The sequence below is a fragment of the Desulfopila inferna genome (assembly GCF_016919005.1).
Taxonomy (GTDB): Bacteria; Desulfobacterota; Desulfobulbia; order Desulfobulbales; family Desulfocapsaceae; genus Desulfopila_A; species Desulfopila_A inferna.
The window spans coordinates 576,714-692,056 of sequence record NZ_JAFFQE010000001.1; the positions used below are offsets into that span (position 1 = coordinate 576,714).

The window sequence follows — 115,343 nt, forward strand, 5'->3', positions numbered from 1 at the left end:
AGCCTGATAATCTTTTCCTCACGTTCGCTCAACGTCGACAGAATTTCGGTTACCCTGCCTGCCAGTTCCCGGGTCTGCACAGCTTCATATGGGGACTGGGACTCCTGATTCTCAAGAAAATCGCCCAATGTAGAATCATCGTCTCCTACCGGAGTTTCCAGAGAGATCGGTTCGCGGGAAGCTTCGAGGATGGAGAGTATCTTATCCATCGGCAGGTTAGTGGCCTTGGAGATCTCCAGCGGTGTGGGCTCCCGGCCAAGTTCTTTAAAAAGGGCATAGAATGCCTTGAAAAACTGGCTTCTCAATTCGAGAAAATGCACTGGCAGCCTGATTGTCCGGGTCTTATCCAGAATCGCCCTGGTTATGGCCTGTCTGATCCACCAGCTGGCATAGGTGGAGAATTTGTTGCCCTTGGTGTAGTCAAAACGGAAAACGGCGCGCATCAGACCGAGATTTCCTTCCTGGATCAGATCGGCAAGGGTCAACCCCTGATGCATATACCTTTTGGCAATGGAGACCACCAGGCGCAGATTCGCCCTGATCATGGTGTCCTTGGCAACCTCTATGGAACGGCTGTAGGCCTCCAGTTTGGCCTGCAGCTCAAAAAGTTCTCTTTTGTCGGGATACTTTTTTGCAGCGCTGATGACATTGTAGCGCATAAAATTCAGCTGCTGCTTTTTGGGTTTCAGAGTCGGATCCCTCTTTTCCCAAAGAGCTATCCTTTCACAGAGCAGTTCTATTTCACGGCTGCCGGAAACGTCTTCACGAATGGCGACAATGATGGCCTCAAAGCCCTGCCGGATTGTTTTGCTGTATTTTGCTTCCTCTTCGGGAGTAAGGAGATCAAACTGGCCCATTTCACGCAGATACGTCGTTGTCGTCTCTTCTGCCTCATGCGCCTCGCCATCGGTGATCAGATTGCCTTCATCATCCCGGTCATCGTCTTGTCCCTTTTTCTTTTTCTTCCAGATCTCTCCGGACAGGGTTCTCTTTTCCCCCGATTCCTCTTCGGTGACAATTTCTATGTTATTATCGCCTAGAAAATTAAATATTTTTTCTATAGCACCAGGATCTTTGATATCATCGGGGAGCAGCTCATTTAATTCATCAAAGCTGATACAACCTTCTGACTTACCTGTTTTCAGTAGATTTTCCTTAAGATCAGACAGCACCTGAGAATCACCTTATATAAAAAATTTTGATTACGGAAAGAAAACCCATCGCTGCATTGCGTAGAATTCTTTTTCCAGACTCGTAAATGGAAGTATGTATTTGATTATATGAAGTGTTTTCATTATATGAAGAAATGAGATTTTCTCCCTGTCAACATGAACGTCCACAAACTTCTAACTCTAACCTGTTAAACTCAAAACAGCAAACAATTAATAAATCGGCAGCGCCTAGCCAATCCTGCGGAAGCTCGACGGCAGGCCATATTCACCTCTTGTTGCAATCATCACTCAACGCATCGTATTTCACGGTTATGATATTATAATATTCATCATCATAGAAACAAGTGGAGCACCTGCATTTGCTAGTTCTTATCAAGTTTATCGGATCATAACCATTCATTGTTAACAACCAGGTTGAAGAATCTTATGAAAAATATCACCGACTATACACGCTGCAGCGGAGTCTTAGCACATGTCACTTCGCTGCCCTCGCCCTTCGGCATTGGCGATCTCGGGCCGGACGCCTATGACTTTCTCCGTTTTCTCGCGGATGCCCGGCAGTCCATCTGGCAGATTCTGCCGCTGGGCCCGACCCACAATGCACTTTCTAACTCACCATATATGACCGCCTCCGCTTTTGGCGGCAACCCTCTTCTTATCTCGCCACAGCTTCTTTTTGAAGACGGGCTGCTTACCAAGGCTGAAATTTCGGAATATCCGGATCTCGCGCCCTACAGAGTCGATTTCGATACGGTTATTCCGCTCAAGGGAAGACTCCTGAAACAGGCATTTTCCCGATTTAATCCTGAAAAGTTTTCGGAATATGAAGGTTTTATCACGCAAACCCAGTGGCTTATGGATTATTGCATGTTCATGGCATTGAAAAACAAATACCCGGACAAAGCCTGGTATGAGTGGGATACAACACTGGCTCAACGGGATTCCAAGGCGATGGCACAGATGGCCGAAACAGAGCAGGAACAAATTGCCTATTTCCGTTTCGAACAGTTCCTCTTCCACCAGCAGTGGAGCCGGCTCCATGCCTATGCCAAGGATTTAAATATCCAGCTCTTTGGCGATATTCCCATCTACGTCAGTCTCGACAGCGCCGATGTATGGGGAGCACAGGAGATTTTCCTGCTTGACCGAAAAACCTGCCAGCCAACTCATGTGGCCGGTGTGCCACCCGATTATTTCAGCAAAACCGGCCAGAAATGGGGAAACCCTCTCTATCGTTGGAACAATGAGGATAAACACATCAGAAAGCAGCTGCTGCACTGGTGGACCCTCAGGTTCAAGGCGATCTTCGAGCAGGTGGATATTGCCCGCATCGATCATTTTCGTGGTTTCCAGGAGTATTGGGCCGTTCCCGCGCATCACAAGACCGCCCTTAAGGGCGAATGGCTGCCGGGGCCCGGGGCCGAGTTTTTCCGCGAGATATTTGCCGAGCTCGGCAAACTGCAGATAGTTGCGGAGGATCTGGGAGAAATCACCGAGGATGTCCTTGAGCTCAGGGATGAGTTGCATTTCCCCGGCATGCGGGTGCTGCAGTTCGCCTTTGACGGCAATATAGACAACACCTTCCTGCCCTTTAACTATGAGACTCCGAACACCTTTGTCTATACTGGCACCCATGACAACGACACCACCGTCGGCTGGTATATGAGCGACAGAATCGACGATGAAATCCGCCAACGCACCAAAAGACTGGCAAACCGCAAAATCCACGATCATCACGGCATTCATCATGATCTCATCTATCTGGCCATGTCTTCCACGGCAGTAGCGGCCATTTTTCCCCTTCAGGATATTCTCGGTTTCGGCAGCGACTGCCGCATGAATACTCCGGGAACGCACAGCAAAGACAACTGGACCTGGAGGTGCAGCAAAGAATTCCTCACCCCGGACATATCAACCTGGATGCAGGAACTTACGGAATTATGCGGCCGTTCCAAACCCCACGAGAAGAAAAAATCTACCAAAACTTTGAAATCAGAGATAACAAAATCTTGACAAGGCGGAACGCTTCAGGTAAATAAACTCCACTCTTTTGGCCCCATCGTCTAGCGGTCAGGACGTCGGCCTCTCACGCCGAAAACAGGGGTTCGATTCCCCTTGGGGTCACCAAAAAATTCAGGGACTTAGAGCACGTAAGCTTTAAGTCCCTTTTTTTTTGGCCCCTTCGATGGGCCTTACATTCTAATCCGAAATATTCTAGCCAAACATTAATAATACAAGAACTTCCAGCTGATTCTATAGATTCTTTTTTGTTAGTATCTGAAAAAGGATTTAGCCTGTCTGGCGACCCCATACCCTGTCGGGAAAATCAGTCGGCCAACAGCACATCAACCATCTCCGCAAATCCGTAGCCCCCTTCTTTCCGGGTGACCCAAGTCGGTTTGGTTGGCAGATCATCAAGGAAATGTAAAATATTGGCAACCCCAACCCCATGGGAAAAGTAGGCAAACATAGGTGCATCATTGGGAGAATCGCCTGAGAAGATAACGGAATTTTTTATGTTGTCGAGATCCATTTGAAAGATCTCTTTAAATAGACGTTTTGTCATTGCCAACTTGTCATGGTCGCCAAACCACCCGTTCACGTGAATGGAGCTGATCTTGGCAACGGCACCCGCCTCTTGAAATATTTGAACGATCAGATCCACCTCAGCTTTAGACAATGTGGGAACATCCTCACTAAAATCAATTGCAAGATCGGCCTCACGGTACTGTTGATCAGCAGATACTGCGCAGCCTTTTACCTTTGAGAGTATTAGGTTCTGGAGTTGCATAAGCTTTTGCCGATCATTTTTTCGTTGCTCTTCAGTCCGCCAAAACCGCCGGATCATTTTATGCTGGACACGGTCATAGTAGAAATAGAACGCTCCGTTTTCGCCAACCAGTCCATCAACAGGCCACATCCTGGCAATGTGATCACACCAGCCTGCTGGTCTTCCGGTTATAGGGACAACTTTGATACCCGCCTGCTGCAAAAGTTCCATTGCGCTATAGGCAACTGCCGGCAGGTAACCATCGTTGGTGAGGGTGTCATCGATATCTGTGAGCACATACTCAATCTGGTGTTTAGATATGTTGGGAAAATCATGAATTGACTTCATTGAAAGTTGCTACTTTATTGTTAGTTTTTTAATCCTATTATAGTTCAAGTACATGGAACTATAGGTCAACTGATGTCCACTGCAGTCCTGAACTACAGTATAGTATAAGCAGGTTCCCCCTACCGGACATACGCCCTAGTCAATCCAGTATTCAGTGTTTGATTGTTTTTATGGAAAGCTGCTGACAGCCTATTGATAATGTATCCTTTTTTCTACCACAGCGAACTGAATAATGGTGAAAATCGCCAGGATAAGGACCAGAACAACCGTTAATGTGGCAGCATAGGAAGTGTCCCAAAAACTAAATGCATTTTCGTAGATATAATAGAGAAGAAGAGAACTTGCATTGTCAGGACCGCCCTTGGTCATGATCACCAGATGATCCACCAGTTTAAAGGAGTTGACTACCGCGTTAACTGTAATGAACAGGGTAGTTGGCATGAGGAGAGGAAAGGTTACACGTCTGAAGTGGTACCAACTCCCGGCGCCTTCCACCACTCCCGCCTCTCTTAATTCGGGAGATAATTGTTGCAACGCGGCTAGATAAAAAACCATAAAGAATCCTGCTTCTTTCCATATGACCATGACGATCAGACAATATAAGGCGCTATTGGGATTGCCCAGCCAATTGTGGCTACTTCCTCCAAAAAATTGAGAAACCTGGTCGAACAGCCCATATTCCGGCGTATAAAAAAACAGCCATATATTTGCCACCGCAATCATTGGTAGTACAGTAGGGGTGAAAAAAGACATACGTACCAGAGAACGTCCTTTGATACTTCGATTGATCAAAAGCGCCATTCCGAGGGCAAATGCAATACTCATGGGGACCGTGCACATGGAATAGATCATGTTGTTCTTTAGAACTTTCCAGAAAATATCATCTTCCATGAGAAAAGTATAATTTTCCAGACCAATGTAGGTCGAAGGATGAACTGCATTTCCAGTGGAAAAAAGACTATGGTATATGGTGGAGACGATAGGGTAATGGGTGAACAGACCAATCATGAATACGGCTGGAAGTACTAACAACCAACCATTTATATGATTCCAATAACGCAACTGCAGCATCGGTTTCATGATTGTTCCCCAATGTTGGTTGTCTCGACTCTCTTTCCGTCTGCGATTGAAAACAGATGGGTATGTTTTGAACTCCATCCAATTCTGACTCGCTCACCTATCGAAATAGTTGTCTTACCCTTAATTGTCAGGGTAATAGATTGGTCGTGTGAATGACCGACGATCAGTGTGTCTGCCCCAAGGTATTCTGTGGCAGAGACCACTATTTCAAACCCGGAGTTCTCACGGATTTCAATATTTTCAGGTCTGACTCCAACCAGTAAGTCGTCAGTGGTAAGGTTTTCTGGCATGTCGACACCGCAGGCCACCACAATTTCCGGGTTCGACTGCAAAATATTCATTGGAGGGTTACCAATGAAACCTCCAGTAAATGCGGTGGCTGGACGGTTGTATAGCTCCTCGGGGGTTCCATGCTGTTCTATTCCTCCGTCATTCATAAGTATGATTTTGTCCGCTATGGTCATCGCCTCGACCTGATCATGGGTCACGTATACCATTGTCATTCCAAGGCGCTGCTGGAGTGAACGGATTTCCTGGCGCATTTCCTGCCTGAGCTTGGCATCAAGGTTCGAGAGCGGTTCATCCATAAGGCAGACCGGTACCTGTGCTACAATGGCACGCCCAAGGGCTACTCGTTGGCGTTGCCCGCCGGAGAGCTGGGCGGGTTTTCGCTTTAAAAAGTCTGCAAGACCAAGAATATCCGCTGCATTATTTAGACGTTTTTTTTGCTCCGGTTTTGATACCTTGCGGGCTTTGAGACCAAAGATGATATTTTCGGCAACGGTTAAATGTGGGAACAGTGCATAATTCTGAAAAACCATGGAGATATCGCGTTTGACTGGAGGAAGATTTGAGACATCCCGACCGTTGATTTCCACCGCTCCGGATGTTGGTGTCTCCAGACCAGCTATGAGGCGGAGAGTGGTTGACTTACCGCAGCCTGAAGGTCCAAGAAGGACAAGAAGTGTTCCTTCCTCACAGCCAAAATTGATATTACTCAGGGCCTGGAAACTGCCCCAGCTTTTATAGATATCTCTCAAAAGAATTGCTGACATGGTTTAATCTCTATCTCAAGTTAACCTTGGTTTTCGGATAAAAAAACTACTTAATGCCTGAATGCATGAACGATTGAACAAATTGACGCTGGAAAAGAAGAAAGGCCAGCAGCAAAGGCGACATAGTCATGACTGTCGCAGCTGTGATTATCGACCAGTTGACCCCGGATTCAGGAGCTCCGAAGATGGCCAACCCCACAGTCAGAGGACGACTGTTGACCGAACTGGTAACAACCAGGGGCCAGAGAAAATTGTTCCAGTGATAACTAACGGAAACCAGTCCATATGCAATATATGTAGATTTGGCGAGTGGGACATAGACCTTCCATAAAACACCAAGGGGGGATACCCCTTCCACCTGAGCAGCCTCTACCAGTTCTTTTGGGATGGTTTTAAAAGACTGTCTCAATAAAAAAACACCAAAAGCGCTGGCCATATAAGGGAAACCGATGGCGGGTATGGTGTCAAGTAATCCCATACTGCTTATGGTACGGTAGTTCTCGACCAGAAGAACCTCTGGCATGATCATCAACTGGAGCAGGACCAATGCGAAAATGACATTTTTCCCGAAAAATTCGTACCTGGCAAAGCCATAAGCCGCGAGAGTGCACAAGACAAATTGTGCAATCAGGATCATTGTTACCAGAAAAAAAGTGTTTAACAGATATCGGGGAAATGGTGCATACCCCCAGGCTTTGGTGAAATTGTCCAGTGTCAGTGGGGCAAAAAGCTCAAAACTCGTTGAAAACTCAGCAGGATGGAATGCACTCCAAAAGGCGAAAACCACCGGCAAAAGCCAGAGTGCGCCGAGCATCCAAGCTCCCAGTGTCTCGATGATATTTACGGTCTTCATGGTAAAACCACTAAAAGGAATAACAGATCAGAGGAGACGCTTTTGAGCGCCCCCCTGACCAGAGATAGAGTTACCGATAACGCTTCAAAAGACGTTCGGTTTGCCTCTGAGCATCACTCAAGGCGTCTTTAGAAGATTTGGCTCCAGTCAGGACAGACTGAATTGCATCGTTAAGAATTTTATAAATTCGTCCATTTTCATGAACTGATAATTCAGCTGTCGCATATTTCAGCTGATCTCTGGCAACTGCTGCCGGCGGAAAGTCTTTGACATATGTCTTCATCTCAGCAGTATCATAGGCGTCAGGACGTGTGCCAAGATAGCCGGTACCGATACTCCACTGGGCAGTTCTGGAAGGCTGGGTCATCCACTGAACAAAGGTAAGCGCTGCGGCTCTTTCTTCCGGGGTGGTTTTTTCGAAAATGTAGAAGTTTCCACCGCCAGTTGGTGTTCCTCGTTCCTTGCCTGCTGGCAGCATGGCAACGCCAAAATCAAAGGTAGCGTTATCTTTTACTGCGGTGAGGTTACCTGTACTATGCCACATGATTGCGGTTTTCTGCTCTAGGAAATCGCTCCTGAGTGTACCCCATTCAATGGTTCCTGCAGGCATGATGCCATGGTCTTTTCCCAATTTCTGCCAGAAATCGAGGGCCTGAACAACTCCCGGCTTGTCAAAGTAAGTTTCGGTACCACTGTCATTCATAAGCACTTCACTGTTTTGACGAGCGAGGGCTCCAAACATCCAGTAAGGATATCCTGTTGAAGGGATCTCTATACCCCACTGTTTAACTGTGCCTTGATCGTCTTTGATGACCAGCTTTTTGCCTATCTCGACAAGTTCGTCCCAAGTTGCCGGTGGCTTCTCTGGATCAAGTCCGGCCTTCCTGAAGGCATCCTTATTGTAATACATGACGATTGTGGATCTTTGAAACGGTATACTCCATGTCTTACCGCCAGTACGGCTGTTTTCCATCAAAGCGGGATAAAAACTGTCAAGCCATTTTTTGTCCTGCTCGGATGAAACCAGATCGTCGTAGGCCACGATGGCTTTGTTGTCCATGAGGGTGAAAATTTCAGTTGAGAGTATTACCGACAGATGGGGTGGATTTCCACCCTTAAGAGCCGTCATGGCCTTTGTCATCGTGTCGGAATAATTTCCTGAATAGGTGGCCTTGACCTTGATGTCCGGGTGTTCTGCCTCGAATTCATTTACCAGGCTGTCAACCAACTTGGTCAGGGGACCACCTACAGCAACCGGGTAAAACATAGTCAATTCTGTCGCTGCCGCCATGGATGTTAATGAAAGCATGGACACTCCCACTACCAGTGTTTTCAACATTTGTTTGCCAAATATTTCGCTTCTCATGTACTTCCTCCTTTAGTAAATGTTTATAGAACCAATGAAGTGTATACTTGCCGTTTACTGCAGTTGTTCATGTATCAGCTATAAATCACTTATTTTTGCTTATTTGTACAGCATGGTTCCCACGGTCTGGAGGGGTCGTTGTTGATTCTCTAATGATGAGCGACGATTCCAGCATTCTTTGTACAGGTTTTCCTGGCGACTCCATGCGTTGAAACAGGAGTTCAGCTGCACTTTCCCCCATTTTGTATGCCGACTGCCGGATGGTCGTCAGAGCCGGTATTAGATAAGAGGCGGTTTGCATATCATCAAAGCCCACGATGGACAAGTCGTCTGGCAGCCGTAATCCCATTTCCCGTGCCCCTTTCATTGCACCAAGAGCCAGATAGTCGTTGGAGCAAAATACTGCAGTCGGTGGAGTTTTCAGGGCAAGCAGTTTCTTGACGCTATCCCGTCCACCAGCCAGGGAATATTCCGTCTGAGCCAAGAGCTTTTTATCATAAGAGATACCATAATTATTGAGACACTGCCGGTAGCCGTGCCATCGATGGTAACTACGGTCGGTTATCGCAAAACTTCCTGCAAGCATTCCTATGCGCTTGTGACCCAAAGTTATCAAGTGCTCTGTAGCAAGATAACCTCCGCGATAATTATCAACCCCAACCGCTGATATGGGGCCTCCCTTTACAGTACTGAATAGCAATACGAAGGGAAAATTTTCATCTAGAAGGGTTTTGAGCACATCACCTTTTAGATTGGTGGTCGTGATAATAAGACCGTCCACCTGCCTTTCCCGGAGTATTTTAACTAACTTTTCTTCCTGATCGTATTTGTAATAAGAGTTGCCGAGAATGACCTGCATTTTTCTCTTGTCTGCAAAGTCCTGGATACCTTGGGTAGAATCAGCAAAAACCGGATTACTAATGGTCGGTATGATTAGGCCTATTGTATTCGATTTTTTGGTTGCAAATCCACGGGCTAAGGCATTGTACTTGTAGTTGCAGGTTTTCATTGCCCGTGTGATTTTTTTCTGAGTTGCTTCTCGTACAGTATCTGGCGAGTTGATGAATCTGGAAACCGTGGCTGTAGAAACACCTGCTAGTTTTGCAACATCAATCATTGTGCTCATTTTGGCCTCATGTAAGCGTTTACACCAGTATACCAATGCCAATTTTTTGTGCCATAATTTTTTTTATCATGCTTTTATCTACCAGGTAACAACTTATAAATTAAATAATTATTGCAGTGCAGAGATAAACATCTATAATATATTACACAATGTAAACGCATACATTTCCCGGAGAATATGACCGATGAACAAGAATTGGCTGACCTCAATAACAGACAAAGTGAAACGTATTGAACATTGTGGTCTGTACGTTGACCTCGTATCCACTTCCAGGGGAACCGTCCGCGTTGGGAGTATGCCAGATATAGCGAAATTTCTCGCACACCATGGATTCAGGGAAGAAACCGTAGTCGTCCCCAACTGGGAAGCATCTATGGCTGGCGACAATTACACCGGGGAAGAATTTGTACTCTGGCAAGCTCAGGTTAAAGGCGGGATTCAGAAACAATACACAGGTAGTCCGAAAAACCTGAATCAGATGCATCGCCATCTGGATGAAACATTTTCGTTTTTCTTTGATCCTCAGCGTCTCTCAATTATTAAAAAACGCTGGTTAACCAAATGGTTCGGTGGGCATCCAGCCACTCCTAGTTACGTTAACGGTCCACTCAAAATAAAGTTCCAGGAGGACAACATACTCATCTCAGACCATGGGCGGAGCCTGTACGACAGGCATGAATTCCTTCCTCTCTATGACCCCAATCTAGAAATCAACGCCCTGCTGTCTGAACTGCCGAGAGACAATTCCTCCAGGGATTGCCTGGAAATTACACCAATAGGGTCCGGAAATGGCTTTACAGGAACTGTGTCGAACGTTGTCATCCGCTTCGGCAAGTACGTGATTTGGATTGATCCCTGCGGTTATCCTGCCCACACATTGGCTCAGCATGGAATTCACTGGGATGACATCACCCATATCATCATCACCCATAACCACGAGGACCACATCCAGGGGTTTTCGGCATTCCTTAAAAGGGCCGAGCATACTGGGACCCGCATTCAACTCCTGACAGGAAAAGGAGTCTACACTCTCCTGAAAAAACAATTTTCACCACTATGCCCGGCTTTTAATAGCCTTATAGACATTACATTTCTAGATCCTAAGAGACCCTTGGATCTTGGACCTGTCAGAATCGAAAGCCGCTGGAATCACCATTTTCTTCCCTATGGAACGCTGGGATTTAGGATATCCGCGGGTGGTAAGTCCTTTGGCTATTCAGGAGACACCAAATTTGACGAAAACATTAACACTATTCTCAACCGTGAAGAACTTACCCCTGAATGGTTTGCTCCCTGCAATCTCGTATTTCATGAAATTGATTTTGACAACCCAAGCAGTGTCCATAGTCACTGGAAACAAGTTGAGGCGCTGCAGCGTGCTATCCCGGGCCAAGTGTTGGCTTACCACACCCCCCATCTTGATAATGCTCCTTTAGCCCTTGTTCAGGAGGGACACAGCTATTATTTGGACTGAGTTGATTATTTTTGGGCATCATTAAATCCAAAACTGCGAAACAAGCTCAAACTCTGGCTGAGGAAGTGCATGTTTACAGCTTCCGGCTGCACCGACAGCAGCGGGCTTGCGCTTTTCATTTGCCCAGGGTGAAATAAAAGACGGCTCCCTTGCCGACCTCTCCCTCGGCCCAGATTTTTCCACCATGACGGTTGATCACTCTCTGGACTATTGGGAGGCCTATGCCCGTCCCGGAAAATTCGCTCTCGCTGTGCAGCCGCTGAAAAGGCTCAAACAACCTGTCTACCTGCTCCATAGGAAATCCTGCACCGTTGTCCCGGATGAAGAATATCTTCTTCCCGTTTTTTTGACAGCTGCCGAACTCTATGTATGCTTCAGCCGTTTTACCCGTATATTTCCAGGCGTTGCCAAGAAGATTAGTCAACATCATGTTGATAAGCTGCGAATCTCCTTGTGCTTTTAGATCGTCGGCAATATATATTTCGACATGCTTTTCCGGATACTGCAGTTCCAGTTCGCCTGCCACGGCTTGGGCCATGGAACTCAGATCGATTTCCTGAAAAACCACCTCGTGATTGGAGATGCTGGACAAACGCAACATGTCATCAATCAGAACATTCATTTTTTCAGCCCCTGCTGTGATTCTCTGCAAATACTCTTTCGACTTGCGGTCCAATTGGGCATGATTGCTCAGTAGTGAGCTGAAGCCGATTATAGCACGCAGGGGGGCGCGCAGATCATGGGAGACGGAATAGGAGAAGGCCTTAAGTTCACGGTTGACGGCGGCAACCTCTCTGGTGCGGCGCTGCAGAGCCTCCTCCGCCTTTTTTCGCTCGCTGATATTTTCAATGATGGCAATCTCGTAGTCGGGCAGCCCTTTTGAGTTGCGTACCAGTGAAAGTGTAAGTCTTGCCCACACATGGTGTCCTTTCTTGTGAACGAAACGCTTCTCCACCGTATAGCTTTCCAGTTCACCCGCGGCCATTTTTCGAAAGGGAATAAAATCAGAGTCGAGGTCGTCTGGATGGGTAATCTGCGACCAGGCAGTTCGTTGCAGTTCCTCATGGGTATAGCCGACCATCCGACTGAAGGTGTCGTTTACCTCTATATAGCGTGCGTCGTGGAAACTGACCCTTCCTATACCGACAGCCGCCTGTTCGAAGACTGATCGGAATTTCTCTTCGCTTTCCCGAAGAGCTTCTTCTGCTTGTTTGCGCTTGCTGATGTCTTCGACTATAGAGATGCGGTAAAGCGGTCGATCCATGTCGTCGCGCTGTATGCTTGCCGTCAGATTGATCCATACTACCTGGCCATCCCTGCGATAGTAGCGCTTCTCTATCTGATAGCCCGCGATCTCACCTTGTTTGGCCTGCTCAAACAGATGCAGGTCGGATTCAATATCCTCTGGGTGGGTGATGTCCTTGAATGTCTTGTGAAGAAGTTCCTCCCGCTCATAGCCAACGATCTCGCACAACCGGTCGTTGACCAGCAGCCATTCTCCCTCCAGGCCCACAAGAGCAATTCCCACGGCTGCGTTCTCAAAGGTACCCCGAAAACGCTTTTCGCTCTGGCGCAGGGCTTCCTCCGCATTCTTGTGCTCTGTTACATCTGTCAACCCCAACACAACTCCAAGCATACTGCCATCGCTTGTAATAATTGGTGCAGCACTCACCGAAAGCCAGTAGTTTCGGTGCGGACGAACGATTCTCATGACCTCGTTGCGCACGGTCTCACCTGCGAAGGCACGGCTGGAGGGAGTATGTTCAAGCGGAAAGGACTCGCCCATCAGGGTCTGCAGCTGCAACATAGTCATGCGCTTTTCGTAGGATAAACTTTGTTCGTTTCCGATATAACCGAGTATCTCTTCGGCTACTGCATTCATGCGCATTATGCTGCGGTCCATACCATAGACAATATAGCCGTCAGGAATGGAATCTATAGTCGCTTCAAGTTGTGCGGTTTTACGCTTGAGTTCCTCGTCGGCTTTCTTGAGCTCGGTAATATCCTGTATAATCACAAGGGCTTCTTTAGAGTCTTTGCCCCCATCAAAGGGCACGGCCGAAACCAGCTGCCAAAACTCATGACCGGCGTCATCGATATAAACGAACTCCATGCCGGGAATGACTGTTTCACCACGCAGTGCCCGTGCGCCAGGCCACTGTTTTTGCGGAATCGGCTTCCCGTTATCATCGCACGTCTGCCATCTTTGCATGCGCTCCGGATCAACGGATGGCATCATTGCTGGCAGGATAGATCGCGATATCGCATTACCCAGAAGGATCTGGCCTTCCTGATTGAGTAGACAGATGCCTGCCGGAAGTTGTTCTATAATTTGAGAAATCTGTAGTTTTTCATTCTGTCTCAGTTTACGCTCTTGCAAGGTCACGGAAAGTTTCGTAATATCTTCAATTGCCAGCAGAATCAATCCAGGCTTATTTTCCTCATGCACAACACGTCGCGCATTAATGAGCATATCCATTTCGCCAAAGACCTCGAAATGATGTCTCATCTTGAAATCTTCGATGTTATTCTGCTCAAATATCATTTTTTCAAGCAGCTGGCGGAGCTTAGGAATATCCCATTGACGATTTGCCAGATCATAGATAATCCGACCCTCGGAACCCTCCTTTGTTATCCGGAACTTATGGTAGAAGGCACTGCTGGCTGCCAATACTCGAAGCTCTTTAGTGAGAACAATGAATGGTTCGCGAACCGTCTGGGTAATGGCTATGGCCCAGTCTCTCGGTTCTTTTATGCTATGATTCGCCATGAATGTTCACTCTCGGCTCTATAAAGGCACTTAGCTCTACCGGACAACAAATAGGTGATAGGTCTCATCGCTTTTGTAAGCCAACCTTGATTTTTCCGTAAATTCTCCTCGATACTTAATCAATCCTCTATAGCCTATCCTCTTCCAACCGTACTTTCAAGGGATTGCTATCTCATTGTGTTACAAAATAAATTCAGGGTAAAAAGCTGTAGATCTATTGGCAGGCTAAAAGAGAGACTTGGCATGGCTGATTAAGATGTTTCCTGATATATCAATGCAATAACCGAAGACGACCGTTAGATTAAATAAGACCTCACAGAGGTGAAAAAGTGTGAGATAGTTCCGCTAATACAACAAATTAAAAATAAAAAATTTTGCTCTGGGATAGGCTGAAAAAAACAGATTTTAGTAGAAGATCTTAGAATTCGACAGATTTCTCTAGAGAGGCAAGATTTTTCTCCTAACAGCTTATTGCTATCATTATTCGGGCGGGCTCTCTGAAAAAGTGATGTATTCCAGTGTATGCTGATGCTGTTAAATATCTGAAAAACATGATGGGTTGGTGGTTAGATCACCATGAAATACATAAAGGACTTACAGATCAATCTGTAAGTCCTTTCTTGTTTGATAGACTCGCGATGAGCGCAGACTCGGAGAAGTCTGATCGACATTGGTGTGACCATGCTGCTAACCGTGCCCCGGCGTCAAGGATGTTTTGATACAGATACTGAGGTATTTCCATCAGTATAGTTGCCTTTCCAGATAAAACAATTGCGTATCGAATACCCCGACAAGAAGTCCGCAATCCAAATACCGGCCCTCCACGAGGATAGCCGAAATTAAAACGGAGGTCTGCTAATAAGTACCTGCGGTGGTCCCTAAACAGGTGAGTGAGAGCCAACCACTTTCCAGCCAATCGGGCAAAGGTTATCAAATAAAATGTTCCTACATTTTGAGAGCACTGTCCATGATCTCTTCCGCATTGGTATTTCCTTTTTCCTTATTATCATTTATCCATTCTTCCCAAACTGGGCGGCTCATATCGATCCACTGTTTGCGTTCCTCTGGTGAGAGTTTATCAACCTCGATTTTTTTGCCCGCCTTGGCGGCATTTTCGATAGCTTTATTCTTTGCTAGATCGAAGAAATTTTTACCCCAGAATTTCGATCCTTCCTGGCCACTCACACTCATGATTGCATCCTGTGTTTCTTTGTCGAGTTTGTTCCAGACATTCTTGTTCATTGAGACTGAGAAAAAGAGGGCTCCAAATGGAACTTCAGTATAATGGTCGACTACCTCGTAGAAGCGAAAACCATTTATTGCTTCCCAAGGTACTCCCATACCATCAACAGTGCCTTTTTGTAGTGCGAGATAAGTGTCAGGCATAGGGATTGTCACAGGAACTGCTCCCAAGCTTTTAACTTGGGTGGTTAAGTTTCTACCAAAGGTTCTTATCTTTATTCCTTTAATATCGGCTAAATCTCGCACTTGCCGACCCTTTGTGATGAGAAGATAAGGTTCACTGGTGTGGAGAAGCAGTACTTTGACGTCTTTGAATTCTTCCTGCATTGCGGGGTACTGGCTGTAAAGTCTCCACAACATTTCACTCCCTTGTTCTGCGTTTGAGAAGGGAAGACCGGGCAGCGTGATAATATCCGTCAATGGGGTGAGACCAGGCCAATACCCCTGAGGGCACCAGCCGATATCGGCAATACCTGATTTAACAGCATTCCAAGAATCTTGGCCCTTAGCCAGTGTCTGGCCGTAAAAAATCTGGATTTTAACTTTCCCTTTTGTCACCCTTTCCACCTGCTCAACCCATGGACGTAGCGCCATGGCTGAAGAAAGATTGTTTTCATTATTCTGAGTTGTAAAACGAAGAATAACAGGGTCATCCGCAAAAGCGCTCATCGGGCTTAAAAAGGTTGCAAATACTATCAACAAAAATAGCAAGTTGTTCTTCTTCATACATTCTCCTTTTGTAGTTTATTGAAGTGATGCCACCTCTGTCCTCTCCATGCTTTTCTCTCGTTTCTGATACAACATCTCAACCGTAAAATTCATTTTTTAATGTCTCATTTTCTATTATTTTTACCAGTCGATAAATTGTTGAATTCACAGGTAGTTCAAGGCCAAGCTGTGCTCCCTGCCGTATTGCGGCACCATGTATCGATTCAACTTCGGTTTTCTTTTTTGTCATTATGTCTTTGAGCATTGAAGGGTGATGCTGGCGGTGTTCCATGAAGGCCATGGCTATTGTGGACATAATTCGTTTTTTGTCGACGGCGATATTTTTCTTTCTAGCCACTGACACAATTTCTTCGACCATTTGCCCTACCAGGTGAAGCCCCTCAGGTGAATCACCTAGCATACCCACGTTCATATGAAGCACTGTGGTTAGCCCATTCATTGCGCAGTTAAAGGCGAGCTTTTCCCAGATTGCAACAGATACATCGGGGGTGATCTCACAGTTCATACCGGCATTGTGCAAGGCTTCGACAATTTGACCTAGAGTGGAGCCGTTGCTTCCATCTACTGACATCACTTTTACAATTCCGTCACCTTTGGTCTCAATTTGGCCTGGCCCGATGAGATCACTTGGGTAGGTGGTGATCCCGTGGATAATTTTATCTTTCCTGACAAATTTATTTATAGTCTCGACATGACCAACACCATTTTGCAAGGTCATCACATGGGTGGACTCTGAAATACAACCCGCAACGTCTCGAAGGGCCGCTTCAGTATTGAAAGATTTCGTCAGCAGTAAAAGGAGATCTATTGGAGGTTGTAACTGAGAAGGCAGACATGCCGGAACGTTAATGACAAATCTCTTTTTATCTTTATCGATGATAAGTCCTTTGGCGTTAATCGCCGCAACATGTTCCTGCCAAACATCCACAAGCACCACATCACTGCGTCCCAATTTTAGCAATCCCCCGAAAAGGCAACCCATTGCCCCCGCTCCGACAACAGTTATCCGCATATTCTAAATCCCCATTTGGTCGATCAACACTTTGTAATTAGAGAAATACAAGCAAGAGTATGGCGAATCCGCGTTAAGGCATTTCATGTCAGCATCTACATGATAAAATATTTTTTTCTCAAATTGATAAACCAAGCTTTGCTCCTTCGCGAACGGCGTCAACGATCAATCCAGGTTCTCTGCAGCTACCGATGATATGAGTTTCGGCGATCAATCCTTTAAATTTTTCGGCTATGGATTGGTTGGGCCCCCAGTCCTGGGTGCTTATCACGTTTTTCCCCTTGATTATATATTTACGCCTGTCCTTCAAACAGACTTCAAGACCTTGGCTGGAAATTCGCTGATATTCCACCTCCTCCCAGACAGGAACATGATTCTGTTTCAGCCATGGCAAGAGGTTGTCCAAATCATCAATGGTCATTTTGTCGCCAATTTCTTCTTTATGACCATTATGCACAATTGCCACTTTGCGGCGGCGTTTTGTCAGGTACTCTGCCAATTCGCACCCATGGATGGTACCTCCCATAATGACTACACTTTTACCAAAGGGCATCCAGAGCTTCGTTAATTTTCCCAATTGAGCTGAAGTGAGATATTTAAGTAATAATTTTAAAATATTATTGATTTTTTCTGTCTTTACCACCCTTCGACTCATTGCTCCCGGCAAATCAAGGGTTGTATGCGCCGCACCTGCTGCTATGACCAGAGCGTCCGGTTTCTCTTGATTAACGAGAGAGGGTGTCACTTCAGTTCTGAGGTGAATCTTTACCCCTTCTTTTTTTATCTGAGTTGTTAGATAATTAACAAACATCGTCAAATCCTCTGTCTCAATGTCTTTGACAATTGCGGCGACTGGAAGCAATCCACCAAGTTTGCTTTCTTTTTCGTAGAGTACAACCTCATGGCCGCGTCTGGCTGCAAGGCGAGCCATCTCCATTCCTGATGGACCACCACCTACGACCATTATTTTCTTAACCTTACCAACCGGTCGAGCCTGGAATTCGGGGAGCAATTCTCGACCGAGAGTGGCATTAACTCTACATTCCAGCTTTCTGTTTCGATTGCGCATATCGAAACAATGTAAGCATCCATTGCAACAGCGAATGTCTTCGAGCCTGCCTTCTTTTGTCTTATTAGGCAGATCGGGGTCCGCCAACAATCTGCGGGTCATTCCCACAAAGTCAAGTGACCCTCTCCGCAGATATTCTTCGCCAAGAATGGGATCGAGCCGGCAGGCAGTCCATATTGGAATTTGCACTCCTTTTGCCTTTATCGCTTCAACAAGAGGCACTGACCCTCCTTTTCCGCTACGGCTCCAGTCATAATCTTTGGGAAGGTCATCTGGGAGTTCAGGGTAATAAAGTCGGTCCGGCTGCAGAAGACCACCACGGTGGCCGTACCGTTCGCCGCGTACGTTGAGCCCATCGGCAACCTCCGCGACAAGTTTGGCCATTTCTGCTCCCTCCTCAAGCGTTGTTGCCAAGGGATGGTTATATTCCACCGCATTCATAATAACGTGAACGGCGAAGTTGGAACCAGTACGTTTTTTGCTTTCCTCAATGCAACGGCGTAGGAATCGGGTGCGGTTTTCGAAACTTTGAGGTCCATATTCATCGGTGCGTTTGTTCCAAATTCGCGATAAAAAAGTGTTTCCCTGGTGACAGGTTGCGTGATTGATCTCGCAGGCATCAAAACCTGCCCGATATGCTCTTTCAGCAGCGCTCGCCCAAAAATCGACCTGTTGCTCAATTTCATTTTTCGTCATCTCCCGGCATGGGAGGAAATCGGGACCGGGCAGCTCCTCCTCACTCATGGATGAAGCGCATTTTATCTCGCGAACAGACATATCTTTTGGCAACAATCCCGTCGGATTCCAGGGACCAGAATGCTGAAACTGAATGGATACCTTACAATCGTATCTGTGACATGCCTCAGTTAGTTTTCTAAAACCAGGGATCAACCGATCATCGTCAAAATGGAGTTGTACCCCTTCATAGCTGCCGTCCTCAAAATAGTGAATATGCTGAATTCCAAGAGGGTATTCGACACCGCATGACTCCACCACCAGCAAACCCACGCCCCCCCTGGCCAGCCGCTCATAATAGGCGATCATGCGATCTCCGCACGTTTGATCTTCATCCATATATGACGTACCGTTTGCCGTTTTGATAATTCGATTTTTTACTTTGATCGGTCCTATCATTCCCGGCTCAAAAAGCTTTTCAAATGGATATTGCATTATGTTTTCCTTATTGCAATTCTTTGTCCCACTTGGCGTGGGACGGGAAATGGTGCCCATATTACAAATAGCTTTCTACTTTTTTCACCGCATCAAACAAAAGTCCTGATGCTATCTCGAACCGTTCCTGCTCATCCTTTTCAAGGTTGTATTCTACTATTTGCTGTACACCAGTGCGCCCAAGAGCCACGGGTACTGAGATGCTCAATCCCTTCAAACCATATTCACCCTCCAGAACCACCGAACAGGGAAGCACTATTCCGCTGTTTTCAACCACGGCCCGCACAATGAGTTCTAGTCCGATAGCACAGGTCCAGCCCGCGGTCCTTCCGGCTCGGAGTCCTTCGTAATCTCTAAGAATAGTGGGGATAGTTTGAAATACGGAACGCTTTATGTCTTCAGCAACATTGACGATTTTGCCATCTATGCGGACTGTCGAAAACAGAGGCACCTGGGCGGTACCATGCTCACCGATGACTATGCCACCAACCCTACTGACCTTCATGTTATATCCTTTGGCTATCATCTCGCGGAAGCGAAAGGAGTCGTTAAGGGAATACCCGATCAGCTTTTTCCGATCAAAACCTCCTGCAAGATAGGTCGCATAGTTCAATGGATCGACCGGATTGGTAGCTGTTATGACAAAAGCATCTGGACATTGCCGCTTGATATGCGCGGCTATCGCTTTGATGAGTACTATGTTTTTGGGCAGCATTTCCATTCGATCAGTGATCAGGCCTTGTGCTATCCCTGCTGCGTTAATGACAATATCGGTACCTTCCAAGTCTTGATAATCCCCTGCACGTATTATTATATTTTTCGCTGACATAGCAGTACTCAGATCCATGGCATGCTGTTTGAGAACGTTTTGTTGTTTTCCTCCAATCATCAGGATTTCATCAGCCAGTTTCTGCGCAGCAAGATAAAATGCTGTCGGAGCCCCAACGCTACCGGCACCGCCAATAATAGCAATTTTCATAGACCGTTCTCCATCATACTTGTGATTGAATTTATGAAGTACTGTATTCTGTACCCCAGTATTAGAAATTTTTTGGATTTCTGTCAAGCGGAAAGGAATAAAATTTATTCATTGAGCAATTATTGACAACGAGCGAAAATATCGTTATTTAAATGCCATAAACTCTAATGTATTTGGGATACCGTATTTCAAGCTTTGAAGTTTTGGAATAAATACCAAATAGGAAAAAACACATTAATTTTTGAAAAATGTTTAAGAAATCAGGATCTCCATCGAGTATAAAAAAGGTCGACCCCATTCGTAAACAGATATACCAACATCTTCGTCAACAGATCCTCGACCAGGTAATCCTGCCGACCAGCAGGCTGGTTGAGTCACAAATAGCCACTGAATACGGAGTTTCTCGGACGCCTGTTCGGGAAGCCCTTCATTTACTTGAAAAAGACGGTTTCATTGAGGCTATTGCTCGAGTGGGATACCGGGTTAAAGAGTTGGCTTGGGATGAACTGGAGGAGGTGTTTGAACTTCGTAGGGTAAATGAAGCTCTAGCTTGTCAGTGGGCTATCAGGAGAATTGACAAAAAAACCATCAAAAGTCTTGAGAAAAACATCGCTCAGTCGAGAGACGCCCTAGAAAAAAATGACCCGGACCGATTCCTGAAATATGATGAAGCGTTCCACGAAACAATTGGGAAGGCCTCACAAGCCAGACATTTGTATGAGTTGTGTCAACATTTGAGACGATTGATGCTACGATATCGCACAGAAAGTATCAAGACCACGCAGACCATTGGATTGGCCCTGCGCGGACACGAGCAAATGCTGGAATGCTTGAAGAAAGGCGATGAAGAAGGTCTTGTCAAGATGCTGACGGCTCATCTCAAGTGGTCAAAAGAAGATATAAAGAGACACCTTGGTAACAATTAGGAGTTGTCGGAGAATTGCAATTTTTTTCTCATATTAAGGTGCTTTCAGGAAAACCAAGCACAGGTATATACTTAATGTCTGAGTCGCGAGCATCGCTTTTCAGATGAAAATGCCGAGATGGGCGGTAAGCCAATTTAATCTCTGAACACGATTGCTGTAATCGGTTACAGTATCAATATCTTGCAATACGATCTGCTGTGCAGGATGTGGATGGTGTTACTTTCCCCGCCATGTCGCTTGCATCCCAACCTATCGCGCCTTTTTGACGATAATGAGGGCTACTTTTTATTTCCGGAAACAAAACGTCATAATACTTTTCGTCGACCTCGATTGCCAGCTTTTTACAGCTCCAGCAATTGAACATCCCCAGTACCTGGCCAGTTTTTTTTAGTCGCCATGAAGCCTTGCTGTTCACATAACCGTCTAGCCCCCTGCCCACGCTATCAACTTTGGCAGACATAAAACCCTGGCACACCGCCTGTACGAAACACCCTTCGGTAGAATGATGTCCATTCTTCCGTACTTGAACAAAAACGGAAGCAGTAATATGAAGGTGTTTGTTGGGCTTCCGTTTTAATGAACGCTACCCGGTCCGCCTTCAAGGATGCTTGCGATAGGCGATACTTGGTCTTCCAGCGACATAGATACCTTCCAGGTAAGAGAGTTTTCTTGGCAGTTGCTTAACCGTTCCTCTGGCAACAAGAAATGTTGCCTTCCTCCCTACAGTAAGGGTGCCAAGCTCTTTCATTCCGAAGAATTCTGCTCCGGTTTGCGAGGCGCAGCGGATAGTCTCCTCCAGAGAGTATCCGGCCTTGATGAAGAGTTTCATCTCCTCGACCATAGACTCGCCATGGAGTATTCCCATACTGCCGGCTCCGGTTCCCACAGCCGTTGTCACTCCAAATCTCCTGGCCAGACGCATTTGCGATAATTGATCGGCAAGCATCTTTTTCCAAAAAGTCTCTGCCCCAGGGACCGGTTTTCCTGGTGCCACATAACGCTGGGAGAAACGGCAGCTTACATCCCCGCAGGAGCCCGCACCGTCCAGTGCATTCTTGGCCCGCAGTACACTGGGTATCCAGAGCACACCCTTTTTTGCCATTTCCCTAAGATTGGCCTCGCCCATGCCGTATCCTTGTTCGATAGCGTCGCAATCAGCCTCAAGCGCCTCCTCGACCTGCCGCGAGCCGTTGGCTACCACCACCGTCTTTTTCAGGTCTCTGTTCTGCAAAAGGCGGTAAAGATTTTCCTGCTCTAGTCGGGGTCCCAGCCCTTCTTCGTCTTCGATATTGGAAGAATACCCAATTCTAAGAAAATCGCCGTCTCCTGATGCACCTGGCCCGCAATCCTGATTGCCACTAAAGAGATGCCCGGGTATGCGAATGTCGATGTTACTCCCCTCCCCCTTTCTCTTTTGATATAAATCTAGCAGGCTGGCTATTTCATCGCTGTCCACCACTCCCAAAACCCCATGTGCATGGCAATAGCGGATATGCCGCTCAAGCATTGCCAGTTTTTCAGCAGGGCCTGCATTTTCAGTGGAACGCTGCTCTCGTCCGTCTACCGAAGGCGAGCGCAGCAGGTGGACGCTGCAATCAACCAGCGGCGGCAGAATCGTGCAGTGGGAGAAATCTTCTATTGCATCCCTGTCATTGCGAGGAAGGTGCACTGCGGGATCAATGGCAGTAATGATGCCTTTCTTCACCGTCAGAAAGACATTTTTGCGCACATTTGCGGCGCTGCCGTCGACAAAACTTCCCGCCACAATAAATCGCGTGCCGTTCATGTTTTTTTTCCTATGAATCCCTGGTTCTTTTTTTTCAGGCTAATTTTTTAGGAACATATTTATTTCTCGAATTTACCCATTAATTCGGCTTCTTCTATGGTGTGTTTTTTAACCTTTCCATCGAAATCTTCCGAACTTTCTATACTTCCAAGAGACTTGCTGTCGAGAGCGAAAAGTCGAAAATAATAGCGATGTACCCCTGACGGAGGACAGGGTCCGCCGTAATTTTCTTTACCGAAACTATTCTTCACCTGTTTGCCGGGAATGGAATTTTCGTCAATCTTTCTGGTGGACTCATCTATATCGTAGACCAGCCAATGTATGAATGTTCCCGATGGGGCATCCGGGTCCTTGACACTCAAGGCGAAGCTTTTTGTTCCTTCAGGGACATCATCCCACGATAATGTTGGATTTACGTCTTCACCTTTGCAGCTGTATTTTTTCGGAATAAATCCATTATCTTCAAAATCGCTACTTAATAGTTTCATGGCTTTACCTTCCGTTTTAGGGGATTCGCTGAAAGAATGAATGGCAAAAAAGGAAACCACCGAGACTATCCACAAAACAAATATTACATACTTCCGCTTTGTGTATGTTGACATGTGTTTTGGCCTCTTTTACGGTCAAAGCCGGGCATCGGCGAAATCACCGATGCCCAAGGCGTTTTCAGGATTAATAGGACGTAGATGTTCGATAAGATTCTGCTTCCTCTTCGCTTAAAAGCTGCATTGCCTCTCCGCAACAGACAAGTTCGCCCTCTCCTGCCCTCTTGACCTCAACCACATTTTCACACTTGTCGCATTTGTAGACCTGATTTTTTTTCGTCATAGCAATTCCTCCTTGTGATGATTTGAGATCTCACCTTTCACGGCGGCATATAAGGTGCCATGAAAGATCCTTTGTTGTCAGGCACTGTCAGATAGGTACCACTATCTGCTATAATTTGAAAAATGGATAATCAACGACCATGACCCAACTCCACCCGGCCGGATACCGCTCATAGCACTCTCGATGGTCATGAAGTGAGCGGTAAGCTTTGGGGATCATGCTGCAATGGCTGAGGTTTTGCAGATAGTGCCGGATTCTTCAACTGTCTCTGAAATCACTGCCGGATTGAAGGAGCAGTCAAACTGCAATAGGCTGCTGAAGAACCACGCTGGACCGGATAACTCTAAAACAAGTAAAACATCTCTCCGGCAAGTGCAAGAGCAGGGGAACAGTCTGCTCCTGTTACTACGTTTTAAGCTGACCAAACCATTATGGGGAAGCCGGCACTGAACCAGCGACGGCTTCAGATGCTGTTTATCTCCAAACAAGATGGCAGCGAATCATCACAGTTGCCGAGAGGCATTCTGCGCTTATCGCGCGGCCATCAAAGAAGCCTTTGACTGACGATGTGATCGAGCCGAAGAAGTGTTTTTTCAGCCGTCGCCAAAATATCGACGTTAGTTTCTTTGGTTGAGTCGACAAAGGACTGATCTTTGATGGACGGCAGGTTTATGCTGACATTCATCACACCACCCCGTACCCCGGCATAGGCGGAATGACAGGCCACGCCAAGATCGCTGATACAGTTGCTGTTTGCAGTTTCAGCTATTTCCAGAGCCAGGTCAAGCAGTTTTCCGCAGCCTAGTGCTGTTTTCAAAGGTATATCGACGGCCTGACGAAAACTGCTCTGGATAGCGGCGCTGCGGGCTGATTTTTCCTCAGCGGTAGTCTTTGCCATTCTGAATGCACTCATGACACTGTTGAAGGCCTCGGTATCGAGATCGATGAGCTTTTCAAGTTCCCTGCGCAGAGCCTCGGCCTCGTTCAAAACCGACTGCATTTTTTCAGCATGCTGCTCTAATCCCTTCTTACCGATGGACAGACGGCAGACCATGGCAAGAAGCCCCGCCGCCAATGCTCCTGACAGTGCTGCTACGCTGCCCCCACCGGGAGCAGGTGAGTCAGAAGCCAATTCTTCGAGCAGCTGATTTACTTGTGTTGTTATGAGCATACAAGGCTCCTCCTGATTGAGTCAAAAATAATACCACTGCCACCCACTGATTTCGTAATAGACCCACATCTCGGAGTCCACTCAATAGTGGCATCTGTTGGAGACTATTTACGAAAGTCTCTTATCTGATCGCAAGAATATTGTTTTCGATTATCTGATTATAGTTGAAATCTACCAGCCTGAGGAAATATTCGGCACAATTTATCAGCGCTTCCTGGGGGAGCGTACCACAGACCTGCGTGCCGACTATGCTGAGTCCATATCGTTTTGCTTCGTTTTCGATAACCTGGAAGGCTCTGTAAATAGGAGTCTGAGTTATATCAAACATATTCATGGAAACCGCTACATTATCATAACCATCCGGCTTGAATGCGACAGCACGTATGGAGCTGAAACCTCCACTGGGGCCTCGCATCATTTTGGCTATCTTCTTGGCTATCTCAAGATCTTCGGTATTTAAAAGGATATTGATGGCTACCAGATTTCTCTGCCCGGCACTCACTATCGTTGCTCCAGCTGTAGAATGCAGGGCGCCTTCTCCAAGATCCGGCGCTCTCTCGGGCAGATGAACCACCTTTTTGAGTCCTTCATATTGCCCCTTGCGGATGTAGGCAAGCTCACTTCTCTCGGTAGACCTGGCATTCTCGCCGCTATAGTAGACGGGTACTTTATATTGCGCCCACACCTCTTGGCCGATTTCTTCGGCAAGGGTTCTACATTCTTCAAGAGTTATATTCATGAGAGGGAAAACAGGAATGGTATCCTGTGCTCCGATTCGTGGATGCTTCCCTTGCTGCTTTTCCATATCGATGAGTTCATATGATTTCCCGGCCATTGCCAGAAGAGCCTTTTTTAGGGGCTCCGGTTCACCAATGCACTCGATGACGGTCCTGTTAAAATCGGCATCGGGAAAGTAATCAATCAACTGCACACCCTCCCGGTTTCTGATCTGATCGACAACTGTTTCGTAAACTTCCTTATCGCGCCCATTGCTGAAATTGGGCACCGCATGGATATATTTTTTTCTTGCCATTTTTTTTCCTCCGGTGGGCATCGACAATGGTGCGGTCCGGCTGCTCTGGAAAACCACATCCATGTACGACAAAGGCATCCCCTTGGGGGATGCCGAAAATTTAATGCCACTTCTTTGACGGTTAGCGAAAAGTCGGGAGGCTGCCCCCGACTTTTCAGGTATTCCGGTTACTGTTTGATGTGCCGCTTTTCTATCTCTTCCATCTCACTCCTGAAGGTGGCGAGAAGATTTTTAGCGAACTCAGGATCCCGGGAAAGCTTGTAATAGGTTTCATCCGCCTTCTTGGCCTCTTCCTTGAATACATTTCGCTCCTCGCTGGTAAGGTCGTAATAATCCTGTCCCGGTTTGAAATTATCAACCATCATCTGTAGGCGCTCCTGATTGAGTTTCACCTGTACGTCATGAATATATGGACGAACCTCGTCTACGGATTCAAGAACGATCTGACGGATATCTTCGGGAAGGGACTCCATGAAATTTACATTGGCAAGGTGCTGCATTACATAGACATTGTGCCTTGAGCCTATGAGATATTTCTGCACATCCATGAACTTCATTTCCTGGGTGGTAACGGGAGCATTTTCCTGGGCTTCTACTATGTTAAGCTGCAGGGCACTGTATAGCTCGGTAAAAGAAAGCGGTGTAGGATTGGCGCCGTAGGCCTTGTAGGTTTCCACCAGAAGTTCTGAAGGCATTACCCGAATCTTAACGCCATTGAAATCTTCCGGCTTGTTAATCGGCTTGTTGGCGGTCCAGAACATCGCCCCTTCTGCAAAATAGGATAACGCGGTGATACCTTTGGCCTCATACTTCCTGTTGAGCATCTCATTCAGGGCCTTGCTCTCGGCGAGAAAATCCCGGTTGGCCAGATGGTTATCAGAGAAAAGAAACTGTAATCCGAGTATCTGATTCTCGGGAACGATTGAGCTGGACTGGCTCGGCCCGGTAAGGCAGAACTCTATCGCTCCTGCCAAAGTGAGCTCGAACATTTCCGTGGGCGTTCCCAAAGAACCGGAATGATATATTTCCAGCTGTATATCGCCGTTTGATTTTTCTTTCAATAGACGGGCCAGTTCCTGGGCATAGAGATCGGCAACACTGCCGGCAATGGTTTCACTGGCAATGCGCCACTGATATTTGGGAGCGGCTAAAGCTGCTCCGGCAAAGGCAAAACCTAAAATTGTGACAAAAAAGATACTGCAAATACACCTGAAATTCTTTTTCATTGTCTTACTTCCTCCTGAATTGAGTTGCTTATGGTTGCTACTGTCTGCTGTGGAAAAATGAATATTCATGCATCAAAATCCTCCATTAAACGGTATGGTTTTACTGAATCATCATATCTCTTAGGAAAAGCGCCAGCGGTGGATATAGAATCAAGAGCAGGGAAACCAGCATCATAATGGCGATAAAGGGGAACACCCCCCGCACAGCATCCCAGTAATCCTGCTTAAAAATGGCTATGGCGGTAAAAATATTGCAGCCGAAGGGTGGAGTAGTCGATCCAATTGCCGCCTGCAGAGTTACAATGGTGCCGATAAGGACGGTATCCAGGCCTGAAGCTGTTATGGCAGGTTTGAATATCGGAGTGAGGATCATTATCACCACAATGGGGTCAACAAACATGCACCCCAGAAAATAGGCGAGACTGAGAACCATGAGAATTCGAAATTCGGTCGGCCCCTCTCCAAGCAGTGGGGGCAGGATCATATTGGGAATTCTGGCAAAAGAAACAGTCCAGGAAAACACCTGCCCCATGGCGATCAGTATGAAAACGATGGCTGTAATCATACCGGTGCGCAGCGCAATTTTGGGTATATCCTTAAGCAAGAGCGATTTATAGATAAAAAACTCGAGGATAAAGGCGTAAAGCACCGAAACGGCAGCAGCCTCAGTTGGACTGAAAATACCCGAATATATTCCGCCGAATATTATCACCGGAAAGGTAAAGCTCATCAGGGCCTTTTTCAGCGCCTTCATTCTTTCTTTCCAGGGCGCCGGCTCCGCCTGCAGGCTTTCCTTGGAAACGAGCCATGAATAGATGCAGAACAGCAGCCAGATCAACAGGCCCGGTCCCACGCCGGCAACAAACAGCTCTCCTACCGAAGCGCCGGCAACAACACCATAGACTATCATATAGACGCTTGGCGGAATCAGCAGTGCTATAACAGCGGCGTTAATAATAAGTGCGGTGGAATAGGAGGAGCTGTAACCGGCCTTAAGAAGGAGAGGGCGCAAGGGGCCGCCGACAGCAACCACGGTTGCCTGGGTAGACCCTGAGACTGCACCAAATAATGTACAAGCTGTGGTTGTAGCAATGGGTAGACCTCCCCTCTTATGCCCCACGAACTTCAACACAAAATCGAGCAGCCTGGTGGCAACCTGCCCCGAGGTCATGATATCCGCAGCAAAGATGAACATCGGGACGGCGATCAGAGAAACAGGCTGTACTCCTCCGATTATCTGCTGGACCAGCATGGAGGGATCGACAAAGGGAAAGTAAATCATGACCGTGGCAAATGCACCAACGGCAAGAGGCACAAACATGGGAAAACCAAGGAGAAGAAGAAAAATCATGGTTCCCATTAGTACGTAAATCATTGTAAAACCCCCTTAATTTAAATCTTCTGGGAAACCCCTGCTTCAACTCCCTTCAGGGTTGGAGATATATAAAGATCGTGCCCGGTTATGTTCATTATCGCAGTGTGAATATATTGAATTCCCGCAGATGCAAAACCGATAGGAACCCACATAATGATAAGATAAAGCGGGATTTGCAGTCCCAGGGTATGGCGCTGGATGGTATACAGTTTAAGCGTGTACTGGAATCCGTACCATGCCAGAAAAAATAACAGTGCTGCAGTGCATAGGGAGATAATGACCATCAGGATACGACTCCACTTCAGGGAGAGCAAATCGAAGATAGCCGTCATACGAATGTGCACTCCTTTGCGAGCCGCATAACTCAAGCCGATGAAGGTAACCCAGACAATGGTAAACTGAGTAATTTCTTCAGCCCAGGTAAAGCTGTGCTGGAAAACATTACGGCCGATAACATTGATAATCGAAACACCGGCCATAATGATAATGCTCCAGGCAACGGCTAATCGTTCAAATTTTTCTATGGCGTTGTTGACTGCTGTAAGGATACCTAACATTTTTTCTCTAATTCACTATTTGATAAAAGATCTATGCCGGAAATTACAAGGCCGGAAAGAGGACGACACCATCATATCTGACTTTCACACTATTCGATTGTGAGTATGCTCCAATGGCTACGCTCTACAGAGATACAATATACTTGCCTGTTCACAAATAAATCTATATGCCTTGCGAAATCAGGAGAATACGTCACACGGTAAGCAGCGGTAAAGGCAAAAAAGGACGAGGGGCTCCTGTGCGGCAAGAGTTTAATCTCTTGCCGCACAGGATATCTGTGCAGTTTTTGAGAATGCGGATCTTTTTTAAAATTTGAGGTTCATAAAGAATCAGCAGACGCTCAGCGAAAACGGGGAGTGTTATATTTTTTTAACAATGCATGCAGGCGCGATTCTGAAAGACCGGCCATTGCGCAGGCTTCCCGGATTCGTCCTCTGGTCCTGCGCATCAGTTCGAGAAGATATTTCTCCTCAAGCTCAGCTATTGCGCCCTCTCGAACTTCCTGCAAAGGAGGAAGCTTTTGCCCGTGAGCAATTTTGAAAGAAACTGCCGACTCTTGCTTATCTTGAGAATCAAGACGCTCTTCGATTTTACTCATACGGACCTGCGGAGGCAGATCGAAAGGATAGAGGGTGGGATTACTTCCGGAATGAGCCAGTGCATAGTCCAGCGTGTTGAAAAGTTCGCGGATATTGCCGGGCCAGGAATATTGTTTGAGGGATTTGATGAATTCGGGTGTAAAGCCTTTAATCATCGAGCCGGAATCAGTACCCGCCAGCCGCAGATGATGTGCCACCAGACTGTCGATATCCTCCAGGTGCTGTCTCAATGGCGGAAGGTCGAGGGTCAGTGAACAGAGACGGTGCAGCAGGTCCAGGCGAAAATGTCCCTTCTCCACCATATCTTCCAGATTCCGGTTGGTGGCCGCCAACAGCCGGAAATCGCTGACACGCTCACCGGATGCACCGATAGGCCGAAAGCTGTGCTCCTGCAAAACCCGCAGAAAGGCCTTCTGCATGGCGGGGGTGAGTTCTCCCACCTCGTCAAGGAAGAGAGTTCCCAGATTGGCCTGACTGATCAGGCCTGTGCGGCTTTGTTCGGCCCCGGTAAATGCCCCTTTTTCATGACCGAAAAGCGTGCTTTCTATCAATTGCTCAGAATGTGCGGCACAATCGACGACCACGAAAGGCTGCTCTGCGCGCGAGCTGTTGGCATGGATGGCTCGTGCAAAAAGCTCTTTACCTGTTCCGGTTTCACCAGTAATGAGAACTCCGGCATCGCTTATTGAAGCCTGAGCTACCACTTTCAGGCAGGCGCTGACAGGCATGGAATCTCCGACTATATTTCCCCGGGACAATACACGGGGCGGAGTGACATTCTTTTTCTCATCCCGGTACTGCAAAGCTCGGGTTAACGGCAGGGCCACGTCTTCCTGTAAAAAAGGTTTAGGGACAAAATCCCAGGCACCGCTTTTAAAGGCGAGTTCCGCCCCACTCTGACTGCCGGTTCCGGTGACAATGATAACCTCGGGTAGCGATGCGGTTTCCCGAAGTTGGGGCAGAATGCGCAGACCGTGACCGTCCGGGAGAGTCAAGTCGAGGAGCACTATGTCAAAATCCGCTTCCATAGCCGCTTTTAAACCTTGCGCCAGAGTGAAGGCAACCGATACCTTGTGGCCAAGATCGGATACTATCCGCTCGAGCACCCTATTTATCTTGGGATCGTCTTCAATAACAAGTATTTGAGCCATATTATTCCGTCTTTAAATCTCGTCCTGTCGATGATCAATCTTTATCGAAAATAGTGCGCAGGGTCTCGGCCATAATTGCGGTGGAAATTGGTTTGTGCAGCACACAACTGATACCTGCCGCCTCCGCCTCGGTTTCATTTACGGAGGCACTAAAACCGGTGTGAAGAATAACCGGTATCTTATGATGAATTGTACGAAGCTGCCGTGTTAACTCAAGACCGGACATCAATGGCATGTCCAGGTCGGTGAGCACCAAATCGAAATCCTGCGGGCGTTCACGGAAAATCTCCAAACCGGTGATAGGATTTGTCGCCACTGTGACTGAATACCCCAGCGCAGTCAGGATTCGCCGCCATGCCGATACCAGCCTCACCTCATCGTCGATAAAGAGCAGATGTTCATTTCCTCCAAAAACTGATTGAGGTAACGAAGCAGCACCCAACTCTCCTTCAAACTGGGGAAGAAGAATCTGAAAAGAGGTGCCCTCACCCAGTCTGCTGTCCACTCGGATGAACCCGCCATGGTCTTTGACGATACCGTGGACAACGGCAAGACCCATTCCGGTACCTTCGCCGGGTCCCTTAGTAGTGAAGAAGGGATCGAATATTCGTTCAATAAGGCTATCATCAATACCATGGCCCGTATCGGAAATAGTTAGTTCGAGATGTGGTCCGGGAGCGACGGAAGGCGACAGAGCTGCTGTATCCTCAGTCACTTCAATTATCCTGATACTTATATCGAGACGGCATCGTGATGGATCCATAGCCTGAACGCTGTTGGTGACCAAGTTGAAAATAACCTGGCTGATCTGGGTGGCATCGGTAAGCACCAGATCGTCTTCCACGGCAAAATTGCGGTTTATCTCAATGGCTGCCGGCAGGGAAGCTCTGAGTAAGCGCAGGGAGTCATCAACCAGTACACTCAACTTTTCCGGCCTTCGTTCCTGGTCGGCTTGTCGGCTATAGGTCAAAATCTGTCGAACCAGAGCCTTGGCGCGATCAGCTGATTCAAGAACCTCATCTATGTCCTGACTCGCCTGGCTTTCCTTGGCAACAGTTTTCTTTGCCAACTCCGAATAGCCAATGATCGATGATAATATGTTATTGAAATCGTGAGCAATACCAGCGGCAAGGGTGCCGATTGCCTCCATTTTCTGGATCTGCCGTAATTGATGCTCCAGGCGAATTTTATCCTCCTCTGCATGTTTGCGTTTGGATATGTTGCGCATGATAGCTACATATCCCTCAAGGTGCCCGCCAGCTAGAATCTTTTCTGAAATACTGATCTCCATGGGAACCAAGACTCCTGATTTACTGCGGAAGAGATGCTCCCCCCAAAAGGTTTCAACTTTCATAATATCGGAGAATACAGCCTTTTCTAAATGAGCAGCGTCCTCCTCCTCTGAGAGGATAAACGATATCCGTCTGCCTCCAATTTCTTCGCAGATATAGCCGAGTTGGTTTATGAATGAAGGATTGCAGTCTATCATGCGAAAACGCCGATCCAGCACCAGGATTGCATCAGAAGAACACTCCACCACCGCCCGCAAGTGCGCCTCCCGGTCACTTAAGGTGCTCAAAGTCTCGGCAAGCTTACTGGTCTTACGCTGGACATTCTTCCTCAGGGACCAGTTCCAGAACCAGGAAACGCCAAGAAGCAAGAGAAGCGGCAAGAGCACCATAGAACCTATTCTATACAGGGTTTCATAGCGACTGGGTTCGATGACGCCAAACCATTTTTCTTTTATTTCGTTATATTTGCCACTGCTTTTAAGCAGACCCAAACCCTGGTCGAGAATGGCGACCAGTTCCGGGTTGCCCTTAGCCACTCCGAAGCTGTACTTCTGAACAAGCATAGCTGGTCCTGCCGGCATTATATTGTCAAGATGGTGTTTCCTGCGCAGATACTCTCCCTGCAGTTTCGGCAACAGCACCGCATCATGCCGGCCCGAAGAGAGCAGACGTAAGCCGTCAAGTGGATTATATACTTCAATGATCTTCGCAACCTTGCCGTCCTCAACGATATAATCATGCATTATATCACCATCCTGGACGATGACCTCCCTGCCTTTAAGATCTTCGATAGTTGATAGCGACGATTCCGAACGGACAAAAATACTTTCGTGAATCCATATGAAAGATACCGAGAAATCGACTTTTTCCTCCCGGGCAATTGAGTAATACATGCCGGAAACCATATCAATCCGTCCCTCTTCCACTGCTTTTCTAATTGAGTTCCAAGACCCGGTTCTGATCTCCAATTTCAACCCCATAGTTTCGGCAAGCGCGCGAAGCAGGTCTATATTGAAGCCTACCGGCCGGCCTTTTTCGTCTATGAACTCGAAAGGTGGGTAATTCTGATCCGCTCCGACCGTAATTATTCCATTAGGCTTGGTGACGATATCGGTCTGAGGCGAACTTGCGGTCTCGGCAATGACCTGTCTCGGAATCAGAAAGAGAATACAGATCAGACAGAGCAGCACTATCGGCAACGTTATTATTTTCACATTCGTGTTTCTTGACGAGGAATTCATGCGGTTAACCTAGCCCAAATCCAAGGACTTTGCATAAAAGTTGGGGCAGAGGCAAATCAAGAAGACCCCTTTTCCTACTCAGACAAGAGCCCCCTTGGAATTCAGGAAGACGATGCTGATAAATTTAATGGGATTTGTTCTTCAAAGTGGAGAATAGCTCTTTCTGGGCCCCAAGAAATTTCACACCTATCTTGAAGGACGGTTTATGATGATAGGTACACCCATCCATCCAGACAGCAGTCGCAACCACGTCAGACACTACTTCCTCGTCAGGTGAGAAATCAGTCAGATAAAGATTATTCTCCGACTGCTCCTGAGCTGTAAAAAAGAGATGATCACCATCCAGAATAACCTTATCGAAAACCACGCAGGCGCCATCTTTTGACAAATTCACAATGGTTCCGGTGGTGTGGTGCGGGGAAATTCTCCCGGTTCTTTTGTGCTGCAAAAAAACGTTTACAGGAAGTTCAAGCGATATCCGCTTGCTTAATAATCTAAACAGTTCCATAATAACACCATCATCATGCCACCATGTCATATCGTCTTCTTATGTAGAAATTGAATTCTGATCATAATATCAGTTCCATATTCCCGTTTTCCCTACCAGTGTCTGTCCAGTCAGCACTATCTGCTTTAAATCCGGGTGCTTGATATATTTAACCACAGGCATATACTTGATGTCAGACTCTACGCTTACCTCCGAGGATTAAAATATTGAGAGCTAACCGGTAAACGCATCCTCCGAATATAGGGCAAAGTGCCATAGCAGAAGCGTACTAAGATAGTATATGCTCTTTCGGCCTGGATCAAGCCCTTTATCGCCTTACCCGGAAAAGACGCGAACAGCTAAATGAAATCGCAGAATAAGTTTGCTACCATTTAAAAGAAGGGATAGCCATGAGGCCCCACCAGCGAACGCGAAAGCGAAAGGAATCTGGCAACGTTCCAGTCGCCCCAAACGTGTATTTCAATTATTGTTATGTATTTCATAAATATTTAATATAACCATCATTCCAATACAAATACAACCTCGAACTTTCAGCTCTATCAACTCTATATTCTATTTAGTTACCATATGTTGGCTACATAGCCCGCCTGTACAGTTCTTCCCGGTCACCCCTGACAACTGAATTAAAAGCATTTTTTCCTGTTTCAACCAATAAATCAATCTTGAGTTTTTCCCGCCTCTTTGGTAATCATTTTGATGGCCACTGAATGAGTATTCATTAATATTCTGCTATATTCATTTATTTCATTCGCGGTTTTGAAAATGGACTGGTTAACGGAAAAGGAGCGGAAATTTTGATTCCGGCGCATCACCGGTTCAATCTTTATCTATCCTCCCGGAATACGCTCAGGCATTCCTCACCTTTCCTCAAATTGAGGGCTCGTGTAAACCCATCTCTGGATATCTAGTCATCCCAGGTATGACGAAACCCCGTTTCAGATCTACAAAGCGGGAGAACGGGCTTTTAACGATGCCGTCATGGTTCAACATATTATCCACGCAGTTCAAGCGAGTTTTGGAGATGAGCTGCTTTTTACCGTCTTAATAAAGAGAGAACAATGACATTACCAATGAACGCCCAAAAAGTATCAATGAAATCCATTGAGAGAATTAATGAGCTTAGCGGTGAAAATGTCAAAGTCTGTATGCAGTGCGGGACATGCACCTCGGCATGCCCAATGGCAGATGAGATGGATTTTTTTCCGCGCAAAGTCATGCATTACAGCCAGTTTGGCCTGTTAAGCAGTCTGGAAGACATTAATTCGTACTGGAAGTGTGCCTCATGCCATTCCTGCAGTGTCAGATGTCCGCGCGGCATAGACATTGCCAAGGTAATGGAGGCCTTACGTTTACTGGTCCTTCGTACCAGCAAAAACCATATTGAACCTTCTCAGATACCCCCGGAAAAACTCAAAGAGTTTCCCGGCATCATGATGGTGGCAGGTTTTAGAAAATTGACGAGTTAAGGAGAGCGATGAAAATCAGTTATTATCCCGGATGTACCCTGAAGTACAAGGCCAAAAACCTTGAAACGTCAGCGTTGGCTTCTCTTGATGCTCTGGGTATCGACGTGGAAGAAATGGACAGATGGAACTGTTGCGGTGCGGTTTACTCACTTGCCAATGACGACCTCATCCATATGGTGGGCCCGGCGAGAAATCTTCTTCGAGCAAAGGAACAGGGAGCGGATAAAATCGTCACGCTCTGCTCCATGTGCTACAACACTCTGGCAAGAGTGAACCAGCTCATGAAAAACGATGTCGAGAAGAGAGATACCATCAACCGCTTCATGGACGACGAAATAGATTACTTTGGAGAGGTCGAGGTGGTTCATTACCTGACCCTGCTCAAAGAAGAGATCGGCTGGGAAGCTATTCGCGACAAGGTGAAGAACCCTCTCAATGATTTCAAGATCGCCTCATATTACGGCTGTACTCTGCAACGTCCCGAAGAAGTCGGTATTGAGCCTCTGGGCAGCTTTGCCCTGATGAATGAGCTTTTAGCCGCGCTCGGCGCCGAAGTTGTACCTTTTTCGGCAGCGGATAAATGCTGCGGCTCCTACCAGGTTATCTGCGAAGAGGCAGGTGACAACGCTGCCGCAGCCAAGGTAATTAACGCTGCATCTGCAAGCGGCGCTGAAGCATTGGCGACCAGTTGCCCACTCTGCGAGTTCAATCTAGGCAAACAACAGGATGCGCTCATGGGGAAGGGGAAAATTTCTGCAAATGTATCCACGCTCTATTTTACCCAGCTTCTCGCCATGGCACTCGGAATCGATGCCGGAGAGTGCTGTCTCGAACTGAACGATAAAAAAGCGGTTGAGCTGCTTGAGACGAAAAACCGTCTCACTGCCGCCTGAGTCCTTTGAAGACATTATTTTCATTTTAAGGGAGATTTTAAATATGTGTGATACCAAAGTTAAACAACCCGAAATTAAGATGGCTACAGGGGACAGGGCTATTTTGCCTGAGGGTGCGAAAACCATTCCCATCTTTGTCATGGGTAAGCAGTACCAGGTTCCGGAAACCCTCACTATTATGAAGGCCATGGAATTTGCCGGATTCAGGTTTCTGCGCGGCGCCGGCTGCCGTGGAGGCATCTGCGGCGCCTGCCCCACCGTCTATCGAATGGCCGGCGACTACAAGCTTCATTTCGGCCTTGCCTGCCAGACCGTAGTGGAACCCAACATGTACCTCGCTCAGATCCCCTTCTTCCCCGCCAACCGTGCCGATTTCAAGATAGAAGAGATGAGCGCAGCAGCCGATGCCATTCATGCCCTTTATCCCGAAGTTTTCCGCTGCGTCGCCTGTAATCTCTGCACCAAGGCCTGTCCGATGGATGTCAAGGTCATGGATTATATCTCTGCCATCAAGCAGGGACAGATCGAAAAAGCCGCACGCATCTCCTTTGACTGCATCCAGTGCGGTCTCTGCTCCAGCCGTTGTATGGGTGAAATACCGCAATATCATGTTGCCCAGTTGGCCAGGCGGATTTTCGGCCGTTATATTCAGCCGCAGGCGGAACACCTCAAAGTGAGGGCCGAAGAGATCAGATCCGGCAAATACGACAAGGCGCTCGATGATCTGTGTGCAATGGACAAGGAAGAGCTAGAGAAACGCTATGTCGCCAGAGAGCGTGAACCAGACATGGCCGAAGCCGGTTCCTGGATGCCTCAAGAAACTCAATATCTCTAGGAGGCCGGCCGAGAATGCCCTTTTCGCTCATCTCCGCGTTATTCCCAGAAAATCAATGCTCGCAATATCAAATATATGGCTGTGCTTGATTTCCTGAAAATGCCTTGATCTAAACGAAAATGCCTATTCTCAGACAACCTCCTAGGAAATAATCGACCAATTATCTGGAATGACGATACTCTTCAGTATGCTGCCACTATTTGACTCGCGGTATGAGCGCGGCCGAAGAGTTATGAAACAAGGAGAACACCATGGGCTATACCCCCGAATTAAAAGAACTTATAAAAAGAGTTGAAGCAACTCGCCCGGATCGTGTGGCAATGGCGCGCCGCGGCGAGAATTATCCCGCCCTCACCATGGCTGAACGTCATGAAGTATTGAGCAAATTTCATCCCGACTATCAGGAAGATGCCAAACAGGCAGTCAAGGTCGGTCCCAACAAGGGCGATGTCTTTCAGGAAACCGTGGCCCGTCTGCTGGAGTCACGATCAGTCATCAGACCTGAAAAGGTGGACCTGAACAAAGTCGATCAGGAAACCGACGTTCTCGTCATCGGCGGCGGCGGTGCCGGAACATCTGCTGCCATCATGGCTGCCGATGCCGGCTGCAAAGTCATTATCGCCAACAAACTCCGCCACGGTGATTCAAATACCATTATGGCTGAAGGCGGCATCCAGGGGGCTACTCACGAATGTGATTCGCCCTACTATCATTATCTTGACACCATCGGGGGCGGTCACTTCACCAATCAGCGCGATCTCGTTGCCGCATTGGCCAAAGACGCTCCCCTTTCCATTGCCTGGCTCGAAAGCCTCGGCATGATGTTCAATAAATACGACGATGGCCGCACCGTCGTCCGTCATTTCGGTGGATCCTCAAGAAAACGGATGCATTCCGCCGGTGACATGACCGGTGCTGAAATCATGCGGGTTATTCGTGATGAAGCCCGTAATCGCAAAGACATGATAACGGTGCTGGAATTCAGCCCGGCTGTCGAGCTGCTGCTGGACAGCGAAGGAAAATGCGCCGGAGCCATCCTTTTCAATATGGAAACCAAAGAGTACTCTATAGTCAAGGCCAAAGCGGTAGTGCTGGCTACCGGAGGCTTCGGTCGTCTGCACGTCAAAGGCTTCGCTACCACCAATCATTATGGGGCGACCATGGACGGCGTGGTCATGGCTTACCGGGCGGGCGTCGGCAATAAATCGCTGCATTCAACCCAGTATCATCCCACCGGCGTTACTTTCCCGGAACAGAACGTCGGTTTACTGATTACCGAAAAAGTCCGCGGACTCGGAGCTCATGTTCTCAATATCGACGGCGAGCAGTTCTGTTTTCCACTGGAACCCCGCGATGTCGAGTCAGCCGAACTTATCCAGGAAGCCATGTTAAAAGGCAAGGGCATTATGACCCCCACCGGTCGTCTCGGCCTGTGGCTTGATTCGCCGATGATCGAGGAACTGCACGGCCCCGGTACTGTTCGTAAGGAACTGCCTGCTAAGTTTATCCAGTTTGAGCGGCACGGCATTGACATCAGCAAAGAGCCCATGCTGGTATACCCGACCCTGCATTATCAGAACGGCGGTATCAATGTTGACGGAGACACCAATACCCAGGTTCCGGGACTGTTCGGTGCCGGTGAGGTCATTGGCGGCGTACATGGCGAAAATCGCCTGATGGGCAACAGCCTCCAGGATATTATTACCTTTGGTCGCCGCGCCGGCAAAAGTGCGGGAAAATATATCAACGGCGGTGTTGAGCTAAAGGATCTCTCGCTTGACCACGTGGTCAAGTTCGAGAAGGAACTGGCTGAAGCGGGTATCGAAAATCCTATGGTCGCCCCGATCCTGCTGCCCGATTATTCAACAGACGAAGTAAGTGCCAATCGATGGCCAGAAGCAGTTACCAAAGCTGCATAGCCCTTTCCAGCGACAGACAGGGCCGGCTTCACCTTGAATCCGGCCCTGGATGAAAGAGAGAAGGGAAGAAAAGAGGCAGCCCGTAAAGGCTGCCTTTTTCAATTGAGGTGGTCATTTTCCTTTACAGTATTCTGTTTTCCTCGTATCCAGCCCTTTCTAATATAATATTGCTGACCGCAATCGCTGTATTTATCACAGATATCTTCGTTGACCTTAAGAGGATAGTTTTTTGGCGTGCCTTTATCGACCCGGCAAACACCTGACATTTCATCCTGCAATCGATAATATCTGCAACTGAGACACATTTTCTTTGCTTGCCACATAATTTCACTTACTCTTAGATGTTTTAGTATAAGCTGTTATAATTCCAAATCATTGCCGGAACCCGTTCGGATCATGTCCGGAATGAGCACATGGGTAACCTCATTTCCTCAAGACAAAGCCGCACTTCTCGATATTAAGCAGATCATCGACCAGACTATTGCCTGATGTGGTCAAAAAATTACCGACAATAGCACCATTGGCTCCGCTTGTAAAACTCCGATACTGATCAACCCCCATCTCAGCCCGTCCGCCGGCAAGACGGACAACCGCATGAGGATTGATAAAACGAAAAACGGCTATAGAAGTGAGAACTGCCGAGAGCGACAGTGGCTCCAGGTTTTCAAAAGGCGTATTGGCAACAGGAGAGAGAACATTTATAGGAATAGACAGGATTCCAAGCTCCCTTAACTCAAAGGCCAATTCCAACCGATGTTCAAGATTTTCACCCATTCCGATGATTCCCCCGGAACATACTTCAAGCCCGGCTTCCTGGGCAATCCGTATGGTTTCGACCTTTTCTTCCCAGGTGTGGGTTGAACAGACGGAAGGAAAGAATCGTCTGCAGGTTTCCAGATTGCAGTGATATCTTTCGACTCCGAAAGATTTCAAGAGCCGGGCCTTCTCCGGGGTGAGCATGCCCATAGAGGCGCAGAACTGCAGGCGGGTAGTGTCGCCCAGCTTCCTGTAAATTTTGCCATATTCCTGAAGATCCTCCATGCTGACGGTTCTTCCGGCGGTTACCAGAGAGAGCCTGCGCACATTATGTGCATCGTTATTCTTCCCCTGCAGCAGAGCTGAATCGCTGCCGATGACATCATAGGTTTCAATATCGACGTCATAATGCGATGACTGAGCGCAAAAACGGCAGTCTTCCGAACATTTTCCCGACTTGGCGTTTATGATGGAACAGGGGTCGAAAACATTACCATGCAGGTAGAGGCGGATATGATCCGCCGCTTCGAAAAGCTCATCCGGATGCGCTGTAGTGGCAAGCTCATAGGCTAGATCATAATCTATATTTTCTCCATTTTTAATTTTTTCGATACATTTCTCAATAATCATTTCCATTCCTCACGTACTATCTGAATCACACAACGTCAAGATATCGATTTTTAATAATAATTCTTCTTTAGAGACATTAATAATTATGATTGACCTAAAAGTCATCGAAGTTACCGGGATGATCTGAAGAAATCAGTTGTGATTATGCAGCTTTTCACTCGCAAAGATAAACAGAGGGTAAAAAAAAGGCCGAAATCCAGTAAAATAAGATATCGGCCTCGTTAAAACAAAACGCTCGGTGGTATTCGGTTATGAATCAGGTCAGTTTTTCCATGCAACTTTTAAGACTTTCGGGAGAATCGAACTGCAGAGAATTGACTTTCACACCCTTTGGTACGATCTTTCGCATCATTCCCTTGAGTATTGTTTTCGGTCCAACCTCAATAAAAGTATGTACTCCCGAATCCACCATTTTAAGGATAGTTTCATACCAGCGAACCCGAGATGCTATCTGGGTAGCCATGATTTCTTTAATCTTTGCGGTATTGAATTCTTCAGCGGAGGTCACATTAAAATAAACAGGCGTATGCGGACTTGAAAATTCTATATCTTCCATAAACCTGGCGAATTCAGGCACGGCATCGGCTACCAGCGGGCTATGATTGGCAACGCTGACATTGAGGGGAATGACCTTTGCCCCCGCCTCTTCCAGCTTTTTTGATACCTGATCGAGACCGGCAATATCTCCAGAGATAACGATCTGTTGTTCGGTGTTGTGATTAGCGGATGTCACCCTTGCAGCTTCAGGACAATTACCGATGTGGCGTTCAACTTCCTCGATATTCAAGCCGAGTACGGCACGCATACCACCGGGATTCTTCAGGCCCTCCCTCCACATTAAGGCGCCGCGTTCCGCGACCAGGCGAATGGTTGATTCCGTGGAAATGACTCCTGCCGCGTGAAGAGCGGAATATTCTCCCAGACTGTGCCCTGCGAAACAGCCAATTTCAACTCCGGCAGGCAAAGTCTTTTGCAGCATCCGCCAGCACATGAGATTGACTGCGGTAATGGCAGGCTGAAGGTATATGGCCCGGGTCAGCTCTTCCATAGGACCCTCAAGGCATAACTTGCCGATCGGTGCATCGCAGACTCTTTCGGTAATTTCCATGATCTCCCTGCAATCCGGAGATGCGTCGAGGAACTCTCGGCCCATGCCGAGATACTGTGAACCCTGGCCTGGAAAAAGAACAGCAATCTTCATTCATTAACCTCTTTATTTATTTCGTGTTTTCCTTCTCAATAAAACTGAATATCAAAAACAGCCCCACCCCGATACATATTGCAGAGTCAGCTATGTTGAATGCCGGCCAGTGAAATCGGGACCAGTAGATATCGATGAAATCTATAACGGCACCGACCCGAATTCTATCGACAAGGTTCCCCAATGCCCCACCTGCAATGAAAGCAAGACCGATGCTCTGCACAGGTGCATCTTTTCGTATGCGGTAGTAGAGCAGAGTCAGGCCGCCCAGGGCGATCACCCCCACAAATATAAAGAAGGGATGACGCCACCAGGAATCGACATCGGCCAGTATACTGAAAGCTGCGCCGCGATTAGTAACATAGACCACATTGAAAAATCCCGGAATAACCTCTATTGACTCATAAAGCGACAGTCTGCTCGCTATCAGAATTTTTGTGAACTGATCGATGATCAGCGTCACTGCGATTATAATAAAATAAAGCACGGCAGCCTGTTACTCTTCTGAAATATGCATACTTTCCAAGACGGTGTTGCATCTGTCACACAACTGTGGGTGCTGTTCATGGCTGCCGACACTTGTCGAGCGTATCCAGCATCGTTCGCATTTCTCTCCCGCGGCCGGACGAACCATGATTACCAGTCCTTTGACTGTCTCACTGACATATGGCGGCAACTCCGCCTCAACCGTCTCGTTGGTATGTTTCAGAGCGGAAACAATCGAGATTTCCTTGATTGTCTGCCATTCATCAACCAGAAAGGGCTCCAGGTCCGCATCGGATTTCAGCAGCACCTCGGCCTCCAGGGGATGACCGATGACTTTTTCGCGCCTGGCAATCTCGAGGGCTCTGGTAATTTCCGTACGAATTTCAATGAGTCGGTTCCATTTGGAATCCAGCACTTCATCCATGATCCCCTCTCCGGAAGCGGCGAATTCCGTAAAGAAAACAGATTGAGACAACGGCGCCTTGGCATCGAGGCTATAAAAATGTTCCCAGGTTTCCGCAGCAGTGAAACTGAGAATGGGAGCCATGAGTTTCAGCATGCCGTCCAGGATGTCATGCAGCACTGTCTGTGCAGCCCGTCGTGAAGGCGCCTCGGTACCCGCCGTGTAAAGCCGGTCCTTGATGATGTCGAGATAGAAAGAACTCATGGTCGTACCACAAAAGTAGTTGAGGTTGTGGTAGATCGAGTGGAATTCATACTTCTCGTAAGCCTTTTTGACTTTGGTGTTAAGCTCGTCAAAGCGCTTCAGGGCCCAGCGGTCCAGCTCCGGCAGTTCGGCGACCTCCACTCGATGTCTTTCCGCTTCAAAATCGCTGAGATTTCCCAACATATATCTGATTGTATTGCGGATTTTTCGATAGGCGTCGGATACCTGCTTGAGGATCTCCTCGGAAACCTTGACATCATCACGATAATCTTCGCTGGCGACCCAGAGGCGCAGGATCTCCGCTCCATACTTATCTATGACTTCCTGGGGAGCAACGACATTACCGATGGACTTCGACATCTTCTTACCCTGGCCGTCGACAACATACCCGTGAGTCAAAACTCCATCAAAAGGTGCTCGCCCACGGGTTCCCACCGCGGTAAGCAGTGAGCTTTGAAACCAACCCCGGTGCTGATCGCTTCCTTCGAGATAGAGATCGGCGGGCCAGCGCAGTTCTTCCCGCTCCTCGCAGACGGCAGCATGACTTACTCCCGAATCAAACCAGACATCGAGAATATCGTCCTCTTTGACAAATTCGCCACTCCCGCAAGCTGTACATGTAGTACCATCTTCCAGAAAAACATCGAGATCATGCCTGAACCAGGCATCGGCACCCTCTTTCTTGAACAATTCATCTATCTTCTCGACAAGTCTGTTGTCCCTGACCACCTCACCGCAGTCCTTGCAGCTGATAACGGTAATCGGTACTCCCCAGGCACGCTGTCTGGATAAACACCAATCGGGCCGCCCTTCGACCATTGAGTATATTCTCTGCTTGCCCCAGGATGGGGTCCACACCACTTTATCAATACTGGCGAGCGCCTTTTTCCGGAGATCGTTTTTTTCCATGGAAATGAACCATTGCGGGGTCGCTCTGTACATCACCGGTTTTTTGCATCTCCAGCAATGGGGATAACTATGATGCATCTCATCCTTATGGACAAGCGCACCAGATTGTGCCAGATCCTCATTGATGCGATCATTCACCTCAGGGACTTTCAGTCCCTGATATGCACCGGCTTCAGAGGTGTAGATTCCCTCATTGTCTACTGGTGAAAGGACTTCAAGTCCGTATCGCAGTCCGGTCAGATAGTCGTCGGCGCCATGACCGGGCGCAGTATGAACACATCCGGTACCGGCTTCCGTGGTGACGTAGTCGGCGAGTACCATAAGTGAATCCCGCTCCATGAGGGGATGACGACAGTGGCGTTTCTCCAGCTGAGCAGCGGAAAACTCGGCAAGGATTGTATAATCGCCGATGCCAACCTCCTCCATAACTTTTTCAACCAGATCCTTGGCCAGTATCCAGGTTTCCTCGCCGGTCCTGACTGCGGCATAGACGAAATCCGGATGAAAGGCAATGGCCAGGTTAGCAGGCAGAGTCCATGGGGTTGTGGTCCAGATAATGACAAACAGCTTGTCGCCGGAAAGTGCAGGATCGATATCGGCAATATCGTCTTTAACTTGAAATTTTACATAGATCGAGGGAGATCGGTGGTCAAAATACTCAACCTCCGCCTCCGCCAGAGCGGTTGTACAGGTTGAACACCAGTAGACGGGTTTCTTGTTGCGGATAACCGAACCGTTTAACAAGAAGGAATTGAATTCGCGGGCAATGGCAGCTTCATACCTGTAATTCATGGTAAGATACGGATTATCCCAATCACCCAGCACACCCAGCCGCTTGAATTCTGCTTTCTGATCTTTTATCCATTTTTCCGCATATTTCCTGCACGCCGTTCTTTTTGAGAGAATTGGTATGGTCTTTTTCTTATCTCCAAGTTCTTTATCGACATTATGCTCAATGGGAAGGCCGTGGCAGTCCCATCCCGGAATATACGGGGCATTAAATCCTGCCATTCTGCGGGATTTGAGGATAATATCCTTGAGAATTTTATTAAATGCCGTACCAAGATGGATATGTCCATTGGCATATGGAGGACCGTCATGCAATATGAACAAAGGTTTATCCTTTGCGTTCTCCTGAAGCTGCCCATATAAATCTTCCTTCTCCCACCGCTTGAGATACATCGGTTCCTTTTGCGAAAGGTTTGCCTTCATCTTGAAACTGGTTTGGGGCAGGTTCAGTGTCGCCCTGTAGTCCATATCCTTCTCCTTTGAAACAAATGGTTTTTCAAAATAAGATAATCTCGTAAAAAGTTGTGACGGAGCTCCCGGAAGGCTGGATTAAAAGATCGCTTAAAGCAGGTAGCGAGGTTCCGAAGAGAATGCCGTTTAGTAATTACTCTAAAAATAACCCCAAAGAATAACAATTGCATGATAAGTTGCAAGTTTTAAAGTGCTGCTGCGGGCTCAAGCGGATTTTTTTCTTTGAATCGAGTCGCTTATATCCTTTCATGTTTCTTTCAGTTAAGGGTGTAAAAAATTTGACACAAATTCCTGATTTTATTAATATACCGTTTTGCCGATTAAATTCGATCGGGAAATGTTTTTTTTGTTGTGCAGGCCCCCCTTGCTCACTACCAGTGATAGTACATTTCGCTGTTTTTCAGCGGGAAAGCCTCTTTCTCAGGAATAGTTTTTAACCCAGAGGAGCTGGATAAGTACCTAGCCAGTGATTGCGAGCCACAGGCTTTTGAAAGAGTTTCCGTTTTTGGTTTTTTATGTTAGTTTTTTGGAAGTAAGGTACTAAATGACAGAAAATCCATCCGCCACCGGCGACACCATGGTTGAGCTGATCAAGGTCAGCAAATCATACCCCCCGGACGTAATTGCCTTGTCCAACGTCTCACTCTCCATTGATGTTGGCGAAATGTTTTTCATAATCGGCAAGAGTGGAGCCGGAAAAACGACATTGCTGAAACTGATCAGCTACATGGAGCCCCCAAACAGCGGCTTGATCGAGGTAGCCGGCAACGATCTGCGTCGCCTGAAAGGGAATAAACTGGCAAAGTTACGTCAGCGCATCGGTGTGGCCTATCAGGATTTCAAGCTCCTTCTCGACAGAACCGTCTCGGAGAATATAGCCATTTCCATGGAGGTTTCCTACAAGCAGCCTTCACAGATTCAAAGAAGGGTGCGTTCTCTTCTCGACCAGCTGCAGCTTGCCGACAAACACAATACCATCACCGGCGAACTCTCCCGCGGCGAACAGCAGCGCATCACTCTTGCCAGAGCAGTGGCAAACTCGCCCGCTTTGCTGCTGGTCGACGAACCGACCGGCAACCTCGACGCTGAAACGACGGTCCGGGTAATGCAGCTCCTTCACAAATCGAACAAGTCCGGAGCAACAGTTGTGATAGCCACCCATGACGAATCTATTTATCGAAATACCGATCACCGTGTTATGGAGTTACGGCAAGGCATAATTCGCGGCGTGCGGAAGGCGGCTGTCTCATGAGATTCTGGCTTGCAGTCCTGCGCCAGGCAGGAAGAAACCTGAGACAGACATGGCCATCGCAGCTTATGACGCTGCTGACCGTCAGTCTGTCCGTGCTGATATTCGCCTTCTTCTATCTGGTCTACACCAATATGATCAGCTCCGGTGAGAAACTCGGCGATGATCTTCGCCTGATTATCTATCTCGAGGATGATCCCGGACCGCAGATGCGTGAACAGATTCGCCGTAAAATCATTAACTTTGATGATGTTGAAGATATTATTTTTGTTTCCAGCGCCGAGGCCTATGAGAGATTTGCAGAGCAGCTGGGTGGCAATAAGGATGTGCTCGAGGATATTCCCAAAGACTTCCTTCCTGCTTCCGTAGAAGTCATTCCTCTGAAAAATCTGCGGAGTCTCAACCAGGTCAAGCTTTTTTCCGAATATCTATCGAGTCTGCCCGGCACCCTTAAAGTGCAGTATGGCCAGGAATGGGTCGAGCGTTTTTACTATTTTACCAGACTGCTCTCTATTGTCGTCTTCCTGAGCGGCTCACTGCTCATTCTCACCACGATTTTCATGGTTTCGTATACCATCAGGCTGACAATTTTCAACAGACAGGCAGAGCTGGAATTACTGAAACTGGTAGGAGCCACCAACAATTACATCCGTACCCCGTTTCTCATCGAGGGTGTGCTTCAAGGCCTTCTGGGTTCTTCACTGGGTATTTTCTCTCTGTTTTTGCTCTATCAATGGATCAAGGCTCATTTTTCGGGTCCGGGACTTCTGGAACTTTTTTCCTTCACCTTTTTCTCACCGGAAGTGGTTCTCGCAATAGTTACAACATCGATCATCCTCTGCTCCGCCGGAAGTTTTACCTCAATGCAGAAATATCTGCGTATATAGATCCATGATTTTGCCCTCTTGTAAGCTCATCACAAAATTCACTGCAGCATCGCTCATTGCCGTCGCGGCTATTTTGTTAATATTGATTGCTGCTCCTTGCCATGCCGACGATATCGAAGACAGCGAACGCCGTCGTCTAGAGGAAAAACAGAAAATCGAACAGGAAATCAAGCGCAACCAGATTATAATTCGGCGTCTCCAGGAAAGTCTCGAAGATCAGCAGGAAGGTATAGAACATACCCAATTGCGTGAGAAAGGCGTCCTGGAAGAATTGCAGGTACTCGATCAGAGCCTCTGGAAAATGGCTGATCGACTGCGTCAGCTTGAGGAAAGAATGACGCAACAGCAGGAGCTCATTGCCACCAAGGAAACGGAACTCGAAGAGGTTCGGAAGGTAAGTGAAAAAGTACAGCTCCATATGCAGAATCGCATTGGCGCCTATTACAAACTTGGAAAAATAGACCTTATCAACATTACTTTCTCAACACGTACGTTTCCGGAACTGCTGAGATTTCATGACTCTTTCCAAACGGTAATCGCCTATGATCAGGATCTTATGAAGCGCTACCGAAATACCATTGAGGACCTCGAAGGCGCCAAGACCGCCCTGACTCTGGAGGAAGGCCTGCTTGAGGAATTTATTTCCCAGGCAAATGAAGAAAAGCAGGATATTCTGACTGCCCGACAAAACAAGAACAGCCTTCTCAACCGGGTTAAAACACAGGCTCTATTGCACGAGCAGGCTATTCAGGAAATTGAAAAGGCCAAAAAGGATCTCGGCAGTACTCTTAGCGCCATGAAGAAAAAGGAAATTCTCTATGACCAGGGGTTCCTTGTGAACAAGGGCAAGCATATTGCTCCCGTTGAAGGCACTATTATCAGGCTCTTTAATCAAGAGGCAGTAAATCAATTCGGAATCACCAGGAAGGATCCCGGCATTGCCATTAGCGCTCCTGACGGCAGCAAAATCCATGCTGTTTTTGACGGGGATGTCATTTATTCCGGTTATCTCAAAGGCTATGGGAATACCATAATTCTCGATCACGGTTATGATTATTTTACAATTACTTCACGCATTGAAAGAATGTTGGTGACGAAGGGCACAAAAGTAAAAAGAAATGATATAATAGGAATTATGGGATCGACCGCCACAATCTCTGATGAAGGACTTTATTTCGAAGTTCGCAAGAAAGAGACGCCGATGGATCCCCTGCAATGGCTCGACCCCAGAAACTTGAAGTTCAAAGACGATACCATCCGATGATAATTAAACCGGGAATCAGCACACAAGCCTGGATAATTTTCCAGAAAGAAAAAATGTTAAAGTGATACCGGAAAGATATAGACCGTAATCCAGGAAAAATACATGAAATTCCACAAAAAGCTGCATATCCTGACCTTCCTGTTTGTCGTAATGACCTTCGCTCTACCTTCCCTGGGATTTTCTTCCCCTGAAGTCAGCCAGAAGGAACGGGAACAGATATACAGGAAACTTGAACTGTTCTCCAACGTCCTTAGTATCCTTCAGGAAAACTATGTCGAAGAGATCAATATCGAAGAGGTTGTAGATGGAGCAATCAATGGCTTGCTGCTTTCCCTGGATCCACATTCTTCCTATCTTTCCCCCGAGAGTTTTCAGGATCTGCAGGAGGAGACCAGCGGAAGTTTCACCGGTATTGGTATCGAAATTACCATCAAGAATGGGAAATTGACCGTTGTCTCACCAATTGAAGATACTCCGGCAGATAATGCAGGTCTGAAGGCAAACGATACCATCGTCAAGATCGGCGAGCGATGGACCGACGATATGAGTCCAATGGAAGCCGTGAAGGAACTCAGAGGGCCCAAAGGCTCGGAGGTAACCATCTCCATCCATCGACAAGGTTGGGAGGATCTCAAAGAATTTACCCTGGTGCGGGATATCATCCCCGTCCAGTCGGTACGTTCCGTGTTTATTGACGAGGGAATCGCCTATGTCAGGATCACCAACTTTCAGAGCCATACCACCGACGATTACATCGAGATGCTGGCTACCCTCCAGGAATCTCAAACAATTATGGCTATGATACTTGATTTGAGAAACAATCCCGGAGGACTTTTGAATCAAGCCGTCTCCATAGCCGATCTTTTTCTTGAATCAGGACTTATCGTCTACACCAAAGGGCGCACCGAAGAACAGAATATCGTCTTTGCAGCTCATCAATCCGGAACGCTGAGCGAGGTTCCTCTGATAGTGCTGGTCAATGAAGGTTCGGCCAGTGCTTCTGAAATTGTAGCCGGCGCCATTCAGGATCATAAACGAGGGATCATCCTCGGCACCCGGACTTTCGGCAAAGGTTCGGTGCAAACCGTCATTCCGCTTCAGGGCGGAGCGGGTTTGCGGATGACCACTGCCAAATATTTTACTCCCTCAGGCAGATCAATCCAGGCACAGGGAATTGTTCCCGACATCGAGGTACCTTATATTGCCTATATTGCCGAGCAGGAGAATGAACAAAGCTCCAGTGCATTTCCGCGGGAAGCCGATCTTAGAAATCATTTTTTAAATTCTGAAATTGAAAAACTCAAGGAATTGTCCGTCCCCGAGGAAAGTCCCTCGTTAGACCAGATCGATGATAAAGACGGCATTCTTTCGAGGTTGGAAAAGGACAACCAGGTACAGATGGCCCTCAATATTCTCAAAGGAGTCAACCTGCTCTCTTCAGATAAGGCAGACCTGAAATCCCAGAAGTAAGCTTTTTATGCTGAAGAGCCTCGGTCGGTTTGGGACCTGCCACACTTAAAATCCTAACTCTTTGAGAAAGCCGCTGTTTTCAGTCCAGTTTTTCTTGACCTTGACCCATAGTTTTAAAAGGACCTTTTCTCCTACCATCTTCTCGATATCCTTCCTGGCCGCAATGCCGATACTTTTCAGCTTCCGTCCTCCTTTACCGATGATGATGCCTTTCTGCGAAGCCTTTTCCACAACGATCGAAGCGTGTATGGTCATCGTTCTGGATTCTTCAATAAAGGCGTCAATTACCACTGCGGTAGAATAGGGGATCTCCTGACCCGTAAGAAGAAAAACCTTCTCCCGGATTATTTCACCTACCAGGAATCTCTCCGAGGAGTCGGTAGGAATATCTTCAGGAAAGTATCTCGGTCCATAGGGCAGGACTCTGAGAATTTCATCCACCAGCACAGTGGTGCCTTCTCCTGTTTTTGCGGAAACCGGCAGGATTGATTCAAAGGCAAACTGCTCTTTATATTGATCTATGATGGGAAGCAGTTTTCCTCTTTCGACCATATCGATTTTATTGAGGACCAGAAATACCGGTGCATTTGTCTGACTGAGATACTTCCCCAAATCGATGCCTTTCCTTCCTGTATTCTTCGCTAAAATGGAAGCGTCGAGTAAAAATAAAATTGCATCAACGTCAGCGAGACTTTCCATGGCGATCCGCACCATCTCCCTGTTCAGAACCTGATCCGCTTTGTGCAGACCAGGGGTGTCAACCAGAACAATTTGATGATCGGCGCTATTAAGAACACCCAGTATTCTATTACGCGTCGTCTGCGGTTTTGGGGTAACGATTGAGATTTTTTGCCCAAGCAGGCAATTCATCAGGGTTGATTTTCCGGCATTGGGTGGACCGACTATGGCAACCAGGCCGGAGCGAACATTTTCAAAGGGTGTGATTGTATCCATTCTACTTTTCTCTGATTTTGTATGAATAAATGTATTGAATTGTGAAATTGATACTATAGTGCTTTTCTTTTATGGTGAATGTGCTACTTTCTTAGCTAAGCTAGGGGTGCTCTCGGGAATTCTCCGACAGTTTCCCCCTGGTGGATTTAGACTTGCCTCAGAGCAATGTCGCTTACCTGAGCAGCATATGTATCTTTTACTGAAATATCTCTATTCCTGAGAAAAACAGTGCAAGAGAATAACCTCTAAGGCTTAAACGACAAAGTATACCATCGGGATCCATTTTGCGTGTTTTATTTGATGTCGCGTACAAAAGATGGAATTAAATATATTATTAGAAAACTGAATGATAACTATTGGCAAAATAATTGAATACCTTGAGAACGGAAAGTTCATCTGTGGTTTCATCACCGAACTGCAGCCCAAAAGGGTGCATCTCGTCAACCAGAACAAGCGAGAGGTTAAGCTTCCAATATCGCGTATCCTGCATTGTTCTCTGAGCAGCCATCCGCTTGATACCGATAAAGAAGCTCTGATTAAAGTCCTGCAGGACACCAATCGCCATAGAAACTCGCTGATGCAGAAGATCGACCTTGAGGAAATATGGGAGCTGATCAATGAGGAGAACACGGACAGCTTCGAACCTTCTTTCCTTGCCGAGCTGGTATTCGGGGAAGAAGCAGGCGACGATATAGTCTCGGCCTTTTTACGCTCGGTATTCACCAACAGGCTTTATTTTAAATATAAAGAAGGCAAAATAAAGGTACATAGCCCCGAACAGGTTGAAGCTTTGCAAATGGAGGCCGCCCGGGAAAGGGATAAACAGAGGCTGATAGAAAAGGGTACGGAAATCCTTCGCCGCCTCAAGGAACATGACAGCGTTCATCTCCTTGACGATCCGGAGGTGCAAAATTGTCTCAAGATCATTCAGGATTATTATCTTTTTGGTACGGAGGCGCCTTTCTATGAATTAGCAAAACAAATGCTTAAAGACGCCGGCCTCTCCAAACCGCACGATAGTTATCATATTCTTGTCAAAGCAGGTATCTGGCGAGAAAATGTAAATATCCCCCTACTGCGAAGCGGTCTGCCCACCAGTTTTTCCCTTGCTGCCATTCAACAGGCGGAAACAGTGCTGCAAAGCTCAGCCTCTTCGCTTTTTGAAGATCCGGCAAGAAAAGATTTTACCGACCTCTCCCCCCTTACAATCGATGGAGGAAGCACGCTCGACTTTGACGACGCTCTCACCATTGAAGAAAAAGAGGAGGGATTCTTGGTAGGGGTCCATATATCTGATGTGGCACAATACGTTAAACCAGGTGATCATCTCTTCCAGGAGGCTATGAACAGAGGCACCTCCATCTATTTTCCGGAAAGCCAGATTCCCATGTTGCCCCGCCATCTTTCCCAGGGAATATGCAGCCTCATCCAGGGGGAGACCAGGGCTGCCATCAGCTTCATGATCCTGCTGTCCAGCGATGCCGAGGTATTGCGCCTGCGCATCTACCCCTCCATTATACGCGTAGCACGACGACTTACCTACGAGGAAGCTGACGGCATGATTCCCAAAGACCGGGAGCTGGCTCTGCTCAATACCCTCAGCAAGAAACTGCGGGGCCGCAGGATGGCGTCAGGGGCATTACTGTTGCCGTTTCCCGATGTCAATATTCATATCGACCATCACGGTAAGGTTCATGTCTCTCTCGGAGCAACAGATACACCATCCCGCATTCTGGTCTCGGAGATGATGATCCTGGCCAACCAGGAAGCGGCCCGATACGTTTCAGACCGCCTGGCTCCCGGACTCTTCAGAGCCCAGGAACCGCCGAAGCAGCAACTTGTTCATGGTGAAGACAACGATTTATTCATCAATACCCGGCAGAGAAAACAACTGTCCCGCGGTGAGTTGCTCACCGTCGCCAAAAGGCACAGCGGCCTCGGGGTAAACCAGTATACCACGGTGACTTCCCCCATACGGCGTCTGCTCGATCTGGTCATGCAGCACCAGCTGCATTCTCTGATGCGTCGCCAGGAGCCTCGATTCAACGCGGAAATGTGCAAGGATTTTACATCGGTAATTACGCGCACATTATCCAATGCCAATGCGGTCAAACAGCAGCGGCATCGCTATTGGCTCCTGGTGTACCTTAAAGACCGGGAAGGTCAGTTTCTCGATGCTCTGGTAATAGAATCAGGCCCCAAGAGAACGATGCTGTTACTCAAAGATATTCTTTTCGACTTCGATCTCCCGAGTCCGGCAGGTTCAAAACCATCACCCGGTTCAACCGTCAAGGTGAGGGTGGAAAAAAGCGATCCTCTCGATAATTCAGTACGATTTGGATGGAATTAGAACCTTACTCCCCAAAAACCGACACAAAAAACAGGAAAATGGAAACTAGCCTAAAAGCCGCCAACTCACACTTACTGCCAAGGTACTTATCCCCTTTTGGGGGTTAGCTGGTTATTAAAAATGATTAAGATAGATGGCGAAAAAATCAAGGAATTACGGGAACACCAGGGTTTGACCCAGCTCTATATGGCTACCGCCGTCGAGGTTACTACCGACACGATATCACGCTGGGAAAACAAGCGCTATCCCACAATCAAAGAAGAAAATGCCCAGAAGCTTGCCGAAACACTGGGCGTCAGCATAGAGGACATCCTCCTTCCCGAGGAAGATTCGATTGTCGAAGATGGCCCCGATCTCTCCACGGCACCTCTGGCAAAACCTCGGTACCGGAAAAGCGCTCTCATCCTGTTTGTCCTCATTATTGGTGCTCTCATCAGCGCGGTAATCCTGGACAGGATATTTTTATCAGGAACAAAAACACTTCAGGCCCAGGCCTTTAGAAATATGCCTCCCAGAGCAATACCTAACTCTCCTTTTCCTGTAGTTATCGAGGTCAGCCCGGATTCGCGTGAGTCTACTTCAATCATACTGAAGGAGATTCTACCTGAAGGAAGCCGAATAGTTCAGATATCCCCCACCGCCGGCGCTTCAAACTCTGATGAAGAAATTAAATGGATACATAAGCTGCAGAAACCCACCCGTTTTTCCTATCTCGTCGAGATAAACGGCTCCACCGGCAGCGACTACATTTTTGACGGTCTTCTTTCGACTTCGAAAAACGAGGAGGCTTTAACGGTACAGGGCAGCAACAGCATAACCCTTGGTCAATTTCACTGGGCTGATATTGATGGAGACAATACCATAAGCGACCAGGAAATTTTAACGGTTTTCGATTACTACAGTGATATTGATGACTTCACTATCGATATAGAATTTATTGAAAAAATGTGGCTGGGTTCAGGTTATTCCTGGGATCGTGACAAAAATCTCATCTCTATAACCCCATGAACATCAGCCAGAATCCCGGAGAGGCTCCTATGAGAAAAATATCTGCGCTCGCTCAGGTCTCCTGTCTTCTTTTGTTCCTGCTCCTGCTTGCTTTATCAGCCGTGCCCGCGGCTGCCGTAGCCGAAGTTGGGGCAAAATATCAATCAGTCAGCGGCAACAAAGTTGTATTTCTTGTCAAGGTAGATGGTTCTCCTCCGGCCAGCCTTATAATACAGCACTTTCATCCTGCCGGAAGGCAACTGCTAAGGGCTTCTCCCGCAGCTGATAAAACCGGTAACGGTACCAGCAGTTCAAAATGGTTTTTGAAAAGTGTCCGTCCCGGGATTTATCCCTTCTCGCTTTCCTACGATGGTCCGATTTCTCCCTCTGGTATCAGAATTATCTTACGATACCATGATCCTCAAACGGGCTCGTACCGGGAAAATATTGTTCATCCCTAACCCGGCTGAGCTGAATTGACCACGAATCTCGGGAGTGAGGTACACCATTTCAGGCATATGCAGACATCCTTTAATAATACATGTATTAACGACACGCTGATGGGGTTGCGCGAAGGTTTAAGCCATTTTTCAGGACCCAGTACAGCTGCCGTCATTTTCAGCCTCCCGAAACAAGCCCATCTTTCCATCTATGATCCGGACAGTCTTCTTCGCGGTCATGAGCTGAAGATAAAAAATTTCTATTTCGATGAAAAAGGGCATCAGTTCCTTTCAAGATATAATGGCACCTCGAAATGTTACAGCTCGATCGAGAATGTTCCCGTCTTCGAACTTGACGGGATACTCTCCTTCGGCGGCAGTTCCGCAACGGTCCCCTACCAGATGTGGTTTACGGAGCACCATCCGGATCTCTGTTCAACAGGACCGACTGAAAGATGGCTGGAACATGCCGTTCTGCGTTTTTCCCATGATATAGCCAATGGTCCCAGGCTGTATACCGGAATTTCCGGCAGCTTCCTACGCGAATATTCAACCCATGCCATCCATGACCATATCAAAAAAGAGACATTTCGACTCACAGGGAAACTTTCCGGTCTCGACGTGTATCCGATTCTGGACGCCATTCTCGAGATATCCAAAACACTTGAAGAGAGAGCCTGGCCATCCGGTGAACTTGCCTTCATTGAACCCCGGGATGCCGACAAGGTCAATTTCCTGGCAAAGTTTACAGGAACAGAACTTCCCCAGCTAAGTCACAGCAAACATGTCAGGAAACTACTGCAGACTGTTCAGGATACCAATCACAAGCTGATATCGGATGGGCAGAACATCCTGGGTATTTGCAATTCCAGGCTGCCGCAATATTCCCTCACTGCAGCATATCACCGCCGATACGGGTATGTAAGGTTGAATCAAGACATACTCTGCAGTTTCTCAGACGGCAGATATAGATCTTCCTCTTTCAAGGCAAAACTTTTTGAGATTGAAGAGGCTCTGCTTGATTATGATCTTGACTCGGAAACGCGGGATAAACTCTTCCATATCATTACCACCCTGGTACATAGCGCCCAGTCAATGCGGCATGGCTGTGCCTTTGTTCTCGATCTAAATTCGAAGCCTGTGAAGATCTCCGGACAGCTGCTCGATGCTCCCCTGGATCTTAATGACGATGATTCTCTTGAACTTGCCTGCGCCCTCTCCCGGGTTGACGGTGCCCTTCATATCTCTCAAGACCAGAGACTACTCGGTTTTGCCTGTCTGCTGGATGGACGAACCATCGAAGGAGAGGACCGTGCTCGGGGCGCCAGGTATAACTCCGCTCTCCGATTCACCGCCGAGAACCACAAGACTATTGTGGTAGTAGTGTCGTCGGACAGACCGGTTTCCGTAATTCAGCAGGGTATAGTATTGCAGGGACGGTGCCAGTGGCGATCAATGACACACTGTTCACTGGTGCCGGATTCACTGAAGGAATGGCTCGCGGTCAGCGCTTAGTGCCTTATTTTTGAAAAACCACCGCAAGACATAAGAAAACTAAAATGTAACTACGTCAGTTAATCGGCATTCCAAAACCAAAAGCATTATTACCCTCAAGGGGGTACAGTAAAGAATCCAGCTCCGCTGGGGTAGGTTGTATTTGCTGATAAAGGTTCCTTTGGAATAAGGAGAAGAACCTTTACGGTGCAGTTTATATCTCTAGTGCCCAGTCGGGAATGCGGTGTAAAATATAATCCTGAACTACTTCTTTTTCAGGTTTTTTCCCTTCACTCGCAATCTCTTCCATCACTTGCTCATAATCGAACCAGCAAATCTCCTTATCATCCTGGTTATACACGGTAAGGATCCGCCTGTTCTGCTGTTCGATATCTTCTTCTTCCTGGATGGCGGCAACTATGTTTATGGCCTCCTCATAGGAGATGAACTTAATTTCGTTCTCACTCATCGGGATTACACCTCAAAATGAAAAAGGCGAGCAGGAATGCTCTCCCCTCGCCTCTAATTATCTACTCACAACTTTCTTACGCAGGCTTAACGACCGCCCCGGAACGGATACAGCGTGTACATACCTTGGCTCTTTGTACACTGCCGCTGTCAGTCAGCATGCGAACTTTTTTCAGGTTTGGCAACCATCTTCTTCTGTTTTTATTGTGGGCATGGGAGACATTATTGCCGGTAACCGGTCCCTTTCCACAAATTTCACATTTTTTTGCCATTGCTCAATCTCCTTTTATATCAACCACTACAGGTAAACCATACAGGATAGTGGCGGCAGTAAAAAACAATAAATTATTCTCAGAACGCTACAAATTACCTTTTTTAATAAACAATAGCAAGTTCAAAAATCATATTTTCCAGTGATTACCGATAAAAAATCTAAACCGCCACCACGCCTGAACGATCTGAACGGTCTACCAGACCGTAGCTCTTTATTTCGAAAAAATGATCTTAAGGATACTTTCGATTAAATCCAGCTCAAGTCTTTTTGCTTCATTTAACCCGAACTGGAATTTATTGAGAACAATGAATTTTTCTTTCAAAAACCCATTATTTTCGGTAATTGCAGGGATGTAGGGAGCGGGTTCTAAAGACGCTCATGTTCTTTCTCCAGGCAAAATTCCAGAATCACAAATGAGTTTATCGATATTCAATTCCCTACAACTCCGGATGTGCTCAGGTAAGCGCAGACTCCGAGCAGACTGGAAAACTATAGTATGCCTATGATTCTCGGGCTGATCGCGTCCAGATGCGGTGCTACTGAATAGTTACATTTTCTTTTAATATATGATCCACTAACCACTTTCGCAAATACTCCAGCAAAGCTTTAAAAGAATATTCCCACCGATTTAATGGAATCTTAAAAAACCCGGGGTCTCTTCTGTTCCAGCAGCATAAGATCAGCAAGGGCAATAGCTGTCGCGCATTCAATAACAACAGGAATTCTCAAAGCTATACAGGCATCATGCCTTCCTTCAATGACCAGTTTTTCAATTTTTTGATTCTGGAAATTATAGGTATGCTGCGGTTTACTAACGGAAGATGTCGGTTTAACTGGAACACGAAATACAATGTCATTTCCATTCGTTATTCCCCCGTTAACGCCCGAGGCAAAATTACTTTCAGTTTTACCGTCTGCAGATATCAGGTTGTCATTATGTTCACTGCCTTTCATACGAGCCGAGGAAAATCCCGAACCGAACTCAATGCCGCGAGTTGCGGGGACCGAGAATATCATATGGGCGATCATGGATTCCACTGAATTAAAAAAGGGTTCCCCTAAGCCAGCCGGCATCCCGGTACAACTGCATTCGATCAGGCCGCCGATCGAATCGTCTTCCGCCAGGGCTTTCTCAACAGCAGCAGATATATCTTTACTCCCACCCGCCTCGATAAGTGTGGCATTTACCCGAGCCGGTTCCATGATTTTTTTGGCAATTACTCCGGCGGCAACGATGCCCAGGGTAATCCTTCCGGAAAAATGCCCGCCTCCTCTCGGATCGGAATATCCGCCATATTTTCTCTGAGCGGTAAAATCCGCATGCCCCGGGCGGGGATGGTGCAGCAAATTTTCATAATCCTTTGACTGGGTATTGGTATTTTCAAAAACAATGGTAATGGGGGCCCCGGTTGTTTTGCCGCGAAAAACACCACTGACGATTCTGGGCAGATCGGGTTCAACCCGTGGAGTTGTCCCCCGTCCTCCTGCTTTTCTACGGGAAAAGTCGTCCTGCAGATCCTGCTCGGCAAGTGATATACCTGCAGGACAGCCATCTATTACCGCTCCAATTTGGATACCATGACTTTCCCCAAATATACTCACCCGAAACAGCGTTCCGAAACTATTCATTATGCCTCCTCCTGCTCTAAGCTAAAAGCACAAAGCAAATTTTCCACCATATGGCTCTCTATAAATTCGAATTTGATTAATTGAGAATTTTATGAGACATTACAGGATGTCTGTCTGGAAATGAACTTTTTTTTACTTTCAGGGTCTTCATAGTAAACCTAATGGCAATTTTGAACCGAAAGGCGAACCCGAGAGAATCTCTGAATGATGAATATCTTTACCGTGATCCAGCAATGTTATTTCCTCCCGTTTTCTATTGCAATAACTGTTTGGCCATGGTAGCAATGCTCTGAATTAAAATAGTAACAATTCCCACTTACAAACATTTATGAAAACCTCGAATCCTGCCTGGAATTTTTTTTCCTCCGTCAAACTGGCGCTTTTCACTCTCGGATGTCTCGCCGTCACCTCTATTATCGGTACGATCATTCCACAGGGTGAATCTGCGTCATTTTATGTCGATTCCTACGGCGTAAAGACTGCTCATTTCTTTCAACTGCTTGGCATCACTGACATGTACACCTCTTGGTGGTTCCTGTCTCTTCTCGGGTTGTTGACCACAAATCTCATTATTTGCAGCATTGACCGTTTTCCCGCCGTTCTGCGCCAGATAACCAGAGACAATTTGGACGTACCGTTAGAACGTATCGAAAAGAATAGACTTTCGGCAACTGTGCATTCCGCTCTGCCTCCTTTGGAAGCAGCGGACAAGGTAAAGTCTCTGCTCAAGAATTACGGCTGGAATGCCCGGCAGCGCAAGAGGGATGAAACCCTTCTCCTCTTCAGCCAGAAAATGGCCTGGAGCAGGATCGGAGTCTACATCGTTCACTTCTCTATTCTCGTTATTTTTGCAGGTGCTCTTTATGGCCAGTTCACCGGGTTTAAAGCAAGCATAATGCTACCTGAGCTGCAAAACACCGCTGTCGTCTACCCTTATAAAAACAATAGTCCTATCGATCTTGGTTTTGAAGTCCGAGCTGAGAGATTCGATATCGAATTCTACTCAAACGGCATGCCCAAAGAGTATAAATCGAAGTTGACCGTTATTGAGGATGGCGAGATCGTTCGGCAAAAAGATATAACGGTAAATGACCCCCTGAAATACAAAGGGATCACCTTCTATCAATCGAGCTATCAGGGATTCAGAGATTTTATCTTTAAAATCAATGACCCAAGCACCTCAACGGACACAACTCTCACAGGAGAATATCAAAAAGAACTGACATGGGCAGAGCCCGGGATTCAATTTGGAATTATTAATATTGAAGCGATACGTGATCGGGTGGACAAGATGAAAATATGGTTCAATGATGGTCAAGGCGAGCCCTCCCAGTTCTGGATGGATTCTGGAGAGACAGTGAAGATAGAACGCCCTGACACAACTTATCTCTTCTCAGCCAAACAAAGGTATGCTACCGGACTTCAGGTTGCCAAGGATCCGGGTGTATGGGTAGTCTACATCGGCTTCGGAATGATGCTGTTTGGCCTTTACATGGCCTTTTTCCTCTCCCACAAGCGCATATGGTTAATACTGCGGGAACAGGAAAGCAAAACCGTTATTGTCTTGAAAGGCACCACTAATAAAAATAAAGAAGTTTTTGATACTCAATTTCAAAAGCTGGCAAATTCTCTTGATGCAATGAACTAGTGCTAGCCAAGCTGGGGTTTCTCAGTCTTTCTTCAGAAGGAGGAGAAGTTTCCATCATGAAAGTTGGAATCTGATTTTTGGAGTTTATTTATGGACAGTTCAACATTCTTAGGTATCACCACCTTTACCTATCTATTTTCCTCCATACTTTATGCTATTGTATTTATTTTTAAAGTACAAAAGCTTGGGAAAATAGCTACATGGTTCACCGCCTTAGCCCTTATTATCCAGACATTTGGAATCGGCCTGCGCTGGCATGAATCCTATGAACTGGGAATAGGTCACGCCCCGCTCACCAACATGTATGAATCGGTGGTTTTCTTCGCTTGGACCATCGTCGCTCTCTATCTGTTTATAGAATGGAAATTTAAAGCAAGGGTCATCGGAGTCTTCACGGTTCCCCTTGCCTTTCTGGCCATGGCCTATGCCTCCATGTCCAACGATATCAGCAAGAGTATTTCTCCTCTTGTCCCCGCCCTTCAGTCAAATTGGCTGATAGCCCATGTAGTCACCTGTTTTATCGGCTATGCCGCCTTTGCGGTGGCCGCGGCTCTTGGCGTTATGTATCTGCTGAAAAACAGGAGTAGTTCCCCAATCGAGTCACATCCACAGGGACTTATGGCATCCCTTCCTCCATTGCAGGTCATCGATACCATTACCCATAAAATGATGGTTTTCGGTTTTATCTGGCTTACTGCGGGTATCATCACAGGTGCCGTTTGGGCTAATTCCGCCTGGGGGACATACTGGAGTTGGGATCCAAAGGAAACGTGGTCGCTGATCACCTGGTTTGTCTATGCTATCACCCTGCACGCCCGTTACACCCGAGGCTGGGGAGGAACGCGAATAGCCTGGCTGGCGATAGTTGGCTTCATTGCCGTGATTTTCACATATTACGGGGTTAATTTCCTTCTCTCCGGACTTCACAGTTATGGATCGAGCTAAACCATGGCCGGCATAATCAAAATGACCATTTGAATAATGCCTGAATTTAATGTATCCTTTTATAAATCAAGAAAAGAATTCATTTTAGGGGCGGAGTTACAACACTCACTCTGACACATCAACTGAAATCTTAGCGAGGTGATTATGGTAAAAAAAACATTTACATGTGGAATTTCTGTTTTATTCCTGGCACTTATCTGCTATGCAGGTCCGGCTTTTACAAGCACTGATACCGGCCCTGAAAAGATGGAACTGATCAGCAGCACCAGCGATAAAATGGCTCCAGCCGTGTTCCCTCATAAGGTTCACCAGGAGGCATATGAATGTGGCGAATGTCACCATGGAATGGAAGATGGTGAAAAAGTGGAATACACAGAGGGCATGGAAATACAAAAGTGCGAATCATGCCACAACAGTGACGTCCTAGAAGGAAAGAAAAAAGGAAAAGAAGATCTTGCTACCTTTAAAGGTGCTGGTCATGGCAATTGCCTCGAATGCCATAAAGAGGTCGCCAAAGCTGATTCCAGCAAGAAGAAACTGAGAAGCTGCACGACCTGTCATCAGAAAAAGTAAAGTTCGATAAAAAAAATCATAAAAAGGCCTGCCGTTAAAAATCGGCAGGCCTTTTTTTATCCTTCGTGCATCATCGAGATATCGCCTATCTGTAAAACAAGCTCACCAAGTGCGGTCAACAGATTGAGGCGGTTGCAGCGAACGTCGGGTTCTTCAGCCATAACCATCACTTCATCGAAGAAAACGTCAACCGGTTCTTTCATTTTTAAAAGATGCTTGAGATAGCCCCTGTAATTTTTCTCGGTAAGCAATGGCTCCATCTGCCGGCGTACCTCGATCAGCAGTTGAAAGAGATCCTTTTCAGCATTTTCCACCAGAAGATCATCGCGCACAGCGGTGTCCCGGTTATCTATTATGATGTTTTTGATGCGTTTGTAGGAAGAGGCGAGAACACCAAAGGCAGGATCAGCTTTCATTTCCGAAAGAGCTTCGATGCGCTGCCAACAGTCATTAGGATCATCAAACCCAACTGCGGCGGCTGCTGCTACAGCTTCGGCATCCCATCCTTTTGCAATGCAGTCATTGCGGTATCTTCCTTCCACAAAAGAAAGAACTGCGTCGACGGTTGCCGAACTTCCATCAACTTTGTCACCGTATAATGCCAAAGCCTTGTGAACAACTTCACGCAGAGAAAGGGAGTAGCGGTTTTTTCGAATTATATGAAGGATTGCCAATGAAATCCTGCGCAGACCAAAAGGATCAGCTCCCCCTGTAGGTATCTGCCCGATGCCGAAACATCCCGCCAGAGTATCAATACGATCAGCAAGTCCAACCAGCGCACCTGCAGTCTGCGTCGGCAGTTCGGCTCCGGACCGCTTGGGCATGTAGTGTTCACGTATTGCCAATGCAACCTGTGGTTTTTCGCCGGACAAGGTTGCATATGCCTCTCCCATGACTCCTTGAAGAGACGGGAATTCGCCTACCATATCTGTGAGCAGATCAGCTTTGCATAGCATTGCGGCACGACATACATCCTCGACATCCTCCGGCGCCAGTTTTTCTGCAAGCATGCGGGACAGCTTGACCAGTCTGTCATTTTTGGCCAGCATTGTTCCCAGCCTGGCTTGAAAGATAATACCTTTCAGTTCGGGAATTAATTCATCGAGACTTCGCTCTTTATCGCCGGCGAAAAAGAAGAGCGCATCTTCAAGGCGTGCCCTGAGAACACGTTGATGCCCTTTCCTGGTAATGGACTCATCTTCTGTTTTGGTATTATTTACCGCGACAAAACCAGCAAGAAGGTTACCTTTATCATCCACTACAGGAAAATATTTCTGATGTTCCCGCATGGATGTGATTAATACCTCGTCCGGTAGATCCAGGAATTTTTGATCAAACACACCACAAACGCCGCAAGGCAATTCCACCAGGTTGGTTACCGTGTCAAGCAACTCACTGTCTATGAAAACCTGGCCATGCGAAAGGGTTTCAGAGGCGGCAACGGCTTCATTGATGGTTTTTACCACGGCATCTTTTCTTTTCCGTGGGTCGACAATGACGTTCGCTTCTGCCAATTGGTTCTCATAAGCCGAAGTACCGCCTATGGCTATTTCATAATTATTAAGAAAACGATGACCTCGGCTGATATTCGACGTTTCGATGTCTTCATGCTTAAATTTGACCACTTCCCCACCATTAAGAGCCAGCAACCATTGAATCGGCCGTGCGAATGAACTTGAATTGCCGCCCCAGCGCATCGATTTTGGGAAGGACAGCTCAACAATGAGCTGATGGAGAATGTCCGGCAACAATTCCTGGACTTCCTGTCCCGGAACTTCCCGAACGAGCATGAGATAATCACCTTTTGATGTCGCCACTATCTGCAGGTCATCAGGAGAGGCACCCTTTGATCCGGCAAAACCCAATGCAGCTTTTGTCGGCTTCCCTTCTGCGTCCAGGCCTGCCTTGGCAGAGGGTCCTATAATTTCCTCACGCATATCTTTCTGCTTCCCGGCCAGATCCTCGACAATCAGGGTGAGCCGGCGCGGAGTAGCCATGGTTCGTATTTCTCCATGGGAAATCCTGAGGTCAGAAGCCTTTACTGTAAATTTCTCGCGAAGTTGCGCCAGCGCAGGTTCTATATATCCCGCGGGCAGTTCCTCTGTGCCTATTTCAAAAAGTAGATTGCTCATATTTAATCAGCTGATTTCATAGTGGTTTTGAAGAGATAATCTTATGTTTCATAAAAATTTTCTTTTACGGCAATCCGGTGAAGGCAGGAATCTTAACAGATTTTACAGTTTCTTATCGGAATTACACCGGAATCCGAAGTTGCCGGGATTATAGTTCGAAACAAATCCTTGAGAACAACACCATGGAACTCCAGGTATTTGCGACGATTACAAAACGGCAGGTGTTCTTTCCCTGAGTACAATTTGTAAGAAAATCAGAAACAGATAGAACTCCGGTGGTAATCGGACATCTCATTGCCGGACTCAAGCAAGGCAAAGGTTGAATATCCTTCACCAAGATTTTCAACGACCACAGAATACCACTTTAATTCTTTTAATGTCGAGAGCTTTTCTGAGATTTTTTCCGTTAGAGATTCAACCGAGTATACATCGACCAAACCATCTTCTCCTTGCTGGTGAGTGACGTAAATGGCTTTTTCGACGAGCAGGATCAGGTCTTCGATCCAAATAAATTTTTTAAATTTGACTGTAACAGTGCAATTTCCCCAGTGGCCCCGGGATCTTGGCATACCCTGCAAGGTCTTTTTCTTCAGCGGTCTGAAAATCGGAACATTAAAACAGAATTCCAGTTCATCTGTTTCTTCAAGAGAACCATGCATTCGACAATCATAGCGACACGATTTCAGAGATCCCATCTGGTACTCTTTGCGCAGAAAATAAGGAAACCTGATCTCGATATGAGAAGCTTCCGCATCGAGTCGGTCTTTCATTTCCTCGAGAATTTTCTTAAAACTACGAAGATCAATTTCACCATGGAACTGATTGAGAATCTCAACAAATCTGCTCATATGCGTACCTTTAAACAAGTGGGGCAGGTTCACATACATATCAAGTGAGGCTACGGTATGCTGATGATTATTTTTCTTATCTAAAACAGTTATCGGATACGAGATTGTTTTTACGCCGACTTTTTTAATATTTACCCGTCTGTGATCGAGCTGGCTCTGGATGTCTTTCATGTCGTGATACCTGTTGCCTGACTCTACAGACAAATTAAAAGCTTATCATCCCGATAATAAAATCCGGAATGAATCATTTTCCAATAAATCGCTGAACGGCATCTTTCAATTGTTGAATATCTGAAGATTTAACAATGTACTCCTCCGATGCCCAAGCCCCGAGATCTTGTTTAAACTCAGGATACGCACTGCTCAAAATAACAGGAACAGAGGGATCCAGAGTTTTCATTCTTCTTAACACCTCAATGCCGTTCAGGCCTGGCATTTGTATATCCAAGACAACGAGATCAGGCTTTTCCTCTTTAAAAAGTTCTAGTGCTTCCATACCGTTGGCGGCAGAAATAATCTCGTAACCTTCTTCCTTCAGTTCTTCTTCATAAATGAAGCGGATATTTTCTTCATCGTCAACAAGAAGTATCTTTTTCATCCCGATTCTCCTACATTAAAGAGATTCACGTAAATATACAGCGGCTTCTTCGGGAGGCATGGGGTTTATATAGAAGCCTGAACCCCATTCGAAACCGGCTATAGATGTGAGTTTAGGAACGATTTCAAAATGCCAGTGGAAATATTCGAGACTATCTGTACGTACAGGTTGCGTATGCAGGACAAAATTATAAGGAACATTCGGGATACAGCGGTCCAGCCTCGTCAGTGTTTCGGAAAAAAGATCGGCAAGTGAGAGGAGCGTGCTGTCATCGGCTTTGCGAAATGAGGATGAATGATTTTTAGGGAGGATCCACATTTCAAAAGGAGTACGTGGAGCAAAAGGAGTGATGGTAATAAATTGATCATTTTGACAGACAACGCGAACTTCCTGTTTTATCTCCTGCCTGATAATATCACAAAAGATACAGCGTTCTTTGTAGCGAAAATAGGAGAGTGAACCTTCTAGTTCGGAAACAATCATGCGTGGCAGTATCGGCAGGGCTATCAGTTGGGAATGAGGATGTTCCAACGACGCTCCTGCAGCCCTGCCATGGTTTTTGAAAACCATGACGTACTTGAACCTTTTATCCATGCTCAAATCCGTGATCCGGTTTCTGTAAGCCTGGAATACCCGAGACATCTGGATGGGGGAAAAATAAGCGAAATCCTCTTCGTGACGAGGACTTTCAATGATAACCTCGTGCGCCCCGATGCCATTCATTTTATCATAAAGCCCTTCACCTTCTTTATCGAGATTGCCCTCGATTACCAGGGCCGGATATTTATTCGGTACGACCCGCACCTGCCAACCGGGCGTGTCTTTGTAACCATATATTCCGTCCCGAAAGGCAAAGACTTCCGGTGGTGTTGTACTTTCATTGCCGGCACATAAAGGACAGAAACCTCCGGTCACTTCGGCTTTTTCCACCAGGAAATCCGTCGGTCGTTTGCTGCGTTCCTGGGATATGATAATCCAGCGTCCCAGTATCGGGTCCTTCCTCAGCTCGGGCATGGACTATTTCCCCTGGGACCTCTCTTTCGTTTCCTGAAGAGTTTTGCAGTCGATGCAGAGAGTTGTTACCGGACGAGCCTCCAGGCGCTTAAGACCTATCTCCTCACCGCACTCATCACAAATACCATACTCACCATCTTCCACTCTTTGTAGAGCAGCTTCAATTTTTGAGAGCAGTTTTCTCTCGCGGTCCCTGATCCGAAGTTCGAAACTTCTTCCCGATTCGATGGTAGCACGGTCATTGGGGTCTGGTACATTTTCGTTCTGGTCCGTCATATCGGACAGTGTTCTTCCGGCTTCGTTAATTATTTCTTCTCGCTTCTGAATAAGCTGTTTGCGAAAGTTTTCTAACGTCTCTTTCTCCATTCGTATACTCCCTAATGTACAATAATTTAAAAAGGATGAAAAAAGATGATACTAACCTCGAATATCGGAATCAGAGTATCCTCGAGGGGTAAAAGTACCTTCACTGGGTTTCTTGCAACCGAGGACTCTACCACCTGAAAAAATGGATTTCAAATCTACCTTTTTAGGTAAGTTACTTTCCCCGGAAATAATTTCCGCTCTTTCCGCCACTCTTACGCAACAATTTGATATCACGGATAACCATGGACTTATCTATAGCTTTACACATATCATAAATAGTAAGTGCGGCCACCGAGACTGCAGTCAGGGCTTCCATCTCGACTCCGGTCTTTCCCGTTATGCCGACCGTGGCTTGTATTTCGATTGCACAATTCTCATCATTGAGGACAAAATCAACAGTTGTTCTGGTAATCATCAAAGGATGGGTCAGGGGGATCAGGCTGTCAACCTTTTTGGCAGCCATTATACCCGCAATCCTTGCCACTCCAAGAACATCACCTTTTTTCATCGAGCCGCTTTTCACCAGGCTATAGGCTTCGCTGCTCATGGTAACGACTCCGGCGGCAACGGCTGCTCTTTCGGTATCCTGTTTACCGCTGACGTCTACCATTATGGCATTGCCGCTTTCATCGAAATGGGTAAAAATCTTATTTTTCTGAGCCATTGCACTCCTTAAAAGAGAAAATTATTTACCTAGAACTTCAGCAAAAAGCCGGGAGAAAAATCCTTCGTGTTCATGGTTTTGGCCGTGTTTCGAACAGAGATTGTCAAATTCACACAGCATTTCCTTCTGTTCCTTGCACAGTTTGGTCGGTGTCATTACCTGTAACTCAACCAGCATTTTACCGCGCCCTCTTCCACGCAGACTTGGAACGCCTTCTTTCTCCAGGGTAAATATATCACCAGACTGGCTGCCTTCCGGTATGGTTATTGTTTTCTTACCGTGCACAGTAGGTACTTCGATCTCGGCGCCAAGGGCTGCCTTGACCATGGGGACCGGTAGCTTGCAGTATATCACATCACCCTCACGTTTGAAAAATTCATGCTCTTCAACGTGGATGACAACATACAAATCACCGCTCGGACCTCCTCTTCTGCCGCCTTCGCCTTCATTGACAAGGCGCATCTTGGCTCCGGTATCGACGCCCGCCGGGATTTTGATGGAAACTGTTTTGGTTTTATCGACAAGACCTCTGCCATCGCAGTCGCTGCAGGGCTCAGTCACAATCTGTCCTTCACCGCCGCATTGAGGGCAGGTTGAACTCACCTGAAAGAATCCCTGAGAACGAATAACCTGACCACGCCCCCCGCATGTGGGGCAGGTTTCCTTGGAATACCCCGGCCGACACCCCGTTCCTTCACAGGTCCAGCAGGTATCTTTTTTGGTGATTTTGACTTCCTTGGTAACCCCATGAACCGCTTCCATAAACGAAATCGGTAAATCATAGCGCAGATCATTACCGGGAATCGGCCCATTTCTTCGTGCCTGAGAGCGGCCGCCGCCAAAGCCGAATATATCACCGAATATATCGCCAAAACTCGAAAAGACATCTTCAAAGTTCCCAGGACCACTGTAGCCGCTGTTCTTCAAGCCATCGTGGCCGTAAGTATCGTAGATCTTGCGTTTCTGGCCATCGCTCAAGACTTCGTATGCCTCAGTACATTCCTTGAATGATGCTTCCGCTTCATTGTCTCCGGGATTACGATCCGGGTGGTATTTCATCGCCAGTTTGCGGTAAGCTTTTTTGATCTCACCGTCTGTGGCGTTTCTGCTGATTGATAATATTTCGTAATAATCTCGTGGCATAATACAACTTAATCCTGTTTACACATCCTGCTTTGTCAATTTTTCCCGATCAGAGTGTTCAATCAGTTCCTTCTCTTCCAGGGCTCCGGGCAGATCATTGATATTCTCCATGGTTACTTTCCCGGATGCTATCTCCCTGAGGGTCATAACGATTTCTTTATTTTTGCCGTTAATGAGAAAGGGCTCTCCCTGTCGATGCTGACGAATACGTTTGACAGCAAGATGAATAAGATTGAAACGATTGTCGTCACCTACTTTTTCCAGACAATCCTCGACTGTAATTCGCGCCATATTTTCACCTTTAGTGAGTAAATGATGGATTCTGCCACTGCTTGCTCCGTTGTATCACAAGACAGACAGAATGTTTAATTTTCGAAAGGATTTTTGAGTAAAAGTGTCTCTTCGCGATCCGGTCCAACGGAAATGATGGACGCTTCCACTTCAGTAATATCCTCAATTCTCTTGATATAATCCCTGGCCTTTGCAGGAAGATCCTCGAAGCTGCGCACATCACCTATTTCTTCCTGCCAGCCGTCAACTTCCTCGTATACAGGCTGAACGGATCCGGCAAGTTGTATATTTGAAGGCATTGCCTGATATTTCTTGCCGTCGAACTGATACTCTCGCGCAATTTTTATCTTCGACTGCCCGGAAAGAACATCCAGCTTGGTAATGGCCATACCGGTTATGCTGTTAAGCCTTACGGCATCCGCGGCGACTACGCCGTCCAGCCACCCGCAACGCCTTTTCCTTCCCGTGGTCGCACCAAATTCACCGCCTTTTTTCTGGAGTTCCTCGCCTGTCTTATCAAAGAGCTCCGTTGGGAAAGGCCCCTCTCCCACCCTGGTGGTGTATGCCTTGAGAATACCGATCACCGCATCTATATGAGTCGGTCCTACGCCTGAACCATTGCAGGCATTACCGGCTATGGTATTGGAAGATGTTACAAAGGGGTAGGTGCCATGATCAATATCCAGCTGTGTTCCCTGAGCCCCTTCAAAAAGTATATTATCATTCCGTTTTCTTGCATTGTCCAGTTCCAGGGAAACATTTCCACTGAAAGGATTGAGCTGTTCGGCGTAACTCTGAAATTGATCATAAATCAAATCAAAATCCAAAGGCTTAACATTGTATTTTTGGGTCAGTAAAAAATTTGCTTCATCCAGGTTTGTCTGCAGCTTGTCCCTAAACACTCCCATATCCGCAAGATCGCCGACTTTTATGCCTCGGCGGCCGACCTTGTCCACATAGCATGGCCCTATTCCCCTGCCGGTGGTTCCGATCTTTTTCCCTTGAGCCAGCGCGGCTTCACTCGCTTGATCGAGAGTTGAGTGATAGGGCATGATCAAATGAGCGCGTTCGCTTATCATCAAGCGCTCCGGAGTCACCGGTAATCCTTTCTCCTGCAGTTCTTTAATCTCGCCAAGAAGCACGGCAGGATCGATGATCACGCCATTGCCGATCATGCATTTTTTGTCCTCATAAAGAATTCCTGAAGGAATGATGTGAAAGATAAACTGCTTACCTTCGACCACCAGGGTATGACCGGCATTATTTCCACCCTGAAATCTGACTACATAATCTGCATAGCGCGTCAAAAGATCAACAATCTTTCCCTTTCCTTCATCACCCCATTGGGTTCCTACGATAACTACGCTGGACATATCCTCTCCTGAGAAATAAAATACTTTTACGCAAGATTCTATTATAAGGTCTTTTTTTGTTGTATCCCCGGAGGGATAGAAACCTTCACGGAAATGCTGATCTCCTGTTGAAATGGAGTATCGGAATAATTATTTTCCGCCTATAATCGCAATGGTCAAACGAGTGATTATAGCTAATCACAACAGCAAAGTCAATCTATCTGATATTTTCATCTGTGACCCGGATTTTTCCCACTGCGTGTAAAGCCCAGGTCCGGCCGATGGATGTGCCAATGGATCAATTGCCGCGGATCTCTCAGATGTAGATCAAAAAGTTCGGTATATGTTTTGCAGGCCTTCGACTATACAGGTAGTATGTCGAGGACCGCGGAAACCTGAACGCCAGGCTTTTACCGTCAATCATGCCTTGAGGTTAGAAGGTAGAAATAAGTTTCCAGCTCAAGACGAGGCAATCCGGGTTATATTGACAGCCCCAGCCAAATACCTTATTTTGTATTTTCACGTCTTCCGGGGGTACAGCGCTGAACAGCTGAAATACTTGAAGGCATGGCACTCTCTCTAGAAGGTTGAATTATGTTTGGTATCGGTTTTCCAGAATTAATACTCATTCTCGCGCTGGCTCTTATTGTCGTCGGACCCGATAAACTTCCCGACTTCGCCCGCTCAATTGCCAAGACACTGGTTGATTTACGCAAGACTGCGGAAGGTCTGAAAAGCAGCTTCGAAGCGGAAGATAATCCGCTCTCGGAAATCAAGCCTCAACTTGAAGACGCCGCCAGGAATTTCAAGGAAACCGTCCTTGACGCTAAAGACAACACCCTGGAACCTCCGGCCGACCTCGCCAAACTTGATCCCGCCGGGAAAGCTGCAGAGCATCCCGCATCTCCGGAATGCGATGAACCCCAGTTACCGTCCACAGCACCATCCTCCGACAATCAGCCTGCATCTCCCGATAAGCCTGCTGAGGAAAAAGAATAATGCTGGAGAGAACAATCCAGGTTTTCCGGCCGCATCATCTTGAGTTGCGAAGGAGAATAATTCGCATATTCCTTGCCATTATCCTCTGCTCCGGTGTTGCCTATTATTTTTCGGAAGAGATAGCCGCCTATTTGATCGCTCCGCTGTATAGCGCGACTCCGCTGATGAAGAAGCTTGTCTATACCAACCTCCCGGAAGCATTCATAGCCTATATCAAGCTTTCTCTTCTGGTTGGATTAGCTGCGAGTTTTCCTGTGATTCTCTATCAGCTGTGGTCGTTTATCGCTCCAGGTCTGAAAAAAAATGAGAAAAAAATTGCTTTCACCGTGGTTTTCTGGGGAAGCTTACTGTTTGCATTAGGCGCCTTTTTCGCCCTTTTCGGAATGCTGCCGAGAATGCTGGCATATTTTATGAGCTATGCCAGTGAAAGCCTTGAGCCCCTGCCCCGTCTCGGCAGATACCTTACCTTTGTGATACGGACGGTAATAGCTTTTGGCCTGGCATTCCAGATTCCTTTTTTGATGGTGATGACCGGCAAAGCAAATATTGTCTCAGCTCAATATTTCAGAGCCAAGCGCATCTATTTTTACGGTGCCATAACCGTTATCGCTTTTCTTCTCAGTGCCGGCGACCTGATGGCTACGGTTCTTCTAACCATACCTCTGGTTCTACTTTATGAGTCGGGAATCTTGCTTATGCGGCTTTTCCGCGGCAGGAATTAAACTGGTCTCTTTTCATTCCAGCACTCAAATTTCCTCACTCCAGGCTACCGTCGTTCCTGGCCACTTATTCAAACTTCCCCTTGTATATCCAGCCCCAGGCTACCGTCACCCCTTTCACTAACTCAAAACTTCCCCTTGTATATGAAACCTTCCAGGCTACCGTCATTCCGGACTCCGATCCGGAATCCAGCTGTTGCTGTTGCAGTTTAGTATACAGAACAGAGCCTTATAACCCGTTTTATGGTAATGGGATGAATTTATGTAGGCGTATTGAGGATGTAGACGAGTGGGATTCCGGATCGAGTCCGGAATGACGAACAAGCACGTTCCGGTTTTTATCGATAAATTTCATTTTTAAGAAGACAGCACGAAATCCGGTTTATTGGTTTGCCTTTTTCATCATATTCAATGGTATCGGGCTGCAGCAGTTTGTTCATGACGCATCCCTCTTCAATCTTCAGGGGAAACATCATTTTCTCGGTCAATCCTGATTGTGCAACAAGGACATTATTCTCTATAGTATAGGTATGCAGGCCATAGTCTTCACACAGGGGGCATTGATAAACACGGCCGTTAGGGAAGATAAAGTAATTTTCAGCGACCTCTCCGGCGCACTCGAACTGTTCGTCTTCTTCCAGAAAAACCTTCGGATAGGTTACATGCATCCCCACCTCCGCCCCCAAAGCGGCAACAGCAGGTACAATATCAAGCCATTTTTGCCGACTCACCTGCGGAGTCTCAAATTGGTTTTCCCCATCGGCGTTTTTTGCCGATTCTCCACGTAAACCGATGACCTGAATGAAAAACCGCCTTACTCCAAGTTTCTGCAACAGCGGAATCATGCGGTGAAGATGATCAATATTTTTCCTGCTCACGGTGTAGATAACGCTTACCTTGAATCCCAGCGAGACCGCCCTTGCGATGTTATCGGTACAGGTACGAAAAACCCCTTCGCCCCTGATGGCATCGTTGATGCCGCTGTCCGGGCCATCCAGGCTGAAGCTGAGATAATCAAGAAGATCGGGCCGTGTCTTCTCCAAAAAATCATGAAAAAGATAACCATTGGTATCGACGGTGACCGAATACTTCATCTTTTTGGCGGTGGCGACACACTCTGCAAGATCGGGATGCAGCGTCGGCTCCCCTCCCAGGAAAATCAGGTTGCTCTTCTTCGAAGGATCGCAGAAAAGCTCGAGCCACTTTTCGATGGTCTCCCGGCTCAGCGTTTGCGAGCCGTGCTGGCTTGTATTTATATAGCAGTGCCTGCACTTGAGATTGCAGGCGGTTAGAATATGAAAAAATACATTCCGTTCTCCGGCCTTAAAACCGACTGTTCGTGCTTCAGGGCTGCTCATTTCTACTGCTCTTTCTCGTTGAGGCTATCGATATTTTGACTCATGGTGTACTCCGCCAACAGAGAGTTTCGCCAATATCCGTTTTCATTTTCGGCAAAGAACTTTCTGAACAGCCGGATGCTTTCACTTCTCAGTACATTGGGTATAATCTGTAATTCCATCGAGGCATACAGTGGTTTAAGCTGCGGTAGCGGAAGGCTGGTCCCTCCTCCCATAATATCCTCATATGCAAATACTATGGTCTTTATATTGTTGAGAATCAAGGTGGAGAAACACATCAGACAGGGTTCCATGGTCGAATAGATAACCACATCGCCGGAGAGCTTTTCTGGAAATCTCCGATATATCTCGCGCAGGGCAATGATTTCAGCGTGATCCATTTCGTTGTTCTCCCTGCTGTTCCGCCTTCTGCCGCTACAGATCACGCCTTTGTTGTCCGTGATAACACAGCCTACCGGGAATTCCCCGTTATCAAGGGCGATCTTGGCTTCTTCCAAAGCAAGCTTCATATAGGTTTCATGCATGTGCAAACTCCTGCCTGACATCACATCGACCGACCGTAATGGAGATTTTTTTCGGAAAACGCGACCGCTGTATGATCCTGAACAAGGTCATGGCCGAGGATATGAAAAGGAAGATATACCAGGGCAGTATGCCGCGCCTTGATGGTAACTCCGGGAAGGGAAGGCATGAAGTCCCGTTTGTTCATAACAGCAGCTGCAAGAATGGCCTTTAACGCCTGAACCGCTTCCATAGCCGGCAGGGTCACGGGATAAAGATTTTTGCTGAGATTTCCGGCTTTCATTGGAATTTTGTGCTGTGATACGGTTAAGTTTTTGGAAATCTGGAGGAAGTACTTTGGCCTGATTTTAAAAGCCGGCACCCAGAAATCCAGTTCCAGATTTTCGTGCATATCCCGGATAACCACGGGTTGATTGGTCAGCCGCAGAAAATCGGCAAAACTTTTGAGCTGCAGTCCCTCGCTGCTGATCGAAATTCTCCAGAAGGGTAGAAACCGGTCACCCTGAACGGCAGGAGCACAGGAAAACGCTACTCTTTCAAACCGGCCGTTTCTTTCCTGCCATAATGACTCACAATTGCGGCATTCCATCACCAGGCTGTCCCGCTCTCCACTCAGAGCCGCCGCACAGTGTGGACAGATAGTGGAGATAAAGGTCGGCAGCCACTTCTCCTTGACCGGTCCGCAATGTTTCATCAGAAGATCTGTGGATTCTGCGCAGATATCCCGATTAAGCACCCCATCGATCAGCCTGCCCTCCCTGAAGTAGGCAGGCAGGTAAATGCAGCTGATGGTTTCACCGATAAAGGAACGGTGGTACAATGCATCCTGATTGTCGGAAAAGGCGCTGGTAAGTTTTGCAGCCTTGGCAAAAATATCCTTGATCTTTTCGGTCAGTCCGGCAAAAAGCCCGGCGTGGCCGGCTCCGACCAGACGTATCTGCATGGCCTGAGCCCGCAGCCCCAGCGAAGCAGGAATTTTCTCACTGCTGTAGCCAAGCTGAGTGGTATCGACTATTCTGTGTTCCAACTCCGTGCCCATGCAGGAGTAGACGTGCCCCTTAAAGCGCAGATATGGGATATGAATGATATCCTTTTGCGCTACGGCTTCGCCTACCATAGTGGGAAGAACAAAGCGAAGCGGTTGACCGGAGACCATGTAGTTGCGGCCATCGCAGTACCGGCAGTCGACTACCCTGTCCACCTCGGCCACTTCTACGGGAGCGCCGCAGGAGGGACAATCCTGAATATAACTGAGTTCCATGACAATCAGCTCACCTTGGTGCCGCACTGGTTGCAGAACATGGCGCCGGGCAGATTTTCCGCCTTACATTGGGGGCAGAAAACAGGTTTTGGTTTGCCATCCACCGGCTCCCCGCACTTTGAGCAGAACAGGGCATTGGGAGCCAGGTTTTTCCGGCAGCTTCCGCAGCGGCTCAGGATGAGCTGCTGGTGTCCGCAAAGCGGGCAGAACCTGGCATCGTCGGCGATCGGCTGCCGGCAATCAGGACAGCTGGTGCCCGGACTTCCGCTGGAGGGTGCATTTGGTGCCGAAAAGCTCTGGGAAAACATGGCCGGCATCATCAGTCCCATGCCCATGCCCATGCCGGCCCCCGCCTCGCCCTGGGCGGTGGCGGCCTTTTCCATGGCCATGGCAGCCTTCATTTTCATGAATTTTTCCATATCGCTGATGAGATTGAGCCGCCCCTTGTCATCGATGGCGCTCTGCACCTCCTCCGGCGGGGTTATGGAGGTGATGTAGAGATGGCTCAGGCGCAGGCCGAAATCGGAAAAATCGCTGACCAGTCTCTTCTGTAGCTCGATGGAAAGTTCGTCGAACTTTCCCGGAAGGTTTAAAATCGTATCAAGTTTCTCACCCAGATAATCGTTCAATCTCGAGACTATGATGCGCTTGAGGTAGGTGGAGATTTCTTCGGTATCCATTTTCCCCATGGTTCCGACCATCGAGTTAATGAACAGCACCGGTTGAACGATCTGAATATTAAAGATGCCATGGGCGCGTAATCGGACCAGTCCGAGCTCCTCGTCCCGAAAGGCAATAGGATTGCTGGTTCCCCATTTAAGGTTGGTGAAATATTTCATATTGACAATATACACCTCAGCACGAAGAGGACTGTTGCCGCGCCAGGGAATGGAAAGGATCTTGGTCAGAATCGGGAGATTGCCTGTTTTCAGAGTGTGCCTGCCGGGAACAAAACCATCGCAGGCCCTGCCTTTATAAAAGAGAACTCCGGCCTGGCTGTCCCTGATGGTTAATTGAGCGCCATATTTAATCTCGCCGGAGCCTGCTTCCGGCAACCTGTGCACCATTTCCTTGCCGGTTTCATCGAACCATTCAATGTTTTCCAGAAAAATGCCGCCGTCAAATCTATTCATGGTGCTTTGCTCCTCAAAAATTTCGATTTTTTCGATGCTGCCGCTTCCCGGTGGAAAAATATCTCTTTCTGCAGTAGATTAAAACTCTATCCATATTGGTTATCGATCAAACGCAACCAACAAGACTTTTGATTACCAATGAAACTCAGTCGGATTCATGCTGCTGTCTTGGAGATTTTTACAAAAGCCCATTTTTACCAATCATTCCTGTCACGGATCGGAATCCGGGATGACGGATCCGGAATCCATTCTTCATAAAGAGTGAATTCGGCCAGTTAAAAAGGCCTTTTGCAGAACCATCAAGCCATATCGGCTTAATCGTCAACTATAGTACATTCACAGTTATGAAAAAAGAAAAAATATCCGGACCCGAAGAAGACAATCTGGAGTTCAGGGAAAGCTGGACACTGGAGAACGCCATGCAAGTCGTACAGCACCCTACGGTAGATGCAAAACTCTGGGCTGAAGCAGTCGAATGGCTGCTGCTTTACGGACCTGAAGAAATTAAGGAGATGCTGCTGTCCGCATCAATGTACGCCACCGGTGAACAATTCCCCGATCTCAAGGCAACAGGCTGTACCCGTGAGGGTGAGCTCTGTTACGATATAGCCGAGATAGCCAGGGCACTCGGTGTTGAGGAGGCGGAAGCACAAAGGATATTACGAGAGAAAGAAAAAAGCCATGGCACCCGCCATGGCTTTGATGTATCTGAAACAACCAAAATTCAGTAAATGCGGTTCAACGGCAAAAGCGTTGGGCTTCCTTCGTCAGCACCAACCTACAGCTTTGCCGCAAATGCATTTTGGAAGAGTAGGTTGGCGGTGAGCTCAGCGAACCCCAACAAAAAACCTCCCGGCAAGCATCATGAACATATCGCTTTTCAGACCATTTTATTCAAATAGCAAAAGCAAAGCAGATCCCGCTGCAGGGACAGCGGCTCCAACAATCACAACTGCTACTGCTTCTTAAAGAACTCTGCATATGTTTTCTGAAGTTCTCCGCTTTCTATGGCTTTTTTCAGTGTCTCGGTATCGGTATTCAGCCAGCTGTGCATCGGGTCTTCGAGCAGCTTTTCTATATACTCGTTTACTTCAGGATCATTGTAATGTCTTGCTTCAGGGATAAACTCGAAATAAAAGTTATGGGCAACGTCGTAGATGCCATGCCACCAGGCATAATCAGGTCCCATCATGGCTGTACCCATCCTGGCCCGTCGTCCTTCATGATGCCAAAGCTCCCAGTACATCCATTCCACGTCATTTGAAAAAGCCGCTTTATTTTCGAGGAGGTTTTTTTCTTTCAGCATGTTCATGATAGTGCCGGCCGGTTTGGCAAATTTTTCATCATAGAGATTTACCAGGGCATCGTACTGGTAATAGTGGCCGTCCACAAAGCCCTGCTGGTGACAATTGCTGCACACATCCTTCATGGCCTCCCGTTTCTTTTCCCAGTTATCTTTATGTTTCGATACCGGCGGGCGGAGCGTCCAGGAAATACGGTTCCCCACATCATGGGTAAGTTTCTGATTGGGTGTGGCCGACATATGACAGGTTGCACAGGTAGGAGCTTCATAATAATCCTCACCGACCACCCACTGGTCGTTATCGAGGTTCAGCTTCTCCCTGTTGGCGTTATAGGCAATGCCGTGTTTGGATTCATCGTAAATCTCTTTTTGTGGATGATCCGGGCCCAGATGACATTTACCGCAATTGCCCGGCTGCCGCGCCTGAGCCTTGGAAAAAGAATGCCTGGAATGACAGGCATTACAGGCGCCCTTGGAGCCGTCGGGATTCAATCGGCCAACCCCGGAATTCGGCCAGGTTAAAGATGAGAGTTTATTGGATGCCTCAGGGTCAATTATCACCTTGGCGCCATGGCAGGACTCACAGCCGACTATGACAACGGGATGACCTCCGGCTACATGGGCCATGTAGGCGTCATTGGACTGCAGGATTTCACCGGCGTGGGCATGGTACGACTGCGAAGTCTCTTCCTCGATTTCGCTATGACATTTTCCGCAGTCCTTCGGGGTGACAAGGGTTGCTACAGTGGCTCCATAATGTTCGTAAGCATCGACATCGCCTTCCTCGGCGGCATGACAATCTATACAACCTACATCATTCTCGCCGTGTCCGGAATTTTTCCATTGCAGATACATTCCGGGATTTTCCTCACGGTGACAACTAATACAGTCCTCAGCTACATCTGCCATGCTGCTGCCGGTAAAAAAGATCAAGCTTAGCAAAGAAATGACGACAACACCGGTTACTCTTCTCATCTCAGCCCTCCTTTCAAATAATTATGTTCATATCGTATTGTATACAAAATCAGAAAAAACCCTGATTCACCAACTGACACTGACAAGCATATCACATGGAGAGAGTAATATTCAACTTATGCAAAAGGAAGGAGTAACCGCGAAATCTGCAGCAGCAAAAGAAGACCGCAACTGATTCATACCGGATCTGCAGTCTTGAGGCATGAAGCCGGCATAAATATAATTGATAATCAGCGTCCTGATCCGAACACCGCGGTACTCCTGGCAGGCTCAAGAGAGAACTTTATCGACCAGGGTTTCTTCAACCTTATCGGTGATAATCACTTCACCAATTCGTACCGGCAGAACATATGCCACCTTTCCCGAGACAATTTTTTTGTCCGCCAGCAGGTACTTTTTGATCTTTTTCCGATCAAATTGCGGAGGAATCGCAGTCGGCAGTCCATAATCCTGCAGCAGTCCGACAATCTCGTCTTTATTCTCAGCCGGCAATATCCCCTGGAGTTCAGCAATGCGGGCAGCTGCAACCATGCCGATGGCAACGGCTTTGCCGTGGATAATGGAAAAATCGGAAACCGCCTCGACGGCATGGCCTATGGTATGACCGTAATTGAGAATTCTTCTGATATCTGACTCACGCTCATCCTCGGCCACCACCTGCGCTTTTATGGTGCAGGAGGTATGTATTATCGTCTCGATCACCTTGGTGTTCAGAGCCAGCGCTTCTGCACGCTTCTCGCTCAGATACCGGAAAAATGCTGCATCACGGATAACACCGTATTTTATAACTTCGGCAATGCCGCCTAGCAGCTCCTCTTTCTCAAGCGTTTCTAAAACGCCGCTATCGATGTAGACGGCCTTCGGCTGGTAGAAAGCCCCTACCAGGTTTTTGCCTTCGGCAATATCGACACCGGTTTTTCCGCCGACGGAGCTGTCGACCTGAGAGAGCAGGGTCGTGGGGATCTGCACGAATGGAATACCGCGCATATAGCTCGCCGCTACAAATCCGGCAAGATCGCCGGAAACACCACCTCCCAAAGCAATGATGCCATCCCTGCGGTCAAAACCTTTCTGAGCGAGTGTGCTGCATAAGAATGCGAAGGTATTGAGGTTTTTACTTGCTTCACCAGCTGGGAAAGTGACAAGTTCCGCTTTTATGTTGCTCTGTCTCAGGGAATCAAACAGCCTGTCGCCATAAAGCCCAGCCACCTTTGAATCTGCGATGATGCAGTAGCGGTTGGCGATACGGCGTTCCGCCAGATCTTCGCCGACCTTGTCCAGACACCCGTACTCGATATGAATTGGATATGATCTTTCTTCCAGTCCGACACACAACTCATTCATGGCTCACTCCGATTGAATACTTTCTGTTTTAAGGCAGTTAATTTTATGATTATCAGCAAATCCGGCTGATTTCAAGCTGCCAGACGAAATGTACTCATTCCAGAGTATTCCTTCTAGACAAAAAAAAACATCTTTGGTTTTAAGGATATCACTGAGCAAGGAGTTGGGCTTCCTTCGTCAGCTCCAACCTACAGGTTTGCCACATATGGCTTTAGCAAAAGTAGGTTGGCGGTGAGCGCAGCGAACCCCAACAAAAGACTCCCCTGTCCATCATCACCACATCGCTTTTCAGACCATTCCTTTTGAAACGGCAAAAACGTTTGGCTTCCTACGTCAGCGCCAACCTACAGGTACTACCGCAAGTTTATTTTGAAAGGGTAGGTTGGCGCTGAGCAAAGCGAAGCCCAACAACAAGGTTTCCTCGCGACATAGTCAGGTTAACCTGAAAAACAAAAAAAGGAGATGCCACCTGAGAAGGCAACATCTCCTTGAGAGATCTTAACTAAAGTCTCTACCCCAGCTGAGCTGGAATTTTTACAGATCGTTATCTTGTTTTTTTGCAAGAAAACGATCTGTAAGGTACTAAATTACATGGAGTCGCCGGAAGCGGCACCCTGCATTTTGACTTCAACTTTCTCAGTCAAACCTTCGTAGTACTTTCTCAGGTGATCGAGAACTTCTTCACGTCCGAAATGGTCGACAATCTCGGCACCTTCGGAAAGGGCTTTACGGAGCTTGGTACCGGAAAGAATAACGCGGTCTTCCTTGCTGTGGTTACAGGTACGCAGAGAAGCCATACCGTCGCACTTATGACAATAGAAGGTCCAGTCAATCTTCATCGGCTTGCACTGCAGGTCTTTGCCGGTATCGCCTGTTTCGGGGATACGATCAAAAATTTCCTGAGCTTCGAACAGACCGTAGAAATCACCAACGCCGGCATGGTCACGACCGATCAGCATATTGTTGACACCGTAGTTCTGACGGAAGGTTGCATGGAGGAGTCCCTCACGCGGTCCGGCATAACGCATGTCAAGCGGATAACCTGCTGAAATGACATTGTCTTTAACAAAGTAATTTTCAATAAGAATATCGATTGCCTTGATCCGGACAGGCGCAGGAATGTCGCCGGGCTTGAGGTTACCAATCAGGGAGTGAATCAGAACGCCGTCACATACCTCAACAGCGATCTTGGCCAGATATTCATGGGAGCGGTGCATCGGGTTGCGGAGCTGCAGGGCGGCAACGTTTGCCCAGCCACGCTCGTCAAACATTGCACGGGTCTCGGCAGGCTTCAGGTAAACACCCGGGTATTCTTTAGGATACTCGCCTTCGGAGAGGACTTTAACGGGGCCGGCGATGTTTACTTCTTTCTGCGCCATAACCATGATAACTCCGGGATGGTCTTCAGGAGCAATCTTCCAGAAATTACCGTCTACAGACTCTTCACCTTCACCCAGGAATACTTTTTCACATTCCCATTTTTTGTTTTCTTCGGTCATCTCGAATTTCTCGGTGACCTTCATGGTGGCAAAAATCTCGCCATTACGTACCAGAGCAACCTCGTCACCTTCAGTGATAGCAGCAGCATCGGCAGTGGATACATCCAGGGTGATAGGTACAGGCCAGAAGGTGCCGTCCGCCAGCTGGAAGTTTTCGCAAACGCCTTTCCAGTCTGCTTTTGTCATAAAACCATCGAGAGGGGAAAAACCACCGATTCCCATCATGATGAGATCACCTTTTGCACGAGCAGAGATTTCTATCTGCTTCAGTCCTTCAGCTTTTTTCAATTCTGCATCACGCTCAGCGCCTTCAAGCAGAGCACATACCAAACCTTTCCCACCATGAGGTGCAACTAATTTTGACATAGGATTTCCTCTTCTCATTTATATTAGCGAAAATTATACCGTGGCACCGTGCCCGGCAGTTAATGAATACCCATTCATTTAATCTGCAATATATAGCTAATTCACAGGGTAAAAGTCAAGGGAAAAAGGAATGCCTGTTTTCCGCATTGATGTGGAAAAACTGATGACACCATGGTTACAGACCGGGATTGTGGATGAACTTGAGGTTGCGGTTTGGTGGGCGTACGAAAAGGTCGGATTTTTTATCCCCTTTTTTGCTGTAAGAAATTTTACAGGAAGCTCCAGTAAAAAGAAAGCTATAAAGAAAACAGCAAAAGAGTAGGGCTTCCTTCGTCAGCACCAAACCACAGGTTTGCCCAAAAATGATTTTAAAAAGATAGGTTGGCGGTGAGCGCAGCGAATCCCAACAAAAAGCTGCTCTGCAAGCATCATGAGCACATCGCTTTTCAAACCATTTGTTTTCTAACGGCAAAAACGTTGGGCTTCCTTCGTCAGCGCCAACCTACTGGTTTGCCCTAAAATGATTTTGAAAAGGTAGGTTGGCGGTGAGTGCAGCGAACCCCAACAAAAAAGCTGCCCTGAAAGCATCATGAGCACATCGCTTTTCAAACCATTTGTTTTCTAACGGCAAAAACGTTGGGCTTCCTTCGTCAGCACCAACCTACAGGTTTGCCCTAAAATGATTTTGAAAAGGTAGGTTGGCGGTGAGCGCAGCGAACCCCAACGATGCCTAAGATCCGGCTTCTTACAGCGCCGTCATTTTTGAAACAGGCGCAAGCGCAGGGCATTGGTGACAACGGAAACCGAACTCAGGGCCATTGCGGCCCCGGCAAACATGGGATTGAGCGCAGGCCCTCCGAAGACATAAAGCAGCCCGGCAGCAACCGGAATCCCAAGTACATTATAGCCAAAAGCCCAGAACAGATTCTGCCGGATATTTTTCATCACTTCCCGTGAAAGCTGCAGTGCCATCAGCACACCATCGAGATTTCCTTTCATGAGCACCACATCGCCCGACTCTATGGCTATATCTATGCCGGTTCCCATGGCAATGCCGACATCGGCCTGAGCCAGTGCCGGGGCATCGTTAACACCGTCGCCGACCATGGCCACACAGAATCCCCTACTCTGAAAATCCCTGGTGGTTTCTGCCTTTTTATCAGGAAGGACTTCCGCAAAGACTGTGGCAATTCCGGCTTTTGCTGCGATGGCCTGGGCCGTTTTCTCGTTGTCTCCGGTCATCATCGCCACTTCTATCCCCTTCTTCTTCAAGGCGGCAATGGCATCGGGTACCTCGGGCTTGATGGTATCGGCTATGGCAAAAATGGCGCAGCAGGTCTCATTGATCGCCATAAAGAGGACGGTCTTGCCTTCATCGGAATATTCCGCCGCCTTTTCTTCAAATTCCTCAGTCGAAATTGAGAATTTTTCACAGAACTCTCTGTTGCCGACACGTATCCTTTCCCCGGCAAATTCAGCGGTTATCCCTTTTCCAGGATAAGGGGTGAACTCGTCCGGCTCGGTAACGGTTATCTTCTTATTTTTAGCATAGACGACAATCGCTTCGGCCAGGGGATGCTCGGAAGAGCGTTCGGCCGATGCGGCATACTGCAGGATTGTCTCGCTTGAAAAACGGGGACTGTATTCAAAGTTGACAAGCTCGGGCCTGCCGCTGGTGATTGTACCGGTTTTGTCAAATATTATGGAATTCACCTTCTCCATTTTTTCCAGGGTCTCGCCGTTCTTGACAAGGATACCAAGTTGCGCCGCCCTGCCCGTCCCCACCATGATCGAAATAGGAGTCGCAAGTCCCATGGCACAGGGACAGGCGATAACCATGACGGCTATAAAAAATCGAAGCGACTGGGAAAAGCCGGCATCCCCCAGGAAATACCACGAAACCCCGGTCAACAGCGAAATCACAATTACCACCGGAACAAAATAGTAGCTTACCTTGTCGGCGATACGGGCAATAGGTGCCTTCGACCCCTGGGCCTCTCTCACCATGCGGATAATGCCGGCCAGCAGGGTGTTGTCGCCGGTCTGCTCCGCCACCATTCTGATGGTGTTGCCGGTGTTCACCGTACCCCCGAACACTTTGTCATCCAGTGTCTTAAAAACCGGCATCGATTCCCCGGTCATCAACGACTGATCCACCGTTGTTTCACCTTTCACCACCTTGCCGTCCGTGGGGATGCTGCCTCCTGGCTTGACAAGCAGGATATCTCCGGCTTCTATCTCGCTGACCTGAACCACAACCTGTTCATCACCGTCGAGCAGAACCGCGGTTTTCGGCGTGAGATTCATCATCTGCCGGATGGCATCGGAGGTATGCAGCTTGGAGCGCGATTCCATATATTTGCCCAAGGAAACCAGGGCAATCAGCACACCAACCGTCTCGAAATAGAGATCCATAGCCCGGGCCATAGGATCTATTCCCATAGCTATTTCCACCACATTCCAGACCGAATAGATAAATGCCGCACCTGTACCCAAAGCGATCAGGCTGTCCATATTCGGGGATTTTCTCAACAGGGCAGGAATGCCGATCAGGTAGAAACTTCTTCCCAGCCACATGATGGGCAGGGTGAGCAGGAGCTGGGCAACTCCGTAGTTGAGCGGGGAAGAGTGCGGCGCTATAGCTTGGGGCAGGCTCAGGCCGACCATCTCTCCCATACTGAGAATAAGCAGAGGGATAACAAGGACGAATTCGAGAATCAGACCATGCCTCATCCGTTCGAGATTTTTCTTGTTTTCCCGCTCTTTCTCTTCATATTCCTGAACCCGGTCCCCCTTGTCCCGTACTGAAAAACCCAGGGAGGTGATAGCTTTCTTGATATCCCTGGGATTGCAAACCTCCTCGTCAAAGACAAAGCGGCCTTCTTCCGATACCAGATTGATATTTGCCAGAGTGACTCCCGGCATATCGCCGACTACTTTTTCTATGCGGGAGGAACAGGACGCACAATGCATGCCTCCGATTTCAAGCTGCAGCTCACCGGAGGTTTTCTCCGCCTTCCTGCTCAGTTCAAATCCCAGATTCTTGACTTTCTCCGCTATGTCCTCGTAATCAACCACGGAGCTGTCGTACTCAAGCTTCATGGTTTCCGCAGCCAGATTAACTGAAGCCTCGCCCACTCCTTCCATATCGCCGACAACCCGTTCGATTCGGCTCGAACAGGAGGCGCAATGCATTCCTTTAACATCAACCGAGAGGTGTTTGTCTGGTGTCATAATACTCCACACTGCCATGATTATACTTAATGGACTAGTAAAAACCTCCGACGTGCTCTCCACGTCATTCCAGACTTGATCCGGAATCCAGTTGCTTTAAATAATTATGGATTCCTGATCCGACATGCCGGACTTGATGCGGTACCGGAATGACGAATACCAAAAATATTTGAGGTTTTTACGAGTTTGTCATACTTGCTTTACTGCAGTACTGTTATTACTTGTATAATTACAATAATAAACCATATAACAGACAAGGATTTAAGACAATGCCGATCATAAAGATTAAGGGAATGAGCTGTCAGCACTGTGTCGCTTCAGTCAAAGATGCTCTGGAGAAGGTTCCGGGAACCAAAGATGTTGAAGTTGATCTGGAGAAAAACGAGGCCCGCTTCAACGGCAATCCACCTCCCGAAGCGGTAAAGGATGCTGTCTCGAAAATCGGGTTTGAAGTAGTACCGGATGAATGAGGAGGGAAAAAGCTGGCTTCTTTGTCCGTCATCAAGGAACACTGATCCAGGGCCGGAATGATGGCAAAAAGGACTCTCACAGCACCAACATGCACGGTAGAATGAATCCTGCTGAGTTTTGAAAATCAGCAGGTCTTGTCTAAATTTTTGCGACCCTGATTCTTCCGAGAAGACTCACCACGACTTCTGACCTGGAACCTGATTTGCTTTGCAATATTACTCTGCCGCCACTTACCCCCATTTTTCCACTAAAGCGTGTACGACCTCCGGGAAAAGTCGTACCGGCCATCTTCACCGTATCAGAAAAGACATGCGCAGTTAAAATTTTCTCATTTTGCTGTCGTATCCAATCTTCTCTGACGCCGCCTCCAGCCCCGTCATCAACAAAAATGAAATATCCTCCATTATTAACCGTGAAGACCACATAACTGTTCTTCTTTATGGCTTCAATTTTTGCTCTTTGCAGATTCCCATAAAGCATTCTGATTTCGTTTTTAAAAATTGCGGATTGTCGGATTTCACCGATAAAAGGATAGGAAACTGCAGAAAGGATTGCCACAAGTATGCAGCAGACATTTACTTCAATTAATGAAAATCCATTTTTATTCATTTTCGACCTCCCCGGTAATCTTTAAAGAAAGGAAAATTCGAACAACTATGGGGAGGTATACTTTTACAATCTCATATTTTTCTCACAATAATCCGCTGCAAGGGGCAATTTCACTCCTATTCAAAGTTCCCTCGCGGGAAATCATGATTTAAATCAGGCTTATATATTAATGATTTTTTTGGGATGCATGCTCCAACAAAAACAAACTTAGCCAGTTTCGTGCTGCCGGCCTTGATAAGAAGGCCGCAGCTTTATTTTTGCAAATCATACACTTTGATTTTGTTCAACAGAGAAGGATAGCTGATCTCAAGCAGGGTTGCAGCTTTCGATTTGTTTCCTCCGGTTTTCTCAAGAGCCATTTCTATCATTTCGGCTTCCAGCTGCTTCTGTGCATATTTTATGGAATAGCCATCGTATCGCAGCAATCCATCCTTTGCAGTGCATTTCGTATAATCTGTAATTGTCTGTGGTATATGGTTGAGAGCGATTGTATCCTCATCGGTTAAAACCATACCTCGCTGAATTACATTTTCCAGCTCCCGAATATTACCCGGCCAGTGGTGCCGCAGCAAAACACTCATGGCTTCCGGGGTAATATTGCGGACCGAGCAGTTAAGTTCACTGTTGTATTTTTCAATAAAAAATTTACATAGATCGGGTAGGTCGTCGATCCTTTCCCGTAACGGTGGCAGAGGGATAGACAGAACATTCAGCCGGTAATACAAATCTTCACGGAAAGTACCTTTCCCAACTTCATCATGCAAATTCTTGGCGGTGGCTGTAATTATGCGCACATCTGTTTTTGTAACGTATGAGGCACCAACCGGCCTTATTTCATTTTCCTGCAGAACCCTGAGAAGCTTTACCTGCATAGCCATCGGCAGCTCGCCTACTTCATCAAGAAACAAGGTGCTGCCATCAGCCTCCTCGAACAGACCTTTTTTATCTTTATCTGCTCCCGTAAAGGAACCCTTCAGATAGCCAAAAAGCTCGGTTTCCAGAAGGTCTCCTGGAATGCTGCCGCAATTAATCGCAAAAAAGCGTTTGGATGCTCGCGGAGACGCAGCATGGATTCCCCTGGCGATTAGTTCCTTGCCTGTTCCTGATTCACCGGTGACCAGAACAGTGGTTGTATAGGGCGCAACCTTTTCAGCTAGATCTATCGTAGATCTTATGGCCTTGCTTTGCCCTATTATGTTCAAAAAACCATCTGTCCGTTTACCCAGTTCTTTCTTCAAATAGATATTTTCTCTTTTCAGTTGTTCACGCTCTTCCGCTTTTTTTAAGGTTAATAGCACCTCATCTGTTTTAAAAGGTTTAGAAATGAAATCATATGCTCCAGCTTTCATGGCCTCAAGAGCCAGATCGATACTACCATAAGCTGACATCATTATGACGGTGGTATTATAAAGTAATTTACTGTTTTGATTTAGAAATGAGAGACCATCCATCTTAGGCATCCGGATGTCACAGAGTATGAAATCAAACTCACTCCTGCTGATGATCTCTGTTGCTTCCAGCCCATCCTCTGCCGCAGATATGGCATATTCATACCGAGACAGCATGGCCTTGAGCATATGCCGCATATTCTCTTCATCATCAACAATCAATAGTCTTTTCTTGTGCAAGGCTGTCCTCATTAATATGATAACTCGTTTTTTCTATTGCTTATCTCGCATATCAGAGAAAGGCTAAACGCTATGACTATTCCACCGGCAGCATAATGGTGACGCACGTGCCGGTAGAAACTTCGCTCTCCAAACGCATCGTACCACCACAATTTTCAACAATGGAACGCGATACAGACAATCCAAGCCCTGTTCCACAGCCGACTTCCTTTGTTGTAAAAAAAGGATCAAAAACCGATGATATTTCTGAGCATTTTACTCCTTTACCATTATCCCGGATTTTTATTTCGGCAAATTTATTCACCTCCTCTATTCTCAGGCTGCACGAGAGAATGATTTTGCCGCCTGTCTCATCCTGTTCGCCGATTGCATCAATAGAATTGAGGACACAGTTGAGCAGCACCTGGTGCAGATCGGCTTCACTGCAATATGCCTCCTCCGCGAAATCTTCACAATCAGTTTCGAAATGTATGTTCTTGACGATCTTCTGGTACTTCAGCATTTCCAAAAGTTCATAGATAACAGGAGGCACCGTGGTACGGGAATCCGTAGCGTTCTTTTTTTTAGCAAAATCAAGAAGCTGCCTGATCAGGCGTGTCATTCTTTCAAGCTCTTTGGTGGCTCGCCTGCTGTACTGTTGACGGTCCTTAGAATCTATATCATCCATGCCAAGTAATTCAAGATAGCCCTGGATTATTCCCAGAGGGTTGCCAATTTCATGAGCCAATCCCGCTGACAGCCTCCCTACCGCGACAAATTTTTCTGCTTCGACAAGCTTATCCTGATTGGCAAGAATCAATTTGTTGGCTTCTTCGAGAGAATTGACAGTTGCAGTTAATTTTTCTTTGTCTTTTTCAATCTGGGAAAGCATATTACTCAATGCTGTCGCCAACTGGCCAAATTCATTCTTTTGAGGAGAGGCAGCCATAAAATCAGAAGCGGCCATGCCAAAAGATTCCGACATAGCCACAAGATTCTCCAGTGGCTTGATTACCAGCCGCCTCATTCGGAAAAACCAGAGAGTGGTCAACACTATAGCGTTTACAAGGATATAAACGATTATTGCAGACTGTTTTTCGGATATATATTTGGATAATTCCGGGACATGGACAAGAGCGCCTACCGCTTCGTAAGATTCACAATCCATGGAAGGCACTGCAACATATATTTCCCTGACGCTCAATCCAAATACCGACCAAAAACTGCCGGTTGATGAAATTATTTCGCTCTGAGCCGCAGCAGATTGCCTCAATACCTTCTCCAGATTTCTCGAGAGCCCCTCTCTTTCGGCAAAAACTGCTCCATCAGACATTAACCCCAGAGAAACCTGAAAATTAGAAATCTTGTCTTTGTGATTTTCAAAAAAAGTAACTCTATTGTCTGACAGCTCATCGCATAAGATTAAATTATAGGCAGAAAGCAAAAGCTTTGCCCGGTTTATTGAAAGGTTTATTACATGCTGCTGCCAGAAAAAGGTGACAACAATGTGGGTAAGAACCATTCCAATAATAAGGAGTACAGCAAAGTTTACAGTTACAGCTATCTTGAATCCTTTGAAATACATGTGTCGATTGCGCTGAGGGATTGAACATTGATTTGTTCTTTACAGAAAACACTATTTCGAGATTTTTTCCAGACACTACACTAAATCAGTAATATACTCTGAAACCGGAAATCATAACCAAAAAAACTGATCACCAACGAAACTCAGCCAAGTTAGATGCTTTTGAGATTTACAAAAGCCGCTTTTCTCCATCATTCCGATCCCTGATCAAGTCAAGTCCGGCATGACGAAACTAGCAATTGCTTATAATCATAGATCATTTGGCTGCAAGGCAAGCGTTTCGGCTGAGTTTGATTAATAAAAAAGGCCGACATCTCCTTGCTTCGTACTGACAAGCAATGAGATGTCGGCCTATTCTTATAAGGTATTTACCACTATAGGGCTTTTTAAAGGCCACTTAGTGCGGCAAAGGTTCTGTCCACTTCTCTGTTGAACCTGAAAGTATTTTAGAGACCTGAAGCGCAATAATGTTTCGTTTGCCATTGCTTAAAGTTTGATAATCTATCATTGCCTTACATGGCACTCGAAGTTTATCGGGAGCTATATATTTTCCGTTTTGATTGATTAAAACAGAATCATCGATCAATTCAAACCGATCTGTACCACCAAGAAGATATTTAACGCTAAACGGTTCCTTCCCCGGAGTCGAATCCCTCTTGTCTCTTTGTCCGCCAGTCATTTCCACCTTATATTTCGAGGTTATGACGACTTCCTTGAATTCCTTGGTTAGCGAGTTTTCTGCTGAGCCTGATATCTCAACCATTAAGAACATTACCAGCAACACTGCAACAACCGGTAATGTGATACGATATTTCATATGTATACCCTCCTGGTCAAACATAGGTTAATTTTGCCAGTACCTTAAACCACTCCTGATATTAAAAGCCGGATCAATCTCAATGCCTCTAATCTCACCTGTACTTTTATTAATCAGAACCTCGGCCTTATTGTCTTCCTGTCTACCAACATGAATAGAAGGCGTGGAAGCCATCCCCAGACCAAGATCGATCCTGTCTTTCACCAGGATTTCATTTGATAAATCGTCGTATGTCGTTCCGTCTTCGAAAACTTCCCGTTGAAATGCCGTTCCAGTCTCAAAATAAACAGCATAAAGATAGCTATTTCCACCAAAGGAACAAATTGCATCGCTTGGTACATAGGTGGAAAAGAGCGAAAGTCCACCAAAATTTGTCGCTTTTTCGACGGATCGCTCTTTGGGATCGTATAATGTCCTTATCCAACCTTCCCTGGTTCTGGCTTGAGTAACGATCTCCGGAAAGGTCAGATAAGCGGTGGAGGTGGCGGCCATTATCCTTGCAACAGGATCGGTGACGAATCCGCATTGACACGAGCCGTCACCGTTAATATCACCATCAGCAGCGGCTCCCAGCATTCCGGTTTGCGCTGTAAAATCAACATTGTCACAACCGTTGGCAACCGTTTCATCACAGGCCCAGTAACCGGCATAGCATGATCCGCCGTCATCTGCGATATCCCCAGCCATGGGAGGCTCAACCCCGGTGCAATCACCAGTTGGTCTCTCGTAGGTACTCCAGGTAGGTGGCTGTATTTCTCCGCTTTCACATTCTGCGGTTTCAACTTCTTCACCGAAATTAACACCGGTACATCCCTCCGGAACCACTTCATACGCCTCCCAATAAAGAGATTTATAAGAGTCATTATCGGCAATCTCACCTTCCAGGACATCATCACAGGCACCGGAACCGCTAACTTTCTCAACGCATCCCCAATCCGGAACGGCGAACCCACTACACACGCAATCGCCGTTAACAGAGTCGACAATAGTGCCTATTTCGTCACCGGCTACACCATCACAGGCATTAGGATAGGTAGAAGGATCTTCAGGTTCACAAACAATTTCCGGCCAATCATACGACCCGATACAGGAACCATTACCGTAAATATCGCCAACAGCCCCTGTTGGAACCGAAGAACAATCTCCTGCAGGTGCCTCATAATAACCCCATGGGAAAAACACCTCAAAGTCATCCGAGCCGAAAAGATCCCCGGAAACAAGTGTTAGATTTTTAGTGAAATCTTGATAATAAGGTCTGTTGGTTGCATTAGTTCCGTAAATATAGCCGGTAACCTCTTCCTTATGCGCTTTATTAAAATACGGATCCTTAAGACCGATAAGGTAATTCGTGTCGGTTGTCGATTTATCAGCCTCACTAAGATAACGGCCGGTACCGAAATGGACCCATATATTTTTGAAGTAATCCGTGGTCAACGAAGGTTCCGCGGTGAGGGGGGTTTCGGACTCATAGAGTTTGCCCAATTCCCATGTCAAAGGATCAGTATTATATGAACATACACAACTGCCCTGGGTGCCGACCGTGCCATATGGGATGGCTTCACAACCGGACCCCTCACAGGACCAAGGTACGGCGACGCGGTACATGCTGCCTTTCCAGTCGGGATCGAGATTGTTGCTGTCATCATATGTCTGAGATAAATAAATAGAATCCACATTATAGTTCAAACGGTAATCCAGGCTGGCGACTCCTCCCATAAAAGATTTCTCTTCTGAAGTCTCAAACAGCCAGTCGGTGTTGAGGTCGTTATACAGCTCTCCAGTGGCGATATCCGCCACATAAATTTTGGCGTTTGAGGTACTGGATCCTTCATAGGAATCCGGTCCGGAACCAAAAACGACAAACCACTCACTACCAACTTTGGCGACATTGGGCCTCATCGTTGTGAGATTGAGTCCTTCATAGGTCTTCTCCCAGAGAAGCTTGGGATTTCTAGGATCGGTTATATCTATGGCAAAGTAGGAGGAGGAAAATGTTTCAGTGCCCACGGTGCCCTCGAAATTGTCAGTAACATCTATCGGTTTGCCTCCCATTCGCAGGCCTCCGATCAGGACCGTTCCCCAACCGCCTATGTGATTCGTCAAATCAGGTGTGAAAATCTTGACATCTACAACCTTTGGCTTCAAATCCACATAATAGACATGCGTATAATCCGTGCGTGGCAGCCATTTAAGATGAGGCAGCAGGGCTCGAGGTATATAGCCCCAGAGTTCATCACCGATTTCCTCAAATTCACTGGCGACGTCTGGTCGTGTAAACTCCCTGTTTCCCTCATTATACTGCCATGAGGCAAAGGCATGCAAAATACCATCATTTGCTCCTACATAAACGACGGACTCCCTTTTCTGATGATGACGATAGTAATTATCATATGATTCATCCCTGTAGATAAGTCCGTAATTATCCATCGGCTGCGCCACGGTCACAGGGGTTGAATGTACTATATCACCCAGTCGCCACACTCTCTCTATTCCGTCAACTTCCATAGCGCGGGACCTGATGAGAGTCTCACCGGAAAATCCGTCATTGAACCCTCTGACAAAACGAATAAGATTTTCGGTTCTATGGGTTTGGTCCGTCTCGGCGCTGTATTCACCAAGATAACTCCAGGCTTCCGGATCTTTGATTCCAAGAAATGGTTGTATGCTCGCTGCGTTAAGCGTGGAAAATTCGATCCCGCCATGATAGAGGCCATCGCCTTCACCATCAAGAGAGGTAAATAATTTTCGGCCGTTGGCGGGATCATCCGGGTCAGTCTTCAAGGCGAGCCGCTTCCCTGCTTCCCAAATCGGCGTAATCTGATCCATTGGGACAGAGGCTATGGCCCCATCGTCACATAAACACTGACCGCTGTTGAACAGACCGTTCGACTCGCCGTCAACATCTGCACAGGCTACATCATCGGAAACATTGCTATCAGTGGATTCACAGACAATATCAATTTCCGGATAGTTTATCTCTACGCAACTGCACTTATTGTCATTAAATAAACCTTCGGTATCATCAGGAGCAGCAAAACAGGCTTCCTCGTCAGTAAGGCTGCTGTCAGTTGATGTACAGACTACTTCGTCCACCGCATACTTTCGTACGATGGTATTCCCCTGTGCATCGACATTATATCTAATAATGAGATCTTCATTCGGATCCAAGGCATGATTCCCATTGGTATCTTCGCGCAAATTGCTCTGGTTGTCGATCCAGAGAGACTGAAGATAGCCGACCCATTTTACCGGACCTTTGGCGGTTTTGACTTCAGGACGGAAATAGGCCTGGGAGAGGTTTCCTTCACCCTCGCTGGAAGTTGCAAGAACAGATACGGCAGTACCGGAAGAGGCCCGCTTTAAAATATTATTTATGGCGTCGCCGAGAGCAGTTTCAAGTTTATATCCGTCCTGAGCCTCGAAAAAGGTATCAGGATCACCGTCACCGTTGAAATCCCACTCTATCCGGTCCTCGGGAGGATCACTATAGGTTCCATCCGGTCTGTTGTTGCCGTTGAGATCTTCAAAACCTCCGTTACGAGCCGCATCCCGGAGTAAATTCCTCGCATCCGGATTATTGCCGAAGGCATAAACCGTGTAGAGAATCAAATTCTGGTCACCGTCGAGATCGGCGCGAAGATCGTTGGTTCTGGCATAGAGCGCGATATCATCGAGATAGTCAGTGCCGCCGGTCGCGTAATCACAGTTGGTATTATCGTATTCATCACAAGCGGTATTATCGACACCATCCCCATCATAATCTTTTAAATCTCCGGGAATTTGTCCGTCCATGGTAGAAGCTCCATCCGTGAGCATAATAACAAAGCTTGGAGCACATTCGATAAATTCTTTTTCCTGATAATAGGGATCATTGGTGTTATTGACAGCTCCAATGCAGGAATTGGAGTAGCCAAGAGTTGAGTCGGCCTTTTCCTGCATAAAATACTGTTTTGTCACATAATAAGACTCTGCCAGCGGTGTCCAGGTATCGGCTCCGGTATTCTGCAAATCGGTGATTAAACTCGACAGATTTGTTCCGATGGGGCTTACAATTTGTCCGCCTTCCATATTATTCCCGGTACCGCTATAGAAAAATTCATTCCCCCAGTAGGCTTTGTCCCAGTATTTCTGCATAACGCCGGCAAGATTGCCGTCATCGGCAAAGTCTCGACCGTCATAATCCTGCAGTTTGTCAATGGCTAGCACGAAACGGTCTCTTCCACTGAATGGATCGTTATTGTTGTTTGTATCAACCGTTAAATATCCATCCTGGACTCCATACCATTTTATATTTGAACCATCGGAATAGGGCGTTACCGCAGACCCGGCCGAACTGTCGAATTCTCTTTTGAAATGCCTGTTTCCCTGGGCAGGAACCTCACCATATGCAGTTTGGTTGCCGCCGCCCTGCCGGGATGTAGCTTTTCCACCCATTATTACCTTCCGGGCAATATCTATCCTCCGCATAGAGGCCCAGTTCATCCAGTTTCCATCCCACAACTCCCTGGAGACAATGCCGGCGTCATCCAGGCACAAAGAATTCCAATCGGATTCGTCAGCGGGAGGATTACCCAGATCGGTTGGATAAATCACATTCCAGCAGGAGCTTGCATAGTTATAATCAACTTTTTTATAGGCATGGTAATATTTATTGCTGGAATGTGTATAAAACCATTCCGGATTAAAATAACCGTAATACTGCTCCTGCTTTTCGGTCTTGTATTCTATAAAAAGAACCGGTGCATCGCTGTTGCTTCCGTCAAAAGAATAGGCATCTCGTTTGGCGTGTGAATCGGTGTTATGATATTGGATTTTGAAGGCCATGGCGTTTCCCTTCTCCCAGCCTTCACGATTCACGATTTCTTGTACTATTGTAGAAATATCGGGGGATTTCTTCACCTCATTGACCGGCCCCCAGGTAATTGTTGTCGGTGAATCGGTATCATTCCATTCAACAGTGCTCGTGGTAGCAGGCCGACTGGTAATATTATAGTTTGAGTTTTCAAACACCGGTGCGCTGTCGGATGCCTCACCTATGATATCAAGTGAAATCGGTGCGTATTCATTGGCCGAAATACCTTCGGTACCGTTAGGAACTCTCTGCACGGTAAATTCCAGCCAGGCATCGATAATAACAGCATCTTTAGGAATATCCAAACCCTGGAAACGTATCCCGACTGTAGATGTGTCATAAGGGCTGAAACGTCCGAAATCCAGATCAGGACTGCCATTATTTATCGAGGTGCTGCCGTTGGCATGCTCTTCGGCGTCATCGGCACTGGTGGAAACTTTATAGGAGACCGTGTATGGATAAGGGACTCCCCGGTAAGGCTGATCGGTTACCTCTTGCCCCTCAGTGGCTGCAGAACCGTAGGCATTCTGGTTCATCGAACCTGAATTATCCAGCATGATCATAATGTTCGGCTTCACTGGATTAACCGTAAAAATAGGATATGCCGTATAGTCTGCCAATACCGGTTCCGCGGCAACTGCCCAGCCGGATAGAATTGCCAGGCCTAACGCCACTGTCATACACATTTTTATGATTGCTCTGACGTTCATCTTATAAGCCTCCAGGTCTACCGGGGATAAATTTGTAAAGTGCTGTAATCTGTGAAACTGCATTTCCTGGCGCTGTGCCTGTCGCTGATAATCTGTACAGGACGGCCACACCCTGGGAAGCTGTTGGCCCACCGTCATATCCGCTGGCGAACTCTATGCTCTCGCCGGGAAGCTGCTCCTGACCGCTTCGGAGAATGTCGGTATCAAGGTCACCTTCGCCCTGGGTGAAACTGATATTAGGATCGGGCTGAGCGGTATTAAATCCTATAACTTTTCTATAAAATTCTTTTTGGCTTCCTGGGGATTCAGGCGCAATCGTCATTGTGGATATATCAACGGTCGGTCCCACGTTAAGTACTTCCCGTATCACCTTAGGTGCCGTAAAAATGCCGCTGTCTGCTCTGTAGAACGCCGATTTTGCAACCTTGTCATTACCGGATATCATCAGTTCGATCTGAGTGGTGCTGACAGCCATGATCCCGACAATAGTCAGTACAATCATGATCATCATACATGCAATCATGACAAATCCGTCTTCCCGGCCTTTTCTGTGTAGTGATGCCATAATAGTGCGGTCCCAATTCTTACATTCGAGGTTTTATATAGTCCATTACGATATCCCGTGTATCTGCTCCACCATTGTACCGGACAATAATTCGGATGGATTTCAAATCGGGCATCCGCTGCCCCTCGGCGACATTCCAGAATATAGTGTACATGCCGTCGGGAGAAACCATGCTGCCGTCGGCGTTATTCCCGGTGTCGTTCAATCCAAAATCCAGGCCATTATCGGCTATACCGTCACCGTCGCCATCCTGTCCTGTTCCGTCGCCGTCACCATCCTCCAGCAGCAGATCATCAAAAGACAGGGTTATCAAATTTTCAATCCGGTCGGTAGTCCATCCTGTACCATAGGTAATTCTGGCGGCCTTGGCATTGCCGTCAATGGCGTTTATCTGCATGGCGTAAAGGCTGAATACCCCGATGGTCAGGATGAATATCGCGACCATCGATTCTATGAGGGTGAATCCCTTCTCATCTGCAACGATGTATTCTTTAAATTTCATAATCCCATATTCCTCAGCTGGACGGTGGCTATAAGTATTCGGCGGCGAAAATTATCGTTATTCCCCCATATTACACCTGAACCAAGATTATAATCCCCGTTATGGAAATTTGGATCATTCGAAGCTGGGAGAAAATTCGCTGATCCACGAAATTCAGGGTCAGGAAAACGGGTGCGGGCAAGCATCGAGATAACCACGGTGCGGATGGTATCCAGTTCTCCTGCCGAGGGATTCAAACTCGGTGTCAGGTCGTCCCCAAGAAGATAGAGAAACTCAACGGCCTCTATATTATCGGCGACTGGCTGTGCTGTAACTCCTCCCGAGGCCAGGCGCGTCAAAGATGCAATTCCTCCACCATCTACTATGCCGTCGTTATCGATATCATCAGCCAGCCCATAGATTATGGTTTCGCCATTATCAGCGACATCGCCATCGCCGGGGTCGGTGTTTGCACCATTATCATTGATATCCTGAGTAAAAACAAAACTGGAATTCGTTGCCGTGACAATACCGGCATCTGCCCCGAGCACTGGCTCAAAACCCGCCATACGGATTTCCCGCTGTAGGAAGTTAAAGCCGCTGCGCAAATTCTGCTGCATTTCCACGATCTGATCCTGGGCAGTCTGACTGCGCTGCTGCGTCCGGTGGGCTGTGTAGAGCGCTGCGACAATCAGGCCGGACAAAAGCAAAACGATCAGCATCTCCACCAGAGTAAAACCTGAGTTCCTGATATCGCCTTTCAAAGAGTGTGATAGTTTATTCATAAGATCATACCGTCTAATTAAGTACTATGTTGCCTGCGATGGAGAGAGTGATTGTACCCTGCCTGCCGGTATCGTTATTTACAGTAAGGCTGTTTGCAATGTCCGGTGCTACCACTACCGGTGGTACCGGGAATGTCGGTATTCCATTAGGCTGAAAACTGATAATTGTTCCGGTTGGTCCAAAGGTGTTGCCGCATAAGGCAACATCTTGAGGGAATCCTACATCTTTAATGATTGGTTCATCAGCGTGACGGATACCATCATTGGCGATTCCTGCACCGCTGCCATCATCGAGAAACAGTATATATGATCCACCTGGTGTCGGAACTCGGTTTCCCAGCGCAGGACAGACTATGTTATTTAACTCGATGCCAACATTGACATTTCTTTTCACCGCCTCCTGTTTCGCCATCTGCAGATCCAGGAAAAGATCCCGTGTTGCCTGCCTGAAATGTAAATTTGGCAGCCAGGCCAGAAATGAAGGTATAGCTATAGTCAGCATTATTGAGGCAACAAAAATTACAATCATAATCTCTACTAAAGTGAATCCTCTATTTCTGCCAAGTGTAATCATAATCTAATATCCTGGTGCTGTTGATTCGGTAGCGGCGATCCTATGAGTTCTATGTGTCGAAAGCAATAATCCAGCCAGCTGGACTTCGCTATATAATTGTTTTATTTTTATCTTGTATTAATAATACGTTAGCTGAAATATTTATTTTATTTGCCAATGGCCATCATCTTGAGTTGGAAGAATTGTAAAATGTTTTTCTATTTTTGCAGTCGAGGCTATAAATGTTTTTTATATTTTGTGAGCTATCAGCCTAATTTTCGAACTCTTTCCAGCCTCAGAGATATTCTCAAAACGAAGAATCCTTAAGCGATGCATCTTTATTGAATTTCTAAAATTAACCTATGAAAATAGCTGCTTACTACAATTTCAAAATCAGACCAACCACTTTTCTCGCCCTACCTGTTTAATTTTTTTGTGGGCCGCTTGAGATGAAGATCGGGGGGGGAGTATTCCATCACCAATGAATCTTTTATTTCCGGAATTCCATCAATAAACATAGGAACAAGCTGGTCCAGTGTCTCAGGTGCTGAACCATATCGTGTCATATATGCCTTCAATGCCTGCTGAACCTCCAGGGCTTGTTCAAAAATGGCTATTTCTTCTTCATAGCGGGCACGAACCATTTCATTCTCTTCTGCTGCATGCATTGTTTTTAAGGACATCAATCCAGCGGCAATTTCTCCACCCTGGGCCGACAATATAGCGGCAATACGACTAAACATTGGCGGGGCATCTGATAGCTCAGACGCATCGGAAAAGGCTCTAGCTGCTTTTAGGGGCTCATCCATCGCTAAGAAAAAATTGGTGCCGTAAAAAAAACGAAGGATTAGATTCTCCGGGTTGGCTGCAATACCGTTCTCGAAAATGCAAGCAGCTCTTGAAGCCGATTCCTCAGATATAATAGGGAGAAAGCTGTTGGTATAAAAATAGGGGTCGAGGAAACGTGGATAAAGCTCAGTAGTCACTTCGAGATTATTTGCCAGCGCTCGTTCGTAATTTTCGTGAGGAGTTCCTGGTTTGACCCCGCCGAGGAAAACACCTGTACGAATAAAAAGCATTTCGGCAGTTAGTTGTCTGGTATAACCGGCCACGATCCTATAATAATTAGCAGGCAAAGAGGGCTTAAGAACCACCTCCTGTTCTCCAGCATACTTTTCCTGCAGCGCGAAACATATCCCATATAAAACGAGAGCTACCAAAAGAATTGAGGTACGAATCATGTGAATCATCAATGCAGATCTCGGCGCGTATAGATAAAGCAGGACAACCAGAGAATAAGTATAATGTAAAATAATGAAAAGCCAAAAGAGAAAACTATCTGGTTGACGGGAGGAATAAGGTCGGTTGATACTGCCAGGGTTTTGAAGTCCAACCGGGAGAAATCTGGAAAAAGAGCGGTCAATCCTCCAAGGAGATAATCAGAGGCACCCGCTTCACTACCAGATTCCTGTTTGATTGAAGCACGTACTACGGGTAGCCCCGAGCAAATAAAATAATAGCAGAGAGTGAGGAGTAGCACAGCAAAACTTCCACGTACAGCGCTGGAAAATAACAGTATAACCGACAGAATGATAAGCTCAATGCAGTACAGCCCGGCTCCGGCAAGAAGAAAAAAAGAAAAAGACAGGCGGGGGAAATATACTGCCTGAACGGAGTCTTTAATGAGCCCCAGTAGCAGCCACCCCAATCCGCATAAAATGAGATTCAACAGCAGTAGGAGAGCTGCCAGCCCGGAAAAAAGCGCCAGAGCATATTCCGTGCGGGAAATTGGACGGGCGAGATAGGTATGCAAAGCCCCACGTTCGGTATCCCAGGCCATCACCTGCACGGCATGGAAAAGCAGAAAAACAAAACCGGTCAGATAGATAATTGAGAACAGAAAGTCATTGGAGGCCCTACCTATTTCCCTGGGGATAAAATCAAAAAAAAGCAATCCTCCGGTGATTCCTGCCAGAGCGAAAAGAATAAGACCAATAAGGGCGTGACGGCGAAGGCCGTCAATAACAATTAATCTAGCCAGCGCTATAATACGGCGACTGGACCATAATATTTTTTTAAGCACTTTTCTTTTCTTCGCTCCTGACTCTGCTCACGAAGGCATCGGCGAAAGAGCTTTCGTCTTCTTGATTCGTCAGTTCGTCCGGTGTGCCGTAAAAAACTTTCCGGCCTTTATGCAACAAAAGTACCTTATCTACCAACCGGTCTACATCTTCAAGGATATGGGAACAGAAAAGAATGGTTTTGCCATCATCTTTTAAACTGTAGATTAGGTCGATAATTTTTTGCCTGCCCATTGGATCAAGTCCGCTCATGGGTTCATCAAGAATTAACAATTCCGGATCGTTTATCAAGGCTACCGCAAAGTTGGCACGTTGTTGCATCCCTTTGGAATAGGTACCTAAACGATTGCAACGAACTTTCCAAAGCTCCAGCATGTTCAGGAGATGATATGACCGTTCATTAAATTGCGCCGTTGACATACCACAGGTTGCCGCAGTGTAACGAAGTAAATTAAGGATGCTAAGATTAGAAGGAAAGTTAGCTATTTCAGGAAGGTATCCCAATCTTGCACGTAAGTGCGAACTACTTGGTTGAGAGTCAAAAAGAAGAATCTTTCCCTGATTAGGGCGAATAAAATCAAGCAAAAGCTTGATTGTGGTCGATTTCCCAGCACCATTAGCCCCGATCAAACCGACTGTCTCACCTTTGTATAACCGAAGAGAAAGATTTTGTAAAGCCGGTTGACTTGTGATTCTGATTTCTTTCGGATATGTTTTTGAGACATCTTTAACATCAATTATCAATCGCTTCATCAACGGGTCGGAACAGAAATAGTAAACCGCCGGCTTCAATTAAGAGACAGAGAAACCGACGGCTGTTTTTAAAATTATTTACCTAAGAATAAAGTCCCCCACACCATTGAGGTCATCACCAGCCGTAAGGGTAGCCCCTGCTGGAATATCAGCAGTTTCGTCTAGTGGATCACCTTGCACTCTTGTGGTAACATCCTGATATACTCCTGGATTTTCGGCATCTATTGCATAAATAGTATCACCTTGGAGGTGCTTAGCTGCTGCAACAAAAGTTGTATAAGCTCCTACATTAGCGATGGTACCATCTGAAACATGAGCAGCAACATCAACGCCATTACCTACACCGATTCCAGTAGACCTTACATTAGCACTAGCGTCCGTGGTTGCAATTACATATACAACAGCAGCATCACCGCCGGATAAAAGAGTACCGTCACCTGCAACACCAGTAGCAGCATCAGCAGCATTGTCTTCAGTTATGCCGTATCGCTGCCAGTCTGCAAAAAGGGCCGATTCAGTTGTTGACAGGTTTCTTACATCACTCTGCGCAGAAGCATTAAACCCTCGAATACGATACGCGGCAAACTGTGGAATAGCAATAGCCGCCAAGATACCGATAATCGCGACAACGATCATCAATTCGACCAGAGTAAAACCTTTTTCATCTTTTCTCATCTGTAATTTGTGCAACATACTTTATCCTCCTTTAGGATTTCGGCAGAGTATCGACCTGACTCTTTCTCCAGCGCTTCGATTCTGCTTAGATGGTTTTTTCCGGGGAAGCCTTCCCTGGAAATTGGTAAAGCTACTTACTTGAATCACTTATACAAATATTATGCCATTAGATTTATTCTGATATGCTTTCATATTTTTATACAATTTATTCAATAGTTGAGAAGCCAGCTGAAACCTTTGGTCAATTTTCCAATTACGAAAACCGCACTGGTGTGGTGACATTTTTTGTCAGTCACTTCTTTTTCTTTGACCAAAAACGTTAACCACCGAAATGAGCCTCTTACTCTCGTTGGCAATTCTTATTAAATATAGAGATCATTTACTACCACCGATATCTACTTGATGTCAATAGATATATTGATACATCAACGGGGTCTTGCATTGGCAGTGTCAATTATTTTTCGCACATTTGACTTTGAGGTAGTCGTTTAATTCATTTTTTCTTTCAATTTCTGGTCGAGCGCAGCATTGGGGCAAATGGGTATATGGGGGTATATGGGGTCAGGTCTTGAAATATCATTTATGATATGTAAACATCCTTACATGGCCCGACCTTTACGAATAGAATATCCAGGAGCCGTGTATCATATCACCTCTCGTGGAAATGCCAGGCAAAACATTTTCCTCTGTGACACTGACCGTTTGACATTTCTCAAGGTGCTATCAAATACCATTGAGAAATACAATTGGCTCTGTCATGGCTTTTGTCTGCTCGACAATCACTACCATCTTGTCATCGAGACTCTTGATCCCAATTTGTCTCTGGGAATGCGACAGCTAAACGGCGTCTACACTCAGACCTTCAACCGGGCCAAGCAAAGAGTCGGTCATGTTTTTCAGGGACGATATAAAGCCATTCTCGTGGAAAAGGAGAGTCATCTTCTCGAGGTTTGTCGATATGTGGTTCTCAATCCTGTCCGGGCTGGAATGGTTTCCAAACCTGCCGAATGGGAATGGAGCAGTTACACAAGCACTGCCTTTACCGGCACTGCACCGAAATACTTATGTATCGATTGGGTGCTGAGACAGTTTTCCGAAGACAAAACCGCTGCCAGGCAACAATATCGCCAATTTGTTGCGGAAGGTTTACAGGATAAACAGGAACACTTCTGGAAAAAGCTTGTTGGTCAGATTATTCTGGGAAGCGAGAAATTTGTGGCGATGTTGGAAGAGCATATAGAAGACAAGCAAGAGATCGGAGAAATCCCACGCTCCCAGCGCTTTCCTGGGCGCCCATCACTTGATCGGATCTTCGCGGGCATTGCCAATGCTTCAAGACAACGACGCAAACTGCTCATTGCCGAAACTCATATCAAATACGGCTATACATTGAAAGAGATTGCCGACTTTCTTGGAATTCATTATACCACGGTGAGTAAGATAGTTGCCGCTCTAAGAAAATTGTGACATTTCAATTCTGAGCAGCTGCCTTTGGTTGTGGTCAACGTTTTCAGCTATAGTGGTTAGAGATATCCATCAGGGGCTTTACCGAAATTAAAGATATATGGCCAAACATTCACCCAGTATCAGCTCGGAAACTCAAAGAAGCTTGCAGGTTCCTTGCAGCACCGATTCAACCCTCTTCTGCTTGCATCTTCTCCAAAACAGCTATCAACATAGGTCGCAAAGACGGGATATCCTCCTTGACTGTGCGCCACACAACTTCCAAACTTACCCCAGCATAGTCGTGAATCAATTTGTCACGCATTCCGGCGAGACTTTTCCAAGGAATATCAGCAAAACGCCGTCGAAGATCAACTGGAATCTTTCTGGCAGCCTCGCCGATGATTTCAAGACAGCGAATAACAGCAAAGGAGGTTTTATCATCCTCAGTGAACCTGGGAAGATCCAAGCCGTTGGTAAATTCTTCGGCCTTGTCCATAGCCTCAAGAATATCCCTTAAATAATCCTGAACGAAACGTGGCTCTTTCATATGGACAAAACCTCATCCAGTATGCGCTTGCCTATGGAAGGTTTAAGCGCCTCCTTTTGCACCAGGTCTACTGAAACTCCGAGAAGGTGTGAAAGATCCCTCTCCAGGTCAAGAAATCTTAACATTCCAGGTACTTTTGAAAACTCAACCAGAACATCAAGATCGCTTCCCTTGCGCTGTTCGCCTCGGACATAAGAGCCAAACAGCCCCAGTGAGACCACAGCATACTCCCGGCGCAAACGCGGCAGTTCCAAGCGAAGCCGATCGGCTGCCGTCTGCGCATTTATTTTTTCTCTTCTTGCGCTTCCCATAATCCCTCTATTCATAGGTAACTGTCCAACAGTATCTGATAATGGGTAAAATGTCTTTCATTAATGAAGCTTACGTCATTTTAAAGCAAACTTGAATGAAATTGCAAGATATAAAGGCTCATGCGCTCACGGGGGGCTCGGGGACAGTCATGGGTGACACCATTTATACTGATTTTTTCAAACATTAAGTTTGGATGCCGAAATATGCCTGTCAATGCATTTTTTTAAATCAGGCGGCAAGTCGAACTTGCCATAATTTTCTTCCCACTCTGAAATAGTTGCATCCACTGTTTCACGCACGATTTTCAATACTACATACCGAGGAAGCTGGAACTTCCCTGCCATTTTTTCGAAATGGTACATCGAAATATCTTTCATTTCCTTTGTGTTATAAAGTTTAAGGGCAAGCTTGTCGTTGGGGATATACGGAACTGTCGAGACCAGGTCGTAAGCTGGTGACAGGCTTGCGGTTCGCCCGTCTGGATAAATGAAAGACCAATTCTTTAAATGCATGTCTCCATTACCTATCAAGATACTAAATACCAGCCGTCGGATAAATTCTTCCAACCCGGCTTCTCCCGCGAGAAGCCAAACCATATTGGCGATGTTACCATAACTGACACCTTGATATTTTTTTTCGGGATAAACGTTGTAAACCTGAGCAAAATCTTCAATATGAATACGCTTTCCACCAGATGCTCTATCGAAACGTTTAACTGCAAGCGCGAAACGTCCACCGAGCATACCCATTTCAGGAAGCCCATCGATCTCTTGCAATTGCACAAGACGAATCTCGGGAATCGAAATACCAATACCGGCGGCAAGCTGCATCATGGCAAACCCATTTTCCAGAACATGCAGATAATTTTGAGCCGGCAGTTTGATAATCCAATCTCCTCCGACCCCTCCTGCAGGGATTGTAAGTCTACCATGTCGCTCTGCAATCGCGGAGAATTTCAACTGAACGCCAGCCAGTGAGAATCGATAAGGATGCTTCGCAACTTCATTTCCTTCTTCAATCTCTACCATAGAAGGCTTATGTTTCACCGTTCCCAACGGAGCTACAGATACTGCACCGGGTAAATCTTCACCAAGGAGTTCAATTAACTTGAATTCCTCGGTAGATTTTACTTTTGCCAGTCTCGCCAGATACTCCCGCAAATGACCTTCAGGCAGCAGATTCGAAAAAAATGCCGGCAGCTTCGCCAAAGTCGCTTTGCTGTCCGGTATCAGCTCTCCTGATGGACGAAAGAAGGATTGACTGAGAACACATCTTTCTGGATCATTGAGGTATGCTTCATCAAAGGAAAAAAATATCTTCCGGCTTGGCAACATGGTCAGCATACCGATCGTAGTCTCATGCAGGCGAACTTCCAACATCCTGTTCATGAGGTATCCTCTTCGTCTAACCGCCACCGCCTCTCATCCTCTTCCTGCCCGTACAGCAAAGCATGAAGTTGAGGCAAAAGCTGCCTGGGAACAAGAACCAGTTCCTGATCCAACACCCGAGCCATTTCAAGCACAGTGGTTAATCGTGGATCCGTCACCCCTCTCTCAATCTTAGACAAATGACTTTGCGGAAGGCCGAGCTTTTTTCCCATCTCTTCCTGCTTGAGCCCCATCGCCATACGGTATGATTTTAGTTGATCGATTATCGTTTGCATAGATATATGCTAAAACATATTTATAATATTTGAAATATGTTTTAGCATATATGATACTAAAAAAGCACGAGAGGTCCCGGTCAGGTATGTGCCTGGGCCACCCATTAAAATCCCCTCGTCAAGATACAATAACTCCATCGCAGGAAAATACTGTTTTCCTGCAAGGTAAAAGGTCTGTAAATAGAAAAGGCTATACCAGTTGAAAGTGGATTCAACTGCAATATCCGGATGCAGTATCTTTGAAAAGGTTCTAGTTCAGCCCTTACATCCCGGCTGGTTGGCCAATCAGGTCTTGAAATATCGTTTTACTATGTTAAACATGCAAAACATGGTTCGCCTCTTGCGAATAGAATATCCAGGAGCTGCAACCTCTGCGGCAGATGACGTCTGTACAAAATGTAACCAACATGGTTGCAGCATGAGAGCATAGAGGTGCACATACAGAATTGAATAACGAAAAAAATCTGTGACGTAACCGTGCAGGCTAATTGGCGTGTTTGTAAAACCCCCCAACGTGCTCTCTGCGTCATGCCGGTACCGGATCAAGTCCGGAATGACGGATACCGAAAATATTTGAGGTTTTTACGAGCTTGTCAAGATTATCATCAGTTGAGAATATGGGAAATAGTAATTGAGCAAGAATACGTCTGGATCTGCTGCCGTTACTTTACCTGTTAAACTGAGTATCCGAGAGGTCGATGTGAAGAAATATTTATCAAAATTATCGTTGTTGATTTTCCCGTTGCTGGTGTTCATCGGACTGGTCTCCGGCCCTGCTCAGGGAGCTGGAAACGCGGATTTTGTGCAGTGGATTGCCGCATTATATCCGGAGGCCCAAAAAGAGGGCATCAGCAAAACTACCTGGGATACCGCCTTTTCCGATGTGACCGAGATCGATGCCCGTGTTCTTGAAAGAGCCAACTATCAGCCGGAGTTTACCACAGAGATCTGGGATTACCTGGATGCCCGGGTTAATCCTCTGTCCGTTGAAAAAGGAAAAAAGATGGGCAGATATTATTCCGGGACGCTCGCTGATGTTGAAAATAAATTCGGGGTTCAACAGTCGATCCTTCTCGCCATCTGGTCAATGGAATCGAATTATGGCGCCATCTTCGAAAAACCGGAGCGCTTGCATTATGTTCCAAGAGCCTTGGCAACACTCGCCTACGGAGATCCCAAGAGGCAAAAATTTGCTCGTAACCAGCTTTTTGCCGCGCTTAAAATTCTTCAAGCCGGAGATATAAAAAAGGAACAGCTGACCGGCTCCTGGGCTGGAGCAATGGGACATACACAATTTATTCCCACCAGCTATCTTGCTTATGGTGTTGATATGGATGGCAACGGCCGTCGGGATATCTGGAATTCTATCCCCGATGCTCTGGCCACTGCTGCAAATTTGCTGCATGAAAATGGTTGGAGAACAGGGAAGACCTGGGGATACGAAGTAATTATTCCCTCGACAGGGGAAAAGTATAATGAGCAGACGAAAACCCTGACGGAATGGGAACAGCTCGGATTCAAACGGCCGGGCGGCAGGGCCTATCCCTGGCCGCATGATAATGCTGTCCTTAAACTCATGGCCGGACCTGATGGCCCTGCCTTTCTGATGATGAGAAACTTTTATGTCCTGAAAAACTACAATAATTCTGATTCATATGCTCTTGCCGTTGGACTTCTGGCCGACAAGATAGCGGGATGGGGAGGTCTGGACCAGTTATGGCCAAGGCCGGCAGGGTCCCTGAGCGTAGGAGAAAAAATTGAAATTCAGAAACGGCTGAAGCAGCGTGGCCATTATTCCGGAGAAATCGATGGCTATCTTGGGAGTGGAACGAAAGCGGCTATAAGAAATTTTCAAGTCCAGGCCGGAATGGACGAAGATGGTGTTCCCTCGCAGCAGCTTCTTAGGGCTTTGCGTGAATAAGAGGAAGAACATTATGTATTCCTCAAGGTGCTTTCAGATAAACCTTTTACTTTCTGATTAAGGTCAGCAAATAAATAGTTCCTTGTTCCGAGACAAATCCAAAATCTGCCCATAGACATGAGTTAACTACTTTAATATTATACATTTAGTAGATCAACCGACATCTCACAAACTTTACTTTCTGGAGATAAGTAATTGTGGATTCCGGATCGGGATCCGGAATGACGGTGGTTGGTGGTTGTTTGGCAGGTAGCTTATGGATGATGGTGGTTTTGCCAAGGGTGGTTGTTGGGCTTCGCTTTGCTCAGCGCCAACCTACGATTTCTGAATTTTATTGTGGTAATACTTTTGATTCATTGGTTGTTTCGTTGATGAGGGGTGGGGAAATTTAGTCGGTTCTGAATTGGCTGGGTGGTATGGGCAATTGTATGGGATCAACTCTTTATTGTTGACATAAATTCTTAAATCATGCCCTGCAGTTGAAAAAGATTTTTGCGTAGTACCGTGCTGAGGTCCGAATAGATCTTCGCTTGGCCGTACTGCTTTTCATGCACCGCCAGCACATTTTCGTACATTTTTTCAACTATTTGATTAGTTGTTCCTATTATTTCAAAAACCTTTTCAGGACGAAGTTTCATATGTTTGCTGAAATCGGTCAGCCAACCTGTATTGACTAGATCATGCCTGTGGTTGTGGAATCCATATGATTCATTGGTTATTTCACAGATGAGGGGTTAGGGAGATGTAGAAACCATGGATTCAGGATCGGGGTCCGGAATGACGGTAAGGTAATTCGGTTTTTCTGTTGTACTTTTATATCAAGCCGCATAGTTCATCGGCTATTTCGTTGATGAGGTCTTCGTTGCTTCCCTCGACCATTACCCGGATCAGCGGTTCGGTTCCCGAGGGGCGTACCAGTATTCTTCCTGTTTTGCCAAGCTTGTTCTCTAGTTTTTCTATGGTATCAAGAAATCCGGGGATGGTGTTTATATCGATTTTGGTTTCGGTTCTGACGTTTTTGAGCACCTGCGGATAACTTTCCATGACGGTGGCCAGTTCGGAGAGCGGTTTTTGGGTCTTGTTCATCACCGAGAGGAGTTGCAGAGCGGCGAGAATGCCGTCACCGGTGGTGATGTGGTCGAGGAAGACGAGGTGTCCGGACTGCTCGCCTCCGAAGGAGTAACCTTCCTTTCTCATGTGTTCGACCACGTAACGGTCGCCCACCGCTGTGCGCACCATGGTGCCGCCCATCTGCTCCATGGCGATATGGAGTCCCATATTGGACATTACCGTGGAGACCAGCGTCTTTTTCTTCAGTTTACGTCGTTTAAGCAGATCCTTGGCGCAGATGGCCATGATATGATCGCCGTCGACGATCCTGCCCTTCTCGTCGCAGACGATCAAACGATCGCCGTCGCCGTCCAGCGCCAGGCCGATATCAGCGCCGAGCTCCTTGACCTTCTCGGCCATAAGCTCGGGATGGAGGGCGCCGCACCGGTCGTTGATATTGATGCCGTTGGGGCTGACTCCCAGGGTGGTCACGGTAGCGCCGAGCTCCTCGAATACATGAGGCGCGACATTGTAGGTGGCGCCGTGGGCACAATCGAGAACGATATGAAAGTCATCCAGTTCGTACTTATGGGGAAAGGTGTTTTTAAGGAAGACGATATATCTTCCCTTGGCGTCATCGATCCTGGTGGCCTTGCCCACCTCGTCTGCCAAAGGACATAAGGAGGCCATCTTGTTCGAAAAGATCAGGTCCTCGATGTGAGCTTCCGTTTCATCGGGCAGCTTGAATCCGTCATTCGAGAATATCTTTATGCCGTTATCCTGAAAAGGATTGTGTGAAGCCGAGATTACCACACCGGCATCGGCGCGCATCGAGGTTGTAATAAACGCTATTCCAGGCGTGGGCATAGGCCCGACCAGAAGAACATCCACTCCCATGGAGCAAATTCCCGCAGCCAGAGAATTTTCCAGCATATAGCAGGATAACCTGGTGTCCTTGCCGATGACGATCCGGTGCCGTTTACTCTCGTCCTTGACGATAAAAGCGATTGCGCGCCCCACCTGCATGGCGATTTCCGTAGTCATCGGAAAGACATTGGCGATACCGCGAATGCCGTCGGTTCCAAATAATTTTTGCATTTTATTCAGCTACCTGTGTAGTTTCTATATTGTAAGCGTCTATATTTTAAGTGCCTGTATCACCGGACTTCTCTCTCGGCTCCCCGGGAAGATTCTTCGGCCGCCTCCGGCAGAGACGATGTATCCGGTATCTCAGGTGGCGGCGCAACCCGGGTAACATACGGTGGATTGATGGAAACTATTTCCAGAGGCACCGTAAGATCGGCTGAGGGAATTACCTGAACCCGCAGCTGGTCAACCTCATTTGCTGTCCCGTCTTCTACTGCCGTAACCGAGAAAAGATCGGTGAACTTTGTGTCCTCGTCTATGATCATCCTGGGGATTTTCATAGTCACCGTTACCGTTTCGGGCTCGACCTTCTGCAGAAATCCTTTCACGACAACGTTGACGGGTACATCTTCAATGGTTTTTGTGATAGTATCATAGGTAATGGTTATATCGGCGGTAACCGAGGTTTCACCGATAAGATCTACAATAGCGGGATCAAGCTCAAGAGGAATCTGCAGCTGCACCGACTCGAAGAGTCCGTGAATATTAATTGGAGTAGTCTGCAATACTTCGACCCGGGAAAGCACGGTCTGCGGTCCGGTAATGGAAATGGAGCTGGGATCTATGGTCAGGTTTTTGAGGACATAGCCCGGGGTGACACTGCCGACGGTTACCGGATTGATTGGCAATTCCTTTTTGATCAGCTTGTCCAGCGAGAGGATAATCGAGGAGGGCCGCACCCGCAGCACTTCGATCCCCCTGCTGATCGGGATGGTATCAATCTCGATGTTCTCCACCTTTGTACCCGGAGTTGCCTTGGAAAGATCTATCTGGCGGGCTTTCTGATCTTTGCCCGTTTCGAGTATCAATGAACGCGGGCCGCGCACGGTTACCTCGATTTCATTTTTATATTTGTTGGAAATGATCAGATCCTTGGGCAGATTGATGACCTCTACCGGCACCATGATGTTTTTCTCTACTATATCCTCGCCGCCGACAAAAATCCAAAGCATCGTCGCCAGACAGAGGGAGATAAGTTTCAGAACCCACCCCTTGGCCCAGAGGTTCTGAATTTTTTTGATGAATTGTGACATCATGCTCTAAAAAAGGTGTTCTTCCATGTCGAGGACTGTTCCTTACCGACAAATATTGCCCGTAGGCTGGTTCGCAAAGCTAATTCATCATTGACCGCGGTAAGGGCACCATGCTGTACCAGAGAAACGTTTTGGGTTTCCTCGGAAACTACCAGAATAATGGCATCTGTTTCTTCGGATAAACCTATTGCCGCCCGGTGCCTGGTACCGAAACGTTTGCTGATATATGGATTTCGGGTCAGAGGCAGAATACTGCCCGCCGTCTTGATTCTCCCTTTACTGATGATAACTCCACCGTCGTGCAGCGGCGATACCGGCATGAAGATGGAAACTAGCAACTCCTTGGTAAGCTTGGCATTGAGGTCGAAACCGGATTCGACGTAATCCCCCAGCCCGGTGTCGCGCTCAAGGATAATGAGTGCTCCGATTCTTCGCTTTGCGAGGTAAAAGACGGCACTTATAACCTCATCAATATCTCTTTCCATGGTATCGGTGGTTTTCTGGAAAGGAGATTTGCCGACCTGCGTCAGGGCTCGTCTGATATCATGCTGAAAAACGATGATGATAATAAGGAAGATAGAGCTGAGAAAGGTCCTGAGCAACCACATCAGGGTGGCGAGTTCAAGAACGCTCGCCATGAAGTAAACCATGGTAAGTACGATGATGCCGAGAAGCATCTGTACTGAGCGGGTACCCCGTATGATGGAAATAATCTGATGAATGATGAAGGCGACGACAAGGATATCCAAAGCATCCTGCCACCGCAAAAGTTCCAGAAATTCTAACATCTAAACAGGTGATCTTGAAATTTTATAACTGTACCCAACCAGGAATTCAGGACTTGTGAGTTGATTGATTCCTTAGAAATGAGTAAAAGAAAGGCTCTTCCTTATCCTTGCAGCCATTCTACATATGTTTAACACACTTTAGCAAGGTAAAATATAAAATATCAGTGCTTTTCAGGGTATTTATAAACATTTCGCCCGGGTATTGATTTTCTGCCTCATTGCGGGGCAGAGTAACGTCTATTCCTGAATTGTCCTTCCGGCTATCGTTGTCTTCAGTGATTGGGATTTGAAACTAATTAGTGCAGGAATCTGCAAAAAGCGTATATTCGGTATGAAAAAATTCAGGTCCCTGTAGAAGAAATAAAGTTGCACAACGGAGCAGACATCCGCATTTAAATCAATGGCAGATCTATACGGCAATATCCCCATATCCAGCGATATAAAAAAACCTGCTGAAAAACAGCACAAAAAAGAAGATCCACGGGATCAGCCCCCCTCTCCGCGGAAACCAGGCAAAAGGCTGTTTTTGATCCTCCCCCTGGTTCTACTTCTGCTTTTTGCCGGGTATTATGTCCTGAGTTCCGTCCTGGTGCCATATCTCATCAAAGACAAGTTCCCCGAGATCTTTCAGCAAAACACAGGCCTCAGCCTGAGTGTGGATACCGCCGGGTTCAACCCCCTGGACTGCTCGATCATTGCCGAAGGCATACATATCAACTCCCTGGAAGAAGACGGCTCAAGCGAAGATTTTCTGACTATCAGAGAACTCCATGCAGATCTTGATTTCATCCAGCTGCTGAGAAGAAGCATCGTCTCCGATGCCCTGATTATTAATGGGGCGGCATTTACAGTTTACCGATATCCGGACAATACCTACAACATCTCCCGGTTCTTTACAAAAAGCGGCGGTGAAGCTCTTGATATGTTGGATTTCGCCGAACTGCCCTTCCTCTATTCCCTGAACAATATATCCATCAATAACAGCAGTATCGTCTTCAACGACACCAGCACAGAAAAGGTTCACTATATCGAGGATTTGAAGGTCAACCTGCCGACTCTTTCCAATTTTTCCATTGATATCGGCAACTATATTCAACCACGCTTTTCAGCGGTCATCAACGGCAGTCCGGTTGAACTGATCAGCGAAACAGAACAGGCTTCCCGGGGCGGGGCAAAAGAGCTAACCCGGCTTTCCGGGACGCTGCAGGCCATCGACCTGCAGCTGTATGCCAATTATTTTCCGGTTCCGCTGCCGCTGGTAATAGAAAAAGGCACCGCTGATGGCAAGATACAGATATCCTTCCAGGCTCAGGAGAAAGAAGGTGGCCAACTGGCACTCAATTACCAGTTCCAGGTACGGGAAGCGCTTTTTCGCAGCCATGACCACATGCTTTCCCTTGCGGTTCCTGGCTTTAATTTGCTGGGTTCTCTCAACCCGCTGAACAGCGAGATTGATATCACCCATCTACTGCTGAGAGATCCGACTCTGAAAGTAGAGAAAGGCTTCAGCGCAGCTACCGTCGATTCTTTGTTTCTGAAGGATTACGATAAAAAAACTTCCAGCAGTTTTCCACTTGAGCTTCCGGCAATCACCTCGGCTCTACTCATTGCCGACAATGGCACGATAGTCATCAAAACTTCCGGGGAGAATCGCGAGTTCAGTCCCGTTCAGTTGAGCATACGCAATTTTGCCAATGCTGCCGCCCTGAAAGACAAGGCTTCGCAAGGCACCTTCCGGGTCAGCGCCGAGTCCGGGAATGATCCGGCACACTATTTCTGGCAAGGTAAATTTGACAATACCACCCCGGTCGGCTCCCTGGAGATTAACAACCTGCCGCTGGCTGAAGTGGTGAAGGTTGTCGCCCGAAAATCCGGAATAACAGGAGCTGCGGCAACTTCCGCTACAGGCTCGGCCGATATCCGGGGCAGATTCTCCCTGCGGCGCAGTGAATCAACACCAGTCTCCTTCGATTTCGACAAGGGCACCCTGCTCTTTTCTTCGATCAGGCTAGCCGAAGACGGTAAGGCCTGGCTGCAGAGCCCCACAGGAAGGGCGACACCGGTATCAATAACCGGGGAGGCTATCTCACTGGGTAATCTGTTTTTCAACGACAGCACCGTTACTTTGTCTCGCAGCAAACTGCCCGCACTGATGCAGGACTATATAGACAGTGAGAAAGGCTCCATCCAGGGCATTGACCTGAAAGGTTCACTTACCATACTTCCTGAAAAAGATACGGAAAAACCCGTAAAGCTGAAAAACGTACGTCTGCAGGCCGCCGATTTTGAAGCCGCTGCGAAAAAGGAAAATTTCGTGTTCAGCGGATCCGCGGAAAATGACGGGGAAATCAGAGCCAAAGGGAAAATTACCACCACGCCCCTGAGCGGCGCTGTCGAAGTAGCCTTCACTAATCTGCCCGCTGCCGTGCTGCCGGAACGTGCAGCATCGTCATATTCCGTGGCTGCCCGGACATTACTGAATGGGACCGGCAAATTTGATATTGATACTCAAAGTTATGAAGGCTCGCTCGAAATTTACGACGGTCTCTTTACGGAAAAAGCGAACGGGCGCAGTTACAGCTTTGAGAAGGCTGCCTTTGCCAAGGTTTCCGCAGATATCAATCTCTCCGATTACCGTGCTGAAAAACTGCTTTTCACAAATTTTGCCGTCGAGGACAGCGACCTCAGGTTCTTCTCGGAAAGTGCTTCCATTTCCACCATATCCAGACAGGGAGAAGACTTCCATATCGAAGGGCTTGCTCTGCCGCAAGCGGAAATAGGATTGACACCGGATTTTCTCGCGACTCTGCCACCTTTTCCGAAGAAAGAATCCGATAGATCCGATAATATTCTTATTGAAAATCTACAAGTCTCCGGCAAAGTCGACCTTTTGGCGGAAGATGGTGAGACCGATTTCATACGTAATTTCGACCTAAACATCTCCTCCCTAAGTAATAATGAGGCAAAGCGCGAAAATATCTCCTTCACGGCACACTTCGCCGATCAGAGTGAAATTTCCGCTCAGGGAGTTATGGCGGTCTCCCCGACACGGTCAAAAATTGACCTGAAGTTCGTGGATGTTACCACGGATACCCTGCAGCATTTCACTGAAACACCATTGAACAAAAATGTTGAAGCTACGGTAAGCGGCGAAGTTCTCTATCATTATCCGGAAAAGAGCTTTTCCGGCGATATTCGTTTTGCCCGGGGACGCCTGCTCTCGAAGAACGGTATGGATCTCATGGGTTGGCAGGATGCTATTCTCAGCGGCTTCAGCTATACCTACTCACCGCGGCATCTGGAAGTCGCCAAACTTACGCTGGAATCTCCGCGGATCAGCTACACCGACAGTGGAGAGCATTACTATTCCGCACTTCGGAAGACGATCAACTCCCTTCTAGCCGATGAGCAGGAGCAAAGCGCGGTTCCTTTCTCCAGGCTGAACATCGCCCGGGTCAACATACAGGATGGTGCCATCGATTATCTGGATGAGAGGCTGTCTCCGCCATGGCAGACAAAGGTTGCCGTTATTAAAGGGTATGTCGACAACCTGCACCTTTCTGAATCACTGGATCCGATTGAGTATGGTGTGACGGGCACAATTGCCGGAGCTCCTTTTTCAGCGCAGGGCACGCTCCTCCCCTCCTCTGAGCCGGCGGTTGAAAAATGCCTGGTCGAAATTGAGGATTTTCCGCTGCAGACGCTCCACCAACAGCTTGAGACACCTTTCGAATTGGAGATGACAAACAGCACCCTGAATATGTTCTACAAAAACGATACCTCGGAAAATTCGCAGGTAAGACTTGATATTTCCTTTCTTGCCGCCGAAAATCCGCAGTCCGCCACGGCCCTGGCCCTGGCCCTGTTAAGCGACGGCAGAGATAGTCTCTCTGAAACCGTGCCCTTGAGAGATACTTCAAAACCTCTTTTCAGGCAGGTGGTAAGTCATTTTCAGAGATTGTTTATCAAAGCCAGCGTCTCACCTTACCTGCTGCTTAAGGAACCATACGACATTTTGCAGGAAAACCCGAAAATTTCATTTATACCCGGCGAAACGCAGCTCAGTAAAGAAGGGCTCAGTAATCTTTCTCTCTACGGCATGCTGCTGGGCGACACGCCCCAGCTTCGGCTGGTGCTCTCGGCCACAGTTGATCGGATTTCCGATACCAGTGCTATGCGCCGACGATTGGAGCAGGCTGAGAAGGAGA

The 115,343-nt window shown here is 47.0% G+C and carries 97 protein-coding genes and 1 tRNA gene (2 of these 98 cut by a window edge); 27 read left to right on the forward strand and 71 right to left on the reverse strand.

The features are described from left to right. Nucleotides 1–1,172: the 5' portion of a sigma-70 family RNA polymerase sigma factor gene (locus JWG88_RS02480; RefSeq protein WP_205232100.1), read on the reverse strand. The gene continues 157 nt to the left of window position 1, outside the view; 1,172 of the gene's 1,329 nt are visible here — the first part of the coding sequence; it begins with the start codon at nucleotides 1,170–1,172; its stop codon lies off the left edge, out of view. A 426-nt stretch (nucleotides 1,173–1,598) separates the two neighbouring features. Here JWG88_RS02480 and malQ point away from each other — a divergent pair, with 426 nt between their 5' ends. Beyond that, nucleotides 1,599–3,185, forward strand: a complete 1,587-nt coding sequence (malQ, locus tag JWG88_RS02485; RefSeq protein ID WP_205232101.1) for a 4-alpha-glucanotransferase — start codon at nucleotides 1,599–1,601, stop codon at nucleotides 3,183–3,185. A gap of 39 nt (nucleotides 3,186–3,224) precedes the next feature. Then, nucleotides 3,225–3,299: transfer RNA gene (locus JWG88_RS02490), tRNA-Glu, on the forward strand. Between the two features lie 199 nt (nucleotides 3,300–3,498). Here the strand turns inward: JWG88_RS02490 and JWG88_RS02495 are convergent. From JWG88_RS02495 to JWG88_RS02520, 6 genes are all read right to left on the reverse strand, one after another. Next, a complete protein-coding gene (locus tag JWG88_RS02495; RefSeq protein ID WP_205232102.1) occupies nucleotides 3,499–4,290 on the reverse strand; it encodes an HAD-IIB family hydrolase in 792 nt (263 codons plus the stop codon). Nucleotides 4,291–4,479: 189 nt separating this feature from the next. After that, nucleotides 4,480–5,361, reverse strand: coding sequence for a carbohydrate ABC transporter permease (locus JWG88_RS02500; RefSeq protein WP_353740654.1), 882 nt, complete (start codon nucleotides 5,359–5,361; stop codon nucleotides 4,480–4,482). 5 nt (nucleotides 5,362–5,366) lie between these two features. Then, complete coding sequence (locus JWG88_RS02505; protein ID WP_205232104.1) at nucleotides 5,367–6,425, reverse strand: ABC transporter ATP-binding protein; 1,059 nt, start codon at nucleotides 6,423–6,425, stop codon at nucleotides 5,367–5,369. Between the two features lie 46 nt (nucleotides 6,426–6,471). Continuing rightward, on the reverse strand, nucleotides 6,472–7,278 hold the full coding sequence (locus tag JWG88_RS02510; protein ID WP_205232105.1) for a carbohydrate ABC transporter permease: 807 nt from the start codon (nucleotides 7,276–7,278) through the stop codon (nucleotides 6,472–6,474). Between the two features lie 70 nt (nucleotides 7,279–7,348). Then, the gene (locus tag JWG88_RS02515) at nucleotides 7,349–8,644 is read right to left on the reverse strand and encodes an ABC transporter substrate-binding protein (protein WP_205232106.1); all 1,296 of its coding nucleotides are present in this window, start codon (nucleotides 8,642–8,644) and stop codon (nucleotides 7,349–7,351) included. Between the two features lie 85 nt (nucleotides 8,645–8,729). After that, entirely contained in the window at nucleotides 8,730–9,770 is a 1,041-nt protein-coding gene (locus JWG88_RS02520) for a LacI family DNA-binding transcriptional regulator (protein WP_205232107.1), read from the reverse strand. A 184-nt stretch (nucleotides 9,771–9,954) separates the two neighbouring features. Between JWG88_RS02520 and JWG88_RS02525 the strand changes: the two genes are divergently transcribed. Further along, nucleotides 9,955–11,244 (forward strand): MBL fold metallo-hydrolase, encoded by a 1,290-nt coding sequence (locus JWG88_RS02525; RefSeq protein ID WP_205232108.1) that lies wholly within the window; start codon nucleotides 9,955–9,957, stop codon nucleotides 11,242–11,244. 115 nt (nucleotides 11,245–11,359) lie between these two features. Here the strand turns inward: JWG88_RS02525 and JWG88_RS02530 are convergent, their stop codons facing one another. The 5 genes from JWG88_RS02530 to JWG88_RS02550 form a co-directional block, all read right to left on the reverse strand. Continuing rightward, nucleotides 11,360–14,014 (reverse strand): PAS domain S-box protein, encoded by a 2,655-nt coding sequence (locus tag JWG88_RS02530; protein WP_205232109.1) that lies wholly within the window; start codon nucleotides 14,012–14,014, stop codon nucleotides 11,360–11,362. Between the two features lie 945 nt (nucleotides 14,015–14,959). Then, the gene (locus tag JWG88_RS02535; RefSeq protein WP_205232110.1) at nucleotides 14,960–15,982 is read right to left on the reverse strand and encodes a TRAP transporter substrate-binding protein; all 1,023 of its coding nucleotides are present in this window, start codon (nucleotides 15,980–15,982) and stop codon (nucleotides 14,960–14,962) included. 79 nt (nucleotides 15,983–16,061) lie between these two features. Next, nucleotides 16,062–16,997, reverse strand: coding sequence for a ketopantoate reductase family protein (locus tag JWG88_RS02540; protein WP_306793036.1), 936 nt, complete (start codon nucleotides 16,995–16,997; stop codon nucleotides 16,062–16,064). A 118-nt stretch (nucleotides 16,998–17,115) separates the two neighbouring features. After that, complete coding sequence (locus JWG88_RS02545) at nucleotides 17,116–19,296, reverse strand: oxidoreductase (RefSeq protein WP_306793037.1); 2,181 nt, start codon at nucleotides 19,294–19,296, stop codon at nucleotides 17,116–17,118. Nucleotide 19,297: 1 nt separating this feature from the next. Then, nucleotides 19,298–20,215 carry a malate dehydrogenase gene (locus JWG88_RS02550; RefSeq protein ID WP_205232113.1) on the reverse strand — a complete coding sequence of 306 codons (918 nt, stop codon included), beginning with the start codon at nucleotides 20,213–20,215 and terminating at the stop codon, nucleotides 19,298–19,300. Nucleotides 20,216–20,463: 248 nt separating this feature from the next. Between JWG88_RS02550 and JWG88_RS02555 the strand changes: the two genes are divergently transcribed. Next, entirely contained in the window at nucleotides 20,464–21,141 is a 678-nt protein-coding gene (locus JWG88_RS02555; protein ID WP_205232114.1) for a GntR family transcriptional regulator, read from the forward strand. 172 nt (nucleotides 21,142–21,313) lie between these two features. On the opposite strand, the gene JWG88_RS02560 is transcribed toward JWG88_RS02555, so the two are convergent. The 12 genes from JWG88_RS02560 to JWG88_RS02615 all read right to left on the reverse strand — a co-directional run bounded on the left by JWG88_RS02560 (nucleotide 21,314) and on the right by JWG88_RS02615 (nucleotide 33,939). Next, nucleotides 21,314–21,601 (reverse strand): hypothetical protein, encoded by a 288-nt coding sequence (locus JWG88_RS02560; RefSeq protein ID WP_205232115.1) that lies wholly within the window; start codon nucleotides 21,599–21,601, stop codon nucleotides 21,314–21,316. A gap of 138 nt (nucleotides 21,602–21,739) precedes the next feature. Beyond that, on the reverse strand, nucleotides 21,740–22,927 hold the full coding sequence (locus tag JWG88_RS02565; protein ID WP_205232116.1) for an amidohydrolase family protein: 1,188 nt from the start codon (nucleotides 22,925–22,927) through the stop codon (nucleotides 21,740–21,742). Between the two features lie 59 nt (nucleotides 22,928–22,986). Then, nucleotides 22,987–23,529 carry a YbhB/YbcL family Raf kinase inhibitor-like protein gene (locus tag JWG88_RS02570; RefSeq protein WP_205232117.1) on the reverse strand — a complete coding sequence of 181 codons (543 nt, stop codon included), beginning with the start codon at nucleotides 23,527–23,529 and terminating at the stop codon, nucleotides 22,987–22,989. Nucleotides 23,530–23,599: 70 nt separating this feature from the next. Continuing rightward, a complete protein-coding gene (locus tag JWG88_RS02575) occupies nucleotides 23,600–23,755 on the reverse strand; it encodes a desulfoferrodoxin FeS4 iron-binding domain-containing protein (RefSeq protein WP_205232118.1) in 156 nt (51 codons plus the stop codon). A gap of 544 nt (nucleotides 23,756–24,299) precedes the next feature. Continuing rightward, entirely contained in the window at nucleotides 24,300–24,926 is a 627-nt protein-coding gene (locus JWG88_RS02580) for a cyclodeaminase/cyclohydrolase family protein (RefSeq protein ID WP_205232119.1), read from the reverse strand. A 121-nt stretch (nucleotides 24,927–25,047) separates the two neighbouring features. Next, nucleotides 25,048–25,959: a glutamate formimidoyltransferase gene (gene ftcD / locus JWG88_RS02585; protein ID WP_205232120.1), complete on the reverse strand. Its 912-nt coding sequence runs from the start codon at nucleotides 25,957–25,959 to the stop codon at nucleotides 25,048–25,050. Nucleotides 25,960–26,126: 167 nt separating this feature from the next. Beyond that, a complete protein-coding gene (locus tag JWG88_RS02590) occupies nucleotides 26,127–27,185 on the reverse strand; it encodes a DctP family TRAP transporter solute-binding subunit (protein ID WP_205232121.1) in 1,059 nt (352 codons plus the stop codon). A 100-nt stretch (nucleotides 27,186–27,285) separates the two neighbouring features. Next, nucleotides 27,286–28,560, reverse strand: coding sequence for a TRAP transporter large permease (locus JWG88_RS02595; protein ID WP_205232122.1), 1,275 nt, complete (start codon nucleotides 28,558–28,560; stop codon nucleotides 27,286–27,288). A 17-nt stretch (nucleotides 28,561–28,577) separates the two neighbouring features. Beyond that, nucleotides 28,578–29,117 (reverse strand): TRAP transporter small permease, encoded by a 540-nt coding sequence (locus JWG88_RS02600; protein WP_205232123.1) that lies wholly within the window; start codon nucleotides 29,115–29,117, stop codon nucleotides 28,578–28,580. Nucleotides 29,118–29,458: 341 nt separating this feature from the next. Beyond that, the gene (locus JWG88_RS02605; protein WP_205232124.1) at nucleotides 29,459–30,868 is read right to left on the reverse strand and encodes a sigma-54-dependent transcriptional regulator; all 1,410 of its coding nucleotides are present in this window, start codon (nucleotides 30,866–30,868) and stop codon (nucleotides 29,459–29,461) included. Nucleotides 30,869–30,902: 34 nt separating this feature from the next. Continuing rightward, entirely contained in the window at nucleotides 30,903–33,374 is a 2,472-nt protein-coding gene (locus JWG88_RS02610; RefSeq protein ID WP_205232125.1) for a transporter substrate-binding domain-containing protein, read from the reverse strand. Nucleotides 33,375–33,525: 151 nt separating this feature from the next. Beyond that, nucleotides 33,526–33,939 (reverse strand): hypothetical protein, encoded by a 414-nt coding sequence (locus JWG88_RS02615; protein WP_205232126.1) that lies wholly within the window; start codon nucleotides 33,937–33,939, stop codon nucleotides 33,526–33,528. A gap of 1,028 nt (nucleotides 33,940–34,967) precedes the next feature. Between JWG88_RS02615 and JWG88_RS02620 the strand changes: the two genes are divergently transcribed. The 4 genes from JWG88_RS02620 to JWG88_RS02635 all read left to right on the forward strand — a co-directional run bounded on the left by JWG88_RS02620 (nucleotide 34,968) and on the right by JWG88_RS02635 (nucleotide 39,022). Further along, entirely contained in the window at nucleotides 34,968–35,375 is a 408-nt protein-coding gene (locus tag JWG88_RS02620; protein ID WP_205232127.1) for a 4Fe-4S dicluster domain-containing protein, read from the forward strand. 8 nt (nucleotides 35,376–35,383) lie between these two features. After that, nucleotides 35,384–36,268: a CoB--CoM heterodisulfide reductase iron-sulfur subunit B family protein gene (locus JWG88_RS02625; protein WP_205232128.1), complete on the forward strand. Its 885-nt coding sequence runs from the start codon at nucleotides 35,384–35,386 to the stop codon at nucleotides 36,266–36,268. A gap of 43 nt (nucleotides 36,269–36,311) precedes the next feature. After that, nucleotides 36,312–37,103, forward strand: a complete 792-nt coding sequence (locus JWG88_RS02630) for a 4Fe-4S dicluster domain-containing protein (protein WP_205232129.1) — start codon at nucleotides 36,312–36,314, stop codon at nucleotides 37,101–37,103. 251 nt (nucleotides 37,104–37,354) lie between these two features. After that, on the forward strand, nucleotides 37,355–39,022 hold the full coding sequence (locus JWG88_RS02635; protein ID WP_205232130.1) for an FAD-binding protein: 1,668 nt from the start codon (nucleotides 37,355–37,357) through the stop codon (nucleotides 39,020–39,022). Between the two features lie 98 nt (nucleotides 39,023–39,120). Here JWG88_RS02635 and JWG88_RS02640 read toward each other — a convergent pair whose 3' ends face one another. The 5 genes from JWG88_RS02640 to ileS form a co-directional block, all read right to left on the reverse strand. Next, the gene (locus JWG88_RS02640; RefSeq protein ID WP_205232131.1) at nucleotides 39,121–39,288 is read right to left on the reverse strand and encodes a hypothetical protein; all 168 of its coding nucleotides are present in this window, start codon (nucleotides 39,286–39,288) and stop codon (nucleotides 39,121–39,123) included. Nucleotides 39,289–39,445: 157 nt separating this feature from the next. Further along, entirely contained in the window at nucleotides 39,446–40,408 is a 963-nt protein-coding gene (gene bioB / locus JWG88_RS02645) for a biotin synthase BioB (protein WP_240194225.1), read from the reverse strand. Between the two features lie 256 nt (nucleotides 40,409–40,664). Continuing rightward, nucleotides 40,665–41,609, reverse strand: a complete 945-nt coding sequence (locus tag JWG88_RS02650; protein WP_205232133.1) for an ACP S-malonyltransferase — start codon at nucleotides 41,607–41,609, stop codon at nucleotides 40,665–40,667. A 16-nt stretch (nucleotides 41,610–41,625) separates the two neighbouring features. Next, a complete protein-coding gene (lspA, locus tag JWG88_RS02655) occupies nucleotides 41,626–42,096 on the reverse strand; it encodes a signal peptidase II (RefSeq protein WP_205232134.1) in 471 nt (156 codons plus the stop codon). A 9-nt stretch (nucleotides 42,097–42,105) separates the two neighbouring features. After that, nucleotides 42,106–44,928, reverse strand: a complete 2,823-nt coding sequence (gene ileS / locus JWG88_RS02660; RefSeq protein WP_205232135.1) for an isoleucine--tRNA ligase — start codon at nucleotides 44,926–44,928, stop codon at nucleotides 42,106–42,108. 547 nt (nucleotides 44,929–45,475) lie between these two features. Between ileS and ftsE the strand changes: the two genes are divergently transcribed. The 4 genes from ftsE (at nucleotide 45,476) to JWG88_RS02680 (ending at nucleotide 49,801) form a co-directional block, all read left to right on the forward strand. Next, a complete protein-coding gene (gene ftsE, locus JWG88_RS02665; RefSeq protein WP_240194226.1) occupies nucleotides 45,476–46,183 on the forward strand; it encodes a cell division ATP-binding protein FtsE in 708 nt (235 codons plus the stop codon). Continuing rightward, nucleotides 46,180–47,067, forward strand: a complete 888-nt coding sequence (gene ftsX, locus JWG88_RS02670; protein ID WP_205232136.1) for a permease-like cell division protein FtsX — start codon at nucleotides 46,180–46,182, stop codon at nucleotides 47,065–47,067. Before ftsE ends, ftsX begins: the two co-directional genes overlap by 4 nt. Before the next feature lie 73 nt (nucleotides 47,068–47,140). Beyond that, nucleotides 47,141–48,331, forward strand: a complete 1,191-nt coding sequence (locus JWG88_RS02675) for a murein hydrolase activator EnvC family protein (protein WP_205232137.1) — start codon at nucleotides 47,141–47,143, stop codon at nucleotides 48,329–48,331. Nucleotides 48,332–48,433: 102 nt separating this feature from the next. Then, nucleotides 48,434–49,801: a S41 family peptidase gene (locus tag JWG88_RS02680; protein WP_205232138.1), complete on the forward strand. Its 1,368-nt coding sequence runs from the start codon at nucleotides 48,434–48,436 to the stop codon at nucleotides 49,799–49,801. Nucleotides 49,802–49,846: 45 nt separating this feature from the next. Here JWG88_RS02680 and era read toward each other — a convergent pair whose 3' ends face one another. Then, nucleotides 49,847–50,755 carry a GTPase Era gene (gene era / locus JWG88_RS02685; protein WP_205232139.1) on the reverse strand — a complete coding sequence of 303 codons (909 nt, stop codon included), beginning with the start codon at nucleotides 50,753–50,755 and terminating at the stop codon, nucleotides 49,847–49,849. A 346-nt stretch (nucleotides 50,756–51,101) separates the two neighbouring features. On the opposite strand from era, the gene JWG88_RS02690 reads away from it, so the two are divergent. The 4 genes from JWG88_RS02690 to JWG88_RS02705 all read left to right on the forward strand — a co-directional run bounded on the left by JWG88_RS02690 (nucleotide 51,102) and on the right by JWG88_RS02705 (nucleotide 56,047). Next, nucleotides 51,102–53,105, forward strand: a complete 2,004-nt coding sequence (locus tag JWG88_RS02690; protein ID WP_205232140.1) for a ribonuclease catalytic domain-containing protein — start codon at nucleotides 51,102–51,104, stop codon at nucleotides 53,103–53,105. A gap of 120 nt (nucleotides 53,106–53,225) precedes the next feature. Beyond that, the gene (locus JWG88_RS02695) at nucleotides 53,226–54,113 is read left to right on the forward strand and encodes a helix-turn-helix transcriptional regulator (RefSeq protein WP_205232141.1); all 888 of its coding nucleotides are present in this window, start codon (nucleotides 53,226–53,228) and stop codon (nucleotides 54,111–54,113) included. Between the two features lie 29 nt (nucleotides 54,114–54,142). After that, nucleotides 54,143–54,553: a hypothetical protein gene (locus JWG88_RS02700; RefSeq protein WP_205232142.1), complete on the forward strand. Its 411-nt coding sequence runs from the start codon at nucleotides 54,143–54,145 to the stop codon at nucleotides 54,551–54,553. Between the two features lie 15 nt (nucleotides 54,554–54,568). After that, nucleotides 54,569–56,047, forward strand: a complete 1,479-nt coding sequence (locus JWG88_RS02705; protein ID WP_240194227.1) for a DNA integrity scanning protein DisA nucleotide-binding domain protein — start codon at nucleotides 54,569–54,571, stop codon at nucleotides 56,045–56,047. A gap of 193 nt (nucleotides 56,048–56,240) precedes the next feature. On the opposite strand, the gene JWG88_RS02710 is transcribed toward JWG88_RS02705, so the two are convergent. From JWG88_RS02710 to JWG88_RS02720, 3 genes are all read right to left on the reverse strand, one after another. Next, nucleotides 56,241–56,495: a hypothetical protein gene (locus JWG88_RS02710; protein WP_205232143.1), complete on the reverse strand. Its 255-nt coding sequence runs from the start codon at nucleotides 56,493–56,495 to the stop codon at nucleotides 56,241–56,243. 76 nt (nucleotides 56,496–56,571) lie between these two features. Continuing rightward, entirely contained in the window at nucleotides 56,572–56,766 is a 195-nt protein-coding gene (gene rpmB / locus JWG88_RS02715; protein WP_205232144.1) for a 50S ribosomal protein L28, read from the reverse strand. Between the two features lie 641 nt (nucleotides 56,767–57,407). Continuing rightward, entirely contained in the window at nucleotides 57,408–58,397 is a 990-nt protein-coding gene (locus JWG88_RS02720; RefSeq protein WP_205232145.1) for a chorismate synthase, read from the reverse strand. 328 nt (nucleotides 58,398–58,725) lie between these two features. Here JWG88_RS02720 and resB point away from each other — a divergent pair, with 328 nt between their 5' ends. From resB to JWG88_RS02735, 3 genes are all read left to right on the forward strand, one after another. Next, nucleotides 58,726–60,045 carry a cytochrome c biogenesis protein ResB gene (resB, locus tag JWG88_RS02725; RefSeq protein WP_205232146.1) on the forward strand — a complete coding sequence of 440 codons (1,320 nt, stop codon included), beginning with the start codon at nucleotides 58,726–58,728 and terminating at the stop codon, nucleotides 60,043–60,045. A gap of 90 nt (nucleotides 60,046–60,135) precedes the next feature. Further along, nucleotides 60,136–60,990, forward strand: a complete 855-nt coding sequence (gene ccsB, locus JWG88_RS02730; protein ID WP_205232147.1) for a c-type cytochrome biogenesis protein CcsB — start codon at nucleotides 60,136–60,138, stop codon at nucleotides 60,988–60,990. 144 nt (nucleotides 60,991–61,134) lie between these two features. Next, nucleotides 61,135–61,563 carry a cytochrome c3 family protein gene (locus JWG88_RS02735; RefSeq protein ID WP_205232148.1) on the forward strand — a complete coding sequence of 143 codons (429 nt, stop codon included), beginning with the start codon at nucleotides 61,135–61,137 and terminating at the stop codon, nucleotides 61,561–61,563. A 56-nt stretch (nucleotides 61,564–61,619) separates the two neighbouring features. Here the strand turns inward: JWG88_RS02735 and glyS are convergent, their stop codons facing one another. From glyS to JWG88_RS02780, 9 genes are all read right to left on the reverse strand, one after another. Continuing rightward, nucleotides 61,620–63,695, reverse strand: coding sequence for a glycine--tRNA ligase subunit beta (gene glyS / locus JWG88_RS02740; RefSeq protein ID WP_205232149.1), 2,076 nt, complete (start codon nucleotides 63,693–63,695; stop codon nucleotides 61,620–61,622). A gap of 254 nt (nucleotides 63,696–63,949) precedes the next feature. Beyond that, complete coding sequence (locus JWG88_RS02745) at nucleotides 63,950–64,714, reverse strand: GTP cyclohydrolase I FolE2 (protein WP_205232150.1); 765 nt, start codon at nucleotides 64,712–64,714, stop codon at nucleotides 63,950–63,952. A 73-nt stretch (nucleotides 64,715–64,787) separates the two neighbouring features. Beyond that, nucleotides 64,788–65,141: a response regulator gene (locus JWG88_RS02750; RefSeq protein WP_205232151.1), complete on the reverse strand. Its 354-nt coding sequence runs from the start codon at nucleotides 65,139–65,141 to the stop codon at nucleotides 64,788–64,790. A gap of 15 nt (nucleotides 65,142–65,156) precedes the next feature. Further along, complete coding sequence (gene galT / locus JWG88_RS02755; protein ID WP_205232152.1) at nucleotides 65,157–66,155, reverse strand: galactose-1-phosphate uridylyltransferase; 999 nt, start codon at nucleotides 66,153–66,155, stop codon at nucleotides 65,157–65,159. A 3-nt stretch (nucleotides 66,156–66,158) separates the two neighbouring features. Further along, nucleotides 66,159–66,521: an RNA polymerase-binding protein DksA gene (gene dksA, locus JWG88_RS02760; RefSeq protein WP_205232153.1), complete on the reverse strand. Its 363-nt coding sequence runs from the start codon at nucleotides 66,519–66,521 to the stop codon at nucleotides 66,159–66,161. 172 nt (nucleotides 66,522–66,693) lie between these two features. Continuing rightward, nucleotides 66,694–67,185 (reverse strand): cyclic pyranopterin monophosphate synthase MoaC, encoded by a 492-nt coding sequence (gene moaC / locus JWG88_RS02765; RefSeq protein ID WP_205232154.1) that lies wholly within the window; start codon nucleotides 67,183–67,185, stop codon nucleotides 66,694–66,696. Between the two features lie 21 nt (nucleotides 67,186–67,206). After that, nucleotides 67,207–68,328, reverse strand: coding sequence for a molecular chaperone DnaJ (gene dnaJ, locus JWG88_RS02770; RefSeq protein ID WP_205232155.1), 1,122 nt, complete (start codon nucleotides 68,326–68,328; stop codon nucleotides 67,207–67,209). Between the two features lie 18 nt (nucleotides 68,329–68,346). Next, nucleotides 68,347–68,619 (reverse strand): DNA-directed RNA polymerase subunit omega, encoded by a 273-nt coding sequence (gene rpoZ / locus JWG88_RS02775; protein ID WP_205232156.1) that lies wholly within the window; start codon nucleotides 68,617–68,619, stop codon nucleotides 68,347–68,349. Between the two features lie 74 nt (nucleotides 68,620–68,693). Beyond that, on the reverse strand, nucleotides 68,694–69,992 hold the full coding sequence (locus tag JWG88_RS02780) for an adenylosuccinate synthase (RefSeq protein ID WP_205232157.1): 1,299 nt from the start codon (nucleotides 69,990–69,992) through the stop codon (nucleotides 68,694–68,696). A gap of 573 nt (nucleotides 69,993–70,565) precedes the next feature. On the opposite strand from JWG88_RS02780, the gene JWG88_RS02785 reads away from it, so the two are divergent. Both JWG88_RS02785 and tatC read left to right on the forward strand, forming a co-directional pair. After that, nucleotides 70,566–70,970 (forward strand): twin-arginine translocase TatA/TatE family subunit, encoded by a 405-nt coding sequence (locus tag JWG88_RS02785; RefSeq protein ID WP_205232158.1) that lies wholly within the window; start codon nucleotides 70,566–70,568, stop codon nucleotides 70,968–70,970. Continuing rightward, nucleotides 70,970–71,692, forward strand: coding sequence for a twin-arginine translocase subunit TatC (gene tatC, locus JWG88_RS02790; RefSeq protein WP_205232159.1), 723 nt, complete (start codon nucleotides 70,970–70,972; stop codon nucleotides 71,690–71,692). The genes JWG88_RS02785 and tatC overlap by 1 nt, the downstream gene beginning before the upstream one ends. A 335-nt stretch (nucleotides 71,693–72,027) precedes the next feature. Here the strand turns inward: tatC and JWG88_RS02795 are convergent, their stop codons facing one another. The 4 genes from JWG88_RS02795 to JWG88_RS02810 are packed head-to-tail and all read right to left on the reverse strand — an operon-like array spanning nucleotide 72,028 to nucleotide 75,963. Next, nucleotides 72,028–73,047 carry a radical SAM protein gene (locus JWG88_RS02795; protein WP_205232161.1) on the reverse strand — a complete coding sequence of 340 codons (1,020 nt, stop codon included), beginning with the start codon at nucleotides 73,045–73,047 and terminating at the stop codon, nucleotides 72,028–72,030. 2 nt (nucleotides 73,048–73,049) lie between these two features. Then, complete coding sequence (locus JWG88_RS02800) at nucleotides 73,050–73,571, reverse strand: nucleoside deaminase (RefSeq protein ID WP_240194228.1); 522 nt, start codon at nucleotides 73,569–73,571, stop codon at nucleotides 73,050–73,052. Between the two features lie 20 nt (nucleotides 73,572–73,591). After that, nucleotides 73,592–74,830 (reverse strand): TFIIB-type zinc ribbon-containing protein, encoded by a 1,239-nt coding sequence (locus JWG88_RS02805; RefSeq protein ID WP_205232164.1) that lies wholly within the window; start codon nucleotides 74,828–74,830, stop codon nucleotides 73,592–73,594. A gap of 5 nt (nucleotides 74,831–74,835) precedes the next feature. Next, entirely contained in the window at nucleotides 74,836–75,963 is a 1,128-nt protein-coding gene (locus JWG88_RS02810) for an SPFH domain-containing protein (RefSeq protein ID WP_205232165.1), read from the reverse strand. 344 nt (nucleotides 75,964–76,307) lie between these two features. Here JWG88_RS02810 and JWG88_RS02815 point away from each other — a divergent pair, with 344 nt between their 5' ends. Beyond that, nucleotides 76,308–76,694, forward strand: a complete 387-nt coding sequence (locus tag JWG88_RS02815) for a hypothetical protein (protein WP_205232166.1) — start codon at nucleotides 76,308–76,310, stop codon at nucleotides 76,692–76,694. A 224-nt stretch (nucleotides 76,695–76,918) separates the two neighbouring features. Here JWG88_RS02815 and JWG88_RS02820 read toward each other — a convergent pair whose 3' ends face one another. The 3 genes from JWG88_RS02820 to sat form a co-directional block, all read right to left on the reverse strand. Continuing rightward, entirely contained in the window at nucleotides 76,919–78,241 is a 1,323-nt protein-coding gene (locus tag JWG88_RS02820) for a multiheme c-type cytochrome (RefSeq protein ID WP_205232167.1), read from the reverse strand. Nucleotides 78,242–78,511: 270 nt separating this feature from the next. Continuing rightward, nucleotides 78,512–79,585: a 3-dehydroquinate synthase gene (gene aroB, locus JWG88_RS02825; RefSeq protein WP_205232168.1), complete on the reverse strand. Its 1,074-nt coding sequence runs from the start codon at nucleotides 79,583–79,585 to the stop codon at nucleotides 78,512–78,514. A 587-nt stretch (nucleotides 79,586–80,172) separates the two neighbouring features. Then, nucleotides 80,173–81,450, reverse strand: coding sequence for a sulfate adenylyltransferase (gene sat, locus JWG88_RS02830; protein WP_205232170.1), 1,278 nt, complete (start codon nucleotides 81,448–81,450; stop codon nucleotides 80,173–80,175). 130 nt (nucleotides 81,451–81,580) lie between these two features. On the opposite strand from sat, the gene JWG88_RS02835 reads away from it, so the two are divergent. Further along, nucleotides 81,581–81,772, forward strand: coding sequence for a hypothetical protein (locus JWG88_RS02835; RefSeq protein ID WP_205232171.1), 192 nt, complete (start codon nucleotides 81,581–81,583; stop codon nucleotides 81,770–81,772). Nucleotides 81,773–82,206: 434 nt separating this feature from the next. On the opposite strand, the gene JWG88_RS02840 is transcribed toward JWG88_RS02835, so the two are convergent. Further along, nucleotides 82,207–84,684, reverse strand: coding sequence for a heavy metal translocating P-type ATPase (locus JWG88_RS02840; protein ID WP_205232173.1), 2,478 nt, complete (start codon nucleotides 84,682–84,684; stop codon nucleotides 82,207–82,209). 269 nt (nucleotides 84,685–84,953) lie between these two features. Here JWG88_RS02840 and JWG88_RS02845 point away from each other — a divergent pair, with 269 nt between their 5' ends. After that, entirely contained in the window at nucleotides 84,954–85,154 is a 201-nt protein-coding gene (locus tag JWG88_RS02845; RefSeq protein WP_205232175.1) for a heavy-metal-associated domain-containing protein, read from the forward strand. Between the two features lie 139 nt (nucleotides 85,155–85,293). Here JWG88_RS02845 and JWG88_RS02850 read toward each other — a convergent pair whose 3' ends face one another. The 13 genes from JWG88_RS02850 to JWG88_RS22305 all read right to left on the reverse strand — a co-directional run bounded on the left by JWG88_RS02850 (nucleotide 85,294) and on the right by JWG88_RS22305 (nucleotide 101,246). Then, nucleotides 85,294–85,764 (reverse strand): pilus assembly FimT family protein, encoded by a 471-nt coding sequence (locus JWG88_RS02850; protein ID WP_205232426.1) that lies wholly within the window; start codon nucleotides 85,762–85,764, stop codon nucleotides 85,294–85,296. Between the two features lie 251 nt (nucleotides 85,765–86,015). Next, nucleotides 86,016–87,392 (reverse strand): sigma-54-dependent transcriptional regulator, encoded by a 1,377-nt coding sequence (locus JWG88_RS02855; RefSeq protein ID WP_240194229.1) that lies wholly within the window; start codon nucleotides 87,390–87,392, stop codon nucleotides 86,016–86,018. Nucleotides 87,393–87,468: 76 nt separating this feature from the next. Continuing rightward, a complete protein-coding gene (locus JWG88_RS02860) occupies nucleotides 87,469–88,704 on the reverse strand; it encodes a sensor histidine kinase (protein WP_205232178.1) in 1,236 nt (411 codons plus the stop codon). Nucleotides 88,705–89,353: 649 nt separating this feature from the next. Continuing rightward, nucleotides 89,354–89,773, reverse strand: a complete 420-nt coding sequence (locus tag JWG88_RS02865) for a hypothetical protein (RefSeq protein WP_205232180.1) — start codon at nucleotides 89,771–89,773, stop codon at nucleotides 89,354–89,356. Between the two features lie 27 nt (nucleotides 89,774–89,800). Then, on the reverse strand, nucleotides 89,801–95,335 hold the full coding sequence (locus JWG88_RS02870; RefSeq protein ID WP_205232182.1) for a pilus assembly protein: 5,535 nt from the start codon (nucleotides 95,333–95,335) through the stop codon (nucleotides 89,801–89,803). A gap of 1 nt (nucleotide 95,336) precedes the next feature. Next, complete coding sequence (locus JWG88_RS02875; protein ID WP_205232183.1) at nucleotides 95,337–95,900, reverse strand: pilus assembly PilX family protein; 564 nt, start codon at nucleotides 95,898–95,900, stop codon at nucleotides 95,337–95,339. A gap of 19 nt (nucleotides 95,901–95,919) precedes the next feature. Next, nucleotides 95,920–96,402 (reverse strand): type IV pilus modification PilV family protein, encoded by a 483-nt coding sequence (locus JWG88_RS02880; protein WP_205232185.1) that lies wholly within the window; start codon nucleotides 96,400–96,402, stop codon nucleotides 95,920–95,922. Next, complete coding sequence (locus JWG88_RS02885) at nucleotides 96,399–97,166, reverse strand: prepilin-type N-terminal cleavage/methylation domain-containing protein (RefSeq protein WP_205232187.1); 768 nt, start codon at nucleotides 97,164–97,166, stop codon at nucleotides 96,399–96,401. The genes JWG88_RS02880 and JWG88_RS02885 overlap by 4 nt, the downstream gene beginning before the upstream one ends. A 13-nt stretch (nucleotides 97,167–97,179) precedes the next feature. Beyond that, complete coding sequence (locus tag JWG88_RS02890; protein WP_306793038.1) at nucleotides 97,180–97,740, reverse strand: GspH/FimT family pseudopilin; 561 nt, start codon at nucleotides 97,738–97,740, stop codon at nucleotides 97,180–97,182. Nucleotides 97,741–98,135: 395 nt separating this feature from the next. Next, entirely contained in the window at nucleotides 98,136–98,960 is an 825-nt protein-coding gene (locus JWG88_RS02895; RefSeq protein ID WP_205232190.1) for a hypothetical protein, read from the reverse strand. A gap of 8 nt (nucleotides 98,961–98,968) precedes the next feature. After that, nucleotides 98,969–99,802: a hypothetical protein gene (locus JWG88_RS02900; RefSeq protein WP_205232191.1), complete on the reverse strand. Its 834-nt coding sequence runs from the start codon at nucleotides 99,800–99,802 to the stop codon at nucleotides 98,969–98,971. Beyond that, the gene (locus JWG88_RS02905; protein ID WP_205232193.1) at nucleotides 99,795–100,553 is read right to left on the reverse strand and encodes an ABC transporter ATP-binding protein; all 759 of its coding nucleotides are present in this window, start codon (nucleotides 100,551–100,553) and stop codon (nucleotides 99,795–99,797) included. Before JWG88_RS02905 ends, JWG88_RS02900 begins: the two co-directional genes overlap by 8 nt. Before the next feature lie 78 nt (nucleotides 100,554–100,631). Continuing rightward, the gene (locus tag JWG88_RS22305; protein WP_371927024.1) at nucleotides 100,632–101,246 is read right to left on the reverse strand and encodes a type IV pilin protein; all 615 of its coding nucleotides are present in this window, start codon (nucleotides 101,244–101,246) and stop codon (nucleotides 100,632–100,634) included. A 585-nt stretch (nucleotides 101,247–101,831) separates the two neighbouring features. Here JWG88_RS22305 and JWG88_RS02915 point away from each other — a divergent pair. Next, complete coding sequence (locus JWG88_RS02915; RefSeq protein WP_205232194.1) at nucleotides 101,832–102,695, forward strand: REP-associated tyrosine transposase; 864 nt, start codon at nucleotides 101,832–101,834, stop codon at nucleotides 102,693–102,695. A gap of 166 nt (nucleotides 102,696–102,861) precedes the next feature. On the opposite strand, the gene JWG88_RS02920 is transcribed toward JWG88_RS02915, so the two are convergent. The 4 genes from JWG88_RS02920 to JWG88_RS02935 all read right to left on the reverse strand — a co-directional run bounded on the left by JWG88_RS02920 (nucleotide 102,862) and on the right by JWG88_RS02935 (nucleotide 105,196). Further along, nucleotides 102,862–103,221: a HepT-like ribonuclease domain-containing protein gene (locus JWG88_RS02920; protein ID WP_240194230.1), complete on the reverse strand. Its 360-nt coding sequence runs from the start codon at nucleotides 103,219–103,221 to the stop codon at nucleotides 102,862–102,864. After that, entirely contained in the window at nucleotides 103,218–103,532 is a 315-nt protein-coding gene (locus JWG88_RS02925; protein ID WP_205232195.1) for a nucleotidyltransferase family protein, read from the reverse strand. The genes JWG88_RS02920 and JWG88_RS02925 overlap by 4 nt, the downstream gene beginning before the upstream one ends. Before the next feature lie 177 nt (nucleotides 103,533–103,709). Then, complete coding sequence (locus tag JWG88_RS02930; protein WP_205232196.1) at nucleotides 103,710–104,921, reverse strand: type II toxin-antitoxin system HipA family toxin; 1,212 nt, start codon at nucleotides 104,919–104,921, stop codon at nucleotides 103,710–103,712. After that, nucleotides 104,918–105,196: a helix-turn-helix domain-containing protein gene (locus tag JWG88_RS02935; protein ID WP_205232197.1), complete on the reverse strand. Its 279-nt coding sequence runs from the start codon at nucleotides 105,194–105,196 to the stop codon at nucleotides 104,918–104,920. The genes JWG88_RS02930 and JWG88_RS02935 overlap by 4 nt, the downstream gene beginning before the upstream one ends. A 700-nt stretch (nucleotides 105,197–105,896) precedes the next feature. Between JWG88_RS02935 and JWG88_RS02940 the strand changes: the two genes are divergently transcribed. Beyond that, nucleotides 105,897–107,117, forward strand: a complete 1,221-nt coding sequence (locus JWG88_RS02940) for a lytic murein transglycosylase (protein ID WP_337833097.1) — start codon at nucleotides 105,897–105,899, stop codon at nucleotides 107,115–107,117. Nucleotides 107,118–107,578: 461 nt separating this feature from the next. Here the strand turns inward: JWG88_RS02940 and JWG88_RS02945 are convergent, their stop codons facing one another. The 4 genes from JWG88_RS02945 to cdaA all read right to left on the reverse strand — a co-directional run bounded on the left by JWG88_RS02945 (nucleotide 107,579) and on the right by cdaA (nucleotide 111,135). Next, nucleotides 107,579–107,755 carry a hypothetical protein gene (locus tag JWG88_RS02945; protein ID WP_205232198.1) on the reverse strand — a complete coding sequence of 59 codons (177 nt, stop codon included), beginning with the start codon at nucleotides 107,753–107,755 and terminating at the stop codon, nucleotides 107,579–107,581. Between the two features lie 175 nt (nucleotides 107,756–107,930). Beyond that, nucleotides 107,931–109,265, reverse strand: coding sequence for a phosphoglucosamine mutase (glmM, locus tag JWG88_RS02950; RefSeq protein ID WP_205232199.1), 1,335 nt, complete (start codon nucleotides 109,263–109,265; stop codon nucleotides 107,931–107,933). A gap of 59 nt (nucleotides 109,266–109,324) precedes the next feature. Further along, a complete protein-coding gene (locus tag JWG88_RS02955) occupies nucleotides 109,325–110,350 on the reverse strand; it encodes a CdaR family protein (RefSeq protein WP_205232200.1) in 1,026 nt (341 codons plus the stop codon). After that, the gene (gene cdaA / locus JWG88_RS02960) at nucleotides 110,347–111,135 is read right to left on the reverse strand and encodes a diadenylate cyclase CdaA (protein WP_205232201.1); all 789 of its coding nucleotides are present in this window, start codon (nucleotides 111,133–111,135) and stop codon (nucleotides 110,347–110,349) included. Before cdaA ends, JWG88_RS02955 begins: the two co-directional genes overlap by 4 nt. A 400-nt stretch (nucleotides 111,136–111,535) precedes the next feature. Here cdaA and JWG88_RS02965 point away from each other — a divergent pair, with 400 nt between their 5' ends. After that, nucleotides 111,536–115,343, forward strand: the 5' portion of a protein-coding gene (locus JWG88_RS02965) for a DUF748 domain-containing protein (RefSeq protein WP_205232202.1). The gene runs 329 nt beyond the window's last position; only the first 3,808 of its 4,137 coding nucleotides appear in the window; its start codon is at nucleotides 111,536–111,538; its stop codon lies beyond the right edge, outside the window.

Excerpts from the sequence above, each read along its gene's own strand:
- JWG88_RS02600 (WP_205232123.1), bottom strand. The coding sequence starts at position 29,117 with ATGTTAGGTATCCTTACAGCAGTCAACAACGCCATAGAAAAATTTGAA.
- JWG88_RS02575 (WP_205232118.1), bottom strand. The coding sequence starts at position 23,755 with ATGACGAAAAAAAATCAGGTCTACAAATGCGACAAGTGTGAAAATGTG.
- JWG88_RS02850 (WP_205232426.1), bottom strand. The coding sequence starts at position 85,764 with ATGAATAAAAATGGATTTTCATTAATTGAAGTAAATGTCTGCTGCATA.
- JWG88_RS02605 (WP_205232124.1), bottom strand. The coding sequence starts at position 30,868 with ATGGCTCAAATACTTGTTATTGAAGACGATCCCAAGATAAATAGGGTG.
- JWG88_RS02750 (WP_205232151.1), bottom strand. The coding sequence starts at position 65,141 with ATGAAAAAGATACTTCTTGTTGACGATGAAGAAAATATCCGCTTCATT.
- glmM (WP_205232199.1), bottom strand. The coding sequence starts at position 109,265 with ATGCAAAAATTATTTGGAACCGACGGCATTCGCGGTATCGCCAATGTC.
- JWG88_RS02795 (WP_205232161.1), bottom strand. The coding sequence starts at position 73,047 with ATGAGCAGCCCTGAAGCACGAACAGTCGGTTTTAAGGCCGGAGAACGG.
- rpmB (WP_205232144.1), bottom strand. The coding sequence starts at position 56,766 with ATGGCAAAAAAATGTGAAATTTGTGGAAAGGGACCGGTTACCGGCAAT.
- JWG88_RS02620 (WP_205232127.1), top strand. The coding sequence starts at position 34,968 with ATGACATTACCAATGAACGCCCAAAAAGTATCAATGAAATCCATTGAG.
- JWG88_RS22305 (WP_371927024.1), bottom strand. The coding sequence starts at position 101,246 with ATGTTGCACAAATTACAGATGAGAAAAGATGAAAAAGGTTTTACTCTG.
- JWG88_RS02590 (WP_205232121.1), bottom strand. The coding sequence starts at position 27,185 with ATGAAAAAGAATTTCAGGTGTATTTGCAGTATCTTTTTTGTCACAATT.
- JWG88_RS02835 (WP_205232171.1), top strand. The coding sequence starts at position 81,581 with ATGCCTGTTTTCCGCATTGATGTGGAAAAACTGATGACACCATGGTTA.
- JWG88_RS02650 (WP_205232133.1), bottom strand. The coding sequence starts at position 41,609 with ATGAAGATTGCTGTTCTTTTTCCAGGCCAGGGTTCACAGTATCTCGGC.
- galT (WP_205232152.1), bottom strand. The coding sequence starts at position 66,155 with ATGCCCGAGCTGAGGAAGGACCCGATACTGGGACGCTGGATTATCATA.
- JWG88_RS02515 (WP_205232106.1), bottom strand. The coding sequence starts at position 8,644 with ATGAGAAGCGAAATATTTGGCAAACAAATGTTGAAAACACTGGTAGTG.
- JWG88_RS02860 (WP_205232178.1), bottom strand. The coding sequence starts at position 88,704 with ATGTCTGATGGAGCAGTTTTTGCCGAAAGAGAGGGGCTCTCGAGAAAT.
- JWG88_RS02595 (WP_205232122.1), bottom strand. The coding sequence starts at position 28,560 with ATGATTTACGTACTAATGGGAACCATGATTTTTCTTCTTCTCCTTGGT.
- JWG88_RS02935 (WP_205232197.1), bottom strand. The coding sequence starts at position 105,196 with ATGCAAACGATAATCGATCAACTAAAATCATACCGTATGGCGATGGGG.
- JWG88_RS02735 (WP_205232148.1), top strand. The coding sequence starts at position 61,135 with ATGGTAAAAAAAACATTTACATGTGGAATTTCTGTTTTATTCCTGGCA.
- JWG88_RS02875 (WP_205232183.1), bottom strand. The coding sequence starts at position 95,900 with ATGGCATCACTACACAGAAAAGGCCGGGAAGACGGATTTGTCATGATT.
- JWG88_RS02510 (WP_205232105.1), bottom strand. The coding sequence starts at position 7,278 with ATGAAGACCGTAAATATCATCGAGACACTGGGAGCTTGGATGCTCGGC.
- JWG88_RS02880 (WP_205232185.1), bottom strand. The coding sequence starts at position 96,402 with ATGAAATTTAAAGAATACATCGTTGCAGATGAGAAGGGATTCACCCTC.
- JWG88_RS02565 (WP_205232116.1), bottom strand. The coding sequence starts at position 22,927 with ATGAACGGCACGCGATTTATTGTGGCGGGAAGTTTTGTCGACGGCAGC.
- JWG88_RS02695 (WP_205232141.1), top strand. The coding sequence starts at position 53,226 with ATGATTAAGATAGATGGCGAAAAAATCAAGGAATTACGGGAACACCAG.
- tatC (WP_205232159.1), top strand. The coding sequence starts at position 70,970 with ATGCTGGAGAGAACAATCCAGGTTTTCCGGCCGCATCATCTTGAGTTG.
- dksA (WP_205232153.1), bottom strand. The coding sequence starts at position 66,521 with ATGGAGAAAGAGACGTTAGAAAACTTTCGCAAACAGCTTATTCAGAAG.
- rpoZ (WP_205232156.1), bottom strand. The coding sequence starts at position 68,619 with ATGGCGCGAATTACAGTCGAGGATTGTCTGGAAAAAGTAGGTGACGAC.
- ileS (WP_205232135.1), bottom strand. The coding sequence starts at position 44,928 with ATGGACTACAGGGCGACACTGAACCTGCCCCAAACCAGTTTCAAGATG.
- JWG88_RS02885 (WP_205232187.1), bottom strand. The coding sequence starts at position 97,166 with ATGAATAAACTATCACACTCTTTGAAAGGCGATATCAGGAACTCAGGT.
- JWG88_RS02805 (WP_205232164.1), bottom strand. The coding sequence starts at position 74,830 with ATGGAACTCAGTTATATTCAGGATTGTCCCTCCTGCGGCGCTCCCGTA.
- JWG88_RS02955 (WP_205232200.1), bottom strand. The coding sequence starts at position 110,350 with ATGATGTCACAATTCATCAAAAAAATTCAGAACCTCTGGGCCAAGGGG.
- glyS (WP_205232149.1), bottom strand. The coding sequence starts at position 63,695 with ATGAGCAATCTACTTTTTGAAATAGGCACAGAGGAACTGCCCGCGGGA.
- era (WP_205232139.1), bottom strand. The coding sequence starts at position 50,755 with ATGGATACAATCACACCCTTTGAAAATGTTCGCTCCGGCCTGGTTGCC.
- JWG88_RS02580 (WP_205232119.1), bottom strand. The coding sequence starts at position 24,926 with ATGCTCATAACAACACAAGTAAATCAGCTGCTCGAAGAATTGGCTTCT.
- ftcD (WP_205232120.1), bottom strand. The coding sequence starts at position 25,959 with ATGGCAAGAAAAAAATATATCCATGCGGTGCCCAATTTCAGCAATGGG.
- JWG88_RS02560 (WP_205232115.1), bottom strand. The coding sequence starts at position 21,601 with ATGTCTGCCAAAGTTGATAGCGTGGGCAGGGGGCTAGACGGTTATGTG.
- bioB (WP_240194225.1), bottom strand. The coding sequence starts at position 40,408 with ATGATTATTGAGAAATGTATCGAAAAAATTAAAAATGGAGAAAATATA.
- JWG88_RS02905 (WP_205232193.1), bottom strand. The coding sequence starts at position 100,553 with ATGAAGCGATTGATAATTGATGTTAAAGATGTCTCAAAAACATATCCG.
- sat (WP_205232170.1), bottom strand. The coding sequence starts at position 81,450 with ATGTCAAAATTAGTTGCACCTCATGGTGGGAAAGGTTTGGTATGTGCT.
- JWG88_RS02840 (WP_205232173.1), bottom strand. The coding sequence starts at position 84,684 with ATGACACCAGACAAACACCTCTCGGTTGATGTTAAAGGAATGCATTGC.
- dnaJ (WP_205232155.1), bottom strand. The coding sequence starts at position 68,328 with ATGCCACGAGATTATTACGAAATATTATCAATCAGCAGAAACGCCACA.
- JWG88_RS02820 (WP_205232167.1), bottom strand. The coding sequence starts at position 78,241 with ATGAGAAGAGTAACCGGTGTTGTCGTCATTTCTTTGCTAAGCTTGATC.
- JWG88_RS02530 (WP_205232109.1), bottom strand. The coding sequence starts at position 14,014 with ATGGCGAATCATAGCATAAAAGAACCGAGAGACTGGGCCATAGCCATT.
- cdaA (WP_205232201.1), bottom strand. The coding sequence starts at position 111,135 with ATGTTAGAATTTCTGGAACTTTTGCGGTGGCAGGATGCTTTGGATATC.
- JWG88_RS02845 (WP_205232175.1), top strand. The coding sequence starts at position 84,954 with ATGCCGATCATAAAGATTAAGGGAATGAGCTGTCAGCACTGTGTCGCT.
- JWG88_RS02690 (WP_205232140.1), top strand. The coding sequence starts at position 51,102 with ATGATAACTATTGGCAAAATAATTGAATACCTTGAGAACGGAAAGTTC.
- ftsX (WP_205232136.1), top strand. The coding sequence starts at position 46,180 with ATGAGATTCTGGCTTGCAGTCCTGCGCCAGGCAGGAAGAAACCTGAGA.
- JWG88_RS02895 (WP_205232190.1), bottom strand. The coding sequence starts at position 98,960 with ATGATTCGTACCTCAATTCTTTTGGTAGCTCTCGTTTTATATGGGATA.
- JWG88_RS02505 (WP_205232104.1), bottom strand. The coding sequence starts at position 6,425 with ATGTCAGCAATTCTTTTGAGAGATATCTATAAAAGCTGGGGCAGTTTC.
- JWG88_RS02925 (WP_205232195.1), bottom strand. The coding sequence starts at position 103,532 with ATGGGAAGCGCAAGAAGAGAAAAAATAAATGCGCAGACGGCAGCCGAT.
- JWG88_RS02915 (WP_205232194.1), top strand. The coding sequence starts at position 101,832 with ATGGCCCGACCTTTACGAATAGAATATCCAGGAGCCGTGTATCATATC.
- JWG88_RS02570 (WP_205232117.1), bottom strand. The coding sequence starts at position 23,529 with ATGTCAACATACACAAAGCGGAAGTATGTAATATTTGTTTTGTGGATA.
- JWG88_RS02785 (WP_205232158.1), top strand. The coding sequence starts at position 70,566 with ATGTTTGGTATCGGTTTTCCAGAATTAATACTCATTCTCGCGCTGGCT.
- ccsB (WP_205232147.1), top strand. The coding sequence starts at position 60,136 with ATGGACAGTTCAACATTCTTAGGTATCACCACCTTTACCTATCTATTT.
- JWG88_RS02780 (WP_205232157.1), bottom strand. The coding sequence starts at position 69,992 with ATGTCCAGCGTAGTTATCGTAGGAACCCAATGGGGTGATGAAGGAAAG.
- JWG88_RS02640 (WP_205232131.1), bottom strand. The coding sequence starts at position 39,288 with ATGTCAGGTGTTTGCCGGGTCGATAAAGGCACGCCAAAAAACTATCCT.
- JWG88_RS02700 (WP_205232142.1), top strand. The coding sequence starts at position 54,143 with ATGAGAAAAATATCTGCGCTCGCTCAGGTCTCCTGTCTTCTTTTGTTC.
- JWG88_RS02810 (WP_205232165.1), bottom strand. The coding sequence starts at position 75,963 with ATGAATAGATTTGACGGCGGCATTTTTCTGGAAAACATTGAATGGTTC.
- JWG88_RS02545 (WP_306793037.1), bottom strand. The coding sequence starts at position 19,296 with ATGGGCACCATTTCCCGTCCCACGCCAAGTGGGACAAAGAATTGCAAT.
- resB (WP_205232146.1), top strand. The coding sequence starts at position 58,726 with ATGAAAACCTCGAATCCTGCCTGGAATTTTTTTTCCTCCGTCAAACTG.
- JWG88_RS02945 (WP_205232198.1), bottom strand. The coding sequence starts at position 107,755 with ATGAAACTTCGTCCTGAAAAGGTTTTTGAAATAATAGGAACAACTAAT.
- JWG88_RS02540 (WP_306793036.1), bottom strand. The coding sequence starts at position 16,997 with ATGCGGATAACTGTTGTCGGAGCGGGGGCAATGGGTTGCCTTTTCGGG.
- JWG88_RS02930 (WP_205232196.1), bottom strand. The coding sequence starts at position 104,921 with ATGAACAGGATGTTGGAAGTTCGCCTGCATGAGACTACGATCGGTATG.
- JWG88_RS02500 (WP_353740654.1), bottom strand. The coding sequence starts at position 5,361 with ATGCTGCAGTTGCGTTATTGGAATCATATAAATGGTTGGTTGTTAGTA.
- JWG88_RS02890 (WP_306793038.1), bottom strand. The coding sequence starts at position 97,740 with ATGATTACACTTGGCAGAAATAGAGGATTCACTTTAGTAGAGATTATG.
- JWG88_RS02625 (WP_205232128.1), top strand. The coding sequence starts at position 35,384 with ATGAAAATCAGTTATTATCCCGGATGTACCCTGAAGTACAAGGCCAAA.
- JWG88_RS02800 (WP_240194228.1), bottom strand. The coding sequence starts at position 73,571 with ATGCATGAAACCTATATGAAGCTTGCTTTGGAAGAAGCCAAGATCGCC.
- JWG88_RS02535 (WP_205232110.1), bottom strand. The coding sequence starts at position 15,982 with ATGAAGAAGAACAACTTGCTATTTTTGTTGATAGTATTTGCAACCTTT.
- JWG88_RS02520 (WP_205232107.1), bottom strand. The coding sequence starts at position 9,770 with ATGAGCACAATGATTGATGTTGCAAAACTAGCAGGTGTTTCTACAGCC.
- JWG88_RS02550 (WP_205232113.1), bottom strand. The coding sequence starts at position 20,215 with ATGAAAATTGCTATTATTGGCGGTGCCGGTAGCGTTGGGGCTCCGACA.
- JWG88_RS02710 (WP_205232143.1), bottom strand. The coding sequence starts at position 56,495 with ATGAGTGAGAACGAAATTAAGTTCATCTCCTATGAGGAGGCCATAAAC.
- JWG88_RS02865 (WP_205232180.1), bottom strand. The coding sequence starts at position 89,773 with ATGAAATATCGTATCACATTACCGGTTGTTGCAGTGTTGCTGGTAATG.
- aroB (WP_205232168.1), bottom strand. The coding sequence starts at position 79,585 with ATGAATGAGTTGTGTGTCGGACTGGAAGAAAGATCATATCCAATTCAT.
- JWG88_RS02720 (WP_205232145.1), bottom strand. The coding sequence starts at position 58,397 with ATGAATAGTTTCGGAACGCTGTTTCGGGTGAGTATATTTGGGGAAAGT.
- JWG88_RS02495 (WP_205232102.1), bottom strand. The coding sequence starts at position 4,290 with ATGAAGTCAATTCATGATTTTCCCAACATATCTAAACACCAGATTGAG.
- JWG88_RS02870 (WP_205232182.1), bottom strand. The coding sequence starts at position 95,335 with ATGAACGTCAGAGCAATCATAAAAATGTGTATGACAGTGGCGTTAGGC.
- JWG88_RS02920 (WP_240194230.1), bottom strand. The coding sequence starts at position 103,221 with ATGAAAGAGCCACGTTTCGTTCAGGATTATTTAAGGGATATTCTTGAG.
- JWG88_RS02635 (WP_205232130.1), top strand. The coding sequence starts at position 37,355 with ATGGGCTATACCCCCGAATTAAAAGAACTTATAAAAAGAGTTGAAGCA.
- JWG88_RS02815 (WP_205232166.1), top strand. The coding sequence starts at position 76,308 with ATGAAAAAAGAAAAAATATCCGGACCCGAAGAAGACAATCTGGAGTTC.
- JWG88_RS02630 (WP_205232129.1), top strand. The coding sequence starts at position 36,312 with ATGTGTGATACCAAAGTTAAACAACCCGAAATTAAGATGGCTACAGGG.
- ftsE (WP_240194226.1), top strand. The coding sequence starts at position 45,476 with ATGACAGAAAATCCATCCGCCACCGGCGACACCATGGTTGAGCTGATC.
- JWG88_RS02680 (WP_205232138.1), top strand. The coding sequence starts at position 48,434 with ATGAAATTCCACAAAAAGCTGCATATCCTGACCTTCCTGTTTGTCGTA.
- malQ (WP_205232101.1), top strand. The coding sequence starts at position 1,599 with ATGAAAAATATCACCGACTATACACGCTGCAGCGGAGTCTTAGCACAT.
- JWG88_RS02615 (WP_205232126.1), bottom strand. The coding sequence starts at position 33,939 with ATGACATGGTGGCATGATGATGGTGTTATTATGGAACTGTTTAGATTA.
- JWG88_RS02745 (WP_205232150.1), bottom strand. The coding sequence starts at position 64,714 with ATGAAAGACATCCAGAGCCAGCTCGATCACAGACGGGTAAATATTAAA.
- JWG88_RS02525 (WP_205232108.1), top strand. The coding sequence starts at position 9,955 with ATGAACAAGAATTGGCTGACCTCAATAACAGACAAAGTGAAACGTATT.
- JWG88_RS02555 (WP_205232114.1), top strand. The coding sequence starts at position 20,464 with ATGTTTAAGAAATCAGGATCTCCATCGAGTATAAAAAAGGTCGACCCC.
- moaC (WP_205232154.1), bottom strand. The coding sequence starts at position 67,185 with ATGGCTCAGAAAAATAAGATTTTTACCCATTTCGATGAAAGCGGCAAT.